The sequence below is a fragment of the Rhodococcus sp. GXMU-t2271 genome (genome assembly GCF_041414735.1).
Taxonomy (GTDB): Bacteria; Actinomycetota; Actinomycetes; order Mycobacteriales; family Mycobacteriaceae; genus Rhodococcus; species Rhodococcus indonesiensis.
Window position 1 is genome coordinate 57,672 of the sequence record NZ_JAUIZP010000001.1, and the last position, 112,400, is coordinate 170,071.

Genomic DNA, 112,400 nt, shown 5'->3' on the forward strand with positions numbered 1-112,400 from the left:
GTGAAGATCGGCATCCGGAACATGGTCATACCCGGCGCGCGCAGACACACCACGGTCGTGATCATGTTGACCGCGCCGAGGATCGTGCCGAGCCCGGACAGTGCCAGACCCATGATCCACAGATCCGCTCCGATACCGGGGGAGTGGGCGAGGGCGTTGAGCGGGGCGTAGGCGGTCCATCCGAAATCGGCCGCGCCGCCGGGGGTGACGAATCCCGCGACCGTGATGATCCCGCCGAAGAGGTAGGCCCAGTAGCTGAAGGCGTTGAGGCGTGGGAACGCGACATCGGGGGCGCCGATCTGCAGGGGCAGGATGTAGTTCGCGAATCCGAACACGATCGGGGTCGCGTAGAGCAGCAGCATGATCGTGCCGTGCATGGTGAACAGCTGATTGTACTGTTCGTTGGACAGGAACTGCAGTCCCGGCACGGCGAGCTCGCCCCGGACGAGCAGCGCCATCAGCCCGCCGAGCAGAAAGAAGGTGAACGCGGTGCTCAGGTAGAACACACCCAGCATCTTCGGATCGGTGGTGGTGACGGCCGCGACGATCGTCGCACCTTTGCGCCGGAAGCGCGCCGGGTAGGGACGATGCGCAGTGGCGGGTCGGGTCGTGGTTCGGGTCATGGAGGTGCCTTCACGAGTTCGGCGGCGAGGCCGAGTGCCGGTCCGGAGGGTCGATGTTGCCGCGCCAGGCACCCGTCGCGGAGCCGCGGGTTTCGACGAGGTCTTTGAAGCGCTGCATGTCGCCTGCGACGCGGCGGCGGATGATCCCGGTCTTGTCCGCGACGGTCTCGGTGACGGTGCCGGGGTCGATGTCCATCTGGGCGGTGACCCGGCAGTGGGTGTCGTCGATGCGGTGGAAGGTGACGACACCGGCGTGGCGGACCAAGCCGTCCGATTTCCAGGCGATGCGCTGGTCCGGGTGCTGTTCGGTGATGGTGGCGTGGAAATTGCGGGCGGTGAGACCGATCGTGATGATCCACAGCAGGTGGGTGTCGTCGAGCTGCTGGACGGATTCGACGCCTTCCATGAATTCAGGGAAACTCTCGAACTGGGTCCACTGGTTGTAGGCCACGGACACCGGTACGGCCACGTCGACGGATTCGGTGATGGTACTCATGGCAGTCGGTTACCTCTTCCTGTGTTCGGTTCTGTGCCGTGTACCGCCGCGGCGAGGACCTGGGCGGTGTGCAGGGGGGCGCTGCCGGGCTCGAGGTCGCGCAGTTGGGTGCGGCAGCTGAATCCGTCGGCGACGATCAGTGCGCCGGGGTCGGCGGCGCGGACCGCGGGCAGCAGTTTGTCTTCGGCGCACGCGACGGACACGTCGTAGTGTCCGCGTTCGAACCCGAAATTGCCTGCCAGGCCGCAGCATCCGGCGTCGAGGATGTCGACCTCGATTCCGGCACCCGCGAGGGCGTCGTGGTCGGCGGCATATTTCAAGACCGCGTGCTGGTGGCAGTGCGGCTGGAGCAATGCCTCGGCATTCAGGTGCGGGGGGTGCCAGTGCGGGGCCTTCTCGCGCAGCAGTTCGCCGAGGGTGACGGTCTGCCGGGTGAGACGCCGGGCGTCCTCGTCGCCGTAGAGCAATTGGGGCAGGTCGGCGCGGAACACCGCCGCGCAACTCGGTTCGAGCACGACGACCGGGGTACCGGCGCGCAAGTCCGGGCCCAAGACCTTCAGGGTGCGCCGCAGCACGCGTTTCGCCGTGGTGAGCTGGCCGGTGGAGATCCACGTCAGCCCGCAGCACGCGGTGCGGTCCGGTATCCGGACGTCGAAGCCGGCGGCCTCGAGGACTGTTACGGCGTCGCGGGCGATCTGCGGGTCGAAGTTGTCGGTGAACGTGTCCGGCCACAGCACGACGGTGCCGCGCTCGCCGCCCGGCTGTGCCGGGGTGCGGCGGGTGAACTCGTCCCGGAAGCGCTGCCGGGCGAACCGCGGCACGGGCCGGCGGCGATCGATGCCACCGGCGGCCTTGAGAGCGCTCGACAGACCCGGGGCGTGGGTGAGGGTGTTGACGAGTCCGGGGGCGATGGCGGCCAGGCGCGCCCACAGCGGGATCCAGCCCATCGAGTAGTGGGCGAGCGGGCGAAGCCGGTGCTCGTAGTGATGCGCCAGGAATTCGGCCTTGTAGGTGGCCATGTCCACGTCGACCGGGCAGTCGCTGCGGCAGCCCTTGCAGGCCAGACACAGATCCAGGGCGTCGCGCACCGCGGTCGAGCGCCAGCCGTCGGTGATCACATCGCCCTGCAACATCTCGAACAGCAACCGGGACCGCCCGCGGGTGGAGTGTTCCTCCTCGCCGGTGGCGCGGTAGCTCGGGCACATGACGCCGGACTCGTGGCCGCGGCACTTGCCCACCCCCACACACCGCGCCGCCGCATGACTGAACCGATGGCCGTCCGCCGGGTAGGCGAAGTGGGTGTCCGGCTCCAGCGGGCGATAGGTCACGCCCTGGCGCAGATTCTCGTCCAGCCGGAACGGGTGGACGATCTTGCCCGGGTTCATCCGGTTGCGCGGATCGAACAGGACCTTCAGCTCACCGAACGCGGTGACCAGGCGCTCGCCGAACATGATCGGCAGCAGCTCGGCGCGGGACTGCCCGTCGCCGTGCTCCCCGGACAGCGAGCCCCCGTAGTCGACGACCAGGTGGGCGCTGTCCTCGGCGAAGGCACGATACTTCGCGATCCCGTCCGCGGTGCGCAGGTCGAACGGGATGCGGGTGTGCACACAACCCTGCCCGAAATGCCCGTACAGCGAGGCGGTTCCGTACCCGTAACGGTCGAGCAGGGCCCGGAAGTCACGCAGGTAGTCTCCGAGCCGGTCCGGGGGGACCGCCGCGTCCTCCCACCCCTCGTGGGTTTCCGGTTCGTTGCGAGGGTAGGCAGTGGCGCCGAGGCCGGCCTCTCGGGCGGCCCACATCTGCTTCTTGTGGGTGGCATCGTCGAAGACGGCCGCGTGGGCGCCGGTGCGGCGGCAGACGTCGTCGATCATCTTCTCCGCCCTGCCGTCGGCCTCGGCGCGGCTGTCGCCGTTGATCTGCACCATCAACCAGGCCGCGCCCTCCGGCAACTGCCGCAGGGCGTTCTCGGCGAGGTGGCGGCTGTGCTCGAGCTGGGCCAGCCGGTGGTCGATGCCCTCGAGCGCGGCCGGGTCGTGCTGCACGACGAGCGGCACCGCGTCGGCGGCGGCGGTGATGTCGTCGAAGCCGAGGAGCACGAGCGCAGAGGCGGCCGGCCGGCGCACCAGCGTCAGTTCGGCACGCAGCACCGTCACCAGTGTGCTCTCGCTGCCGACGAGGAGCTGGGCGACGTCGAAGTTCTTCTCCGGCAACAGCGAATCGAGGTTGTACCCGGAAACCCTCCGCGGGATGTCGGGGTACCGTTCGCGGATCTCGTCGGCGTAACGGTCCCGCAGCGCACGCAGACCGTGGTAGATCTCGCCGCGACGCCCTCCCTCGTGCACGATGCGGTCGTACTCGTCGTCCTCGGTGGCCTGCACCCACATTCGCGCCCCGTCGTAGGTGAGCACCTCGAGGCGGCGGACCGAGTCGACCGTCTTGCCGTACGCCTGGGCGCTCGACCCGCAGGAGTTGTTGCCGATCATGCCGCCGATCGTGCAGCTGACGTGCGTGGACGGTTTGGGACCGACCATCCAGCCGGACGGCGCCAGTGCATCGTTGAGGTCGTCGAGCTTGACGCCCGGCTCCACCAGCGCTGTGCCGGCCTCGTCGTCCACCTCGAGCACCCGGGTGCAGTACTTGCTCCAGTCCAGCACGACCGCGACGTTGCAGCACTGCCCGGCCAGGCTCGTGCCTCCACCGCGGGACAACACCGGCACGTCGAACTCGCGGCAGACGTCAACCGTCTCGACCGCGGCTTCGGGTGTTCGGGGCACCACCACACCGATCGGGACCTGCCGGTAGTTGGACGCATCGGTCGAATACGTCGCCCGCGATCCGGCGTCGAACCGGACTTCGCCGTCGACCCGCGTGCGCAGCGCTGCGGCGAGTGCGTCGAACAGCAGGGCGCCAGCCGTGCCGTGTGTCCCCGCGGTGCTCGCATCCGCCGCGTTCGTTCCTGCTGTCTTCGTCCCGGTCGTGTTCGTCACCACCGTGGCCGCCTTTCCGTGTTCCGGCCCGTCACCGGACCCGATAGCGATCGAGGTCCGCGGTGCGGGGTGTCAATCCGTGGCCGACGGCGCCGTCGTCCGGGTGCAGGGCACCGCCGGCCGGGTCGAGAGTGCCGTCGAAGCACGTCGATTCGATGCGTACGTGGTCGTGGAACCACTCGAGATGCCGCAGGTTCACGGTGGCGGCGGCGACGTGCGCGTGCAGATGCGGCGCGCAGTGCCCCGAGACCTCGAGGCCGTGCGCCGCCGCGACCGCCGCCACCCGCAGCCATTCGGTGATCCCGCCGCAGCGGGAAACGTCGGCCTGGAGGCAGTCGACGGCACCCGCCGCACACATGCGCCGGAAATAGGGGAGGTCGTAGCCGTATTCGCCGGCGGCGACATCGGGGCGGACCGCGTCGCGCACCTGCCGCAGGCCGTCGAGATCGTCGGACGACACCGGCTCCTCGAACCAGCGGATGTCGTACTCGGCGGCCTCGTCCATCATGCGGACGGCCTGCTTGCGTCCGTAGCCGCCGTTGGCGTCGACGAACAGTTCCGTGCCGGCGCCCACCACCGCCCGGGCCTCCCGGATGCGCTCGAGGTCGCGGTCGGGCCGACTGCCCCAGCTCTCGGCGATCTTGATCTTGACCCGGGGGATGCCGCGGCCCGTCCAGTCCGACAGTTGCCGTTCGAGCCGTGCACGGTCGTAGGTGGTGAATCCACCACTGCCGTATACGGGGACGGCGTCGCGCACCGCGCCGAGCAACCGGTGCAGCGGCAACGACAGCAACCGCGCCTTCAAATCCCACAGCGCGACGTCGACCGCGGACAAGGCGCAACCGGCGATGCCGGGACGCCCCGCGTTGCGCAGCGCACGGACCATGGTTTCGTGGACACCGGGCACGTCCGTCGCGCGACGCCCCACGACGACGGGAGCGAGCAGGTCGGTGACGACGGAGGCGCACATGGCGGGGCCGTACGTCCAGCCCACCCCGGTGCGGTCCGCGGCGTGGGCGCGCGCGAGGACCAGGGTGGTGCTGTTCCAGGCGAGGGTGCCGTCCGCCTCGGGGGCGTCGGTGGGGATCGTGTACGCCTCGGCGGTCAGGGCCGTCAGGACCGGTTCGTTCATGGGAGGCCGCGCATTCCGGGGTGCCCGGTCAACCGTTCTTGTGGGGCATGAATTCCTGGGCTTTGGTCCGGATGCCTTCCTTGACGAAGTCCCAGCGATCCTCGTCCCCGCCGAGCACCGCGGCCGTGGCCGACTTGAACTGTTCCCAGGTGGCGTGCGGCGGGATGGGCGGCATGTTCGGATCGGTGTGCACGTCGAGAACGGTGGGTCGATCCGCGGACAATGCAGTCTCCCAGGCTCCGCCCACGTCGTCCGGGTCGGTGACGGTGATCGCCTGCATACCCAGACTCGATGCGAAGGCCGCGTAGTCCACATCCGGAAGAGTTTGGGATTCGACGAATTTCGGTGCACCGGACATCGCCCGCATCTCCCAGGTGACCTGGTTGAGGTCGTTGTTGTGCAGCACCGCGACGATCAACCGGGGATCGCGCCAGCTCTCCCAGTAGCGCTTGATCGTGATCAGCTCGGCCATCCCGTTCATCTGCATCGCACCGTCACCGGCGAAGACGATCACCGGCCGGTCGGGGTGGCCGAACTTGGCACCGATGCCGTACGGCACCCCCGGCCCCATCGTCGCCAGCGTGCCCGACAACGACCCGCGCATCCGGCCGCGGAAACGCAACTGCCGGGCGTACCAGTTGGCTGACGAACCCGAATCCGCGGTGACGATCGCGTCGTCGGGCAGCCGCGGGGAGAGCTCGGCGAACAACTTGAGCGGATTGACGGGATCGGCCGGCACGGCGGCCTCCATCTCCATGGTTTCCCACCACCGCGCGACATCGGACTCGATCTTCTCCCGCCAGGCGCGGGTCTCCTTCCGCCTCAGGTTCGGAATCAGCGCTCGGAGCGCGGTACGCGCATCCGCGATCAGATTGACCTCGTTCGGGTAGCGCATGCCGACGAGCCGGCCGTCGATGTCGATCTGAACCCCGCGGGCCTGGCCGTACTCGGGCAGGAATTGGGTGTACGGGAAACTCGAGCCGATCGTCAGCAGAGTGTCGCACTCGCGCATCATCTCGTAGCTGGGCCGGGTGCCCAGCAGGCCGATGGAGCCGGTCACCCACGGTAGTTCGTCGGAGAGCACGTCCTTGCCCAGCAACGCCTTGGCTGCCCCGGCGCCGAGCAGGTCGGCGACCTGCTCGATCTCCTCGTGGGCGCCGCGGGCCCCGTTGCCCACCAGCAGGGCCACCTTCTCGCCGGCGTTGAGGATCTCGGCGGCGCGGCCGATCGCCTCGTCGTCCGGCGCAACGGTGGGCCAGTCCACACCCAGACTCGACGGGACCATCTTGAACTCGTGTGTCGGCGGCGAGTACTCGAGTTCCTGCACGTCCGCGGGCACGATCAGTGCCGTGGGGGCGCGTTGGGTAAGTGCGACCCGGATCGCCCGGTCGAGCACATTGGGGAGCTGCTCGGGCACGGTGACCATCTGCACGTAGTCGCTCGCGACGTCCTTGTACAGGCTCAGCAGGTCCACCTCCTGCTGGTAGGACCCGCCCATCGCGGTGCGGTTCGTCTGCCCGACGATCGCCACCACGGGCACGTGGTCGAGCTTGGCGTCGTACAGACCGTTGAGCAGGTGGATCGCGCCCGGACCCGACGTCGCCATGCAGACCCCGAGGCGGCCGGTGAATTTCGCATAACCGACCGCTTCGAAGGCGCTCATCTCCTCGTGCCGGGACTGCACGAACTGCGGGCTGTTGCCGGCTCTACCCCAGGCGGCGAGCATTCCGTTGATGCCGTCACCGGCGTAGGCGAACACGTGCTCGATGCCCCAGGAGCGGAGTCGCTCGAGTAGATAGTCGGCTACCTTTGCGCTGGCCATCGGTGCCTCCTTGTCGGGTGACACTGTGTGCATTTCGAACGACGGTGGGCGAGCCCGGTTCGAAATGATCCGGGTGACACGAGACGTGCGTCTGCTGCGCCGTCCACCGTGGTCGTGGTCGGTTGGGGATCGCGGGGTTGTTCGTTCGGAGTCCCGCATCGGGGTGGCTGATCCCTCTAGGGACCATGATTGTCCTCGGGCACGAGTCCGGCAACCGCTAGACAAAGGTTGCGGAAGAACAACCATTGCGAGTAGCAAGATAGGGACGGTGTGATACGCCGCGCAACTCTTGTCGGCCGTCCCCACGAGTTCACGAATCGAAGCGGAGTCCATGGTTCCAATTCCTCGGTACGACGCAGATGTCGCAGCGGATGCAGATGTCGCCCCGCACGTGCTACGGGAGTACTCCTTCGTTGCCGATGGTGAGCGAGGGGCTTTGATCGGTCCGCGCGGGGATTTCGCATGGATGTGCGCCCCGCTGTGGCATTCCGAGCCGGTGTTCTCGACTCTGCTCGGCGGAACCGGGACGTACGTCGTCGCTCCGGATACCTCCCGGTTCGTATGGGGTGGCTACTACGAGGACGGCACCCTGATCTGGCGCAGTCGATGGGTGGACAACGGCATCGTCGAATGCCGCGAGGCTCTCGCCATGCCCGCAGATCCGCACACGGTAGTGATCCTTCGCCGCCTGGTCGCCGTCGAGGGCGACGCCCGACTGCGGGTGGCACTGCGAGTCCGGGTGGGTTACGAAGGCCGGGGTATGGAGTGTCCGACGCTCCGCGACGGCGTGTGGCATGCGCGGGCCGGTTCGTTGCATCTGAGGTGGCAGGGTGCCGGCACGGCCACTTCGAGCGCCACTGGTTTCGAGATGCGGCTGGGACTGCGCTCGGGCCGCACCCATGATTTGCTGCTCGAGATCTCCGATCGCCCGTTCGCCACGGCGACGCCCTCTGCTGAAGCCGTGTGGCGCCGCACGGAGCAGGCATGGGCGGCTGCGACAGCACCGATCCACGGCACACTCGCCGACCGGGATGCACGCCACGCGACCGCCGTTCTGACGGGCCTGACCAGCGGCAGCGGTGGCATGGTGGCCGCCGCGACGACCGCCTTGCCCGAACGAGCCGCTCAGGGTCGCAATTACGATTACCGTTACTGCTGGATCCGTGACCAGTGCTATGCCGGTCACGCGACGGCGGTCTACGGCCCACATCCTCTTCTCGACGCCGCGATCAACTTTGTCAGCGACCGCCTTCTCGCCGACGGCCCCCAACTGAAGCCGGCATACACCGTCGGCGGAGGTCCGGTCCCTTCTCAGAGCACTCCGCCGCTACCGGGATACCCGGGGGGCAAAGTCGTCGTCGGCAACTGGGTGAACCAGCAATTCCAGCTCGACACGTTCGGAGAAGCGCTGTTGCTTTTCGCCGCCGCATCCCGCCGCGACCGCTTGGAACAACAGCACTGGCGTGCCGTGGAGGCTGCCGTGGCGGCCATCGAGTCGCGATGGACAGAGCCCGACGCCGGAATCTGGGAATTGCACACCCGTCGCTGGACACATTCGACATTGACATGTGCAGCCGGGCTGCGGGCCGTTGCCGCGGTCGCCCCCCGCATCCAGCGCGATCATTGGAGCAGCCTCGCCGACACGTTGACCAGGTCCGCTGTGACCGAATGCGTCCATCACTCCGGAAGATGGCAACGCGCTCCCGATGACGAACGGGTCGACGCAGCACTGCTTCTTCCCACCATCCGAGGAGCCCTGCCACCGGACCATCCGACGGGCCGGCACACACTCGACGCTGTCCGCACGGAACTCGGCCGCGACGGCTATGTGTACCGCTTCCGCCACGACGACCGTCCTCTCGCGGAGGCGGAAGGGGCCTTCTTGCTCTGCGGGTTCGTCATGGCATTAGCCGACCATCAACAGGGCAACTCGTTCGAGGCGGTGCGCTGGTTCGAACGCAACCGCGCCGCATGCGGCTCGCCCGCGCTGTTCACAGAAGAATTCGATGTCATCGAGCGGCAACTGCGAGGCAACCTCCCCCAGGCCTTCGTCCACGCACTGTTACTCGAATCGGCTCAACGACTGGCGCGTCCTTGGAGATCCCGAGGATGAGGACAGCCGGTCGGTGACGGAAAGGACCGTTCCCATGACTACCTCTCCTACAGGTCAAGTCGTCGTGGTCACCGGCGCCAGCGCCGGAATAGGACGTGCAGTGGCCCGTTCCTTCGGACACCGCCAAGCCAAGGTGGTCTTGCTGGCACGAGGTGAACTCGGATTGGCAGCGGCCGCTCGGGAAGTCGAAGCCGCAGGCGGACAGGCACTGACCGTGCCCACCGATGTCGCCGACCCCGACGCGGTGGAGGCCGCCGCAGCTGCGGCCGAGGAACAGTTCGGCCGAATCGATGTGTGGGTCAACGTGGCGTTCACCTCGGTGTTCGCGCCCTTCACCGATATCTCCGCGGCCGAGTTCAAACGAGTGACGGAAGTGAACTACCTGGGTTTCGTCTACGGAACGATGGCCGCGCTGAGCAGGATGATGCCACGTGACCGCGGGACCATCGTCCAGGTCGGCTCTGCGCTCGCCTACCGAGGGATTCCGCTGCAGAGCGCCTACTGCGGATCCAAGCACGCCATTCAGGGCTTCCACGAAGCACTGCGGTGCGAACTCCTGCACGAGAAGAGCAACGTGCACGTGACGATGGTGCAGATGCCCGCGGTCAACACCCCGCAGTTCTCCTGGGTCTTATCGAGACTTCCTCGCCAGGCCCAACCGGTACCTCCGATCTACCAGCCGGAAGTAGCCGCTCGAGCGGTCCTGCACGCGGCGGACCATCCGCACCGTCGTGAATACTGGGTAGGCGGCAGCACCGCCGCCACCCTCGCAGCCAACGCCATCGCTCCTGGTCTTCTCGATCGGTATCTGGCCCGGACGGGACTCGAATCCCAGCAAACAGACCGACCCCGCGATCCGGATCAGCCGGTCAATCTCTGGCATCCCGCGGACGGACCGGACGGCGAAGACTTCACCGCGCACGGCGCGTTCGACGACTGCGCCAAGACCTCGAGTGCACAAGCGTGGCTGTCCAGGCATCACGGACTGATCGCCACAGCGCTGGGCGCGGTAGGCGTGGTCGGCGCTGCGGCGCTGGTCGGCCGTCGAGTCGAGTCCTCACGGTGACCGCTGCCGAAGTCGGTCTTCCGAATTCGCTCCAACCGTCAGGGTGCGAGCGGCCATAGCAAGGTCAGCGCATCCCCGTGGGTGGGTTCTCCGGCAGCGGTCGCGAAGGCATCGAACGCAGACGTTAGTTTGTCCCGCTCCTGCGCACTCAACCGCCGGAGCACGGCGGCGATGGCACTGCGACGGTGCTCGGTCACCGTCCGAACCAGCTCTGTCCCCTCGGGCGTCAACGTCAGCGCGAGATTGCGGCGATCGGACGGAGAATCGCGGCGATCCAACAATCCCAGCTTGATCAATCGGTCGACCGCTCGGCTGGCATTGGAAGGGTTGACCTCCAATTCCTCCGCCACGGCAGCGAGATTGAGCGGTCCCCGAGTGCCGACCAATACGAGGATGCGCAACTGCGGGATGCTCACCCGATCCTCGACCTCTGCCACCGACGTCGCCGCGATCCCGACCAGAGCGCGCGACGCCCACATCACCGCGTCGACCTGAGTGTCGAACTTCTTTCTACCGCGGCGATTTTGTGACGAGGGGCGAGCCGTCGGGTCCATGTCGCCATCCTGCCCCGGCATCATGTGTGCCGGCAACAATTGCGTCCCTGCAGTCATAATGTCGCTACGGTTCGTCCCGGGCAGGTTCAACGCGTCGGCGGGATGCTCGGACCGTCGTCGACGGCGTGACCGGCAAGTTGGTGCCTCACGCTCCCGCGTGTTCGCTCTTCGGTCGTGCGCGAACTGGTTCGCCGAGGCATGGCCCGACCTCATGACAAGCGGGAAAGCCGCACTCTGCGCCGGATGGCCGAAACCGCTGCCCGCAGGGACCCGGTGTCTCGTCGCGCACCGGTACTGCCCGCCCACCGTCGACCCCGGCGCACTGGCCGAGGCGGTCTCCGAGGTGCTGCGCGACAAGACCTTCTCCCGCCAGGCTGGGAGCAACGGGTTCATCAGCGGCCGCGACGGCCTGAAGCCACTACCGCACCCGAGCCCGTGACTGCACAGACCAAGTTGTCCCGCACGCCAGTCGCGCCGGTCCGACGCGAAGGTAGCGGAGGTGTTTGATTGCTCCCTTTTCGGGTACCGCCGTTGCCATGACTGCTGTGGACCGGATCCGGGACCCGTGGGGCGCCCGCACCCCCTACGGCCCCGGTGAGGCGTGGCCGACCAGGGTCGACATGTACCTCGCCGAGGGGGTGGACGAGGACGACGTCGAGGCGTGGGTGCAGTCGGCGACGATCCTGCACTCGAACGGCGACGGGTTGGACATCGCCGTCAAGGACGGGCGCATGGTCGGCGTCCGTGGCCGGGCGGTGGACCGGGTCAACCACGGCCGCCTCGGTCCGAAGGATCTGTTCGGCTGGCAGGCCAACCATTCGCCGGACCGGCTGACCACGCCGCTGATCCGGCGCGACGGCGCGCTCGTGGAAACGGACTGGGACACGGCGATGGACGCCGTCGCCGGGCGGACGAAGGAACTGTTGCAGGAGCGCGGACCCAGTTCGATCGGCTTCTACACCACCGGGCAGCTGTTCCTCGAGGAGTACTACACGCTGGCGCTGATCGGACACGGCGGCATCGGCACCAACCACATGGACGGCAACACCCGGCTGTGCACGGCGACGGCGGCTGCGGCGCTGAAGGAGTCCTTCGCGTGCGACGGCCAACCGGGTTCGTACACCGACATCGACCACGCCGACGTGATCGCGCTCTACGGCCACAACATGGCGGAGACCCAGAGTGTGCTGTGGACCCGGGTGCTCGACCGGCTCGCCGGCCCGAACCCTCCGGCGATCGTCTGCGTCGACCCGCGGGAGACGCCGGTGGCACGCGCGGCCACCGTGCACCTCGCACCCCGGCCCGGCACCAACGTGATGCTGATGAACGGGTTGCTGCACGAGATCGTGCACCACGGCTGGGTCGACCGCGACTACATCGACGCCCACACCGTCGGCTTCGCCGAACTGGAGAAGCAACTCGAGGACTACCCGGCGGAGAAGGTCGCGCAGGTGTGCGACGTCCCGCTCGCCGACCTGCAGGCGGCCGCCCGGCTCCTGGGCACCGCCGAACGGCTGCTGTCCACCGTGCTACAGGGCTTCTACCAGTCGCATCAGGCCACCGCCGCCGCCGTCCAGGTGAACAACGTGCACCTGATCCGTGGCATGCTCGGCAAGCCGGGATGCGGGGTGCTGCAGATGAACGGTCAGCCCACCGCGCAGAACACCCGCGAGTGCGGGGCCGACGGCGACCTGCCCGCGTTCCGGAACTGGGCGAACGACGAGCACATCGCCGAACTCGGACGGGTGTGGAACATCGATCCGATGCGGATCCCGCACTACACCGCGCCCACCCACCTGATGCAGATGATGCGGTACGTCGAGGACGGTTCGATCCGGTTCCTGTACGTCAACGGCACCAACCCGGCGGTGTCGTTGCCGGAACTCGGCCGAATCCGCGAAATCCTCACCCAGGAACGGCTCTTCCTCGTCGTGCAGGACATCTTCCTCTCCGAGACCGCGCAACTCGCGGACGTCGTGCTGCCGGCCGCCACGTGGGGGGAGAAGACCGGCACGTTCACCAACGTCGACCGCACCGTGCACCTGTCGGAGAAGGCCGTCGACCCGCCCGGGCAGGCCCGCGCCGACCTCGACATCTTCATCGACTACGCCCGCCGGCTGGGACTGCAGGACAAGGACGGGCAGCCCCTGGTCAAGTGGTCGACGCCGGAGGAGGCGTTCGAGGGCTGGAAGCAGTGCACTGCGGGACGGCCGTGCGATTACACCGGTCTCTCGTACGACAAGCTCCGCGGCGGCAGCGGCATCCAATGGCCCTGCAACGACGAACACCCCGACGGCACCGAACGCCTCTACGAGGACGGGAAGTTCTGGAGCGCACCGGACTACTGCGAGAGCTACGGCCGCGACATGGTCACCGGCGCCCCGCTCGAACCGACCGAGTACAAGGCGATGAACCCCCTCGGCAAGGCGGTGATCAAGGCAGGGGAGTACCTGCCCCCGCACGAGGTGGTCTCCGAGGAGTTCCCGTACCTGCTCACCACCGGGCGGACGCTGTACCACTTCCACACCCGCACCAAGACCGGGCGGGCGCCGCAGCTGCAGAACGCCGCCCCCGAGGTGTGGGTGGAGATGTCCGCCTCCGACGCCCAGCGGCACGGCTGGGGGGAGGGCGACCTGCTGCGCATCACCACCCCGCGCGGCCGGGTGGAGGCACGGCTGCGGATCAGCGGCATCCGCCCCGGGGTGCTGTTCCTGCCGTTCCACTACGGTTACTGGGACACCCCGGGCGGGCACGAGCCGGGCGGCGCCGAGGGCCGGGCCGCCAACGAACTGACCGTCACCGACTGGGATCCGGCGTCGAAACAGCCACTGTTCAAGACCGGAGCCGCCCGGGCCGAGCGTCTCCTGGCCGGTGACGGCACGCCGTCCGCCGCACCGACGACCACCGCGTCGCGTCCGGTGGGCGCCGGCATACCGGACACCGAGGGCGGACCTGCGGCCACCGTGACCGAGACCGTCGTCGACACGAGCGGAGGCGCATCGTGAACAAGGTGGGCATGGCGATCGAGGAGCTGCACCGAGCTGAGAACGACCTGGCCGGCAAGTTGCTGGAGATTTCGGATCGGCAGAAGGTCGACCACGAGATCTTCTACCTCGGGCGCGATCTCGCGCGCTGGTCCCAGCAGCACGTGCGCGAGCTCGCCCGGGTCGGACGTGACTACGGTCTCGACCTCGACACCGAGCCGGAGGACGATCACACCATCCTGGCCCGGCTGCGGCAAAAGGGCAGCGAACTGCTCGGCCGGCACCACGAGCCCGGCCTGCTGCTCCTGCACGACCTGCGTGAGATCCACCGGATGGCAGCCGGGGTCTCCCTGGACTGGGAGATACTGGCCCAGACCGCGCAGGCCATGCAGGACCGGGAACTGCTCGCCACGGCCGAACGCTGCCACCCGCAGACGCTGCGCCAACTGCGCTGGGCCAATGCGAAACTCAAGGAGAGCGCCGCGCAGATCATGGTCACGGGCTGACCGGTGCTCGTCTTCGGAAACGACTACCGTTCTGCGGGAACAGGTTACCGGTCGGAACCGGCCCCGCGTTCGAGGATGTCGACAATCTCCTGGGCCCGGGCGATCCACTCGCGTACCCGCGTCCCGGAAACCCGGCGGGGGAGCTGCCCCAAACGCAGCGTGCGCGTGTAGCCGCCCGCTCGGTCGCGAACCGGCAGTACGACGGAACCGATGTCGTAGGTTTCCTCTTCCTCGAGGTCGCGCAAGGTGTAGTCGACCGCCGATTCGACCACGCGCTCCCGGATGTTCCGCTCCTGGGCCGGGGTCAGTCTCCCGTTTGCATAACGGTGGGTGGCGTCGCGCATCCCTTCGTATGCGGCTCCGCCTTCCCGAGGAAGGAACGACAGCAGGAACCCGTGTGCGCGGACGAAGTCGAGACGGTCCCGGTAGAGCTGCCTCCCGGGCTCCTCGACGCTGCGGGCCTTGGCGAGCCACCGCTCCTGATCTTCCGGCGGGAGATCGAACACGAGCGAGTCACCGATCGGGGGCACTATCGGAACTCGCTGCGCCAGGCCGTTCTCCGGATCGATTCCGGGAGCCGACGCCGAGAGTACCGTTGCCATCTCGTCCCGACCCACCGCGGTGTAGACCGTGACCTCGCAGCCGATGTCGTGCGCGAGGTCCTCGACGGCCGTCCGGGCGCAGTCCGCCTCCTGGATCTCCGACAGCAGCCGGTGCTCCAGCCGAGCCAGCAACGAGGTTCCGACGAAGCTCCCGTAACCGCCCTGGAAGAAGATCAGCGGGGCCACCGGGTTGGTGACGGCCATGTCCGCCACGGCGCACAGGACGATCCAGTGGTCCCCTGCCTCCACCGTGTCGGTGATGCGGGTGTCGATCCAGGCCACCGAGTCCGCCAGCACCGGATCCCCCGACGGGGACGGGAACCAGTCGATTCCGTCGAACTTGTTCTCCCAGCGGCGGGCGAGGGCGGAGACCAGTTCCTCCTGCTCACCGCCGACGATGTTGATGCACAGCGACGCGCACTCCCGCAGCTTGGCGAACGTCTTCGACGTCTTCATCGGCATGAACGAGACGAGGGGCGGATCGAGAGACACCGACCCGAAGGTCCCGACCACCAGGGCCAGCAGTTCACCGTCGTCCGCGCGGCCGGTCACGACGGCCACACCGGTCGGGTAGTGCCCCATCACCTCCCGGAAGAGCCCTCGGTCGACCGGGGTCGCGATATCAGTCATTGCGGTCCTCCTGATCTCGGGGACGGGATGGTTCCGGCATGCATCCGAGATGCCGGGTTCAATGCTTGACGTACTCGGACTGCAGTTTCCGTCCGAGGCTCTCGGGCCGGAGGAACAGGATGCAGAGCACGCCGCCCACGAGAAGGATGATGCCGGTGATGGTGAATGCCTGGTGCACACCGGTCGCCATGTTCGTCGCCATCTCGGGAGTCAGCTTGCTGCCGGCAGCGGGCGACACGTAACCGGCGCGGGCCATCAGCCAGCCCACGAGCGTCGGGGAGACGATGGCACCGATCGAGGCCACGCCGCCCAGCGTGGCCATGAGGATCGGCCGCTGCTTGGCACCGACCGCGTAGGCGATCGCGGAGGCGGTCATCGGGTACGCGAGGCTGCAGCCGGCTGCGAGGCACAGCAGGGCGACGGCCGGCACACCGGAGGTCGTCTGGACCAGGATGAAGCAGGTTCCGGCCACCAGGGCTGCGATACCGAACGGGACAGCGATCGCGCGATGCGCGTTGTGGCCGTGCTTCATCAACCGGTGGCCGAGGAAACCGAGCAGCAGCAGCACGGCGGCACCGAGGATCCAGGGAATGGTGGTGACTGTGCCGACCTGAGGAAGTGACAGGCCGACCACGGTGCCGAGGTACTGAGGCAACCAGGTCGTGACGAAACCCTGGACCCAGAAGTTGGAGGCCCCTCCGATCACCGCGGCGAGGAAGGTCATGCTGAGCAGGGCGCGCCATACGACGACCGGCTTCTGCTCGTCCACCTCGGCCGTGGCGACCTCCCCGCTGCCCTGCGCCGGCTTCCGGTCGCCGGTACGGTTGTCCGCCGGATTGTGCTTGCCGTGCCCGGCGAACGGTCCGTCGGCGGCGATCAGGAGCCAGGCGACGACCCACACGAATCCGACGATGCCGAGGACGCCGAAGGCCCAGCGCCAACCCCAGGCGACGATGACCCAGGCGAGGGCAGGCGCGGCGATGACCGGCCCCAGCGTCGAGCCGGCGGCAACCAGATTGGACGGCAGTGCGCGACGACGCGGCTCGAACCACGAATGGGCCGAGGTCAGGGACATCGCCGTAGCCGGGCCTTCGGCGCCGCCGAGGACGATGCGGGTCACCAACAGCACCGCGGCACCGCCACCGAGGAGCATCGGGAACTGCATGACCGCCCAGACGACGCCCATCGTCAGGATGATCCACTTGACCGAGAATCTGGCAGCCAGGAAGCCTGTGATCACGGAGACCACTGCGTAGAGGAAGAAGAACGCGCTGCCGATGAATCCGAACTCCACGGCGGAGATTCCGAGATCGGGCATGGCCTCGGAGGCCACCAGGCCGAGCACGGCCTTGTCGGCGAAGGCCACGATCTGGAAGAGGACGAGCAGAGCCGTCACTATCCACGCCTTGCGGTTCATCCTGTGGAAGTCGATCCTCTTCTCCCCGGATTTCGGGGAGGCGGAGACATCGGGCGCCACGGTCGAAGCCATGAGCAGCCACCTTTCCTAGCGAGCCGCGGATGCTCGATCCGTCGGCGAGTCGACAGTGGTTCAGAAGCTATTTCCACGCGTCCCTACTGCGGTAGGAGGGAAACCTTTACTGTCGGCTCCCGCCGTGTTCACCCAGAATGAAGGAGTCGAGACCGGAGGAGGACTATGAGCACGCGCGCGTCGGACCTGTCCCTGGGTGAGCAGGTCGGGGCTGTCCGAACCGGATCGGTGACCGCCGAGGACCTCGCCACACAGGTCAGACGAGCGATCGAACTGCGGGAACCGGAACTCGGTGCCTGGGTGTGCCTGTCGTCGACGACTGCGGAACAGGCCCGTGCCGTCGACCGGGGCCTCGGCTCGGCACCGTTGGCCGGGTTGTCCGTCGGGGTCAAGGACCTCATCGACGTCGCCGGGATGCCGACGCGCGCCGGTTCCACGGTGACCTCTCCGAATGCGGTCGGCACCGATGCTGCCTGCGTGAGTCGTCTGCGTTCCCTCGGTGCGATCGTCCAGGGCAAGACCGTGACGACGGAGTTCGGCTACTTCACTCCCGGCCCCACCCGCAACCCGCACGCCCTCGACCACACCCCCGGCGGGTCCTCCAGTGGCTCTGCTGCGGCCGTCGCAGCAGGGACCGTGCCCCTGGCGCTCGGCACCCAGACGGCCGGCTCGCTGACCCGGCCGGCCTCGTACTGCGGGGCCGCCGGCATGGTTCTCGCGCACGGCACCACGGACATGTCCGGCATCACCGGTCTGAGCGAGTCACTGGACTCCCTGGGTCTGCTCACGCGGTCCGTAGCCGATCTTCGCTTCGTGCACAACGTATTCGGTCACGGGCGTTCGGAGGTTCCGGCGTCGGAGCCGGTGACTCGGGGCCTGGTCTGGAACGCCGGTGCCCTCCACCCCGTGGAACCCCCCATGTCTGCGTTGCTGGCACATGTGCCCGCCCTGTTGGAGGAGATCGGGGTGAAGGCCGAACCTCTCGACTGGGACGATCATGTCCAGACCTTGTCCGAGGACCACGTCACCGTCATGTCGTACGAAGCCGCGCGGGCTCGGGCCCACGAATTCGACGAACACGCGGGTGCACTGAGCGCGCCGATCCGGGATCTGCTGGAGAACGGTCGCAGGATCGCCGGAACCGAGTATGCCGCGGCCCTGACCCGTCGGGACCGCTCCCGGGAACTGCTGGACGCGATTCTCGTCTCCGCTCCGATCATCGTCGGACCGGCAGCGCTGGGACCGGCCCCCTCCGGACTGTCCGCAACCGGGTCCCCGATACTCAGCCGACCGTGGCAGCTGCTCGGATTGCCGGTCGTGGTCGTGCCGGGCGCCCGCACGTCCTCGGGACTGCCACTGGGTCTTCAGATCGTCGGGCTACCGGGACACGAGGACCGGCTGCTCGACGTGGGCGAGAAGCTCGAAGTGCTCCTTCGCGAACTGCCGGAAATCGCCGCCTGAGCTGCGAGCTCGCTCGGCTCGTGAAATCCGCTTGCTCCGCTCGGTAGAAAGGACCGGTCATGCTCGAACCCCGCCCGACCCACCATCACAGGATGTTCCTCACCTGCTACGAGGACACCTTCGACCGCGGTTGGCACCACGTCGATCTGTTCGTCCACGACGAGTACGGCCGTGAGGTCAACTGGGTGCACTGGACAGTGGAGGCCGACGGCCCGGAGGCGGCCGACGAGTCGGTCCGCAGGGAGGAACCACTCCTGCGCCGGACCACGGAGTGGCAGCACCGGGTGAGCGCCGCGGGAATGGACTACTGGACCGCCGACGCCTGCTGGGACGACGCTCCGGCGGACGTTGCGTGAGCCGGTCGTTCCCGCCCGGTCGGGGCGGGGACAATGTCGGGAGCCGGGGACAAGCCCTGGCTCCCGAATTCGGAGGTGGTGACGAGCCATGGCGGAGAGTGCGGAAGACCTCCGAGCCGAGACGACGGTGTACGTGGTCGACGACGACTTCGAAGTATGCGAATCCGTCGACTGGTTGCTGGAGAGCATCGGGATCAGACCGGTGATCTGCCACAGCGGTGAGCAGTTCCTGAACGCCTACGACGGCAGCCGGCCGGCCTGCATCGTCCTCGATGTGCGCATGCCCCACATGAGTGGGACGCGGTTGCAGGAGAAGCTCAACGAGTTCGCACCGCACGTCGCGATCATCTTCGTCTCCGCCCACGGTGACATCCGGATGTCCGTCTCCACCCTGAAGGCGGGCGCCCTGGACTTCCTGGAGAAGCCCTACGATCCGCAACGACTGCTGGACGCCGTGCAGGCCGGGGTGGAGAAGGCTCGTCTCCGCTTCACCGATCACGTACTGCGAGAATCGGTGCGGAGCAAGGTCGCGTCCCTCACCCCGCGTGAGCGCCAGATCCTGGCGCTCGTGGTCGAAGGTCTGCCCAGCCAGAACATCGCCCGCAAGCTCGGCATGAGCGTGAAGACCGTCGACGTCCATCGCGCCCGCATCAAGAGCAAGACCGACGCCGACAGCATCAGCACCCTCGTACGGGACGTGCTCCGGTACGGGGTGGACGTGCCGGTCGAGGATCAGTAGTAGTCCAGCACCAGACGCTCGCCCGCGGCCCGCGAGACGCAGACCGCCATGAGCTCGCCGGACTCCTTCTCGGCCTGCGTGAGAACGTTGTCCCGGTGGACCGGAGTCCCTGCGACCACCTGCATGATGCAGGTACCGCAGATACCCTCCTGGCAGGATGTGTCCACGTCGCAGCCGTTCTCCTGCAGCACCTCGACGATGCTCCGGTCGGCCGGGACCCGGTAGGTCTCGCCTTCCAGTTCCACCTCGAACGGGGAGTTCTCGGACGCATCCGGCTGTTCGGTCGCGTGGAAGTTCTCGAGGTGGATCGACTCGGCCGGGACGTGCCGGCTCGCGAGCGCAACGACCTTGGTCATGAACCCGTCGGGTCCGCACGTGTACACATGGGTTCCGGGGTCCGCTCCCGCAAAGATGCTCCCGAGGATCTCGTCCTGCTCGTCTCGGCCCACCCCGAGATGGGCGTGGAGCCTGTCGGGACAGCGCTCGCGCAGCAGCGGAAGGAAGGCGGCTTCCGCCTCGCTGCGAGCGAAGTAGTGCAATTCGAAGCTGATGCCGTGGACGTCCATGTAGCGTGCCATGCTCAGCATCGGTGTGATGCCGATGCCGGCCGCGACCAGGACGTGGTGCGTGGCGTCCGTCGCGATGCTCAGCAGGTTCCGTGGAGGGCTGATCCGGAGAGCGTCGCCCACCTGCAGCTCGTGCAGAGCAGCCGAACCGCCGCGGGAGTTCTGCTCACGCTTGACCGCGAAGGCGAACGAATCCTGCGCATCGGGTGTACTGAAGAGCGAGTACTGACGGGTGATCGACGTGGGTCCGACGACGTCGATGTGCGCACCAGGCCGATACGTGCCCAGTGGGGATCCGTCGGTCTTCGTCAGCGTGAACGATCTGACGGTGGGTGATTCCTGAACGATCTCGGCGACGGTGACGTCGATGAGTGCCATGGCCGTTTCTCCTCGTGAATTTCTCCGGACGGAAAGCGCCGGCCGGACCCTCCCGGACGGGAGGAATCCGGTCAGCGGAGATACAGTCCGCCGTTGACGTCCCAGCAGGCGCCGGTGACGAAGTAGGCGTCGTCCGAGGTGAGCAGCCCGACCATGTCGGCAACGAACGACGGATTCCCCAAGCGTCCCACAGGGATACCGGCGACGATACCTTCGAGCCTGTCGGGGGGCACCGTCGCGCGCACGACCGGGAGGTCGTGCGGGCCGGGAGAGATCGCGTTGACGGTCACTCCCCGGCCGGCCAGTTCGCGCGCGAAGACCTTGGTGGTGGTCAGGATCGCTCCCTTGGACGCCGCGTAGTGGCCCCCGGTTGCCGTCCCGCCGTTCTGGCCGGCGAGCGACGCCATGTTGACGATCCGTCCGAATCCCTGGTCGGCCATTGCCGCACCGAACACCTGGCAACCGAAGAAGATGCTGTTCACGTTCGTCGTGAGGACGCTCGTGAAGTCCGCCTCCGCCAGGTTCATCAGATCCGCTGCCTGCGTGACGGCGGCGTTGTTGACGACGATCGTGGGGGTGCCCCAGATCTGCCGGCAGGTCGCCAGAGCTACCTCGAACCCGTCCTTGCGGCTGACGTCGAGCTCGAGGCCACGTGCGGTGGACCCGTCGCCGGACAGCTCCGCTGCGAGGGCTTCGGCACCGGCCGTGTCGATGTCGGTGAGCAGAACCCGTCTACCGTCGCGGTGGAGCTTCCGGGCAATCGCCGCACCCATACCTCCGGCTGCGCCGGTGACGACGGCGATGCCGGGGTCGGTGGACTGAGAGATCACATCGGCCCCCTAGAGCAGGTAACCCGAGGCGCTGACCGCGTCCTCGCTGTCGATGAGCCGCACGACCTTGAGAGCGATTGCGTCCCTGTCCTCCCCGAGAGCGATCCGGTGGGTCAGTTCGGCGCCGACGGTCGTGAACTCGTTGCGCTTGAAGGCATTGAGGATCTGAGCCGACCGGAGGGTGACCGACGTGTCGGTGACCTCCTCCACGGTGAACCGGGAGACGATGCGTACGGTCCGGGCCGCGGCCACCGCAGAAGGCGAATAGCCCTGCATCATCCGCTCGACGCGCAGGTGCCGCATGCGCTTGTCGTCGTAGACCATGTTCAGGCCCGCGGCGAAGTTTTCGGTGTGCGGATCGATGGGTATCACGTAGAGAGCCTCGTCCGTGTACATCTGCTCCCAGGTCCGATAGTCCTTGGCATCGAGGACTTGTGCTTCCCTCCAGACGAGCTCGATGGCGCGGAGGGTGCGGGAGTCCGTCAGGGTCGACATCGCCAGGGTCTCAGTCATTGCTCATCATCTTCTTCCACATCGCGTAGGCCTCCCGCATGCCCGTCTCGTCGGTGACATGCGAGGTGGGCCAGCCTTCTTCGGTCGTGTACTCGCGTCCCTCGCCGCGGTTGACGAGGATCGGCATGTTCGGATTGCCGCCGGCGCCGATCTGCACCCGGATCCACCCCTCGGCGTCGTCGGGGCTACCGAAACCGAACGGGCCCTGGAAGTGCTCGTGGATCCTCAGCCGCTCGCGGTTGATGCTCTCGGGCCCACCATCCATTCCCAGTGCCATGTGCCAGATCTCGGTCTCGTCGACGGAGAGGGGGATGAGGACACGGAAGAACGACGACGACATCGCGACGTTCGGGAAAGTGTTGAGATTGAAACCGCAACCGTGCATGGAACGCATGTAGCGCCGGATCCGTTCGGGACTTTCGCCCGCGGCGGCGAGCTCGTCGACCAGGTGCTGGAAGCGAGGCTGAATCTCCTCGGTGCCGTCGTCGACGTCGAGATCCGCGTGGGCTGCGGCCATGATCGCGACGCTGTGCCCGTTGCCGAGGGCGTGGGTCTCGGCCGTGGGGTCGTCCATGAACGACATCATGTCCGCAGTCTCGGCATCGACCGAGGCCATCCAGGACTTGTGCACCATCGGGAAGTGGTAGCCGTCCGTGGTGTTCTCGAGCTGGATCTTCCAGTTCCCCTTGAATCGAAACTTGTGAACTCCGATCACCTTGGTCGGAAAACCGTTGCTCTGCTTGAAGAAGCGCTCCATCCAGATCTTGGCGTCCCCGAGGAAGTCCTCGAGGGGCTCGATGTCCTGGTCGAACGTTGCCCAGATCATTCCCAGGTAGCTCTCGGTACGCAGGGTCTGGAGCGGGAAGTCCCTCTTGTCGACGACGCCCTCGTATCCGTCCGGGTAGGGAATGCCGCGGAGTCGTCCGTCGAGTGCGTAGGACCAGTTGTGGTACGGGCACGTGAAGCCGTTGGCTTTGCCACTGCGCTGATCGCACACCGTCGCACCGCGATGCCGGCACCGGTTCAGCAGGGTGTTGAAGTTGCCCTTGCGATCCCGGGTCACGATGACCGGCTGATCGCCGACCTGGGTGGTCTTGAACGAACCCGCCTCCGGGATCTCGCTCTCATGTGCCACCCATACCCAGGTCTTGTAGAAGATCCTCTTCATCTCCTCCTGGAAGATGTCCGGGTCGGTGTACAGCCGGCCCGCGACCCGGTCCTTCTCGACGAGGTCCGCGTAGGTGCGTGCGGTGGGTTCTTCTGTCGTCGTCATGTCATCCTTCGTTCGTGAAGTGAAAGCTCGGGCGGTCGCCCTGGATCAGGTGGGCCATCGCGTCGGTCGGCAGCGGCGCGGCGAACATCCGCCGGGTGCAGAATCGGCTCATGCGGGCCGTCGCACCTCCGGGTGCCCGGTCGAGGTCGAAGTCGATCGTGAGCCGGGCGCAGAGAAGTTCGGCCGTTCCCGTCGAACGGAGCGACAACTGCTGCATGATCCACTGCCCGCTCGCACGGTTGCCGTCGAGACGGATCTGCTCGCTGCCGAGGAGGTGCACGTTGCGGAGGAAGTGGTCGGCCGGCGGCAGGTACCGGGACACGAGAGCCACGACTTCGTCTCGCCCACGGGCGATCCCGAACTTGTCGGCGTACTCCGGGCCCAATCCTTCCCAGGTCGCGTCGTCGGTGAACAGGACACCGAGCTGCTCGGGGCTCTGCAGTGGTCCGGGCACATCGCACAGGTCCAGGTAGCGAGCGATGCAGTCACGGACGGCGTCCTTCGCCTCGATGATCTCGAGGCGCTGCTCGGTGCCGGTCACGGGTCAGACCGCGACGTCGGCGCGGATCGTCAGTTCCCGGCCCATGCGGGCCTCGATCTTGAAGTACTTCCAGAGGGCGTACTCGCCGATCATCGTCGTCCGCAACAAGTTGCACGCGGCCCGGACTGTTTCCTGGTCCTTCACGTCGGCCAGGACGTAGCAGGTCCAGGGCCAGCCGTCGGACGGGCCGACCATGTGGGCGTCGTCGTCGAACGTGCCGATGACCTGGACTCCGTCCATGTTCGCGAGCGTGGAGAGCATGGTGGAGATGCCGACCCACACCGGGCCGATCTCGGCCTTCGGCAGATCGAAGAAGTTCTGGTTGTTGCCGATGCAGAACAGGGTGCGCAACGGTTCGGCGGTCATGGGCGTCCTTTCGCTGGGAAGGCGGGAACCGGTCTCGAAGGTCGTGTCCCGGTCAGGGGAAGCTGGGAATGCCGGGTTCGAGGCCCAGGAGGACGGCTCCGGCCGCCTCGAAGGTGTTGGTCTGGAGCATGGCGTGCTGGGCCGGGACGAGTGCGTCCCGCAGGTAGCGCTGCAGCGGGTGGCTCTCGTAGATCGCCCCGGTGCCGGCCAGATCGAACGCGGCGAGCACGACGTTGCGGCCGACGTGGGCAGCCTGGGTCGCCCCCAGGCGGAGCAGGGCCGTGTGTTCGCCGGTGATCTCGTCGCCGCGGACCGCCAGGTTCCACACCTCGTCGGTGATCTCGTAGAAGAAGGCCCGAGCGGAGCGGAGATCGGCCTCGGCGCGGGCCAGCCCGTTCTTGTACGCGGGACGATTTCCCTTGCTGTCACCGCCGGTGATGCTGGATCGCACCGCTCCGACCTCGTGGGCGTAGTCCAGAGCTCCCCGTGCGGCACCGAGAGTCACCACCGCCAGCACCTGGGCCGCGTAGGCGAGCGACGGATACCGGGTGAGCGGCTCGTCGATCCGGGGAGCGCCGCCGCGGACGAACGTCATCTCCTCGGGGACGAAGAGCCTGTCGGCCTTCACGGCGTGCGATCCGGTCGCCTTCATCCCGGCGACGTCCCAGTTCTCCACGATCTCCACGTCGGCGGGGTCGACGAGCGCGGTCAGCGGCTTGCCGTTCGTTTCCGGACCGCCGGCGAGGCCGATGCCGAGGATGTCGGCGCCCAGGCATCCGCTGGCGAACTGCCAGAGGCCGCTGCACACGTAGCCGCCGTCCACCTTCTCGGCCTTCTGCATGGGGAACAACCCACCCGCATAGGCGACGTCCGGGCCGTCGGCGTAGATCTTCTGCTGGGTCTCGACCGGCAGGGCCGCGAAGTACACGAGTGAGGACCCGAAGCTTGCCACCCAGCCGGTCGCCGGATCCACCGCGGAGATCCGTTCGACCTGCTTCATGAAGGAGGCGGGGGCCATCGGTTCGCCACCGAACTGTGCGGGGGTCGACGCGCGGTAGAGCCCGGCGCGCTTGAGGAGCGCGACGAAGTCCTTCGGTACGAATCGTTGCCGGTTGAACTCGTCGCGCCGGTCCCGCAACACGGCGAGAGCGTCCTCGAAGGCCTTCTCCCGCGCGGGACCCGCTGTCGCGGCCTGCACTGGATTCATCGTGCTCCGGATCGCCATCGTCGTCTCCATCCACCTCGTCGTGTCGCGCTGAGGAGAACGCTAGGAAAGGTTCGGACGAGGCGGTATCGGGATTTACTCCGCCGGTCATAAAGCAATCCCCTATGGTCGATCCGCCGATCGTGGGGCGACAATGAACCGTCACGGCACCCGGAAGTGAGGATCGATGTTCCCGACAGGCCGCGACTTCCAGGAAATGGTGGAGAAGACGGAGACGGGGATCCTCATCCACGAGGCGGCGTCGAAGAACATCCTCTGGGCCAACCCCGCTGCGTGCCGGATGTTCGGTTTCACGCTCGAGGAACTGCGACCGCTGAAGGCTCACCACATGAGCAGCCAGGAGCGCCAGTACCGGCGCTCGGTCGGGGTGGCGTGGCTCCAGGACGCCGTGGTACGTGGTTCGAGCCGCAGACAGTGGAAGTACCGGACCAAGGACGGTCAGGACTTCCTCGCCGATGCGGTCGCCTCACGCCTGACGTTCCAGGACGGGCAGGTCGTGATGGTCGAGTTCCGCAACATCGCGGAAGAAGTGGAGCTGCAGGAGGAACTCAGCTGGGTATCGCAGTCTCTGCAGCGGATCATGACGCACACGTCGGCGGGCATCGTGGTGCTCGACGAGACGAACTGCATCGAAGACATCTCGCCGCTCGCGGCCCAGCTGTTCGGCAGAACCCCGGACGAACTGTCCGGGGTGTATCTGGAGGATCTGGGCCGGTGCGAGCCCCGGCTGACCGCCGAGCCCGTCGTGGCCAAACTGGACGCGGCGGCAGGACCGGTGGGCATCATGCAGGAGATCGAGAAGAGCGACGGGAGCACCACCTGGCTGTCCGGCTTCCTCGAGGCCGTGGTGCACGACGGAATGACGTCCCGGGTGCTGACCATCCGTGACGTCACGGATCGGGTGGAGTGGGAACGCCGTCACGCGTATCAGGAGGCCAATCTCCAGTACCTCAGCCGGTACAACGCGATGGGGGACATGGCCATGATCCTCGCTCACGAACTCGGGCAGCCCCTCGCGGCCTCGACGAATTACCTGAGCGGTCTCGAGGCACGGATCTCCGACCGATCTCTCGACCCCGAGGCCCTGCGCTACGGGCTGGACAGGATAGCGAAGCAGCTCCGCCGGGCGGCGGAGATCGTGTCCTCCGTGAAACGCTACGTGCGGCGGATCGAGAGCACCAAGACAGCCATCGACCTCAACGAGACGGTTGACGAGAGCCTGTACTTCGTACGTCTGCGGGCAGCTGAGCGGGGGGTGCACATCTCGCTCGACAGGTCTCGTTCGCCGTTGCCGGTCGAAGGCGAGAGCGTGCTCATCGGGCAGGTGGTCATCAACCTCTGCTTCAACGCGATCGACGAGATCGTGTTGCCCTCGACCGCCGTCAAGGAGCTGACCGTCCGGACGGCTCGACGGGGGGAGTGGGCCTGTGTCTCCGTCTTCGACCAGGGACGGGGCATGGACGACGATGCCTCGGGAAATCGGCTGGCGTCCGGGGCGTTCTCCGCCAAACAGGACAGTTCCGGAATCGGTCTGATCATCTCGGAGCACATCGTCGAGCGCCACGGGGGCAGCATCCGCTATCTGCCGAACGACCCGCACGGCACCGAGGTCCGGATGTGCCTGCCCATCTCCGAATCCGGAGAGGATTGACAGTGCCGGTCTCCGGGCAACTCTGAACGCATGAGCATCGACATCGTTCTCGCCACCGTCGGGGTGCTGGGCGTCGGTGTAGCGGCGTTGTCGGCAAAGATGCGCCGTCTTCCGGTATCCGAACCTCTGCTCGGGCTTGCGGCGGGTGTGCTGCTCGGACCGTACGTCCTCGACGTACTCTCCCTGCCGGCGTTGACGGTCGAGCAGGGGTTGTTGCACGAGGCGAGCCGGATCCTGCTGGCGGTATCGGTGATGGCGGTGGCGCTGCGTTACCCGATGACGGACGTGCGCCGGCAATGGCGTCCCGTCGCCGTGTTGCTGGCTGTAGCGATGCCGGTGATGGCGGCTGTCACCGCAGGAGTGGGGTGGGCGTTGCTGTCCATGCCCCTGGCCACGGCCGTGCTGCTGGGCGCGGCCCTGTGCCCGACGGACCCGGTTCTCGCCTCGAACGTCGTCACCGGAGAGGCGGCCGAGGAGGATCTGCCCGCCCGGAATCGGCAGGTTCTCTCGCTCGAGTCCGGGGCGAACGACGGTTTGGCGTTGCCATTGGTGCTGGCCGCGGTCGCCGTCGCCGGAGGCATGGGAGCGGGCACGGCGGCACTGGAGTCGCTGTGGCAGGTGGCCGGAGCGGTGCTGATAGGGGCCGCGAGCGGATGGGCTGGTGGCCGGGCCCTGCGCTGGGGGGAGAGGTACGGGGCGACCGATCCGGCGCCGGCACTGTTCTTCACCGTCGTGATCGCGCTGGGCATTCTGGGTGTCGCCGGATTGATCCATGTCGACGGGGTGCTGGCGGTGTTCGTCGGCGGACTGGCATTCAACCTCACCAGTACCGGCAGCGAGCGGACGGCTGAGGTACCGATCGACGAGGCAATCAACCGCTTCGCGGTGTTGCCGCTGTTCGTCCTGCTGGGGGCGGCGCTGCCCTGGCCGCAGTGGGCCGAACTCGGCTGGGCGGGGATAGGTCTGGTGGTGGCGGTGCTGACGTTGCGCCGGGTGCCGATCCTGCTGTTGTTGCGCCGGCCGCTGCGCTTGGCGCTGCCGGACGGGCTGTATCTGGGGTGGTTCGGTCCCATCGGGGTGTCGGCGCTGTTCTATCTGACCCTCGAGGCCGAGCGGATGGGCGCAAACGAGACGGTGCTGGCGGCGGGGTCGCTGGTGCTGGCGGCGAGCACGGTGGTTTTCGGTGTCACGGCGGTGGCGGGCCGGGTGCTGTACCGGCGGGCCACGGCTCCGGCGGCGCGGTCCCCCGAGCGGCACCGGTGAGCGCCGCCCCGGTTCCGAGTGTGATTGCCGGGCCGTTCCCGGGGTATTCGCAGGAGATGTGGTTCGAGACATGGTCGGAAATTGCGCGGGTACTGCTGGTGGGCTCGGCGGCCTACGTCGCTCTGGTGATCGTGCTGAGGGTGTCCGGCAAACGAACCTTGGCCAAGCTCAACGCGTTCGACCTGGTCGTCACCGTCGCGCTGGGGTCGACACTGGCGACGATCCTGCTCAGCTCCGACGTGGCCTGGGCCGAGGGCGCCGTGGCCTTGATCCTGCTGGCCGCCCTGCAGTACATCGTTGCGACCGTGTCGTCCCGCTGGCCCCGGAGCCGCGCCGTGCTCACCGCCCGGCCCGCGATCCTCGTCGACCACGGCACCGTGCTGGATTCGGCGCTGGCGCAGCAGCGGATCAGCCCAGGAGAGGTCCGTCAGGCGATCCGTGCAACCGGCACCGGGGATGTCAGCCGGGTTGCGGCCGTGGTGCTGGAGACGGACGGCAGTCTGAGTGTGATCGGTCGCGAACAGTTCGGGGACGGGTCGGCACTGCAGGATGTGACCCGCCCCGGCCGCCGCGCCTCTGTCCGGAAACCGACGAGCGCCGACGGCACCGAGTGAGCCTGCGATGACCGGCGACTCTCGGACCCGGACACGACAGGGACCGATCGGGGCTGCGCTGAAACGCCGGCAAGTGTTCGTCGAAGCGATACGTTCGCGGCTGTGGCCGGTCCCGGCAGCTGCGGTGCTGCTGGCCGTGCTGGCCGGCATCGGCATGCCCGAGCTCGACGCCGCCGTCGACGACCGGCTGCCACCGACGGTGGCGGGGTACCTGTTCGGTGGTGGTGCCGACGCCGCCCGCGAGGTGCTCAGTGCGATCGCCGGGTCGCTGATCACCGTCACCTCGCTGACGTTCTCGCTGACCCTGGTGACCCTGCAGCTGGCCAGCAGTCAGTACTCGCCGCGGCTGCTGCGCACCTTCGCCGCCGACCGGGTCGTCCAACGCACCCTGGGACTGTTCCTCGCGACGTTCGTCTACGCGCTGACCGTGCTGCGCACGGTCCGCAGCGACACCGACGACAGTGCCTTCGTCCCCCAGCTGGCGGTCACGACGGCGTACCTGCTCGCGGTCATCAGCGTCCTCGCACTCGTGCTGTTCCTCGGGCATCTGGTCCGGCAGATCCGCGTCGAGGCCGTGCTCGAACAGGTGCGCGCCGACACCTGCGAGACCGCTGCGAGGTTGCTGCCTGCGGATCGGCAGGATCGGCCCACGCTGCCCGTCCCCCCGCCGAGCCCGCACTACGTCGAGGCGGCCTCGTCCGGATTCCTGGTCGAGCTCGACGAGCACGCGCTGCTCGCGGCGGCCGAGCAGGCAGAGGCGGTGGTGTGGGTGAGCCGGCCGGTGGGCAGTCCGGTTCTGGCGGGCACGCCGGTCGCATCGTGGTGGTCCCTGCGTCCGCAGCCCCCGGCCGAGGACGAGGCCCGAAGGCTGTGCGAGCGGGTGCGCGGTGCGCTGCGCACCGGCAGCGAACGCACCGCCGTCCAGGACATCGGGTACGGGCTGCGGCAGTTGACCGATGTGGTGGTGCGGGCTCTCTCGCCCGGCATCAACGATCCGACCACCGCGGTGCACGGACTGGTCTCGTGCACCGCGGTCCTGGGCGACCTGCTCGACCTTCGCCTCGGCCCGTACCCCCTGTGCGACGAGCACGGCCGGGTCCGGGTGGTGCTGGCGCGACCGACCTTCGCCGAACTGCTGGATCTGGTGTGCACTCAGCCGCGGCTCTACGGCGCCGACGATCCGGCGGTGCTGGACGCGTTGCTGTCGATGCTGCGGGAGCTGGCATGGAAGGCCACCACTGCGCAGCAGCGTGCGGCGATCACCGACCAGCTCGGGCGCCTGCGGGAGCACATCCCGGGCCACGGTACCGCGACGCGTGGGCACTTCGACGAGCTCACCGGGCAGGTAGGCGACGCCCTCGAAGGACGATGGCAGACATCATGATCTGGATCTCGAGCATGGTGGGTGCGGCGCTGATCGTCGGGGCGCTGCGGGACATCTTCGTGACGTTGTGGCATCCCCGGGGATTGGGCACGATCTGCCGGGGGGTGTTCGTGGTCCTGTGGCGTGGGGCGCACCACCTCGGGCGGCGACGGCGGCTGCTGGGTTCGGTCGGGCCGGTCGGACTCGTCGTCACCGCCGGGGCGTGGGCGACGATGATCGTGCTCGGCTGGGCCCTGATCTACCTGCCGCACATGCCCGACGGATTCTACTTCGCCAGTGCGCTGCGCCCGTCGGCCGCGTCGGACCCGGTCATGGCGCTGTATCTGTCCCTGGTGACCGTCGGCACCCTCGGCTTCGGGGACATCACACCAGCCTATCCGGCGCTGCGACTGCTGATTCCGTTGCAGGCTCTGATGGGGTTCGTGCTGTTCACTGCGGCGATTTCCTGGGTGCTGCAGATCTATCCGGCGCTGAGCCGTCGCCGCGCCACTGCCCGCCGGCTCGTGCTTCTGGCGGCCACCGGCACCGAACAGATCCTTCCCGCCGCGGAGGCGAGCATCGCCGTGCAGTGGCTCGACTCGGTCACCGAGGCGCTGACCACGAGCGAACTGGACCTGATGCAGTACGGCGAGACCTACTTCTTCCGCGAATCCGACGCAGACCTCTCGCTCGCCGCCGCTCTGTCGTACGCACCGCGACTCGCGGCCGCGGGCGCCGGGTCGTCCGCGATCGAGGTCCGCCGGGCCGCGGCGATCCTCGACGAACAGACCCGTCGTCTCGCCCGGCGTCTGGATGCCGGGTTCCTCCACACCGGCGGAACCGTCGACGAGATCTGTGACCGTTTCGCTGCCGACCACCGGCATCAACCGGTGAGCGCCATGTAGCAGGACTCCCCGCAACCGAATCGGCCGAAAAGCGAATCATGCGTCTCGTGTCGTCCCGCACGCTCGTGGGTACGCGAGTTCGTACCGGAGCGTGCAGCTCTGGTGGTCCGGTTCGACGAAAGGAAACCCATGAGCACTGCAGCGACCATGCTCGACAGCTACCCGAAGGACCTCGGCGGTATCGACACCGGCAAGCTCACCGCGTGCATCGAGGCGTGTATCGAATGCGCGCAGGCGTGCACCGCCTGCGCCGATGCCTGCCTGAGCGAGGACTCGGTGGCCGAGTTGATCAAGTGCATCCGCACCGATCTGGATTGCGCCGACATCTGCGAAACCACGGGGCGGGTCCTGTCGCGCCATACCGGCTACGACGCCGACCTGACCCGTTCGGTGCTCGAGACCTGCGCGGCGGCGTGCAAGTCCTGCGGGGACGAGTGCGCCCAGCACGCCTCCCACCACGTGCATTGCAAGACGTGCGCAGCGGCGTGCCGGCGATGCGAACAGGCCTGCCGGGACCTGATCGGTTCCTTGGGCTGAGCACCGGCAGTCAGCGGTCGCCGCGTGTCCCACATCGGCGACCGCGTCGTCTTTTCGTACCGCGTGGAGCTACTTCCCGGAATGTGAATTCACCCAGCGGCGAACCGATCTCGACCTTGATGGTCAATGCGTTGCAGACGCCCTGCAACTCGGTTTCGTCACTGTGGGTTACTCGCGGCTCACAATTGCCGGCGCACTCCGGGCTTCCGCGTGAGGTCGGTGAGATGGGCGGCCGCGTCCCTGTTCATCGCTGTGGCGGCGTCGTTGCGCCCCACAGCGGCAGCACCGCACGCTTGTCCACTCCTCCGAGTTCGAACGCGAGCGCGGCATACTCGCTCATCGTCGCCAGCAGCACCCCGATCCATCCGGCCGTGCTCTGCCACCGCGCCTTGCTCGGACGGTGCCCCCGGCTGCAGACCGGCGAAGTAGAAGGTGGCCACGCACAGACCGAGAAACCCCAGCGGCAGCGGCGTGCTGATCGGGCGCACGCCGATACCGGTGACAGCGCCGAGTGGTTGCGCGGACGACGCGGACGAGGAATCAGTCATGGCCAGTGCACCACCCGAACGCCGAGGCGGCATACGTCGGTTCCGTTCGGACGGGGCAGGGCTGGGCAGCGGGGCACCCTGCCCGGGTCGATCCGGTAGCGGGACAGGGCCTTCAAGGGGCGTCGGGGCGGGAAGGGGCTCCGCCGGCTGCGGTGTTCCCCCCGGCGGGTGTGCGCAGCCGGGGCCGGATACCGGAGCCGGGGGCTCCGAGTCCATCCGGGCCAGATGGTGCTTGGTCCATTCGGTGCTGGTCGTCGCGGGTGCGGACAGGTATGCGTTCGTGTCGGTCATGGAAGCCCATCGGGGTCGGGGTCGGGCGGCTGCGCACGGCGGGGTGCCGAGTTGGTGTGCGGGCCGGTCGCCGGTGGGACGAAAAGTGGTCGGGGCGGGTGGTCGCTCATCGGATGTGTGGGGAGACGGGCGGGGGAATGTCTCCCGGTCCCCAGAACGGGCGGTATCCGTAGTAGCCGTACAGGTCGGCGTAGAACTGCGGCGCGTGGACCAGTTCCGGATCGTAGGGCGAGCTGTCGGCGACATGACCGCGGGTGCGGTCGAGATGGACCGCACCGGAATCGATGCGCGCGACGGCGTCGACCGGGACGAGCCGGTCGGTCTTGCCGAGGCCGAGGAAGCCGCCGGATCCGATTCTCAGCAACCGTACGGTGCGGTCCTGTTCGTCGACGAGCAGCCCGTCGACGGTGCCGATCTCGTCGCCGTCGCGGTCGTACACGGCGCGGCCGCGGATGTCGTCACCGGGATCGACCAGGGTCAGGTCGGTGTCGTCGAGATCGATCAGGATGGGCTGGACGGGCCGGTCCTGGGCTGCCATGAGTCTTCCTTTCCGGGTCCTCCCCTACGAGCTGGGTTGGGGGTATTCGCAGTCGACGCTCGGGTTCACCCCGGCGTAGTTCGACGGTCCGGCCACGACGGTGACGGCAATGGTGCCGACGCTGGCGCAGTTGGTCGAGGCGTCGTCGAAGTAGCCGCGTTGCCCGGCCGCGACGGCGCCGATGGCCAGCCAGATCAGCACCAGCACACCGATCAGGCCGGACAGGCGGTTTCGGGTGCGCATATCGTCTTCTCCTTCCCGGGTGGTCAGGTTCGGGTGCCGACGCACCCGAGGAACGACACCCCCGTCAGGTCCAGCACCATATCGGTGCCCTCGGCGCTCGCCCGGCTCAGATGGGGCTCGAGCGGGGGTGCGGTGGCGAGGTCGATGTCCCCGCGCACGGTCGGCACGAGCGGACCGTCGGGGCAGGGATCGAGGTGGACCTGCAAGGCTGGAGCCGACGCGCGGTCGGGCTGCCGGCGCCGAGGACGGTGGCGGCAGCCGAGGACGGTGGCGGCGCCGACAATGAGGGCCCGGCCGGGGGTGGGGCGGGTGCAAAGGACGGGTTGCTGGTCATTACGGCATTCCGTTCGTGCGGCCGGCTCGGGGACCATCGTGCCCACGCCGAAGGCAGGCGAGCAGACGCGGCCCGGGGCGGCCGGAGATCGAGGGTGCAGGTCGGATCGATCTGTCCTCCACGCTAATAGCGCCCCGCGCCGCGTCAAGGCAGAGTACGGCGCAGCACGGCATGGTTATGCGATTGCAATGCGCGGGTCGAGCATTGCCCATGGGTCCCGGCCGCGGGATGCGGCGCCGCCGAGATGCCCCACCTCGTTTGTGGCCGCGGGGTGCGGGTACGGCGGGAACATGCGCGTCGCCCGAGCCGGGCGCACGACACGTTCGGCGCGACACCTCCACTGCTCACCCCGACTGTCCGAGGGCCCGGTTCGTTGCATTCCCTGCACAGCGGCGCACCCTTCGAGGGGCAGGAGAACAACCATGACCGAGCCGCACCCCGCCCCCATTCGTCCCTGCACCCGGGAACCGACACCGCGCGCCCGGAGCTCGCGGCGCCGTGGGGCCGCCCTGCTCGCCGGGGCGGCGGTCCTGGCCGCGGCCGGCTGCACCACCGACAACGAGCCACCCGAGTCCACCACCGGCCTCCCGTCGGTCTTCACCGGCTCGCCGGCGCCGCTGACCACCGGCGAGACCCCGGGCGAGCCCGGACACTCACCCGGCGGCAACTTCGTCTCCGCCGGCTTCGCCGACCCCGACGGTGATCCGGCGGCTCGGTGGCCTTCGACGTGTCCTTCGACGTCTGGACCCCCGGCGAACCGCCGCCGCCCCGCCCCACCGTCAACTGAAACCACCCACCCGCGGGCGGTCTCACTGCTTCTGCGACCGGCGCCCGTCCGACGACTGCCGATCGACCTCCCCACCGCGGCGGCGCACCATCACCCATTGGCTCGCGAAGACGACTGCGGCCACCACCGCGGTGACGACCACCGTGAACAGATCCGTGCGCACCTTCATGATCACGAAGGGCACGAGCACGAGCACATCGAGCGCGATCGCCACCGCCGGGACCCAGATTGCGAATTCCACCTCGTCGCGCAGACGACGGACCATGCCCCAGTGAATGGCGATGTCCATCGACAGGTACAGCATCGCCCCGAGCGACGCGATCTGACTCAGATCGAACACCGTCGCCGTCACCAGCGCCAACGCTGCCGTGATCAGCAGCGACTGCCGATTCACCGACCCCGGCAACCCTGGCACCTGGCCCATCTGTCGCAACATGTCGTACAGCCGGGACACGGAGAACAGGCTCGCCACCAAGCCGGACAACGTCGCAACCACCGCCACCGCCACTGTCAGCCACACACCCCAGGACCCGAACAGCGGCTCGGCAGCCTCGGCCAGTGCGTAGTCGCGGGCGGCGACGATCTCCGGCACCGACAGGCTCCCGGTGACCGCGACGGTCAGCAGGAGGTAGAGCACCGTGCACAGCGCGATCGCGATCACGATCGAGCGCGCGATGTTGCGCCGGGGATCGCGTAGATCGTCACCCTGATTGGTGATCGTGGTGAAGCCTTTGTACGCCAGGATGCATAGGGCGATACCGGCCAGGAAGCCGAGCAATCCACCCTCCGGCGGCGTCGCATCCGCACCCCCGGTGACCAGCCGCGAGAATGCCGACACGCCGGTGGCGGCAATCCCGGCCACCGCCAGTGCCCCGATGCCGACGATCTTGATTGCGGCGGTCGCCGTCGCCGATCCTTCCACCCATCGGTTGCCGACCATGTTGACCACCGTCGCGGCGACGATTGCCACCACCGCCAGGACCGGCACCCACACGGCTGAGCCCTGCATCCCGAACGGGCGCAGCAGGTACGTGCCGAAGGTCCGGGCCAGCAGGCTCTCGGCCAGGATCATCGACACGTACATGAACAACGAGAACGATCCGGCCACCACACCGGGGCCGTACGCGGCTTTCAGGATCATCGCGATCCCACCCGAGGACGGATTGGTGCTCGAATACCGCACATACGAGTAGGCACTGAACGTCACCACCAGCGCACCCGCGACGAACGCCCACGGCACCCAGGACCCGGCCAGCTCCGCCACCTGTCCGATCAGCGCGAAGATGCCCGCGCCGATCATCACCCCGGTCCCCAGCGCGACCGATCCGGTCAGCGACAACTTCTTCTTCTGCTCGGTGTCCGACAGCATCTGCTCCACCTCGTCTCATGTCCACAGCCGTCACCGTGGACTCGGAGCGACCGGTGCGCGAGCCCGACACCGAACCGCCGTCGCACACATCGGCGCACGCTCCGGGAACCGAGCGTGCGACGGCAACTCCACGGAAAACTGCACGGCTGGATTACCCTCGGTCTGCCCGTCGAACACCTCGACGGACCTTCCTGTCCACAGCTGTCCGGACGCCCGGTCGGACCGGTCCGTCGGATCGAAAGGGGAAACTGTGCCCCGCAGCGTCCTCGTCGTCGACGACGAACCTCACATCCGTCGTGTGCTGCGCGGCTATCTGGAGGCGGACGGCTACGACGTCATCGAAGCTGCTACGGGCTCGCAAGCGTTGACATCGGTACAGTCCCGCCGTCCAGACCTGGTGTTGCTCGACATCCGCCTTCCCGACCTCGACGGCCTCGAAGTGCTGCGTAGGATCCGCGGCTTCTCCGATGTGTACGTCGTGCTGGTCACCGCACGTGCCGAGGAGGTCGACAAGCTGGTGGGACTGGCGGTCGGCGCCGACGACTACATCACCAAACCGTTCGCGCCTCGCGAGGTCGCCGCCCGCGTCCGTGCCGTCCTGCGCCGCGCCCGGGGCGCCGACGGGGCGCCCTCCCGGGTAGTGGCCCCCGGTCTGACCATCGACCCCGAGACCCGGGAGGTGACGGTCGACAGCAGCCCCGTGGAGCTGTCTGCGCTCGAGTTCGATCTGCTCCTGGCCCTGACACAGGCTCCGGGCCGGGTGTACTCGCGACGGCAACTGCTCGAAAAGGTTTGGGGCGGCGACTTCTTCGGCGACGAACGGGTCGTGGACGTGCACATCCGCAGCATCCGCCGGGCGCTCGGCGACGACGCCACCGCCCCCCGTTTCATCGGGACCGTCCGCGGGGTCGGCTACAAGTTCGTGGCCACGGGCGAGGTCGACCGGTGAACCGCGGTCTCCGGCTCCCGGCGCCGAGCCTGACGATGCGACTGTTCGTCTCTCACGTGCTGGTGGCAGTGGTCGGAGCGCTCGTCACCTTCGCCGTCGTCCGTGCCGCGGCACCGGCGTTGTTCGACGAGCGCGCGACCGGCCCCGGCAACGGCCGCAACCGCGCAAACGCGTCGTCTCCGTTGCGTGAGATCGTGTCCGATGCCGTGACGACGTCATTGCTGCTCGGGGTGCTCGCCGGAGTGGTCACGGCCGCGGCACTGGGCCTGTTGGCGTCCCGCCGCCTGCTGCGGTCACTGCGTGCGGTGCGGTCGGGAACCCGGGCGATCGCCACCGGTGACTACCGGCACCGTATCCCGGTGCCACCGGAGGCCGAACTCGCCGCGGTCGCCGGCGACGTCAACGATCTCGCTGTTCGACTCGCCGACACGGAAGCCCGTCGAGTCCAACTGCTGTCGGAGGTGGCGCACGAGATGCGCACCCCGCTGACCGTGATCGACGGCTACGCCGAGGGTGTCCTCGACGGTGTATTCGCGCCGGCAGAGCTGGTCCGGATCGAAGCCGAGGTGGGCCGGCTGCGCAGGCTCGCCGACGATCTGTCCACCCTGTCCCGGGCGGAGGAGGGTCGGCTGGACCTGCATCCGGTCGAGGTCGACCTGTACGAGCTGGTCGCCCAGGTCGCGAGCCGACTGCGTCCGCAGTTCGACGACGCCGGCCTGACCGTGACCGTGCTCCCGCCGTCCCGCCCGGTCGTGGTGTGGGCAGACGCCGACCGGATCACGCAGGTGCTGACCAATCTGCTCGGCAACGCTCTGGCCGCCACGGAGACCGGCGGGGTGAGCATCGACGTCACCCCCGGTCGAGACGTCGCCACAGTGACCGTCACCGATACCGGCGAGGGACTCGAGCCTGACGATGTGGAACGGATCTTCGAGCGGTTCTACCGTGTTCCGTCCCGGCGCCGGCATGAGCACGATCCAGGTTCCGGCATCGGTCTGACCATCAGCCGGGGAATCGCCCGCGCCCACGGCGGTGACCTGTCCGCCGAGTCGCCCGGCCGCGGCCACGGATCACGGTTCACGCTTCGATTGCCTACGCGACGCGACCATCCGGTCGGACGCTGACGCTGGGCGTCCGAGTAGGCCGGCCCGCATGCCGCAGGTTCCGGGTGCACCGACGGCCTGCGCTTCGGCAGCGAGCCGGCTGCCCGGCTACTCCGAGTGCTGCGGCCCCCGGCCGTGTCCCTGTCCCTGTCCCTGTCCCTGTCCGTGATTCTGCTTCTGTCCCTGTCCCTGTCCCTGCCCGCCGGGCAGTTCCTCGCCGGCCTGGGCAGCGCGGAACGCCTGTAGGTGATGCTCGGAACCGGTGCGCAGGTTGCCGTACACGCGGTCGATCGCGTCTTCGTCACTGACCTCGATCGCAGTGGACAGTCCATCGACATCGGCAGCCTCGAGCTCGGCCCCGACCGCGTACGCCTCCTCGACGGAGGTCGAACCCCGGGCCAGCCAACCGTCGTAGGCGTCCTGCAGCTGCGGGTCTGCGTAGGCTCCCACCGCAAGCCCGGCCGACGGATCGCTCACACCGTACCGGCCGAGCAGACCGCCGACGGCATCGTAGTGACGCTGTTCACTGACGGAGATGCGCTCGAAGATCTGCACCCCCCACTTCTGCGCGAACTGCTGGTACAGATCTCGTGCCAGCCGTTCCTCCTCCCGCATCGCCACCAGATCGGACTGCTCCTGGGTGGACAGCACACTGCCACTCGTATTGCCTTCGGGTGCTTGGGCTGTCGCAACGGCCGTTCCGAATCCGGCGATTCCGATCGCCGCTCCTGCCGCGAGTGCGGCCACAGTCCTACGCCGTGTGTTCATCACCGGCACCACCTTTCTCTCCACACCGAGTCAACGCACCGTCGGTGAAGAGTTCCCGTTCCGAAATGTGAAGCTTGTGTGAGAGCACCCGACGCGCCTCCTCGCGGCAGCCTCGGATCCGGGCACAGGCCACGAGCTCGACTGCCAACGCTGCGGCGTCACAGGACGCCGATCCTCGGGGGCGAACTACGGGCTTTCGGCCCTTGAGGGCCGGTGTGGGGATTCGTAGCGTCGGAGTCGGGCATCGTGACGAGGAGGCTGACGATGACAAAGACGACTGCGACCCCCATCCCTGCCGGCATCGAGTCGCCCGACGCGGTTCGCACCCGGTTGGGGACCTTGCGATTCTTCGACGGCTTTCCGGACGATGCGACGGTCCGGACGTTGTTCGACAATTTGGACTCCCAGCGCGCCGTCCAGGCGTACCTGCTGGCGCTGCCCGCGCTGAACATGATGGCGATGCGCAGGGCGCTCCTGGAGCAGGGGCCGGTGAACTCGACGGCGTACGTCTTCGAAGACCTGATGCATCCGTGCACCGTCTGGCTCACGGCGAACACGAGCACCTCCTACACCGCCATCTGGATCGACCTGCACGACGGTCCGCTCGTGATCGAGGCGCCGCCCGGTGTGCTGGGCGCGATCGACGACAGCTGGGGGCGTTGGGTGGCCGACGTCGGCCTGTCCGGACCCGACAAGGGCGAGGGCGGCGCCTACCTGCTGCTGCCTCCGGGCTACGACGGTGAGGTTCCCGACGGCTACTTCGTGGTGCGTACCAAGGGCTTCGGCATGGCGATGTTCGTTCGCGGCTTCCTCGACGAGCACGGCGATCCCCATCCCGCCGTCGAGGTCATCAAGGACAAGACCCGGGCCTATCCCCTCGCGCTCGCCGACCGTCCACCGTCCATGCGGTTCGTGAACGTGTCGCCGGAACCGATGGTCGGCGTCCCGCCCGCCGACTTCCGGGCGTGGGAAATGCTCGACGAGGTGGTGCAGTCCGAACCGCCCGAATCGTCCGATCCGCTCACCCTGGGATTCTTCGCCTCGATCGGCATCCGGCGCGGCAGGCCGTTCGACCCGGCCGAGCGCATGCGGGCGATTCTGACCGAGGCAGCCGCGGTGGGTGACGCCACCGGTCGCGCCCTCACCTACCGGTTCCGGCAGCCGGAGGCCTACCGCTACCCGGGCAGCACCTGGCGCGCATTCTTCCTCGGTGGCCATCGGTTCGAAGAAGACGGGGTCGCCCTGCTCGACGCTGCCGTGCAGTTCAACTTCTCGGTCACCGGCGTGAGTCCGGCAGAGGACGTCGAGAAGATCGGCGCCGGGTCCCAATACGTCGTTGCCTGCGTCGACACCGACGGCAACCCGTTCGACGGCGGCCGGACCTACCGGCTCCGCGTTCCCGCCGATGTTCCGGCCGCCAATTTCTGGTCCGTCCTCGTCTACGACACCCAGACCCGGTCGATGCTGCAGACCGGGCAGGAGTGGCCGTCGGTGACGAGCCAGGACCGGGATTTCACCCCGAACGACGACGGCTCCGTCGACATCCACTTCGGCCCCGAGCCACCCGAGGGCGGCCACAACTGGATCCAGACCGTGCCCGGCAAGAGCTGGTGGGCCATGTTCCGGTTGTACGGTCCTCTCGAACCGTGGTTCGACAGGACGTGGCGGCTACCGGACATCGAGCCGGTGTGACGTCAGATCTCGCGCCAGGCTTCCTCGGCCATGTCGTGACCGTGCGCGGCCATGAGCATCAGCCCGCCGTCGACGGGAATCGAGCCGCCCGTGAGGTACGACGAGCGTGGCGATGCGAGAAATGCGATGGCCGAGGCGACTTCGTGGACGTGCCCGGGCCGGCCGACCGGATTGCCGGGACGGTCCTCGTGGTACGCCTGTGACTCGTCCATGCCCGTCATCGGGGTCGAGATCTCGCCGGGCGCAATCGCATTGACGAGGATCCCGTGCCGGCTCAACTCGAGCGCGAGGCACTTGGTGAGCATGCCCAGGCCGGCCTTGGCGCTGCAGTAGGCGGCGGCCCCGAGTCGGGGGATGTGCTCGTGCACGCTCGTGACGTTGATGATCCGGCCCCCGCGGCCACCGGCGATCATCCGGCGAGCCGCGCGCTGAGCGCACAGGAACGGGCCGTCGAGGTCGGTCGCGAGCACCTCGCGCCACGTCTCGTAGCCGAGGTCGAGAACTCGGTCCATGTGCCCGGTTCCGGCGTTGTTGACCAGAACACCCAGACCGCCGAGCTTCTCGGCGAGCGTGTCGACGACGTCGGCGGTGTCCGGGCTGGTCAGATCCTGGCGGACGACGAAACAGCGCTGGCCGCGCTCCTCGATCCCGTCCCGGGTGCTGCGGGCGCCGGCTTCGTCGGTGTGGAACGTGATGCCCACGTCGAATCCTTCCGAGGCCAGCGTCTCGGCCGTGGCCTTGCCGATTCCCGAATCGGCACCGGTGACGATCGCGAGCCGCTCGTGTGCAGGAATGCTCATGTCCGGCGAGTACCCAGTCGTCGGCCGCTGACACGCCGTCGGTGGTCGCGGGTGGTCGTCTCGAGTACCCTCACGCCTGGGGAGCACAGGAGGCACACATGACCACCTTTGCCGTGACCGACACCGGCGACGGGCTGGACGTCACCCTGAACGGCACGACCCACCGTCTCGACGTGGAAGACGCGAGCCGGCTGGCGCACCGGATCCTCGACGTCGTCCACGCCGCTTACCCCGAGCGCACGGGCCGAGGGCTGGAATCCTGGCCCACGGAGCGTGTGGAGGAGTTCGTCGCCGACCTCGAACGGACCGTGAACCCGGACCGGCCCGGGCACATCCTCAGGGCCGCCCGGGTAGAGCTGGATCGCCGTCGGGGCGACGTCCGGTGATCAGGAAGACGACCCGTTCGGCCACGTCCACGGCCTGGTCTCCGAAGCGTTCGTAGAAGCGAGCCACCAGGGCGAGGTCGACGGCGGGGGTCACGCCGTGCGTCCAGGCCGGATCCCGCAGGGTCCCGAGGACGCGGGCGTGGACGAGGTCGAGTTCCGCGTCGGTGCTCCGGATCTGTGCGGCCAGCTCCAGCTTCGGCTCACGGAAGGCATCGCACAGGGCGCGGACCATCGTGGCCGTGAGTTCGCCCATCCGGGTGATGTCGCCCCGGACCTGATCGGGGACGAGCTCGCCGGGGGTGCGACGCCGGGCTGCGCGCGCGATGTGCAGGGCGAGCTGGCCCATACGCGCCAGATCGCTGCTCATGCGCACCGCGGAGAACACGAACCGCAGATCCCCGGCGACCGGATGCTGCAACGCCAGGATCGCCACGGCCCGCTCGCTGCACTCGGTGTGCAAGGTGTCGATGTCCTCGCCGAGATCGAGCGCTTCCTCGGCTGCTGCGACGTCGCCGTCGAGCAACGCACGTGTCGACAGCTCCAGCGCCCTCGCGGCGAGTTCGGCGAGGCCCTGGAGCTGACCGGTGAGGTCGCGTAATTGTTGATCGAACGTTGCCCTCATGTGTACCGATCCACTGCGCTGTCCTCCGTTGCCGTCAGGAAGGCATACCCGGAGATGACCTCCGGTATACCCCCATCGACGAGTTTCCCCCGCAATACCCGGCCGCGGCACACACAGTCCGGCAATCCCCGCAATACGGTCCGACCGGACGGCCGAGGTTTCGTTGCGACCCGACGGGGATAGCCAGTTCACGATGACTGAGAACATTTTCGTACCTGGACTGACCGATCTGCAGCGCGGAGAGCTCGGCACCATCGAGATTCCCGAAGGCTTCACTCTCCACGGATTGCTCGACTACGAGTCGCTGGTCTCCGCCGAGAGCTTCGACTTCGACACATTGCTCGAGAGAGCGGACAAGGAGCTCGATTCGTTCGAGGGCAGTGTCGACGCGATCATCGCCCACTGGGACTTTCCGACCAGCGTGCTCGTGCCTGTTCTCGCGGCCGCACGCGGCCTGCCGTCGCCGAGCCTGGAGAGTGTGATCCGCAGTGAACACAAGCTGTGGAGCCGCATCCTGCAGCGTGAGGTCGTGCCCGAGTGTGTGCCGGCTTTCGACGCGTTCGATCCCTTCGATCCGGAGGCACTCGACAAGATCGACATCCCGTTCCCGTTCTGGGTCAAGCCGATCAAGGCGCACTCGTCTCAGCTGGGCTTCGAAGTGTCGAACGCCGAGGAGTTCGCCTCCGCGACCGCACGCATCCGAGAGGAGATCGGCCGCATCGCGAGTCCCTTCGACCAGGCGCTGACTCACGTGGACATCCCGGTGGAGGCGCGCGCCGCGGGCGCTCGCACCTGCCTGGCCGAACAGATCGTCACCGGCACGCAGGCAGCGCCCGAAGGGTCGATCTTCCAGGGAGAGTTCGGAGTGCACGGCGTGTTCGACATGCGCAAGGACGAGTCCGGCCACAGCTTCGATCACCTCGACTACCCCGCGCGCACCGTCCCGCCCGAGGTGCAGCAGCAGATGATCGACGTCACCGAGCGTTATCTGCGGCACACCGGCTACGACAACGGTTGCTTCAACTCCGAATTCATCTGGGACGCCGAGACGGGCAAGCTGTGGCTCATCGAGGTGAACACCCGCATCTCGCAGTCGCACAGCGACCTGTTCGCGAAGGTGGACGGAGCGTCCAATCACGCGGTGGCGATCGACGTCGCTCTCGGCCGCCGGCCGCGGATGCCGCAGCGGAAGGGCGAATTCGCGGTGGCGGCCCAGTGCATGGTGCCCCGCTACGACGACGGCATCGTCACCCGCGTCCCGAGTGAGAGTGAGATCGCCGCGCTGCAGGCACGTTTCCCCGGTACGGTCGTGCGGATCGACGTACAGCCCGGCTCCCGGCTGTCCGACCTACCCAACCAGGACGCCTACCGGTACAAGCTCGCCACTCTCTACCTCGGCGCTTCCGGTCATGACGAACTGGAGCAGCGTTATCGCGACTGCCTCGAGGCACTGCCCTTCGAATTCGAGGAGGCCGCCTAGTGCACACGGTCGAGTCGTTCCCGTACGAGGTGCGAGACGTCGAGAACGTGTTCGTTCCCATGCGCGACGGCGCGCGCCTGGCCGCCCGGATGTGGCGCCCGGTCACCGACGAACCGGTCCCGGCGGTGCTCGAGTACATCCCGTATCGGAAGCGGGACCTGACCCGGGCGCGGGATGCTCTCAACCACCCCTATCTCGCCGGGCACGGCTACGTGTCCGTGCGTGTGGACATGCGCGGCAGCGGAGACTCCGACGGGGTACTCGCCGACGAGTATCTGGCCGCCGAACACGACGACGCCTGCGATGTCATCGCATGGCTCGCCGAACAGCCCTGGTGCGACGGCAATGTCGGCATGATGGGTATCTCGTGGGGCGGGTTCAACAGTCTGCAGGTGGCCGCCCGCCGCCCGCCGGCGCTCAAGGCGATCGTCAGCGCCTCCGCCACCGAGGATCTGTACGTCGACAACATGCACTACATGGGCGGATGCCTGCTCTCGGACAATCTGTCCGAGGCGACGGTGATGTTCGCGTTCAACAGCCTGCCCCCGGATCCGGCGATCGTCGGTGACCGGTGGCGGGAGATGTGGCACGAGCGCCTGTCCGGCAGCGGATTGTGGATCGAGAAGTGGCTCGAGCATCAGCACCGCGACGACTACTGGAAGCGGGCGTCGGTGAACGAGAACTACGGGGACGTGGAGTGTCCGGTGCTCGCGGTCGGCGGCTGGGCGGACGGCTACACCAACGCGATCTTCCGGCTGCTCGAACATCTGCACGTTCCGCGTCTCGGTCTGATCGGCCCGTGGGGGCACAGGTATCCGCACCTGGGCGTGCCCGGGCCGGCGATCGGGTTCCTGCAGGAACTCGTCCGCTGGTGGGACCACTGGCTCAAGGGCCGCGACACCGGAATCATGGACGAGCCGGTGTTGCGGGCCTGGATGCAGGACAGCATCCCGCCGCAGCCGACGTACGCGGACCGGCCCGGTCGCTGGGTGTCGGAACCGTGCTGGCCGTCCCCGAACATCGAGGACCTGCGTTACACTCTGACGCGGCATTCGTTGTCCGACAAGCCTGCTGAGGAAGCCGACCACCACCGGATCCGGCTGCAGTCGCCGCTCAGTGTGGGCATGTTCGCCGGCAAGTGGGCCTCGTATGCCGCGACACCGGACCTGCCGGGCGATCAGCGGGAGGACGACGGCGGTTCGCTGGTGTTCGAGACCGAACCGCTCGACGACACTTTCGAGGTGTTCGGGCTGCCGACGCTCGAGTTGGACGTGTCGGCGGACCGACCCAATGCGATGGTGGCGGCGCGTCTGTCGGATGTGGCGCCGGACGGCGAGGCCACCCGCGTCACCTACGGCCTGCTGAATCTCACCCACCGCGACGGCAGCGGCGACCCGCAACCCCTCGACCCGGGCCGGACGTACCGTGTGCGGGTGCCGCTCAACGGAATGGCCCACTCGTTCCCCGCCGGCCATCGCATCCGGTTGTCCGTGTCCTCGTCGTACTGGCCGCTGGCGTGGCCGTCGCCGGAACCTGTGATGCTGACGGTGAATACGGGAACCAGCACCCTGACGCTTCCCCACCGCCCACAGCGTCCCGGGGACGACGAGAGACTACGTGCGTTCGGTCCCCCCGAGGCTGCTCCGGAGGCACCCGCGACGCACCTGGAACCGGGCCGGCACCACTGGAAGGTCGAACGCGACCTGGCGACCGGGGTCTCCACCCTCGAGATCGAGAACGATCAGGGCACGATCCTGCTCGACGACGTCGGCACGACGGTCCGCCGCGCCACCACCGAGTGGTTCAGCTTCCGAGGCAACGACGTCGATTCCGTGCGGGGCGAGACGAGGACCGTGCGCCGCCTCGAACGCGGCGACTGGCGCACCGAGATCACGACGAACACGGTGCTGCGGTGCACAGCAGACGAATTCGTCATCGACGCCCGCCTGGACGCGTTCGAATTGGGGAACCCGGACGTCGACCCGCGGCCGGTGGAGAATCGAGTCCATTCGCAGAACTGGCACCGCCGCATTCCGCGGAACCTCGTCTGACCGCCGTCAGTTGGCTGCTTCCTGCTCGCGTTGCCGGCGCAGCCGCTGTGCCGCCGCGTGCGCGCCCTCCCGCTCGAGGGCCCGGAGCATCGTCTCCACCTTCTCCGCGGGGGCACGCGGTGGCAGCAGCGGGGTGCCCGGGTCGACGACCGCCTGGATCAGCACCGGGCGATCGGCGCTCAGGGCGGTACGCCACGCCTCGTCGACGTCATCGGGCCGATCGATCCGGATGCCCTCGAGACCGAGCAGGCGGGCGTAGTCGGCGTAGGGGAAGGGCGGGACGGTCTGCGAGGAGGGGATGCGGGCATCGCCCTCCATTTCCCGCTGCTCCCAGGACACCTCGGTGAGATCTCCGTTGTCGAGGACGAGGACGGCGAAGCGGGGATCGGCCCAGTCGCGCCAGCGGTGGGCGAGAGTGATCAGCTCCGAGATGCCGTTCATCTGCATGGCGCCGTCCCCGGCCAGCGCGACCACCGGGCGGTCCGGGTGGGCGAGCTTGGCGGCCAGGCCGTACGGCATCGCCGATCCCATCGAGGCGAGGGTGCTCGACAGGTGTGCCGGCACTCCCGGTGGCAGTCGCAGGAACCGGGCGTACCAGTACACGACCGAACCGACGTCCACCGCCACCTGGGCGTCCGGGGGGAGGTGGTCGGACAGGGCCGCGACGACCGCCTGCGGATCGAGCCCGTCCGCGGGCTCCGTGCATCGTGCGGCGGCGATCCGCCGCCAGTTCCGGACCATCTGCTCGACGTCGCGGCGCCACGGGCGGTCGGTCCGGTGCAGCCGTGGCAACAGGGCGCGCAGGGTTTCGCGGGCGTCCCCGGCGAGGGGCACCTCCACGGGATACTTGGCGCCGAGGTTGCGGGCGTCGATGTCGATCTGCACGGCACGCGCCTGGCCCGGAGCGGGATAGAACTCCGTCCACGGGTCGTTGCTGCCCACGATCAGCAGGGTGTCGCAACCGGTCGTCAGGTCCGCCGCGGCGGTGGTGCCGAGATGCCCCATGACACCGCAGGCCCAGTCCCGGGACTCGTCGATGACGGGCTTGCCGAGCAGCGACGTCGTCACACCCGCGCCGAGCAGCTCCGCGAGTTCGTCGACCTCCCGGGCCGCACCGTGGGCGCCCTGGCCGACGAGCAGCGCGATCCGCTGCCCGGAGTTCAGCAGGTCGGCGGCCCGGTCGAGGTCCGCGTCGGTGGGCAGGACCTGTGGGACCGCGACCGTCGCGGCGCTGGGAACCACGCCGTGGGTGTGCTCCTCCTCGGCGACGCCCGCCTGCTGCACGTCGTGCGGGACGATCACGCACGTCGGGCTCGACGTCGCCCGCGCGGTGCGGAATGCGTTGTCGAGTACCGCGTCGAGTTGTTCGGGGGTGTCGAGGGTCTGCACGTACTGGGCGCACACGTCCTTGAACAGCGTGGGCAGCGCGACTTCCTGCTGGTAGCCGCTGCCCTGGGCCGTCGTCACTACGTGCCCGACGATCGCCACCACCGGTTTGCCGTCGAGTTTGGCGTCGTACAGGCCGGTCAGCAGATGCACCGCCCCCGGCCCCTGGGTGGCCAGGCACACCCCCACCTCGCCGGTGTACTTGGCGTGGCTGGTTGCCATGAACGCGGCCATCTCCTCGTGCCGGGCCGTGACGAGTTCGATGTGCTCGGACGAGCGGTCGAGCGCGGCCAGGATCGGGTCGATGCCGTCGCCGGCGTAGCCGAAGACGCGGCGCACGCCCCAGGCCCGGAGCCGGTCGACAATCCCGTCGGCGACGTTGGCCATGGTGTTCCTCCCGGTGGCGCCCGCCGTCCGCCGCGGGCATCGTTCGTCGTGTACTCGTTCGTCGCGTACTCGGGGCGGGGTGCCCGGTGGGAGCCGCGTGAAACCTCGCCGTGGGGCGAAAACCTGGCGGGCACACTGATCGCATGAGGTTGCTGCTGCTGGCCGACACCCACGTCCCCGTCCGCGCACGGGACCTGCCGGCGCGGGTGTGGAAGGAGGTCGACCGCGCCGACGTGGTGCTGCACGCCGGGGACTGGGTCGACGTCGCGCTCTTCGACGCCCTGTCCGAGCGGGCGGCCCGGTTGGTCGCGTGCTGGGGTAACAACGACGGTGCCGAGCTGCGAGGCCGGATGCCCGAGACCGCACGCGTGACGCTCGAGGAGGTGCGCTTCACCGTCGTCCACGAGACCGGCGCCTCGGCAGGCCGCGACCGACGGATGTCGGCGGCGTACCCGGACACCGACGTCCTGGTGTTCGGGCACAGCCACATCCCGTGGGACACCACCACGGCGACAGGGCTGCGGCTGCTGAACCCGGGGTCGCCGACGGACCGCCGGCGACAACCGTTCTGCACCTACATGACCGCCACCGTCGCCGGCGGTGCACTGGGCGAGGTCGTACTGCACCGCCTGTGACCGGAAATCGAGCCGAACGACCGGTTCGGGCGTACGGTGGGTGTGCCCCGCTACCGCCCGAGGGAGCTCACATGCCCGCATCCTTCTTCGCGCATCCCCACCAGGCGTTCACGGCAGGCTTCTATCGCGACGAGGATCTCGACTTCGACGTCCGATTCCTGCTCGGGCAGGCCGTGCACGGCGCGGCGGACGTGGGGGAGGTGCTCGCCACCATCGCCCCGATCGGGGAGAAGGACCCCGAGAAGTGGTTCGACGCCTGGGTGGCGCTCGGCAATCGCGTCCGACGGCTCGCCGACGCCTCCGCCGAGACCGGGCACGCGGTCAGTGCCGCAGGCGCATACCTGCGTGCGGCAACGTATTTCGCTACCGCAGTCAACTCCGTCGACGGGCTGGGCGACGACGGCCCGCTGCTGCCGACGTTCCGGCAGCATCGGGCGGCGTGGGACCGGTTCGTCGAGACCACCCCGCACCCGGCCGAACAGGTCGACATTCCCTACGAGGACGGCTTCCTGCCGGGCTACCTGCTGCGTCCGCTCGGTGTGGAGATCGGCGAGCCCCGCCCCACACTGATCCTGAACAACGGCAGCGACGGACCGATCAGCAGCCTGTGGACCGCCGCGGGGGCCGGTGCCCTGGCGCGCGGCTACAACGTGCTGTTCTTCGACGGCCCCGGCCAGCAGTCCATGCTGTTCGAACGCGGCGTGCCGTTCCGCCACGACTGGGAGGCCGTGATCACCCCGATCGTGGACTTCCTCCTCCCGTACCCGGAGGTCGACGAGTCGCGCATCGCGCTCTACGGGATCAGCCAGGGCGGATACTGGGTTCCGCGCGCACTGGCCTTCGAGCACCGGATCGCAGCCGCCGTCGCCGACCCCGGCGTGGTCGACGTGTCCGCATCGTGGCTCGCGCACATGCCGAAGAACATGATCGAACTGCTCGAGAAGGGCGACCGGGAGAAGTTCGACCGGGACATGGCCTTCGGTATGCGGCTGTCGGGCCGGCTCGAACGCACCTGGCGGTTCCGGGCCCGCCCCTACCGCCGGATGGACTCGTACTTCGACACCCTCACCGAGGTGCTGAAGTACCGGCTCGGCGACCTCGCCGGCTCGATCACGACGCCGATGTTGGTCACCGACCCGGAGGACGAGCAGTTCTGGCCCGGCCAGTCCCGCCGGCTCGCCGAGGGGCTGCCGGGGGTGAAGGAACTCGTCGCCTTCACCGCCGCGGAGGGAGCCAACTTCCACTGCCAGCCCCTCGGCCGCGCACTCACCGATCAGCGGATGTTCGACTGGCTGGACATGGTGCTGGTCGACCCGGACCGCGTCCGGGCTCCGGGCGGCGCGTCGTCGCGCGGGGCCGCGGAAGGCTGATCGCGGTGGCAGCCGGCAGGAGCCGGCCCCGCGGCGGTGTCCTGTCCACACCCGCGCGGTCCCCGGGCAGCCGCGACCGCCGTTGCTGTCGCGGCTGACTGCCCGGCGCGCGGCTGCGCTTCCTCCGACCGAATGTCACATTCGGGTCGCGGAACCGACCGGATGTGACATTCGGTCAGGCAGGACGCGCTACCCACAGCCGCAAGCATGCGCTAATCTGTGACTCTACCGTGACCAATCCGTTATCGAACGGACTACTCGAACGTCGAGGACAGCAGTTTGGCCCCGTACGCCCGCCCCGATGGTGACAACCTCAGCGAAACACTCGAACCCGCAGTACCCCGGCGTGGGGCACACCGGCGTGCGCACCGGAGTCGGCCCGCTCGCCGGTTGCTGACCATTCCCCTGGCGATCGGTGCCGTGCTCGCGGCCGGCAGCGCCGCGGCCCAGGCGGCACCCGGGCAGCCCCGGGCCCAGGCCGCCCCCGAGCGGCAGCAGCCGACGGTCGGACTCTCGACGGCGCCGCAGGTGCTGCAATTCCCGGACGCCGGCACCGACCGGTACGTCGACCAGTTGCAGCGTGCCGCCGAGCGGGAGACCGCGCGCCTGGCCGCGGAGGCCGCGGAGCACCAGCGCGAGGCCGAGCGGATCGCACGGGAGGAAGCCGAGCGCATCGCGCGCGAACTCGCGAGCCGCCCGAGCTCCGTCTTCCCGACGATCGGGGCGCTGACCTCCGGCTTCGGCCCCCGCTGGGGAACGGCGCACAACGGCATCGACATCGCCAACGCCATCGGCACGCCGATCAAGTCGGTCACCGACGGGACCGTCATCGAATCCGGCCCCGCCTCCGGCTTCGGACTGTGGGTGCGCATCCAGCAGGACGACGGCACGATCGGCGTCTACGGGCACATCGACCAGTCGCTCGTGTCGGTCGGCCAGCAGGTCCGGGCGGGCGACGTGATCGCCACGATGGGCAACCGCGGCCAGTCCACCGGTCCGCACCTGCACTTCGAGGTGTGGCAGCCGGGCGGCGCCAAGATGGATCCGTTGGCCTGGTTCGGCTCGCGCGGGGTATCCGTACCGCAGTCCTCGCGTTCCTAGTCTCGGACGCCGGTACGCCGCCCCGTCGGGGGGCGCGGCGCACCGGCGTCCGGCTCACCAGATCCGCACGCGCTGCGCGGGGTCGAGATACAACTCGTCGCCGGGGTGCACGTCGAACGCCTCGTAGAAGGCGTCGATGTTGCGCACCACCCCGTTGCACCGGAACTCCGGCGGGGAGTGCGGATCCACGGCGAGCCGGCGCAGCGCCTCCTCGTCACGGACCTTGGTCCGCCACACCTGCGCCCAGCCGAAGAAGACCCGCTGCAGGCCTGTGAGGCCGTCGATCACGGGCGCCTCGGCACCGTCGAGCGCGATCTCGTACGCCTTCAGCGCGATGGACAGCCCGCCGAGATCGCCGATGTTCTCGCCGATGGTGAAGCTGCCGTTGACGCGGTGCCCGGCGAGTCCCTTCGGCTCGAACTCGTCGTACTGCGCGATCAGCGCCGCGGTGCGCTTACCGAACTCGGTGCGATCGTCGTCGGTCCACCAGTTCTCGAGATTGCCGTCGCCGTCGTACTTGGCGCCCTGATCGTCGAAGCCGTGCCCGATCTCGTGCCCGATGACGGCCCCGATCCCGCCGTAGTTGGCGGCGTCGTCGGCGTGCAGATCGAAGAACGGCGGTTGCAGGATCGCGGCGGGGAACACGATCTCGTTCATGCCCGGGTTGTAGTAGGCGTTGACGGTCTGCGGCGTCATGAACCACTCGTCGCGGTCCACCGGACCCCCGAGCTTGGCCAGGTCGCGGTCGTACTCGGCGGCGTAGCCGCTGCGGTAGTTGCCGACCAGATCGTCCGCGGCGACGGTCACCGCCGAGTAGTCGCGCCACTTGTCGGGGTAGCCGATCTTCGGCGTGAACTTCTCCAGCTTGCGCAGCGCCGCCTCACGGGTCTGCGGGCTCATCCATTCGAGGTCGGCGATGCTGCGGCGGTACGCCTCCTGCAGATTGGCGACGAGCTGCTGCATGCGGGCCTTGGCCTCGGCCGGGAAGTGGCGTTCGACATACAGCTTGCCGACGGCCTCGCCGAGCAGGTCCTGGACGAGCGCCACGCCGCGCTTCCATCGGTCGCGGATCTCCTGCGCCCCGGTCAGGGTGCGGCCGTAGAACGCGAAGTTCTCGTCGACCAGCGCCTCGGTGAGGTACGGCGCGCGGGAGTGCAGGACCCGCCAGGTGGCCCAGGCCTTCCAGTCGTCGAGGGGTGCCTCGGCCCACAGGTGCGCGAACGTGTCGAGGAAGCTCGGTTGGCGGACCACGATCTCGGCCCACTGTTCCTCGGTGGCACCGAGTGCGCCGATCCAGCCGCGCCAGTCGAAACCGGGTCGCTCGGACGTCAGCGCCTCGAACGTCACCAGGTTGTAGGACAGGTCGGCGTCGCGCCGTTTGACCACGTCCCAGTGCCCGGCCGCCAGGCGGGTCTCGAGTTCGAGCACCCGCTGCGGGGCGTACCCGATGCCGGCCAGCTCGAACATGCGCCCGATGTGCGCGACGTACTGCGCGCGGATCTCCGCGTGGCCGTCCTCGCGGTAGTACGACTCGTCGGGCAGGCCCAGACCGGACTGCGTCGTGTGCATCAGGTAGCGCGCGGAGTTCTTCGCGTCGGTGTCGACGTAGTGCCCGACGGCACCGCCGATCCCGACGCGCTGCAAGCGGCCGAGCACCGCCGCGAGCGCGTTCCGGTCCGCGGCGTCCGCCACGGCGGCCAGTTCGCCGGCGATCGGGTCCAGGCCCGCCGCCTCCACGGCCCCGGTGTCCATGAAGCTGGCGTACAGGTCGCCGATGCGCTGCGCATCGGTACCCGGCTCGGCCGAGGATGCGGCCGCCTCCTCGATGAGGGTGCGGACGTCGACCTCGGCCTTGTCGAACAGGGTGCGGAACGCGCCGTCGAGGGCACGATCGGCGGGGATCACGTGTTCGGCGAGCCAGCGGCCGTTGACGTGTTCGAACAAATCGTCCTGTGCTCGGGTGCTCTGGTCGAGGTGGGTCAGGTCGATGCCCGAGTGCCGAGCCCGGGGATGCTCCACGATGGTCATGCCGTCCATCCTTACACCGAATCCCGGCACCCGGCACGGGCCTGCGTACGGGTGACGGGCCGTCTCCGCCCGCGACACGCCTCGCTCGAGTTACCGTGACCGAAGCCACACATACACGTGGAAGCGGGGTGGACGAGTGGGTCTGATGGACCCCATCGATGCGGTTCTCATGACGGCAGAGCTGCTGGCGAACCCCATGCACGTCGGAGTGGTCCTGATCCTGAACCCACCCGAGGATGCCGGCTCGCGGTTCGTCGACGACGCCTACCGGGACGCGCTCGGCCGCGCCGACGAGGTGGATCCGGTGCTGCGCCGCCGGGCGCACCGGGGGGTGGACACCGGCGGGTGGTGGGCCTGGCGCGACGTGGACGACATCGACCTGAGCTACCACGTGCGGCGGGCGTCGCTGCCGCCCGGCGCCGGGCGGGACGCGCTGTGGCAGCTGGTGGGGGAGCTGCATGCCGAACCGCTCGACCGCTCCCGCCCGATGTGGGAGGCCCACCTCGTCGACGGCCTCCCCGACGGCCGGTTCGCGCTCTACACCAAGGTCCACCACGCGGTGCTCGACGGGATCGCCGGCCTGCGGATGATCGAGGAGTCGATGTCGCCCGATCCCGATCGCCGGTCGATGTCCCCGTTCTTCGCCACCGGCAGGCGCCCACGGCCCGACGCCGCGCACGGTGGACTTCCGACGCCGCTCGGGCTGGTCCGCTCGGCCCTCGGGGCACTCACCTCCGGTGTGGGTCTGGTTCGCCGGACCGTCGGGGGGCAGGTCGGGGCCACGGTGCAGGGCGTGACCAGCGACACCACCGTCCTGCCGTTCGGGGCGCCACGCACCCGGCTCAACGGTCCGCTCGGAACCGCGCGCGCCTTCGCCGCCGCCGGCTGGCCGAAGTCGCGACTGCGCGCGATCGAGCGCGCTGCGGGCGTGACCGGCAACGATGTCGTCACGGCCATGGTGGCCGGCGCGTTGCGCTCGTGGTTCGGCGAGCACGACGAACTCCCCGGCGACTCCCTGGTGGCGATCTGCCCGGTCTCGGTGCGCGGACGGCAGGACGGCGCGACGGCGGGCAATGCATTCGGAACGGCGGTGTGCACCCTGGGTACCGATCGCACGGACCCGGCCGACCGGCTGCGGTTGATCCACCGCTCGATGCAGGTCGCCAAGGACCGCGTCGCAGCGCTGGGGCCGGTGCCGTCGTTGGTGGTGACGGCACCGAGCATCCTGCCGACCATCCTGGCCCCCATGCTTCCGTTCGACCCGGGGCTTCGGCCCGGGTACAACCTGCCGATCTCCAACGTGCCCGGTCCGCGCACCGAGCTGTACTGGAACGGCGCCCACCTCGAGGAGATGTACCCCGTGTCCATCGTGTACGACGGGATGGCCCTCAACGTCACGGTGTGCTCGTATGCCGACCGGATCGGTTTCGGATATGTGGCCGGTGGGGAAGTAATACCGGATATCGCGACGTTGATACCTCTGACGGAGCGGTCTCTGTCGGAGCTGGAGACTGCGGTAGGAGTGGCGTGATGAGTGCCGAAACGGGAGCAAGGCGGGTGGACGGGGAGCATCCCCGGACCGAGATGATCGTCGACCCCCGCTTCCTGCCGGTCGCCGACCGGTTCTTCAAGATGTTCCGCGACACCCGGAACGGCGGCGGGGCGCTCGCGGCGTACCTCCACGGCGAGCCGGTGCTGGACATCTGGGCGGGCTGGGCGTCCCGGGACAAGCGGTGGACCCACGACACCGTCGCGCTGTCGTTCTCCACGGGCAAGGGCGTCGCGAGCACCGTGCTGCACCGGCTCGCCGAGCGCGGGCTCGTCGACTACGACGAACCCGTCGCGACGTACTGGCCCGAGTTCGGGGCCGCCGGAAAGGAGTCCATCACCGTCCGGGAGCTGATGTCCCACCGCGCCGGTCTGCATCGCGCCCGGGGCCTCGTCCCGGGACGATTCGGGCTGCTCGACTCCGATGCGGTGGCGTCCGCGCTCGCGGCCGCCTCCCCGGATCCGCGGCGGCTCGCCGGCCCCGGCTATCACGCCGTCACCTACGGCAACCTCGTCGCCGAGATCGCCATCCGGGTGACCGGCCTGTCCTTCACCGAACTGGTCGAGCAGGAGATCTCCGGCCCGCTCGGTCTGCGCGAATTCTGGTTCCTCGTGCCGCAGGACGAGCGGCACCGCATCGCCCGGGTCTTCCCCCGGCTGAACCCGACCCCCGCGCCGTGGGCGGTCACCGGCACCGTGCTGTCGCGGCTGCCCGGGTTGCGTGGCGTCGCCGAGGCGGGCATGGCCGAAGGCTTCGACGAGCTGGCCCGCAGCCCTGCCGCGCACGACGCGGTGATGCCGGGCTGGAACGGGGTGTTCACCGCCCGCGCGCTGGCCCGGATGTACGGGGCGCTGGCGAACGGCGGCGAACTCGACGGAGCGCGGCTGCTGAAGGAGGAAACCCTCGAGCAGGTCCTGGAGGTGCAGACCCGGCGCCGTGACTACGTGCTCGGCATCCGTCCCAACTGGCGGCTCGGCTACCACCCGGGCTGGGTCGCGCTGCGCGAGCAGCCGCTGCAGTCGATCGGTCACTTCGGCTTCGGCGGCTCCGGCGCGTTCGCCGATCCGGAGACGGGCTTGTCCATCGCCTTCGTCACCAACCGCCTCGGCAGTGTCACCCCCATCTCGGACATGCGGTTCCCGCGGCTCGGGGCCGCAGGCGTCGTCGTCGCGCGGCAGGCGGCCTGACGGCCTACGCCGGTCCCCTCACCGGTCCTCGCCGGCCTTGACGGCCAGCACCGGCACGGGACAGTCGAGCAGCACCCGCTGAACGGTGCTGCCGAGCAGGAACTTGCCGGTGGCCGAACGGCGCCGGGAGCCGAGAACGAGCATCTCGGCCCCGGTTTCGGCGACGAGGTCGATCAGGGCGCCCGCGACGTTGTGCCCACGACCCGCCGTGTGCAGACGCCAGACCACCTTCGGGGCGCCGCCGTCGGCGAGGACGGACTCGATCCGGGCCCGCAGCGCATCGGTGACGGCGGGCGGAAGGGTCGGCTCGTCGCTGTCCGAGACGTGCAGGACCAGCAGGTCCGTCCTGCGCAGATCCGCCTCGGCGGCGGCCGCGAGGAGCGCGGCCCGGCCTTCGGCGCTGTCGCTGTGCGCAACCGCGATGCTCATCGTGTGTCCTCCCGAATCCGCCCGGCCCGATCACGATAACCGGCGATGTCGCCGGAGATGCCGACATGGGACCGAGCACAATGCGCAAAATGACCATTACGCACTTTCCGGTGACATGGCTCACCGAATGACCGCAAAATTGGCGCAGATCACAAGTTCGGCGAAGGGATGACCGTGCAGCTCTCGAGGTCCCTCCGGTGGATCCTGGGCCTGGTGTGTGTGGGTGCCCTGGTGGTGTCGGCCGGGATCGTGGCGAACCGGAGCGGTTCGGGCGCCGATGCCCGCGCCAAACTGACGCTGATCGCCCCCGCCGCCGCAGGTGGCGGCTGGGACCTCGTCGCACGAGAGTCCCAGCAGGCCCTGCGCACCGACGCCATCGTCAACAACGTGCAGGTCGTCAACATCCCCGGTGCCGCAGGCACGATCGGGCTGTCGCAGCTGACCGAACTCGACGGCAACAGCACCACGATGATGGTGACCGGCACGGTGATGCTCGGCGGAATCACCCGCAACGATTCGCCGGTCGACCTGTCGGATACGACACCCGTCGCCCGTCTCGCCGAGGATTTCGAAGTGATTGTCGTACCTGATGATTCGCCGTTCCGCACGTTGGACGACCTGCTTGCGGCGTGGCGGGCCGACCCGGCCGCGATGCCGATCGGAGGCGGATCCGCCGGCGGCATCGACCACATGGTCGCCGCGCTGCTCGCCCGTGAGGCCGGCATCGACCCCGCTCTTATCCGGTACGCGGCGTATGCGGGCGGCGGTGAACTGACCATCAATCTGCTCTCCACCGCGCCCGGCACCCCCGAGGTCGGGATCAGTGGATACAACGACTTCCGGGACCTGCTCATCGAAGGACGGCTGCGTCCCTTGATGGTCGTCGCCCCCGAGCGGCTCGAGGGGCTCGACGCCCCGACGTCGGCGGAGGCCGGGTTCCCGGCGGTGGACCTGGTGAACTGGCGCGGCTACGTCGCCCCCGCGGGCCTCGACGAGGACGAACAGCAGGAACTGATCGAGATCGTCACGGAGATGACCCGGACGGAACACTGGCAGGACGCCGTGGCACGAAACCGGTGGGAGGAATCCTTCGTCACCGGCGACGAGTTCGGCCGGTTCCTCGAGGAGGAACAGCAGCGGGTGGCCACCATCCTGGAAGATCTGGACCTGGCATGACGACACGACGCCACGACACCGACACCGACACCGACACCGACACCGACACCGAGTCTGCTGCCCCGCCGCGGAGCCGGTGGGCGGGCGCGAGCGCCCTGATCGTTCCGGCCCTGCTGGTCGCGCTCGGCGTGTTCCTGATCTACGGCATCGTCGACATGGAGATCGCCGACGACTCGGAGATATTCGGCCCCAAGGCGTTTCCGGCGATCGCCGCAGGCTGTTGCTTCGTGATCGCGGCGTTGACGGCCGTGAACATCCTGCGCAACCCTGAAGTCCCCGAGCCGCTGTCGGACGAGCACGGGCGTCCCGTCCGCGGGCCGGCCAGCAACTGGCGGGCCGCCGGGATCACGATCGGCTCGTTCGTGGCGTTCGCGGTACTGCTGATCCCGGCAGGATGGATCATCGCCGGTGCCGTGGTGTTCTGGGGCGTGACGGTCGGTCTGGGCAGCACGAGGTACGTGATGAATTTTCTTGTGGGGCTGGCGCTCTCGTCGATCGTGCAGTTGGTCTTCGGTGGATTGCTGGGGTTGACGCTCCCGCCCGGTGTGATGGGACTGTTCTGATGGACTCGGTGATCGGACTGCTCGGGGGCTTCGGCGACGTCCTGACCCCGGTGAATCTGCTGTATGTGCTCGTCGGCGCACTGATCGGCACGGCCGTCGGCGTGCTGCCCGGACTGGGATCGGCGATGGCCGTCGCGCTGCTGCTCCCCGTCACCTTCACCCTCGATCCGCTGGCCGCGCTGGTGATGTTCGCCGGAATCTACTTCGGCGGCCTGTTCGGAGATGCCATCTCCGGGATCCTCATGAACACGCCTGGCAATTCGACCGCCATCGCCGGATCCATCGAAGGCCACCGCATGGCCCGGCTCGGTCGCGCCCCACAGGCGCTGGCGACGTCGGCGATCGGGGCATTCATCGGCGGCATGATCGCCACCGTGCTGGTGGTGTTCTTCGCGCCCACGCTGGCGGAGCTGGCCACGAAGTTCGGGCCGGGTGAGTATTTCGCGCTGGCGCTGTTCGCGTTCATCGCCACCTCGGTGGTGGTGTCGGACTCGGTGCTCAAAGGTATGGCGGCCCTGCTGATCGGTCTCGTGCTGGCCATGATCGGCACCGACCAGGTCAGCGGATCGCAACGCTTCACCTTCGGCAACGTGGCGCTCTTCGACGGAGTGAGCATCGTCGTGATCACGGTGGCGATGCTCGCCGTCGGCGAGGTCATCTACATCGCCTCGCGACTCGGGCGCCCCGACGATCGCAGTCTCGTCCCGTCGAAGGGCCGGCCCTTCCTCACCAAGGCCGAGTTCCGCGACGCGCTCCCGGCCTGGCTGCGCGGCACCGCCTTCGGGGTTCCGTTCGGTGTCGTCCCGGCGGGCGGTGCCGAAGTGCCCACCTTCCTCGCCTACGGTGCCGAACAACGACTGGACCGCCGCCGGGCGACCCCGATGTTCGGGAAGGGCGCCATCCGCGGTGTCGCAGGCCCCGAGGCCGCCGGCAACTCCACCGCAGGCACGGCGATGGGAGCGCTGCTGGCGCTGGGCCTGCCGACGTCGGCGACCGCGGCGATGCTGCTGGCCGCGTTCCAGCAGTACGGGATGCAGCCCGGCCCGCTGCTCTTCACCCGGAACGCCGATCTGGTCTGGGCGCTACTCGCGAGCCTGTTCATCGGGATGATCGTGCTGCTCGTCCTCAACCTGCCGTTCGCCCCGTTGTGGGCGAAACTGCTGGACATCCCGCGCGAGTATCTCTACGCGGGGATCGCGATGTTCGCCTGCTTCGGTGTCTATGCCGCGAGCGCCGCGATCGTCGACGTCGTGTTCATGATCGGGCTCGGGCTGCTCGGCTTCGTCATGCGCCGCTACGGTGTCCCCCTCGCCCCGGTGCTGATCGCGGTGATCCTCGGTCCGCTGGCCGAGTCGTCGTTGCGCGCCGCGATGAACAACTCCCAGAACGATCCGCTCACGCTGGTGAGCACCCCGATCACCATCACGCTCTACAGTCTGCTCGTGGTCGTCATCGCGATCAGCGCATACAACAAGCTGCGCCTGCGCAAGGCGGCAGACCTCTGATCCGTCCGGCCTCGTGCGCCGTCGTCAGGATGCCAGCAGCTGCACGCTCGCCTGGGCCCGGACCAGGACCGTGCCGTCGGGTGCGGTGAGATGCGTGTCGATCGAGGCGAGCCGTCGGCCGGCCCGGGTGACGCGGGCATCGACGAGAAGGTCGGGGCCGGGTGCCGCGGGGGAGCGCAGGTAGTCGAGCGTCAGGTTCAGCAATCGGTACTCCTGTCCGGCAGCGGTGAGGGTCTGCGCCGCGAGTTCGGCGACGGTGCCGGCGACGGAGACCAGGACACCGCCCTGCACGGTGCCCATCGGATTGGCCATCCACTCCGCGGGTAGGACGACCGCGGCGACACGGCCCTTCTCGACGGCGCCGACGCGCAGATCGAGCAGGCCGGCGAGCGGGCCCCGGGCCACGGTTCCGGCGGCGATGCCGAAGACCGTGTCGAGCCCGGTGCGATCGGCGAGTTCCGAAGGGTCCGTCCAGGGTTCGGGGGTGGGCCGGGCCAGACCGGATGCGTCCGCGAACGAGTCGAACACGGCGGGACGATCCACGACCATCGACCGTCCCGTCAGCTGCACCACCAGATCGCCTGCGTCGTCGCAGATCTGCGCGGTGCTCAACGCGGTGGAGTCGTCCACGTGGACGGCGCGGCCGGTGCCGTGCAGATCCCCTCGGGTCGGCATCGGATTCGCGGTCGAGGCGCTGAGCTGGGTCAGGACGGACCGGGTGTCGCGGCCCTGCCCGCGCCACACGAGGTGCGGGGCAGCGCCGAGGACGACGTCGGTGAGCACGCCGACCGACCCGACGGTGGTGCGGCCGCGATGGTCGAGGAATCGGGCGCCCAGCGGCTGGCGGAACGACACCGTGCCCGGCTTCCCGGCCACGGTGTCGATGCCCATGAAGGCGTTGAGACGATCGGTTTCGGGGGCGGTGACGGTCACGGGCGGCATCCTGGGATCGAGCGGAGCGAGGGTTCGCTCGGTTACGGTACCGAGGCTCGCGGCCCGCCGTCGCGCCCACCCCGGTCAGCCGATGCGGGCGTGCATCTCCCACACGAGGATTTCCGCGGCCGTGTCGGTGTGGACCCGCTGTCCGCCGGAACCGGTCAGCCGCACGGCGTCGCCCTCCCGCAGGATTCCGGCGCCCTCGAGCTCGGCTGTGCCCTGGGCGACGAAGACGTGCAGGTAGGGGGCGTCGGGCAGGACGACCGGCCGGCCGGGCTGCAGCCGGGCGACCGACAGCCCGGCGTACTTGTTGTGGATGCGGATGGCGGCGTGATCGCGGTGCTCGGGGATGCCGGTGGCGACGGGAACCAGCCCGCCGCGCATGAGCTCGTCGTCGATCTCGAGCTGTTCGTAACCGGGGGTGATGCCCGATTCGTCCGGCACCACCCACATCTGGACGAAGCGGACCGGCTCGGCGTGCTCCGCGGCGTGCACGCCGGTGGCGCCGGGCAACCGCCAGGAGTCGTTCTTCTCCGAGTGCAGGATGCCCGTTCCGGCGCTCATCCGCTGTGCCAGGCCCGGGTAGATGACGCCCGAGTGCCCGATCGAGTCCTGGTGCACGAGGCTGCCGCGCAGTACCCAGGTCACGATCTCCATGTCGCGGTGCGGATGGGTGTCGAAACCTTGGCCGGGCAGGACCGTGTCGTCGTTGTTGACCAGCAGCAGCCCGTGGTGGGTGTTGTCCGGGTCGTAGTGGTGGCCGAACGAGAACGAGTGCTTCGAGTCGAGCCAGGAGATGTTCGTCGTCAGCCGGTCCTCGGCGCGCCGGATGTCGAGGGTCGTGGCGTCGGTCATGGATTCTCCTCGGGGAGGTGCGGCGGGTTCAGGGTACGAGGGCATCGGCGCGGCGTCACGGCAGCTGTTCGTGCCCGGCCGGGATCGTCCCGAGACGTCCCGCCTGGAAGTCTTCGAACGCCTGGATGATCTCGGCTTTGGTGTTCATCACGAACGGCCCGTACATCGCGACGGGCTCGCGGATCGGCCGTCCGCCGAGCAGGAACACCTCGAGGGACTCGGTCCGCGAGTCCTGGGTGCGGTCGGCGGTGAACGTGACGCTGTCGCCGTTCGGTCCGAACACGGCGGTCTGTCCCGCCCGGATCGGTGCATGCTCGGCGCCGACGGTGCCGTCCCCGGCGAGCACGTAGCCGAGCGCGTTGTACTCCCGGTGCCAGGGCAGGGTCACCGACGCGCCGGGCGCGACGGTCAGGTGTGCGAGGGCGATCGGGGTGTGGGTCACGCCCGGGCCGCGGACACCGCCGATCTCACCGGCGACGACGCGGACGAGGGCGCCGCCGTCGGGCGAGGAGGCCAGGGCCACGTGGCTGCCGGCGATGTCCTGGTATCGCGGCTGCGCCATCTTGTGGTGCCGGGGCAGGTTCACCCACAACTGCACGCCGTGGAAGAGGCCGCCGCTGGCGACGACGTGTTCCGGCGGGGCCTCGATGTGCAGGATCCCCGAGCCCGCGGTCATCCACTGGGTGTCGCCACCGCCGATGGTCCCGCCCCCGCCGTTGGAGTCCTTGTGCTCGAGGATCCCGTCGATCATGTAGGTGACGGTCTCGAATCCACGGTGCGGGTGCCACGGGGTGCCCTTGGGTTCGCCGGGGGCGTACTGCACCTCGCCCATCTGGTCCATGTGGATGAACGGGTCGAGGAAGCGCTGGTCGATACCTGCGAATGCCCGGCGCACCGGGAAGCCTTCGCCTTCGTATCCGACGGGAGCGGTGCGCACGCCGAGGACCGGACGGGCGGGCACGTCGGCTGCGGGCGCCGGGATGCGGGGCAGGGTGAGGATGTTGTCTACGGTCACCGCGGGCATGGCGGGCTCCTTCGGCATGTAGTTGACTATGCAACTACTCTAACCGACGGTCCGGGGGATTTGTTCCCGCGCTGCGATCGGGGCGCAGGCGGACCCGGAAAAGACGAAACCCCCTGCCCGAGGGGAGGGAGGGCAGGGGGTCCGCGCCGGGCGCGTGACGCCCGGCGCCACGTCCCGCCTTCGGGGGGAGGGAGGAGGGACGCGGTGTCGGGGGCGGCCGATCGTCTCCGTCGGCCGATGAAGCCAGGGTACATACCCGCCGGGGTATGGTCTATCACCTCGGTGCGCGAAGCACCGGGCGCACAGCATAGTTACTCGCTCCGATTCGCGCCGGGGTTTCGGCGATCCCGTCCGGCGCGATGAGTTTTCCGGAGCCGGACGGTCTACCTGCTCGACACCTCACACGAGGTGCCGGCCGTCCGCTCACACGCAAGGAGTTGAAGATGTCCCGCATGCTCTTCGCCAACCTGTCCGTCAAGGACGTCGCTGCCGCCCGCACGTTCTTCGATGCCCTCGGCTTCACCTTCAACGAGATGTTCTGCGACGCCAACACCGCCTGCCTCGAGATCAACGACCAGACCTACGTCATGCTCCTCGAGGAGCCACGCTTCCGCGACTTCATCACCGGCGACATCTGCGACACCGCCACGGCCCGCGAGGTGCTCCTGAGCGTGTCCGCCGAGAGCCGCGACGACGTCGACCGTCTGGTCGACGCCGCGCTCGCCGCCGGTGGCAGCGACTGGATCACCGCCGGGTCGGAGGAGATGAAGACCGACTTCATGTACGGCCGGGCCTTCCGTGACCTCGACGGGCACGTCTGGGAGGTCATGTGGATGGACGTCGAGGCCGCGGCCGCCGCGATGGGACCGCAGGCGGAGACGTCCGCGCAGGCGTAGCGGTCGGCGTCAGGGGTGCTCGGGTAGTCCGAACAGGGCGAACAGATCGGTGTCGAAGAACACGGTCACATGCACCACCCGGTCGCCCACGACGTCGAGCACCTGCAGCTGGAACGGATGGTGCTGCCCGTCCTCGCCTCGCATGTAGAGGCCGAGGGCGGGCTGCCCGTTCGCCACCGTGGGCAGCAGGACCTGATCGCCGGGACCGCTCGCCGGGCAATGCGTCCGGATGAGGGTTCCGATCGCCGCGGCGCCGCGGTACCAGCCCTCGAACGGCGGCATCTCCCACACCGCCTCCTGGGTGAGCATCTCGACGATCGAATCGATGTCGTACTTCTCGAACCCCTCGACCCAGCGCTGCACCAGCGCCTGGGCCTCCGGACTCTCCGGCTCGACCAGATCGTCCTTCGTCACCTGCGCCTGCTCGAGCTGCGCGCGGGCCCGCTGGAGCAGACTGTTCACCGCGGCCGTCGAGGTGTCCAGCGCGGCGGCCACCTCGGTCGCCCGCCACTGCAGGACGTCGCGCAGCAGCAGCACTGCCCGTTGCCGCGCGGACAGATGCTGCAGGGCCGCCACGAAGGCCAGGCGGATGGACTCCCGCGAGGTCACGATCGCCGCCGGGTCCGTCGGATCCTCCGGCCGGCCGTCGTCGCCGAAGGATCCGCCGGGAATCGGCTCGAGCCACGGCACCTCGCCGCGCTCGACGAGGTCGTCGGCCGGATCCGAGCTCGGCGCCCCCAGCCCCGTCGGCAGCGGCCGGCGCGATCTGCCCTCGAGCGCGGTCAGGCACACGTTGGTCGCGATGCGGTGCAGCCACGTCCGCAGCGACGAGCGGCCCCCGAAGTTGGCGTAGCCCCGCCACGCGCGCAGGTACGTCTCCTGCACGAGGTCCTCCGCGTCGTGGATCGAGCCGCTCATCCGGTAACAGTGCGCCAGCAGCTCACGCCGGTACGGACCGGCCAGTGTCAGAAAGTCGTCCTGCGAGTCGAGAACCTGCTCCGTCATGTCGTACCCCCGCCTGCCCGTCGCTGTCGAAGTGCAGTTACGAGCGTGAGCGTAGTCCCGGGGGCCGACAGGAAACAGGGTCTCGAACTATCTGTGCACTCCGGGTACCGTCCAGTAACTGCCCCGGCCGACAGCCCCGCCGGCAGGCAGAAGGACGAAGGTGACCCGTGCCCGACATCGCGCCCCGACCGACAGGCCCGTACGCCGGGGGACCGCCCGCGTCGGCGCTGCATGTCGACATGCCCCCGCTCGAGCGTTTCGGCCTGCGCGAAGCCGGCCGCACGGTCGTCATCGGCGTGGTGCTCCTCGTCAGCGTCCTGCTGAAACTGCTCGCCTGGCCGCTGCGGCCCGACGGCCGCGGTCCCGCCGACGCCGCCGCCGAGGGCACCGTCGACGCGTTCGAGGTCCTCGGTCCCACGTTCGTCAAGCTCGGCCAGCTCATGGCGTCGTCGTCCGGGGTGTTCCCCAAGCCGCTGGCCGACGCGTGCCTGCGCTGCCTGGACGACGTCGCACCCGTGCCCGCGGACCGGGCCCGCGCCGTGATCGAGGAGGACCTCGGCCATCCCGTCGGCGAACTGTTCGCCCGGTTCGACGACGTCCCGCTGGCCGCCGCGTCCGTCGGCCAGGTGCACGCGTGCGTCCTGCACGACGGCCGGGAGGCGGTTGTGAAGGTGCAGCGGCCCGGCATCGCCCATCGCATGCTCGTCGACCTGCGGGCGGCCTACGTCGGCGCGCGTCTGCTGCAGGCCTTCGAGTTCTTCCGCATCGCCAACGCCACCGCCATCATCCGCGACCTGCACTCGTCCACGATGACCGAACTCAACAGCGCGGTCGAAGCAGACCGGCAGAGCCGGTTCCGGGAGTGCATCGGCGCGTTCGGGGACAACACGACCGTCACCACGCCGCAGGTGTACTGGGACTACTGCGGCCCGCGCGTGATCTGCATGGAACGGCTCCGCGGTGTTCCCATGGACCGGGTGCCCGCCGACGCGGGGATCGACACCCGTCTGCTCATCCGCCGCGGGGTGAAGGTGTGGATCGAATCGGTCGTCCTGCACGGGCCGTTCCACGGCGACGTGCACGCGGGCAACCTGTGGCTGCTCGACGACGGCCGTCTCGCCTTCCTGGACTTCGGCATCGTCGGTGAGCTGCCCGAGCACTGGCGCGCCATCCTGCGCGACCTGTTCCGCGCGACCGCCATCGACGGGGACTTCGCCCGCGTGGCGCGGGGCATCCGCGCCCTCGGCTACACCAGCGGACTCGACGCCGACGACGCCGAGATCGGCATGCAGGTGGCGCAGGCACTCGCTCCGATCCTCGGGCGCGACCTGGGACAGCTGCGGCTGAGCGACCTCATCGTCGCGCTGATCCGGCTCGGCAAGCAGTGGGGGATCGCCAGCCCGGAGGAACTGGTGCTGTTCGGCAAGCAGCTCGGCTACTTCGAGCGCTACGCCACCGCCCTCGCCCCCGGCTGGGTCATCGGCCGGGACCTGTACCTGCTGCGCAACGTCTTCCCGGCGGAGGTGGCGCGCCGCGCCGCCGAACAGGGGCTCGAGCTACCCGCCTGACACGCGGGCGCGTCAGCCCACGTGCGTGACGGGGATCGACGCCCCGGTCACGGCGGCGCCGTCGTCGGAGAGCAGGAACCGGATCACCCGCGCGATCTCGGCGGGCTGCGACCACGAGCGCCGGTCCGCGTCGGGCATCGCCGCCCGGTTGGCGGGCGTGTCGATGACGACGGGCAGCAGCGCATTGACCCGCACGCCGTCGCCGGCGTACTCGACGGCCAGGGTCTCGACCAGTGCGGTCACGGCGGCCTTCGACGCGACGTAGGCGGCGCCCCCGGCGAACGGCCGTTTCGTCGCCGCGGTGGACATGCAGACCACCGATCCGCCGCCGCCCGCGAGCAGGTGCGGCAGCGCCGCGCGCGTCACGGCGTAGGCGGTACGCAGGTTCAGGTCCAGTTGGGCGTCGAGGACCTCGACGGGCGTCTCGTGGACCCGCGGGCCCGAGGTGAACCCGCCCACCAGATTCACCACGCCGGACAGCGGTGCGGATTCGTCGGCGGCCGCGAGCGCGACGGCCTGCCGCAGCTGCGCGTCCTCGGACACGTCCGCCTCCACGAGATGCAGACTCGGATGGTCCCCGAGTCGCCCGAGTTCGGTACGAGCCACCCAGGGGACCACGACCCGCCAGCCCGACTCGAGCAGATGCGTCGTGACGGCGGCCCCGAGACCGCCGGTGCCGCCGGTGACGAGCGCGGACCGGGTCGTGGTCATCGAAGATCCTCTCGGCCGAGCGGACGGATGCCCGTCCACGATAGGCGCCGGGCGCGCCCGCGCATCGCGATACCGAGCCACGCGCTCCGGTTCCGGACATCGACAACCGTCCCGACGGTGGTCGATGTCCGGATCTGCACTCCGGTAGGCGAATCCGTCCCGCCGACGGAGAGAGGGTCCTAGCTCGTGCGCGACGCCGCGTACGCGCCCTGCCACACCGTGTCGAACGGGGTGTGCGCCCCGACCCGGCCCTCGATACCGGCGGTGACGAAGTCCTTCGCGAGCGCGACGGCGGCCGGCACGTCGGCGCCCTTGGCGAGTTCGGCGGTCACGGCCGCGGCGAGCGTGCAGCCGGCACCCGACACCCGTTCCCGGCCGACCTTCGGCGCGGAGAGGACGGTGACCTCCTCGCCGTCGAAGAGGACGTCGACGGCGTCATCACCGGCGAGTTCGACGCCGCCCTTGGCCAGGACGTACCGCGGGCCGAGGGCGTGGATGCGGCGAGCGGCCTCGACGAGGTCGTCGACGGTGTCGATGCGGTCCATCCCCGCCAGGGTGCGGGCTTCGAACAGGTTGGGAGTGACCACCGTGGCCAGGGGAAGCACGGACTCACGCAGCGCGTTGTCGGTGTCGAGTGCCGCCCCGGGTTCCTGCCCCTTGCAGATCAGCACCGGGTCCAGAACGACGTGCCGCCACGACCGGCCGCGCAGACCCTCGGCGACCACGTCGATCGTGGCCGGGGTGCCGAGCATGCCGATCTTGACGACGTCGAGGTCGTGGGCCGCGGTGGCCGCCTCGATCTGGTCCGCGACGACCTCGGGCGCGATCGGGACGAAGCGGTGCGACCAGTCGTTGCGGGGGTCGAACGAGACGATGCAGGTCGTGGTGCCGACGCCGTAGACGCCCAGCTCCTGGAACGTCTTCAGATCCGCCTGCAGCCCTGCGCCGCCGGTGGCTTCGGACCCGGCGATGACATAGGCGAGGTCGACCACGGTGTACTCCAATCCGATGGGGGACAGACTGCGTGCCGACCCGAGAAGGAGCCCGCACGTCCGGGGAGACCACGGCTGCCCGCGACGTCGCCGCCGGGTTCGCGCGACCGGTCCCGGCACCCAGGCTAGCGCGCGGGGTCCGGCGTCCCGTCAGGACGGCCCCTGCCGATGACCGGCGTCACACGCGTGTCGGTGCGGTGCGGCACCATGGGAATCGACCGGTCGAGGCCCGACGACGGAAGGTGAGTGCCCATGTGCGGTCGGTATGCGAGCACGGTCACCGATCAGGAACTGCGCTCCCTGTTCGACGTGGTGGAGACGGTGGGGGATCCGCTGCCCCCGTCGTACAACGTCGCGCCGACGCAGACCGTGCGGGTGGTGCTCGAGCGCGCCCCGAAGGGCGAGCCCGGCGCGGAGCCGGTGCGACAGCTCCGGTCCGCCCGGTGGGGGCTCGTGCCGTCGTGGGCGAAGGACCCGAAGATCGGCAACCGGATGATCAACGCCCGCTGCGAGACGATCACCGAGAAGCCGTCGTTCAAGGCCGCCGCCTCGCGGCGACGGTGCATCCTGCCGGCCGACGGCTACTTCGAGTGGCAGAAGCGCGAGGACGGCACCAAGGTCCCGTACTTCCTGCACGGCGACGGCGTGCTCGCGATGGCGGGACTCTACGAGCTGTGGCCCGATCCGGACCTGCCCGACGACCATCCCGACAAGTGGCTGTGGACGGTCACCGTGCTGACGACGGAGGCCACCGACGCCGCCGGGCAGATCCACGAGCGGTGTCCACTGGTGCTGCCGCCGTCCTTCCTGGACGTGTGGCTCGACCCGGCCCTCACCGACCGCGACGACGTCGACGCGCTGGTCGCCTCGGTACCGGAACCGCACCTGCATCCGTACGAGGTCGGCACCGAGGTCAACAACCCCCGCAACAACCGTCCGGAACTGCTCGAGCCGGTGTGACGGGGGCCGCCCGGGTGGCCGCACCCTCCCGGTCCGGGCAGGATGGGCACGATGCACACTCCTCGATTGGCCTGTCGACGTGCCGGTTCCGGAGAACCGCTGCTTCTCCTGCACGGGATCGGCGCCACCCGCGACGACTTCGCCGAACTCGTTCCGCGCCTCGCCGAGCACTTCGACGTCCTGGCCGTGGACCTTCCCGGCCACGGATCGTCGCCGATGCTGCCGACTCGTCCCACTGTCGAGTCCCTCGGCGCTGCCCTCGCGGCGGACCTCGACGCCCGCGGGCTGGATCGGGTGCACATCCTGGGCAACTCCCTCGGCGGCCGCCTCGCGCTCGATCTGGCACGGCGCGGCCGTGCCCGGTCGGTGGTGGCCCTGTCCCCGTCCGGTCTCGGGTTGCCGCCGGAGCGGGCGCTTCAGGGACTGCTCATGGCCGCCGCGCGGATCGTCAACAAGGCGCGCAGCCCGTTGATCGAGCGGATGTCGCGCAGCACCGTCGGGCGCACGGCACTCACCGCCGGGCTGCGGGCCCTTCCGTGGCGCACTTCGAAAGCCGAATCACTGTCCGTGAAGGGAGGTTTCGCGGAATCGGAGGGTTACTGGTCGATGCTGTGGAATGCCGTGCTGACGGACGTACCGACGGGTCTCGACCGCGTTTCGTGCCCCGTCACCCTCGCGCAGGGCGTGCTCGATGTCGTCGCATCCGCGCAGACGGTGCGATACGTCCCACTGATTCCCGGGGCGCGGTTCGTGCCGCTGCCGTGGGCCGGGCACGCGCCGCAGTCGGATACTCCCGTCGCGATCGTCGACCTCGTGCGGCGAACCGCGGCGCAGGCATAATTCCGGCGCGGTTCCTCAGCCGATCCGGACGCCGTCCGTGACGACCCAGATGCCGTCGGCTCCCTCTCGGACGGGCTGGCGCAGCTGCAGCACCACGATGCTGCCGTCCGCGCGGTCGGTCACCTCCACGGTGTGCGGGTCGGCCGTGCGCGCCTCGGTGTCGCTCCAACCGAACCGGTCCGCCACGAATGCCTGCGCGACCAGGGATGGATCCAGCCGCCACGGCTGGCTGCCCTCGTCGACCGCACGCTGAAGTTCCCCGGCCTCCTCCGGGGTCAGATTCTCGCCGGGAAAGGACGCCTCGGTCGGTGGTGGGGTGGTGTCCTCATACGCTGTGGCCGGCGAGGTGTCCGGCACGGAGGTGCTCTCGACCGTCGTCGCCGTCACTAGTGCCGACGCGGGCACGGACCCACCGGTGGTCGGCGCCGGGGTGTCGCCGTCGCTGCACGAGGCGACCAGTCCGAGCGAGAGCGCCACTGCAGCAAAGGTTTTCGATGCTCTGAACCTCATCCGTCCTCCTCGCGATCCCGGTCACCGAGGTCCTCACTGGCGGTAGGACTCGACCTCCCCCACGGGCCGCGCCTCCGCCTCGTCCGGGTCGTTGCCGAACTCGGCTTTCGCGCGGCGCTGCCGGAGCAGGTCCCAGCACTGGTCGAGGCGTTCCTCGACGGCGCGCAGACGCTGCCGGTCCTGGTCGCTCATACCGTCGCTGCTCGACTGCGAACGCAGCGACTTCTCCTCGTTCACCAGTTCCTCGATGTGCTGGAAGAGGTCGTTCTCGTCCATGGGAAGACTCCCTCGCTGTGGTCGTCTCCCCGGCATATCCGGCCGCCGGCCCCGGTAAACCTGCGCCGTTGTGCGTTTCCGTGTTCTGTGCGTTTCCGTGTTCGCCGGCTCGGGTACGTCACAGCCATGAGTATCGAAGACGGTCCCGGCGACACCCTCAGCCCCAGCGAGGGCCTCGACTCCGACGAAGTCCGCAACGACGACGGCGACGAGGCCGTGGACCCGCCGGAGGGCTGGAGCGGCGCCGACCGGTTCGGCACCACGCAGCGGGAGGAGCAGGAAGGCGAGTCGCTGGACCAGCGCCTCGCGGAGGAGGAGCCCGACGTGGCACCCGCAGAGCCGCTCGAACGGCCGGTCGCGGCCATGCCCGACGACGAACTGACCGAGGATGTCGTCGACGAGGTGGTCGACGGGGACGCCGCCGTCGCGGGCGGTGGGAAGCACGCCGAGGTGGTCGACGGTGTCATCGTCGAGGACTCGCGCGTCGACCGCGGCCAGATCGACGGCAGTCCCGAGGACGGCGACTCCCTGTTCCCGATGGTCGAGTGAGCCGAGCTGTGAGGACGTGCCGAGGCCGACACGGGGGCGCCGAACCGCCGTTGGGCTGTCCGCAGGCGCATTCGATGTCATGATCATTTGTTATGAGTGACAACTCGGGAGACGCAGGCAGTGGCGGGCTCACCGTCGGCTCGCGGGTGGTGGTGCGCCGCGGCGGCGAGAAGAGCCGGGAGCCCGGTGTAGTGGTCGAGGACTACGCCAGCGAGGCCGCCCGGGCCGGCGAGCAACTCGGACGGGACTGGGCGCCGGTACGCCGTTGGGCCGTCGCGCTGGACGACGGCCGGTTGGTCTTCGCCGACGACGACGAGGTGGAGGCGGAGCCGAAGAAGGGCTGACCGCGTCACGAGAGCCGCCTGCCGACCGGGCGGTACACAGCAGTACGGAGTGGCGACGTATGCCCACCGCAGGGAGGGTGCCGGGACACCGGCACCCTCCCTGCGGCGTAAGTGCCGGACGGCCGCTTCGAACCCGTGGTCCGCAGCAGAAGACCGACCGTCCTGTGCTGGATCTGCTACCTTCATGCCTAGTAGATCTAGGCATAGGAGACCTATGTACATCGAGAAGGACCTCGTGGCGGCGTCGGCGACCCCGCTCGTGCTCGGAATCCTCGCCGAGGGTGAGTCCTACGGCTACGCCATCCTCAAACGCGTCAAGGACCTGTCCCGTGGACGGATCCAATGGACCGACGGAATGCTCTACCCCCTGCTGCACCGGCTCGAACGGTCCGGATACGTGTCGGCGTCGTGGGGAAGCTCCGACACCGGACGACGACGCAAGCACTACGCGATCACCGACGCGGGACGGAGCGCGCTCGCCGAGCGGCGCAGTCAGTGGGACGTCGTCGCGGACGCGCTCGACCAGGTCTGGCGCTGCGCGGAGATGCCCGCGGCCCCGGGGTGGTCGTGATGGACGCCGCGCTGGAGTCGCAGATCGGTCGGTGGCGAGGGTACGTCGAGCGTCGCCGCGTGATCTCCACCGCCGACGCCGACGAGATGGAAGACCACCTGAGGGACCAGATCTCGGATCTGTCCGCCGCCGGACTGGCGGCCGACGAGGCATTCCTGGTCGCGGTCAAACGCATGGGCAGCGTGGACGACATCTCCCGGGAATTCGCACGCGAGCATTCCGATCGGCTCTGGAAGCAGCTCGTCCTGACGTCCGACGCCTCGGGCGACGGCGGTCCCCGCCCCAGGCGTGAACTGCTCGTCGTTCTCGCGCTCGCCGTCGGCGGTGCCGTCGCCCTGAAGGTGGGGCTGGCGACCCTGGACGAGGGCGTCGTCGCGCGCAACCTCGCTCTGCTCGTGCTCCCGTTCCTGACCGCATACTTCGCGTGGAAGCGCCGGATGTCGCCCCGCGGCGCCGCGGCGCTGCTGGTGCCGTTCGCGATGGCGGCAGTCGTGATCAACGGGTACCCCTTCGCGCCGAACGGATCGACCGAGGTCATCGTCGCGATCCACACCCCGATCGTGTTGTGGTTCGTCGTCGGCCTCGCCTACGTCGGTGGCGAGTGGCGGTCCGACCGGCGCCGGATGGACTTCATCCGCTTCACCGGCGAATGGGTCGTCTATCTCACCCTTCTCGCCCTCGGCGGGGGTGTGCTGGTGGGTCTGACGATCGGCGCGTTCGATGCGCTCGGCACGGATGCCGAGTGGGTCGTCGAGGAATGGGTGCTGCCGTTCGGCGCGGCGGGTGCGGTCGTCGTCGCCGCCTGGCTGGTCGAGGCGAAACAGAACGTGGTGGAGAACATCGCGCCCGTCCTGACGCGCGTGTTCACACCCGTCACCATCGTCATGCTGCTGGTGTTGCTCGGGGCCTTCGCGACCACGGGAAGCGTCGTCGACGTCGACCGGAATCTGCTGATCCTGATGGACCTGATCCTCGTCGTCGTCCTTGGCCTGCTGCTGTACGCGGTCTCCGCCCGCGAGCCGTACCTGCCGCCCGACCTGTTCGACCGCCTGCAGCTCGTCCTCGTCGTCCTCGCGCTGGTGGTCGACGTGCTCATGCTGGCCGCCATGCTCACGCGAATCGCGGAGTTCGGCTTCACTGCCAACAAGGTGGCCGCACTCGGGATGAACCTGGTTCTGCTGGTCGGTCTCGCCTGGTCGGCTCGGCTCCTGTTCGGGTTCGTCCGTGGCCGCCGCGGCTTCGGCTCCGTCGAACGCTGGCAGACCCGCTACCTGCCGGTCTTCGGGATCTGGGCGGCGCTGGTGGTGTGCGTGCTCCCACCTGTATTCGACTTCGCCTGAGCGCGGCCGGCCCGGCCGTCGCGGCGTCCACCTCTTTACAACAGGTCCTCGGCACAGTAATTTGAACGATCGTTCGACCTAATCTGCTGCCTGCCGTTCCGTCGGCCGAAAGGACCTCCGCATGAGCGCACCCGAGGACGTCGTACTCTCCAGCCGCGAAGGCCACGTCACGACATGGACGATCAACCTGCCCGAGGCGCGTAATCCGATCTCCGGCGACGACGTCGTCGAGCGACTGGTGCAGCTCGTGGACGAGGCGAACGCGGACTACGAGACCCGCGTGGTGATCCTCACCGGAGCCGGGAGCGCGTTCTCGGCCGGCGGCAACGTCAAGGACATGGCCGACCGTACGGGGATGTTCGGGGGCGCCCCGCATCAGCTGCGGGAGGGTTACCGTCGCGGAATCCAGCGGCTGCCCAAGGCGATCTACCACTGCGAGGTGCCGATCATCGCCGCAGTCAACGGACCCGCGGTCGGCGCCGGCTGCGACCTGGCCATGATGTGCGACATGCGGATCGCCTCGAACACCGCGTTCTTCGCCGAGAGTTTCGTCAAGCTCGGCATCATCCCCGGCGACGGCGGTGCCTGGCTGCTGCCCCGCGCCATCGGGTCGGCGCGGGCCGCGGAGATGGCCTTCACCGGCGACCGCGTCGACGCCGCCACCGCGCTGGAGTGGGGCATGGTCTCCCGGGTCGTCGAACCCGATCAGCTGCTCGCCACGGCCGGTGAGCTCGCCGCCCGCGTCGCCTCGAACCCGCCGCACGCACTGCGCATGACCAAGAAGCTGATGCGCGAGGGCCAGCGCCAGGATCTCGACAGCATCCTCGAGCTCTCCGCAGCGTTCCAGGCCCTCTCGCACCACACCGCCGACCACGGCGAGGCCCTCTCGGCGTTCCTCGAACGCCGCAGCGGGAACTTCACCGGGAACTGACCGCCGCGACCCCCTCGGGTCGCCGCACGCAAACGAAGGAGCACGGCCGTGGAGCGGACGATCTTCAGCCGGGAGCACGACGAATTCCGATCCATGGTGCGCGATTTCATCGCGCGAGAGGTGCTGCCGCAGCACGAGGAGTGGGACGGGCTGGGCCGGCCCCCGCGCGAGTTCTTCCACCGTCTCGGTGAACTCGGCATCCTCGGCATCCAGGTGCCCGAGGAGTTCGGCGGTGGCGGCGAGTCGAGCTTCAAGTACAACGCCATCGTGTTCGAGGAAGTGGCGCGGGCCGGCGTCTCCTTCGGCTCGTACACCGTGCACTCCTGCCTGATCCTGCCGTACCTGCTCGAATACGGCACCGACGAGCAGCGTAAGCGCTGGTTGCCGGACTTCGCGTCCGGCCGGATGATGACCGCCATCGCGATGACCGAGCCCGGCACCGGCTCCGATCTGGCCAACATCGCCACTACTGCCAAGCTGTCCGCCGACGGCTCGCACTACGTCGTCAACGGCGCGAAGACGTTCATCACCGGCGGCGTCACCGCCGATCTGGTCCTCACCGTGTGCCGCACCGCGCCGTTCGACCCGCAGGACCGTCGCGCCGGTCTGTCGATCCTCTGCGTCCCCACCGACGCCGAAGGGTTCTCCGTCGGCCGCAAGCTCGACAAGCTCGGTCTGCACCAGCAGGACACCGCCGAGCTGTCGTACCAGGACGTGAAGGTGCCGGTGGAGAATCTCCTCGGCGAGGAGGGCAAGGCGTTCGGCTACCTCGCCCACAACCTGCCCCAGGAACGTCTGAGCATCGCCCTGAACCAGGTGGGCCAGGCTGCGGCCGCGATCGAGCATGCCCTCGTGTACACGCGGGACCGCAAGGTGTTCGGCAAGCCGGTGGCTTCGTTCCAGAACACCAAGTTCGTCCTCGCGGAATGCTCCGCCGAGGTGCAGGCTGCCCGCGTCTTCGCGGATCACTGCCTCGAGCTGCTCGACCGGGGCGAGCTGTCGGTCGCCGACGCCGCCCGGGCGAAGCTGTTCTGCACCGAGGTCTCCGGTCGCGTGATCGACAAGTGCCTGCAGTTGCACGGCGGGTACGGCTACATCACCGAGTATCCGATCGCCCGGCTCTACGCCGACACCCGCGTCAGCCGGATCTACGGTGGCACCAGCGAAGTCATGAAGACAATCATCGCCAAGGACCTCGGCCTGTAGCCGTCCCGTCAGGCAGGTGGAAAGGAGCTCGGATGTATCCCGGACGCTACGCGTCGGCCACCCCGGACAAGCCGGCGGCGATCGAGGCCGCCACCGGCCGGGTGGTGAGCTACCGTGAGCTCGAGGACCGTTCGGTGCAGTTCGCGCACTGGCTCCGCGCCCACGGCCTCGGCTCCGGCGACCACCTCGCGGTGCTGTCGGTCAACGACGTCACCGCATTCGAACTGTACTGGGCGGCAGTACGGTCCGGCATGTACGTGACGTTCGTCAACACGCATCTCGCCCCCTCCGAGGTCGCCTACATCGTCGACGACTGCGACGCCACCGCCCTCGTGGTCTCCGCTCCGCTCGCGGACCTGGCCGTCGCCGTTGCCGACGACACGCCGAAGGTGCTGCACCGCTTGGCATTCGGCGGAGACGTCCCCGGACACCTCGGATACGAAGCCGAGATCGCGGCGATGAGCACCGTGCCGCCGGCCGACCAGCCCGGCGGCACGGACATGCTCTACTCCTCCGGAACGACGGGCAGGCCCAAAGGAATCAAGCCTGCGCTCGGCGGTGCCCAGGTCGGCGAGCAGGCGGCCTCCAATGCGGTCGGGCTGCTGCAGCGTTTCGACTTCGACGACAGTTGCGTGTACTACTCCCCGGCCCCGATCTACCACGCTGCGCCGCTGCGATTCGGGGCCGCGGCGCAGGCCCTCGGCGGCACGGCGATCGTCGCCGGAAGGTTCGACGCCGAGACCTGCCTCGCCGACCTCGAGCGCCACCGCGTCACTCACAGTCAGTGGGTGCCCACGCATTTCGTCCGGATGCTGAAGCTGCCCGACCGGACCCGCTCCCGCTACGACCTGTCCGCGATGCGGGTGGCCATCCACTCGGCCGCGCCGTGCCCGGCGGAGGTCAAGCGCGCCATGATCGACTGGTGGGGCGAGCGGATCTACGAGTACTACTCGTCCACCGAATCCGTCGGCAGCACCATCGTCTCGCCGCAGGAGTGGCTCCGCAAACCCGGCACCGTGGGCCGCACCGGTCACGGCCACCCCAGCCGTGCCCACGTCTGCGCCGAGGACGGAACGGAGTTGCCGGCCGGGCAGATCGGGTCGATCTACTTCGAACGTCCCGGCCACAGCTTCGAGTACCACAACGATCCGGAGAAGACGGCGGAGTCGCGCCACCCGCTGCATCCCACGTGGGCGACGACCGGGGACATCGGATACCTCGACGAGGACGGCTACCTCTTCCTCACCGACCGGGCCATGTTCACCATCATCTCCGGCGGGGTGAACATCTATCCGCAGGAGATCGAGAACACCCTCGCCCTGCACCCCGCGGTGTTCGACGTCGCGGTGATCGGCGTGCCGGACGCCGAGATGGGCGAATCGGTCAGGGCGGTCGTCCAACCGGCGGCGGGCGTCGCCGGCGACGACGCGCTCGCCGCCGAACTGATCGCCTACTGCCGCGACCGCATCGCCGGATACAAGTGCCCGCGCAGCGTCGATTTCGTCGACGCACTGCCCAGGACCCCCACCGGAAAGCTGGTCAAGGGCGCGCTGCGTCTCGCGACCGCCGGAGGTAGCCGATGAGCGCGCGGCGGGGAACGTACGCACGACCGGGGGACACCGTGGCGCCCTCGGAGCGGCAACGGGTGTTCATCGAGGCGGCCCGCCGCGAGTTCGTCCGCAACGGATACGGGGCCTCGTCGATCCGGACGATCGCCCAGGAAGCCGGCGTCAGCCTGTCGGCGCTGTACTACCACTACAAGAACAAGCAGGACCTGCTCCTGGCCATCCTGATCGACGGCGTCAACGCCTTCGACGCGATGTGCGACGAGGAACTCTCGCGCGTCGGGGACGACCCGGTGGAGCGACTCCGGGCCCTGGTGATCGCCCTCGTCCGGTTCCGCACCACCTGCCAGGAGCAGAGCCTGATGATCGGCACCGAGGTCCGCAACCTGGAACCGGAGAACGCGGCGGTCTACGAGCAGCGGCGACGTTCCGGAAACGAGTTGCTGGGCAGCATCATCGAGGACGGCGTGAAATCCGGCGCGTTCACCACCCCGTACCCGGAGGACTGTCGCCGCTCGATCCTGGCGATGACGACCTCGATCGCGAACTGGTACGACCCGCACGGTCCGGACACCCCCGCCGACATCGCGGCCCGGTACGGCGATCTGGCCCTGCTGCTGCTGCAACCGCGACCCTGACCCCCTCACGGAAGAAGACGACGATGCGTACATCACTGGTGCCGGACGCCGGTGCCCCCGACCCGAGCCTCGCGGAGTTGCGAGCCGAGGTGCGCGCCTTCCTGCGCGAGCAGATCGACGCAGGCGTGTTCACCCCCGGCGTGGACACCTGGCTCGCCCGCTGGAACACCGACTTCACCAAGGCCCTGGCTGCCCGCGGCTGGGTCGGCATGACCATCCCCACCGAGTACGGCGGGCAGGGCCGCACCTTCATGGAGCGCTTCGTCGTCACCGAGGAACTCCTCGCCGTCGGCGCGCCGGTCGCCGCCCAGTGGGTCGCGGACCGGCAGGCCGCACCGTCGCTGCTCAAGTACGGCACCGAGGAACAGAAACAGCGCTTCCTGCCCGGTATCGCCCGCGGCGAGATCTGCTGGGCCATCGGCATGAGCGAGCCCGAGTCCGGATCCGACCTGGCGAGCGTGAAGACCAAGGCCGTGCAGGTCGACGGCGGCTGGCGCATCACCGGCACCAAGCTGTGGACCTCCGGCGCCCACCACGCCGACGCCTTCTTCGCGCTGGCCCGCTCCGCGCCGCTCGACCCGGCGCACCGGCACGCCGGGCTGAGCCAGTTCATCGTCCTGCTCGACTCGCCCGGCGTGGAGATCCGGCCCGTCCTGTCGATGTCCGGTGAACACCACTTCAACGAAGTCGTCCTCGACGACGTGTTCGTGCCCGACGACCTCGTGCTCGGCACCGTCGGCGACGGCTGGGCGCAGGTCACCTCCGAACTCGGCTACGAGCGCAGCGGCCCGGAACGCTTCATGTCCACCTTCGGGGTGCTCGCCGGCGCGGTGGACGAGGCCGGCGCCGGGCGCCTGCCGGCCGATCCCCGCATCGGCGCGTTCGTCGGCCGGATCTTCGGCCTGCACCACATGTCCCGCGGGGTGTCCGAGGCACTGCAGCGGCACGAGAACGCGGAGGTCGCCGCCTCGGTCGTCAAGGTGCTCGGCACCCAGACCGAGGGCGACATCGCCGACCTCGCCGACGAACTGGCCGACGAGAGCGACGCCCCCGGTGAGGGATTCGCCGAACTGGTGCGAGCCGGTGTCATGCAGCGTCCCGGATTCACCCTCCGAGGCGGCACGAGTGAGATTCTGCGCGGGGTCATCGCGCGGGGATTGGGGATGCGCTGATGAGTAACGCGACTACCGGCAACGACGTGGAGATGCGCGAACTCGCGCAGATGCTCGAACAGCTCTTCGGTGAGCGCCGCGGCGACGATCACCGCCTCAGCGGCCCGCTGCGTCTCGACCGCGAACTGTGGTCGACCCTGGCCGAACTCGGTCTCACCCGGCTCACCGGCCCGGAGGCGGACGGGGGCAGTGAGGCGGGCTGGGCCGAGGCCGCCTACCTGCTCGGCGCCGCGGGCGCCGGTGCCGCGGCGGTGCCGGTGGCCGAGAACGATCTCCTCGCCGGCTGGCTGCTGCAGCTGTCCGGCTGTGCGCGCGCGGTGACCGATCCGGCGGCGGCACGCACCGCCGCCGTGCTGAACGCCGACGGCTCGGCCCGGCACGTGCCGTGGGCCCGGGACGTGGACGCCGTGGTCGTGCTGTGGGAGACGGACGGCGCGTGGCGGGTCGCCGACGTCGCCCGCGCCGACGTCGAGGTCACCGAGGCGGTCGACGTCGCGTCCGAGCCGCGCGACCACATCCGCGTCGACGTCGCCGCGCTCTCCGGTGCCGAGGTGCCGGACGGCACCGCGGAGGAGTTCCTGCGCCGCGGCGCACTCGCCCGGGCGCTGGCGATGAGCGGCGCGATGGAACGGGTACTCGACCTGGTGGTCGGCCACACCACCGCCCGCGTCCAGTTCGGCCGTCCACTCGCCAAGTTCCAGGCGGTGCAGCACCTGGTGTCGGACATCGCCGCCGAGGGCGCGCTCGCACGCGCGGCCGCGCAGGCCGCCGTGACGATCGCCGAGGAGTCCGGATTCGGCAGCGCCGAGGCGGGATTCGCGATCGCCGCAGCGAAGTCCTGCGCGGGGCACGCCGCGTCGGTGGTGGTGCGCAACGCCCACCAGAGTCTCGGTGCGATCGGCTTCACCATGGAGCACGAGCTGCACCGGCACGCGAACCGGCTGCTGTCGTGGCGCCGCGAGTTCGGCTCCGTCCGGTTCTGGGACGACAGGCTCACCGCCGCGGCCGTCGAGGCCGGGTCGCGGGGGTTGTGGCCGCTGATCACCGACGGCCGGCCGGAGTAGTTCGCTCGGGACCCCGCTGGACAGGTACCGCCGGTCGGGTATCGACTGTGGGGTGACGGGGGCACGGGGTCCCGGTCGGACGAGAAGGGGCGCACGTGCAGGACGAAGAACAGTCCGGACCCGGGCCGGTGAACCTGCGGGACCTCGGTGGGCTGCCGTTGACCGACGGCGGCCGCACCGCCGCCGGTGTGCTGTACCGCGGCGACGCCTGCTACACCGGCGACGTGGCGCGCGGACTCCTCGCCGACCGGCCGCCTGCGACCGTCGTCGACCTGCGGTCCGACGCCGAGCGTGGTCACCGCGCATACACCTGGCCGGACGGCACGCGCGTGCACCAGCTGTCGCTGCACGCGGACGCCGCACCGGGCGGGCGCACCGGCCTCGGCCTCGCCGAACTCTACGGTCGCGTGTTCGACGTGGCCGCGCCGCTGTTTGCCGGTCTCGTGCCGGTAGTCGCGCGGGCCGCGGGCCCGGTCCTCGTGCACTGCACCGCCGGCAAGGACCGCACCGGTCTCGCGGTCGCCGTCCTGCTGCTCGCGGCGGGTGTGGAACCGCAGGCCGTCGTCGACGACTACGTGGCCACCGACACGAACATGCCCCTTCTGTACCGTCGCTGGGAGGCCGTCGGGCTGCGCGGCGGCTCCTCCTCGGACGACGACCGGGCGGTGCCGCCGGACCTGTTCCGCGCGCCCGCCGAGGCGATCACCCCGATCGTCGAGCGCCTCGTCGCGCATCCCGGCGGGCCGGAAGCGTGGCTGATCGGACACGGGGCGCGGGAGGACGACGTGCGGCGGTGGCGCTCGCGTGCCCGGGGAGAAGCCGCAACGGCATACGAAGACAGGAAGGCACGGACGGGATGAGTGAGAACAGCGCGCCGACAGGCGATGCGTCGACGGACCTGCCGCTGGAAGGCATCGTCGTCGTCAGCCTCGAACAGGCGGTCGCCGCCCCCATCGCGACCCGTCACCTCGCCGATCTCGGCGCCCGCGTCATCAAGATCGAACGGGTCGGGGAGGGCGACTTCGCCCGCAACTACGACGCCGCCGTGCACGGCCTCGCGTCGCATTTCGTGTGGCTCAACCGCGGCAAGGAGTCGATCTGCATCGACCTGAAGGCCGCCGAGGGCGTCGCCACGGTGCGTCGCCTCGTCGACGAAGCCGACGTGGTGCTCCAGAACTTCGCGCCCGGCGCGGCGGCGCGGCTCGGGCTCGGCGCCGACGAGCTGCGCCGCGCACGGCCCGAGCTGATCGTGGTGAACATGACCGGCTACGGCACCGACGGTCCGCTGCGCGAACGCAAGGCCTACGACATGCTCGTGCAGGCCGAAACCGGGCTGTGTTCGATCACGGGCACCCCGGAGACCGCCACGAAGACCGGCATCCCGACCTCCGACATCGCCGCCGGCATGTACGCGCTCACCTCCATCCAGGCGGCGCTGTTCCGGCGCGAGCGCACCGGGGCGGGTGCGACGATCGACGTGTCGATGTTCGACGCGACCGTCGAATGGCTCGGCCACCCCATGTACCTGCAGATGTATCAGGACACGCAGGTTCAGCGGATGGGCCTGAGCCACGCGTCGATCGCGCCCTACGACGCGTACCCCACCGTCGACGGGAAGATCCTGATCGGTGTGCAGAACGACCGCGGCTGGCGGGCCCTCGTCACCGAGGTGTTCGGCCGTCCGGATCTCGCCGAGCACCCGAAGTTCGCGACGAACATCCTGCGGGTGCAGCACCGCGCCGAGACCGACGCGGCCGTCGCCGAGCACACGCGCCGCTTCGGGACCGCCGAACTCGACAAGCGGCTCGCCGCCGCGGGCGTACCCGCCGCCCGGCTGAACGAGATGAAGGATCTGATCGAGCACCCGCAGCTCGAGGAGCGCAACCGGTGGCGGGAGGTGGCCACCGAGGCGGGCCCCGTGCGGGCCGTGCTGCCGCCGATGACGTTCACCGACGTCGAGATGCGCATGGGTGCGGTCCCGGCGCTGGGCCAGCACACCGACGCGGTGCTCGCCGACCTCGGCCTCACCGACGAGCAGATCGCCGGGCTGCGCGCCGCCGGCATCGTGCAGTAGCCGGTAGCCGGCCCAGCACGCCGATCGACCCAGTGATCCACTGGCGCAGCACTCGAACCCGAAGGAGTCCGACATGCCCCAGTTGTTGCAGCTCGACTCGTCCGCAAACCTCGAGACGTCCGTCTCCCGTGAGCTGACCCGTCTCTTCGCCGATACATGGCGTCGGCGCGGACCCGACCACACCGTGATCGAACGGGACCTGCACCGCGCTCCGGTCCCGCATCTGCGGGACGCGGAACTGCACTACGCGCCGCGCCTGCGGGCACCCGGCGCCTCCGTCGATCCCGCGGCGGAGGCATTGCAGACCGAGCTGATCGCCGAGGCCCGGAGCGCCGATGCCGTCGTGATCGGTGCCCCGATGTACAACTGGTCGCTGCCGTCGACGCTCAAGGCGTGGATCGACTACGTCCACGTACTCGGCACCACCGTGCCGTTCGACACCCCGGACCAGCCGTTCGCCGGAACGCCCGTCGTCGTGATCTCGAGTCGCGGGCTGGCCTACGGTCCCGGTGATCCGGACGAGGGACTCGACTGCACCGTGCCGCCGCTGCAGCAGGTGCTCGGCACGTCCCTCGGCATGGACGTCACCGTCGTCACCGCCGAATACACACTGGCGGGACGCATTCCGGCCCTGGAGTCGATGGCGGACCGTTCTGCGGCGAGCCTGGACGCCGCGCGTGAGAAGGTGCAGCGGCTCGCGCACGACCTCGGTGCCTGAGCGGGGAGCTCGGGCCCGCATGCGGGGCGGTCAGCCGGCCGCCGACGTAGCACGGTCCGGCAGCCAGCGGACGTAGCGGAGTCCGCGACGTTCCCTCTCGGTGAGCCCGCCCCAGATCCCGTGCTGTTCCTTGTTCTTCACGGCATGGTCGCGGCACGCCAGGCGCACCGGACAGGCCGCGCAGATGTCCCGGGCCGCTCGTTCCCGGCGCTGCCTCTCGCCCAGGGTCTCGCCCTCGGGGGCGTAGAAGGTGTCCGGCCCGATGAACCGGCAGCGGGCGTGCAGACGCCAGTCGTGTGTGTCCGGGACGACGGGGGGAATCGGTGCCGGGGCAGGAGAAGTCATGTCGGTTCCGGGGTCAGGCCATGAGTGCGGTGAAGCGCCAGTCCAGCACGGCTGCCGGCGCGTCGGTGCCGCGGTGGGCATGGACGATCGAGCGCAGCTCGAGTACGCCCCCACCACTTTCCAGCGGGTGGGCGGACTCGATGTGCAGATCGCTGGTGAGGGTGTCGCCCTCGTGGACCGGACCGGTGTGGTCGCACGAGTGCCAGCCGAGGACGGTGACGAGGTTCGGCAGCGCCCGGCTGGCCTGGGCCAGAGCCAGGCCGATGGTGTGGCCGCCGTACACCAGTCGTCCTGCAGCGCCGACACGTTCGTCGTGATGGGTGGCGGCGATGTTGAGGGTCAGGCGCGCCAGCTCGGGTGCGCTGGAGACGACGTCGCCGCTCGACCGCAGCACCGCACCGGCGAGCGACGGATCGAAATGCGTTCCCGGAACCCGCTTCCGGTAGGTGTCGAGATCCCAGTCGACCGGGGCGGACCACCGCGGCGGCTCCTGCGGTCCGATTGCGGACAGGTCGTCGGCGGCCACGACCCGATCCGGATCGGGGCTGCCGCTCAGCGGCAGCATCGCGCACCGGTAGAAGTCGAGGACGGTCCGCCCGTTCTGGTCGACGGTGTTCATCCGCAGCGCCGCCAGACCGGTCGGCTTGCGGCCGGGCTTGGCCGAATTCTCTTTCAGGCCGACCACTTCGGTGGTGGTGTAGAGCGTGTCGCCGATGTGCGGGAAGCGGTGGAAGCGCAGGCCGCGGTAGAACAGGTTGGCCTTGACGTGGTGGGTGACCAGCGTGGACTGTCCGATGGCGAGATCGGTGACGAGTCCGGCGTGTGCGACGGGCCCACCCGCGACGGCTGCCGACAGGTGCGCGTCGAGGGGCAGGCGCAGACGGTCACCGAGGATCGCCTGGTGGGCGGCTGCGAGGCCGTCGGTGATCGTGACCGCGGGGGCGGTGTCGAAGACCTGGCCGACGGTCAGCTCGTCGAAGTAGGGTCCGCCGACCTCGGCGGCGTTCGCGGTGGTCATCTCAGTTCTCTCCGATCAGGGCGAGGGTGCGGCGGGCGGCGACGGCGACCGCCTCGTCGAGCATCTGTCCGTCGAGCTGGGCGGCGCCCGCGCCGCGGGCCTCGGCCTCGGCCAGGGCGGCCAGCACCCGCCGCGCCTGCTCGGCCTGCTCGTCGTCGGGGGTGAAGGCCGCTGCGGCCGAGACGATCTGGGCCGGATGAATGACCCATTTGCCGTCGAAGCCGAGGTCGGCGGTCCAGCGGGCGGCGTGACGGAACCGGTCGTCGTCGGTGATGCCGAGGAACGGGCCGTCGATCGCCTGCACGCCCGCGGCGCGGGCGGCGTGCAGGATCCGGTCCTGCACGTACAGCCAGTGCTCGGGGGCGGCGGTGCGGGTGCGGCCGAGCGCGGCGCCGAGGTCGGCGTAACCGAGGATCACCGCGGCCAATCGTGGGCCGGTGACGATCTCGTCGAGGCGGGTCACTCCGGCCGGGGTCTCGATCAGCGCCTGCACGGCCAGGCCGGTATCGCCCGCCTCGGTGAGGATGCGGTCGGTCTCGGCGAGGTCGTCCGGGCCTTCGACCTTGGGCACCACCACCGACGACAGGGCCGACCCGAGGGCGGCGCAGGCGCGCAGATCGTCGGCGAACCACGGCGTGCCGGGACCGTTGACGCGCACCGCGATGGTGCGGCCGGTGCCGTGCGTGGACACCAGATCGGCGACGAGGCCGCGGGCGGTGTCCTTGTGGGCGGTGGCGACGGCGTCCTCGAGATCGAGGACCACCTCGTCGGCCGAGGAGGCCAGGGCCTTACCGGCCTTGCGTTCGTCGGAGCCGGGGGCGACGAGCACGGCTCGCCGGCGGCGGGGCTGGGCGAGAGTCACGGATCAACCTCTGCTGTGGGGCGGTCGGGAACGCGCTAAATGTACGGCCATTGTCCGGTCCGGCGCTACCCGGAGCGGACCCATAGGTGCCGACAGGGTCGACATATAGCTCATTCGAGGGATGTCGAGCGGCCGTCCGGTGTTGACACGGTCGGGTGCGCGACGAAAAATGGCCGTACAAATGGCGGGTGGGATCGCAGGTCCCGTGTCGATTCGAGGATTTTTCCGTGAGCTACCTGAGCGACGAAGAGACCTACCTGGTCGAGACGGTGCGCGAGTTCATCGACCGGGAGGTCAAGCCGTCGGTGCAGGAAGTCGAGCACGCAGGCGAGTACCCCGAGAAGTGGATCGAGCAGATGAAACAGATCGGGATCTACGGGCTGGCGGTGCCGGAGGAGTACGGCGGGATGCCGGTGTCGATGCCGTGCTACGCGCAGGTCACCGAGGAACTGGCCCGGGGCTGGATGTCGCTGGCCGGCGCGATGGGCGGGCACACCGTCGTCGCCAAGCTGCTGGTGCTGTTCGGCACCGAGGAGCAGAAGCGGGCCTGGCTGCCGAAGCTCGCGACCGGCGAGGTGCGGGCGACGATGGCGCTGACCGAGCCGGGCGGTGGGTCGGACCTGCAGGCGATGACCACCACCGCCCGCCGCGACGGCGACGAGCTGGTGATCAACGGTGCCAAGACGTGGATCACCAACGCGCGTCGCGCCGGGCTGATCGCGCTGCTGTGCAAGACGGATCCGGCCGCCACCCCGCGACACAAGGGCATCTCCATCGTCCTGGTCGAGCACGGGCCCGGCCTGACCGTCTCGCGGGATCTGCCCAAGCTCGGGTACAAGGGCGTCGAGAGCTGCGAGCTGAGCTTCGACGGCTACCGCGCCCCGACGACGGCGATCCTCGGCGGTGAGCCCGGCCGGGGTTTCGCGCAGATGATGAAGGGCCTCGAGACCGGCCGCATCCAGGTCGCGTGCCGCGCGTTGGGTGTCGCCGCCGCGGCGCTCGAGGACTCCCTCGCCTACGCGCAGCAGCGGGAGAGCTTCGGGCAGCCCATCTGGAAGCACCAGTCGATCGGCAACTACCTGGCGGAGATGGCCACCAAGCTCACCGCGGCGCGGCAGCTGACCCGCTACGCCGCCGAGCGCTTCGACAGCGGTGAGCGGTGCGACATGGAGGCCGGCATGGCCAAGCTGTACTGCTCGGAGATCGCGATGGAGATCGCGCTGAACGCGGTGCGCATCCACGGTGGCTACGGCTACTCCACCGAGTACGACGTCGAACGCTACTTCCGGGACGCCCCGCTGATGATCGTCGGCGAGGGCACCAACGAGATCCAGAAGGGCGTCATCGCGTCCCAACTGGTGGCCCGCGGCGGCCTGTGACCGCCCGTCACTAGGATCCGTGATCGTCATGGGCGAACGCGACACGGAACCGGCGTACGCGCAGCTGTCGCGACGGCTGCGCGAGGCCGTCGACGCCGGCGAGTACCGCGGCGGCGTCCGGCTGCCCACCGAGGCCGAGCTCGCGCGGCGGTACGGACTGAGCCGGCAGACGGTGCGGCGCGCGTTCCAGGACCTCGTCGCCGACGGCGTCGTCTACCGGGTGCCCGGCCGGGGCACGTTCGCCGACGAGGACGGGCGGCGCTACCGGCGCCAGCTCGGCTCCATCGAGGACCTGCTCGACCTCGCCGCGGACACCACGATGGAGATCGTCGCGCCACTGAGACGGGGCGTGCACATCGAGGCCGCCAGCCGGCTGCGCCTGGACACCGATCTGGTGCACGCGGTGGTGCTGCGCCGCGTGCACGACGGAATCCCGTTCGCGCTGACCACCGTGTACCTGCCCGATCGCGTGGCCGCGCACGTGCACGAGGCCCCGGAGCTCGCGGCCGGCGCGTCGAGCCGGAACACCGTGATGGGTCTGCTCGAGCCGCATCTCGAGCATCCCATCGTCGAAGCGGCACAGACGATCACCGTCGCGCGGGCCACGGAAGAGGTTGCGCGCGAGCTGAACTGTGAGACGGGCCATCCGCTGCTGCGGGTGGACCGGCTGTACTCGAACGACGTGGGCGAACCCACCGAGCTGTCCGTCAGTTACTTTCTGCCCGAGCACTACACGTATCGCGTCACCCTCCGTCGCGCCGGACACCGTCCGTAGCGGCCCCGACCCAGGAGAAACGAATCATGCGTACCTTCCACGGAATCGACGAGATCGAGGCGGCCGTCGGCGAGGATCTGGGCCACAGCGAGTGGCTGGAGATCACCCAGGAGCGGGTGAACCTGTTCGCCGAGGCGACGGGGGACCACCAGTGGATCCACGTCGACCCCGAGCGCGCGAAGGACGGACCGTTCGGCACGACCATCGCCCACGGTTACCTCACCCTCTCCCTCCTGCCCGTCCTCGGAACGCAGATCTTCTCCGCCGAGGGGCTGAAGATGCGGATCAACTACGGTGCCAACAAGGTTCGATTCCCGTCGCCGGTTCCGGTGGGATCCAAGGTGCGGGCGACCGCGAAGTTCACCTCGCTCGAGCGCACCGCGAAGGGGGCGAACCTCACCGTCACCTACACCGTCGAGGCCGAGGGCGCCGAGAAGCCCGCGCTCGTCGCCGAGACCATCGCCGTGCTCGTGGCGTAACGGTCGGCCAGTCTGCGGACGGACTCGGGCACCGGCACGTCGTCCGCGACCCACGGTGCGGCGACCGGCCGGTCCGCGACCGTCCGCAACGAGACCACACCCGCCCACGAGCCGTCGTTCACGTCGGGCTCGGACGGGGGTGCGTCGCGAATCTTGACCGTCCACTGCCCCGCCCGGATCGGCAGGACCAAGGTGGCGGTGGCCGCCAGTTCCTTCCGGGTGTGTGCCCGGGTCTCGGTGCTGCGCCCCGGAATCAGGCCGTCCGACAGAGCATCCAGGGCGGCGGCGGACTCCTCCGCGGGCAGGACGTGGACCTCGCCGCGGACGACGGCGGATCGGAAGTTCGCGGACGAGTGGAACAGATCCTGCGCGACGACGACACCGTCGAGGAGCGAGACGCACACGGCCACCGGCGCACCGGATGCGGCCAGGCGCAGCGCGCCCGCGCCGGTGGAGCCGTGCAGCAGGATCCGGTCGCCGTCGCGTGCGTAGAGCATGGGTACCACCCACGGCAGGCCGTCGACGACGGTCGCGAAGGTGCAGGTGACGGCCGCGTCCAGCACCGCGTCGAGGTCGGCTCGCCGGGTGCGGGCCCGTTCGGGATAGCGCCTGATGTTGTCCATGCCGGTGAGTCTGGCGGCAATCCGGATCACTGAACAGGTCCACAAAGCACGCAGAAGGCAGGACCAGTATCGTGGCGCCGTGCCCCGTGTCGCGCCCGCCGTCCATCCGGCCTTCGACCTGCCCGACACCGACGCGCCACTCCGGCAGCGCGTCGCCGAGGCCGTCGTCGACCAGATCCGGCAGGGCCGCATCGGGGTCGGCGACCCGCTGCCGTCCACCCGCGTGCTGGCCGCGGAGCTCGGGGTCTCCCGCGGGTGCGTGGTCGACGCCTACGACGAGCTGTGCGCCTCGGGATTCGCCGTGGCGCGGGCGGGTTCGGGCACGCGAGTCGCGCCCGGTGCCGACGTCGCGGCGCGGGCGCACGCCGCATCCCATCCGGTCGTGCCCGCGGCGGCGGTGACGGAACCGGATCCGGCGCGGCGCGCGCCGGTACTGGACCTGCGGCCGGGAATACCGGATCCGGCGCTGATCTCGGAACCCGAGTGGCGTCGCGCGTGGCGGGCGGCCGCCGCGGCGCCGCGGGCCCTCGGCGTCGCGGATCCGGCGGCTCATCCGGATCTGCGCCGGGCGCTGGCCGACCATCTCCGGCGGACGCGGGGCCTCGCCTGCGGGGCGGACGAGATCGTCGTGCTGCCGGGCGTCGCCGCCGCGATCCGGGTGCTCGCGATCGCGGCGCGGCTGCGAGACCGCGACGTCGCCTTCGAGGATCCGGGATACCTCCGTGCGCGACGGGCACTCCTCGGCGAGGGCGCCCGTCCCCGTCCGATCCCGGTGGGGACGGACGGCTTGGATCCCGACACGGTGCGGGAGACCGACGCCGCGGTGTACTGCACACCCGCGCATCAGTATCCGATGGGAGCGCGGATGCCCGTGTCCCACCGCGCCCGGCTCGTCGCCCGTGCCGCCGACATGGGCACGATCGTCGTCGAGGACGACTACGACGGTGAGTTCCGGTACGACGTGTCGGCCCTGCCGGCGCTGCGCAGCATCGACGGCGGCCGCGAGTGCGTCGCTTACGTGGGGACTGCCTCGAAGATCCTGTCCCCGGATCTGCGACTCGCGTGGCTGATCCCACCGACTCCGCTGCGCTCGCGGATCGCGGCGGCCGTGGCCGAGAGTGGGGAGGTGGCCTGCTCGGTCACCGCGTCCGCGCTGGCCCGGCTGATCGAGTCGGGGGCGCTGTCGCGGCATCTGGCGCGTGCGTCCCGCACGTACCGCGCTCGTCGGGCCGCGTTCGTCGGTGCCCTCGGCGATCTCGAACGGTCCGACGTGACGGTGACCGGCATCGAAGCGGGTCTGCATGTGGTGCTGCGGTTTCCGGAGGGTGTCGACGACGTCGCGATCGCAGAGGCAGCGCGCCGGCTCGGTGTGGAGACCGCGCCCCTCAGCAGGTACAGCGCCGGCCCCGGCGGTCCGAGCGGACTCGTGTGCGGGTATGCGCGGTTGCCGGAATCGCGGGCGGCGGCCGCGGCCGCCGCGATCGGCGCGGCCCTACCCGGCAGTGTGCCCTTCGGGCTGCCTTAGCAACCACCGGCGGCCGAGCCGCCTACGTGTTGCAGCCTCGCGCGGCGACGGGCCACCGGCCGACGACGTTGTCTCCGGCGACGACGGTCAGGTCGTCGGCGAGATTGACCGCGGAGCACACGTGGTTGGGGATCACCCGGATGCGCGTGCCCAGGGTGGGGCGGTCGGCGTCGGCCGGCCACTGCACGGTGGCGTGGTGTTCGGACAGTGCGACGATGCGCGCGTCCGGAGCGCCGAGGATGCGGCCGTAGCCCGTCGCCCACGGGGCGCGGTCGGCGCCGAGCACCTTGCTGCCGGCGTCGAGCACGACGGTGTCGTCCCGCGCCGACACCACCGTCGCCAGCGCGGTCAGCGCGATCGCGTCCTCGTCGATCGTGCCCAGTTCGAGCTGCTGGGCGTCGCCGAAGACGTACACGCCCGGGCGCAGTTCGGTGGCGGCCGGCACGTCGAGGTGAGCGGTGGGGGTCGAGCCGCCGCTGATCACGTCGGCGTCGTGTCCGGTGGCCTCCAGCGCCGCCACGGCCCGGCTCAGCGCCGCCGCCTCGTCCGTCGCCGCGACCGCCGGCTGTCCCGGGCCGTACGAGTGCCCCGGGAAGGTGAACACGCCGCGCACCTCGAGCCCGACGGACGCCGCCGCGACGGCGACCGACCCGGTCCGCTCCGGGGCGACGCCGGTGCGGTGGTGACCGCTGTCGACCTCGACGAGCACGGTCAGACCCGGCCGGGCGTGCTCGGCGAGTGCCCGCGCGCCCTCGACGGAGTCCACGCCCACGGTCAGCCGGACCTCCGCGGCGAGCGCCCGCAGGCGGGCCCCGCGCGCGGCGTCCGTCCACAGCGGATAGGCGACGAACAGGTCACGGAAGCCGGCATCGGCGAAGACCTCGGCCTCGGAGACCGTCGCGACGGTGAGCCCGACGGCGCCGGCGGCGATCTGACGCCGGGCGATCTCGACGCACTTGTGGGTCTTCGCGTGGGGACGCAGGGACACCCCGCGGGTGCGTGCCGCGTCGGCCATCCGCGCGATGTTGCGGTCGAGGACGTCACGATCGACGAGCAGGGCGGGGGTGGCGGGAACCGCCGGGAACGCGGGCATGGCCGCACTCTATTCGCGGTCCTGCCCGGCGGCGGTCCGCACCCCGGGTTGCCCGAAAATAGAGAGCGACCGTCCTCTTTCCGGCTATGCTTCGTGTATCGATGTGAGGGAGGTCACATGAGCACGGCACCGGCGTCCACCGAGTTCGACCTGGTCGTCCGCGGCGGACTGTGGTTCGACGGCACCGGCACCCCCGGTGTCGTCCGCGACCTGGGCATCAAGGACGGGGTGGTGGCGACGGCGAGCGCGGACCCGCTGCCCGTCGGGCCGGGCACCGAGGTGGTCGAGGCGGCCGGCCGGTGGGTGATGCCCGGCTTCGTGGACCCGCACACGCACTACGACGCCGAGGTGCTCGTCTCGCCCGGCCTGCCGGAATCGGTGCGGCACGGCGTCACCACCGTCCTCATGGGCAACTGCTCGCTCTCGACGGTGTTCGTGCCGCCACTCGACGCCGCGGACCTGTTCAGCCGGGTCGAGGCACTGCCCCGCGAGCACGTCCTCACGGCACTCGAACAGGGCCGGACCTGGTCGTCGCCCCGGGAGTACGTCGCCGCGCTCGACGCCCTGCCGCTCGGTCCGAACGTCGCCGCGTTCATCGGGCATTCCGACGTGCGGGCGGCCGTCCTGGGGCTGGGCCGCTCCACCGATCCTTCGAGCCGGCCGAGCCGTGCCGAACTCGCCGCGATCGACGCCGGCGTCGAGGACGCCCTCGACGCCGGTTTCCTGGGGGTGTCCACCATGACGAATCCCTGGGACAAGCTCGACGGCGATCGCTACCGCTCCCGCACTCTGCCGTCGACCCACGCGTCGTGGGCCGAGTTCCGCCGCATCCACCGCATCCTGCGTCGCCGCGGCCGCGTCCTGCAGGCCGTGCCGAACCTCAACACCAAGTACGACGTGGCCTTCTTCGCCCTCGCCACCACCGGGCTGGGCCGCAAGCCGATGAAGGCGGCCGTGCTCGCCGCCGCCGACACCAAGGCCGAGCGCTGGGTGCACCGGATCTTCGGTCCGATCGCCTTCGCCGCCAACCGGATCGGGCGCGGCGCGTTCCGCTGGCAGCACCTGCCCACCACGTTCGAGGTGTACTCCGACGGGATCGACCTCGTGGTGTTCGAGGAGTTCGGTTCGGGGCGTGCCGCGTTGCACCTGAAGGAGGAGGTCGCCCGCAACGAGCTGCTGCGCGACGAGGCGTACCGCCGCTGGTTCCGGCAGGACTTCGACAAGAAGTTCTCGCCTCGCGTGTGGCACCGCGACTTCGACGACACCACCATCGTGGAGTGCCCCGACGCGTCGCTCGTCGGTCGCTCTATCGGCGACGTGGCCCGCGACTGCGGCGTGCATCCGGTGGACACCTTCCTGGACCTCGTCGTCGAGCACGGACGGAAGTTCCGCTGGCACACGGTGATCGCCAACGACCGGCCCGAGGTGGCCAACCGGCTGCTCCGGCAGCCCGGCGTGACCGTCGGCTTCTCCGACGCCGGTGCGCACCTGCGCAACATGGCGTTCTACAACTACGGAATCTGCATGCTGCGCCGCATCCACGAGTACGCCCGGCGCGGAAAGCCCGTCATGCCCCTGGAATCGGCGGTCCACAAACTCACCGGCGAACTCGGCGACTTCTACGGCATCGACGCCGGGCACCTGCGCGTCGGCGACCGGGCGGACCTCGTGGTCGTCGACCCGGCGGGGCTGAACAAGGACACCGACGCCTACCACGAAGCGCCCATGCCCGAGTTCGGCGGACTGAGCCGCATGGTCAACCGCAACGACGCCGCCGTGACCGCGACCGCGGTGGCCGGTCGCGTGGTGTTCCGCGGGGGCGAGTTCGTCCCCGGCTACGGCGCCACCGTCGGCACCGGCCGGTTCCTGCGCGCGGGCACCGACGAGCGCGGACCCGTGCCGGTGCGCCGCCCCGCGCCGCCCGCCGCTGCGCCGTCCGGCAGCGCGGCACCGTGACCGGGACCGCGGCACCGTCGCGTCGCACCCAGCAGCAGCGGCGCACGGCGACGATCGAACGGATCCTCGACGCGACCGTCGCCGCACTGGGCGAGCTGGGTTACACGGCCACCACCATCGGGGAGGTGTGCCGCCGCTCCGGTGTGTCCTCCGGCGGGGTGTTCCGGCACTTTCCGACCCGGCTCGACCTGATGGTCGCGGCCGCCGACGCCGTCCGCGAGCGGCAGTTCGCGAACTTCCGGCTGGGGCTGGCGCAACTCGGCGGGCCCGACGACAGCCCCGAGTCGGTCCGCGAGTGCCTGCGTCTGCTGCGGGCCGCGTGCCGTGCCCCGATCAACGCCGCCTGGTACGAACTGCTCGGCGCGGCACGCACCGACCCCGCGCTGCGCGAACGCCTGGCCCCCATGGCGCAGCGGTACCACGACCAGATCGCCGAGTTCGGGCGCACCCTGCCGATCGCGTCGCGGTTCGAGCCGGCGGAATTCGACATGCTGCTGTTCACACTCGTGCACCTGCTCGACGGGGAGGCCGTCGCGTCGGTGGTGCACCCGCAACCCGAGCAGGAGGAACCGCGCCTGGAACTGATGGCCCGGCTGGTGACCGGGGCCACGCCACGCAGTAGATTCAGGTAATGAGCATCGACAACGATTCGGCGCCGAAGTGGTTCGTCGAGGCCCTGTCCGCGCCGGTGGAGACGGGCAGCGTCGAGGTCGACGGCGCCTCGATCGCCTATCGCGCGTGGGGTGAGGAGGGCCGTCCCGGCCTCGTGCTGGTGCACGGTGGGATGGCGCACTCGCGCTGGTGGGATCACATCGCACCCCAGCTCGCCGGGGACCGGCGCGTCGTCGCGCTGGACATGAGCGGACACGGGGACAGCGACCACCGCGAGCACTACTCCCTCGAGTCGTGGGCGCGAGAGGTGCTCGCGGCGGCGCAGGCGGGCGGGATCGCCGGGCCCCCGGTACTGGTCGGGCACAGCATGGGCGGGATCGTGTCCTTCGTGGCCTCCCACGTGTACGGCGACCGGCTGGCCGGGGTGATGATCCTCGACTCGCCGATCCGGGACCTGACACCCGAGGAGATCGAGCTGCGCGCGCAGGTGGCCCGCGAGCGCAGCGGCACGAAGGTGTATCCGACGGCGGAGGAGGCCATGGCCCGCTTCCGGCTCGTCCCGCCGCAGGACACCGCCGAGCCGTACGTGCTCGAGCACATCGCCCGCCAGTCCATGCGGCAGGTGCCCGGCGGCTGGAGCTGGAAGTTCGACGCCCTGCGGATGACCAAGGACCAGCGCACCAGCCTCGAGAGCTTCGAAGCGAAGTGCCGCGTCGCCTACTTCCGTTCCGAGAACGGGATCGTCGGCCTCGACCTGCTGGATCGGATGCGGCCGCAGTTCGGTCCGGGTGCGCTCGTGGCCGAACTGCCCGCCGCGGGACACCATCCGATGATCGACCAGCCGCTGGCGGTGGTGACCGCCGTGCGGACGGTCCTGGCCGGATGGTCGGCGCCGTGAACCCCCTGCGTCCCGTCGCGGTGCAACTCGGCCGGCAACCGTGGCTGCCACGGTTCACCCCGCAGATCGTCACCGTCGACCACACCATCCAGCGGGTGACGTTCGGCCGGGTGACGCTGCTGACGCTCGCCGGGCTGCCGGAGCTCGTGCTCACGGTCCGCGGCCGCAAGAGCGGGGTCGAGCGGCGCACGCCCCTGCTGTGCGCCCCGCGCGACGACGGCTGGCTCGTCGCCGGATCCAACTGGGGGATGCCCGAATTGCCGGGCTGGGCGCACAACCTCGAGGCCGCCGACGAGGCCCTGGTGACCTATCGCGGGGACGACACGGTGGTCGTGCCGCGCCGCGCGCGCGGCGACGAGCGCGACATGCACTGGGAGGTGCTGGTGCAGGTGTGGCCCAACTACGAGCTGTACGCCCGGCGCACCGAGCGGGAGATCCCGGTCTATCTGCTGACCCCGAAGGGCTGACGGCTCGCGGCATTCGTGCGGGAAACCGGAATCCGCCCACGCTGTGGCGCGAGCGGATTCCGGATCGGCGAGCAGATCCGGAACGGCTCCTGCAGCCCGGTGCCAGGGCAGCTGTGCGTCGGGGCCCTCAGCCGGCGCGCATCGCGGAGTGGAGTCTCTCGTAGGCGGCCTTCTCGGCGTCGCGCTGCCGGGCGCGCCGGGGGTTCTCGAGGTCTCCCGGCAACCCGTGGCGCTCGAGCCGGCGACGTCGGTTCTGCGCCATGTAGGCGGCGGAGAAGAACAGGGCGAGGGCGACGCCGAGCCCCATCGTCGACAGGCGGAGCCAGACCGGGCCGGGCAGCAGCAGGAATGCGGCGTACAGCGGCAGGAACGGGACCTGGCTGCGGATCATGTGCCGGGCGACGGCGTGGTCGCCGACCAGGTCGTTGCGCACCCATTCCCGCATCGATGCCGGGAGGGGGCGGCCGAAGGCGTAGGCGAGCCATTGGAACGGTCCGGGGCGGGTGCTCATTCTCTGGGGCCTTTCGTGCAGGGTCGACACACCCGTAGTCTAGCCATTTAAATAGTGCATTAACTAATCGCAGGCTAAATATATTCGGGTCACGACCCCGCCTCTCGGTCTGTGTACGAATCCGAGAACGTGTTCTATATTTCGTGCATGTACGAGTGGTCCGACACCGATCTGATGTTCCGTGACGCGCTGCGCGGATTCATCGACAAGGAGATCCGCCCGCACGTGGATCGGCTCGAGAGCGGGGATCTGCCGCCCTACGACATCATCCGCAAACTGTTCGCCGCCTTCGGTATCGACGAGCTGGCCCGCGACGGCCTGAACAAGGCCCTCGCCCGCGAGGAGGCCGGCGAGGCGCCGTCGGCCAAGTCGGGCGGCGGCATGGGCTCGGGCGGCATGGCGGCCGTGCTCAACAGCGAGATCGCCGGCGTCAGCCTCGGGCTGGTCGCCTCGATGGGGGTCAGCCTCGGCCTCACCGCCGGGACCATCCGCAGCCGCGGCACCCTTGCCCAGAAGAAGCGGTGGCTGCCCGAACTCGTGACGTTCGAGAAGGTCGGCGCCTGGGCGATCACCGAACCCGACTCCGGGTCGGATGCCTTCGGCGGGATGAAGTCCACCGTCCGGCGCGACGGTGAGGACTACATCCTCAACGGACAGAAGACGTTCATCACCAACGGTCCCTACGCCGACGTCCTCATCGTGTACGCCAAGCTCGACGAGGGTGACCCGAGCGTCGACCGGCGTGACCGCAAGGTGCTGGCCTTCGTGCTCGAGAAGGGCATGGAGGGACTCACCCAGAGTCCGCCGTTCAAGAAGATGGGCATGAACTCCTCTCCCACCGGCGAGCTGTTCTTCGACAACGTGCGCATCACGCGCGACCGGCTGCTCGGCGAGACCGAGGAGGGCGGCCGCAGCGACGGCAAGGAGAGCGCGCGCGAGTCGTTCGCCGCCGAACGGATCGGTATCGCCTACTTGGCCCTCGGCATCATCGAAGAGTGCCTGCGCCTGTGCAAGGACTATGCCCGCAGCCGCACCCTGTGGGGCCGCGAGATCGCGCAGTTCCAGCTGATCCAGCTCAAACTCGCCGAGATGGAGATCGCCCGTATCAACGTCCGCAACATGGTGTTCAGCGCCATCGAGCGTGCCGAGGCCGGCAAGCCCGTCGCTCTCGCCGAGGCGTCGGCGATGAAGTTGTACTCCTCCCGGGCGGCCACCGAGGTCGCGATGGAGGCGGTGCAGCTCTTCGGCGGTAACGGCTACATGGCCGAGTGCCGGGTCGAGCAGCTCGCGCGGGACGCGAAGTCGCTGATGATCTACGCGGGCAGCAACGAGATCCAGGTGACGCACATCGCCAAGGGGCTGCTCTCCGGGTGACGGGGAGTCCGGGTCGTCCCCCACGGTCCGGAAGTCCCGGTACCCGGGACAAGTATCTGCACTCGGGATGCAGGTTCTATTATCGTGTCGCCATGCCCGAGCTCATTCCGGACTCGACCGAGGTCGATCCCGAACCGGCCGCCGCGACGACACTCCTTTCGGATCCCGACGGAGACCGTCCGGACCTGGACTCCGTCGTCGCGGCCGTCGGGCCTGGTGGCACCGTCGAGGAATGGCTCGTCCCCGGCGCGCCCGGCGACCCCGAGGTGCCCGTGCGGATCCACACGCCGGATACGGGTCCGAGCGGCAACCCCGCGGCACGGCCCGTCGTGCTCGAGATCCCGGGCGGCGGATCAGCCCTCGGCGGTGCCACGCACCGCGAGGCCTTCGCCTTCGCCGTCGCCCGTGCGACCGGCGCGATCGTCGTCTCCGTCGGCTACCGCCTCGCGGCCGAGGATCCCACTGCTGCGGCAGACGACTGCTACGCGGTCCTCGAATGGGTCGCCTCCGGCACGGCCTGCCCGGACATGGACCCGGACCGCATCGTCGTCCTCGGCGATGCCGCAGGTGGCGCGCTCGCCGCGACCGTCGCGTTGCGGGCACGGGAGGAGGGCGGCCCGTGCATCGCGCTGCAGGCACTGCTCAACCCCGACCTCGACGCCGCCGGAAGCCGGCCGCACCCCTTCGGCGGCCGGGAAGCCACCGGGCAATCCGTGCCCGCCCGCCGGATCGACTTGACCGGGATGCCCTCGACCTACCTCGCCGTCGGCGAACGCGCTCCCTTCCGGGACGAGGCAACCGACTACGCCCGACGGCTCCGGCAGGCCGGCGTTCCTGTCGAATTGCACTGCCGCCCTGGCATATCCGGCGAGTCCGTCCTCGTCCGGGATGCCGGCGCCACCCGCGCGCTGTGCGACGCGATCGTCCGGGCGACCGCCCGCACTCCCGTGCTCGATCACGACTGAACCGTCTCCCGCGCGGCGCCGCGCTCCCAGGTGACACAGGCCCTGGCACAATTGGGTTCGCCGCACCGGTTGGGAGGAACCGGTCGGCGACACGGGAGGAGAGACACGTGACCGTCACCGACGGACGCGTCGCGCGGGCCGAACGGACCCGCCACGCAGTGATAGAGGCACACATCGCCCTTATCGAGGCCGGGGAGCTGAAACCGACCGGGGCGCAGATCGCCGCCCGGGCCGGGGTCTCGCTCCGGGCGCTGTGGGCGAACTTCAACGATCTGGAAACGCTGTTCGAGGGGACCGGGGCAGAGCTGCTGCGGCGGCAGGACTCCGCCTTCGTCCCGGTCCCTGTCGGACTGCCCCTCGGGGAGCGGATCGACGCGTTCTGCCGGCAGCGCGCGGAGCTGCTCGAGCTGGTGGCGCCGTTCGCGCGCTCGTCGGCGATCAGGGCGCCGCAGTCCGAACGGATCCGGCGGAACAGGTTGCGGCACATCGCCCGGGTGGTCGAAGAGGTCGACGAGCTGTTCGCGGCGGAGTTGGCCGCCCTCGACCCGTCGCATCGCGCCCGGCTGGTGCGGTCCGTGGCGGTGGCGAGCACCTGGGGGTCCTGGGTGGCGCTGCGCGACGTGCTGGGCCTGCCCGTCGCCGAAGCCACCGAGCTGATGAAGCACACCGTCACCGCGCTGCTGTCCGAGGCACGCCAACCGGCGTCGTGCTGAGACCGGTCAGGGGGTCAACCGGTAGAACCGCCAGAACCCGAAGTCCTCGATCGGCAGCACCGACACATCCGAGAAGCCCGCGTCGAGCGCATACCGGCGCAGGGTGTCCGCGCGCATCACCGTGCCGGTTCCCGCGCTCGGCGGATGGCTCATGCCGTCCGGCAGGCAGCACACGATGCTGAACCCGTACATCAGCCGTTCTACCTCGTCGCCGGGCGCGGTGAACCGGTCGGCGACGGCCTCGTCCATGACGATCATGACGCCGTCGTCCGCGAGCGCACCCCGCACCGAGGAGAGCACCTCGACGGGACGCGGCATGTCGTGGACGCACTCGAAGGCGAACGCGGCGGTGAAACGTTCGTCGGGCAGGCCGGCCGCGTCGGCCTCGACGACGGTGATCCGGTCGGCGACGTCGGGGCACGCGGCGACGTTCGTCCGGGCCAAGGCGACGGTCGCCGGATCGATGTCGACGGCGAACAACCGGGCCTGCGGGTACGCGCGGGCCAGGGCGATCGTGGACCATGCTCCGCCACAGCCGATGTCGGCGATCGCGGCCGCCGGCCGGCGCAGCAGGTCGTCCAGGTCCGGTACGGACGCCAGAGCACCCGGCAGCACCTTCTCGTACCACGGCCGGTTCATGTCCGCCTGGCTCTCGCGCGCATCGGTGCCGAGCTGCGCCCAGCTCACGCCGCCGCCGGTGCGGTACGCGTCGAGCAGGGCCGGGAGCTGCACGGACACTCCGGCGAACAGGCGGGCCAGCGGCCCGAGATAGTTGAGACTCTGCTCGTCGGTGAGGACCTCGGCCACCGCCGGGGGAAGCGTGAAGCGCGGCGGAACGTCGTCGTCGACCTCGAGCAGACCGGTCACCGCCTGCTGTTCGAGCCATTCGCGGGCGTAGCGCGGGTCGGTTCCGGTGCGCGTCGCGAGCTCGTCGGCCGTGGCGGGACCGTCGGTCACGAGACTGCGGTACCAGCCGAGCCGGTCGCCGATGTAGATCGCAATCACATCGACGGCGCCGAGCGCCGAGTCGAGGACGCGCTGAGCGGCGGTGTCGACGGGGGAGACGGCGTGCGTCACGGTGGGACCTTCCGGAGGGGACGGGGGTGATTCCGAGAGTCCTCCGGTTCGGGGCGGCGGACAACACCCCCTTGGGGGCCGAATGTGACATCCCTTCGATCACATCGAACCGATGTGACATTCGGCCGCACCCACGCAGCGGGGCGCGGGAACCGGATGCGCCTACCGGACGTTCGCAGTCGTGCAACCGGAAGGAGTTCACAGTGCAGATCACTGCCAGTGCCTTGTCCCTCAACGTTCCCGACGTGGCCGCGTCGGCCGACTTCGCAACCCGCCATCTCGGGTTCACCGAAGCGATGGCCGCGGACGGGTTCGTCTCCCTCACCCGCGAGGATGCCGGCTTCAACCTCGTCTTCCTGCGCACCGGCCTCGGCAGCTTCAAGCCCGCGAGCGTCGCCGGCGACGCGGGGCAGGGGATGCTCGTCGCCTTCGTCGTCGACGCGATCGACGACGAGTACGAACGCCTGCGTGCCGAAGGGGTACCGATCGTCACCCCGATCGAGACCGAGCCGTGGGGCGAGCGGTACTTCCAGATGCGCGACCCGAACGGCATCGTCTACCAGCTCGTGCAATGGGTGGGCGAGCCGTCCTCGGTGAGCTAGCCGGACGATTCGCCGGCGTGCGCCGCGAGGAACGGTTCGATCACGGACAGTACCTCCGGCGCCGCCGCGATCGTCGTCGCGTGGTCGTACCCCCGGATGACGGCGAGTAGGGCACCGGGAATCGTCCGCGACAACTCCCGGGTGTCGTCGATCCGTTCGCCGTCCTCCGAACCGACGAACGCCAGCGTCGGCACGTCCAGCGCGGCGAGGGCAGCGTCGTCGATCCCGGGTTCGCGATCCGACCGCCGCATGTACGCGGCGAGGGCGGCGGCGTCGTTCGCCCGGAACGCGGCCTGTGTCGCCGCGTCGACGGGTGAACCGAGGTGTTCCGCCCACGCCTCGAGGAACCCCTCGACCCCGTAGTGGCCGAGCACGTCGGCGCACCCCGGGAAGAACAGCCGATCGAACGTCCCGGTCTGCGCACGTGCGCTGCCCCCGCCCACGGTGAGCGTCCGTAGCCGGCCGGTGTCACGTACCGCCAGCGACAGGCCGACCCGGGCTCCGAACGAGTATCCGAGATAGTGCACGCGGTCGGTGCCGGCGGCGTCCAGCACCGCCAGCACGTCGTCGACGATCAGGTCCATCGCGTAGGCGTCCGGGACGTCGGGTTTGTCGCTGCGGCCGTGTCCGCGCAGGTCGGGCAGGATGAGCCGGTACCGCTCCCGCAGGGGACGCACGTACCCGAATCCCCGCCAGATGGCGGACGACAGGGCGCTGCCGTGCGCGAGCAGCAGCGACGGGCTGCCGGCGCCGGCGTCGGAGTCGATCACCGAGAAGGCGATGCGGGTTCCGTCGACAGGGTTGATCGCATGGCTCACCGCTCCAGTCTGACCGACCGGGTCACGCCGATGTCGGACAGGAACCGCTCGTCGTGGCTGACCACGACGAGGGCACCCCGGTACGCGCGCAGCGCCTGCACCAGGTGCGTGAGGCCGGGCAGGTCCAGATTGTTGGTCGGCTCGTCGAGGAGCAGCAGCCGCGGCGCCGGATCCGCCGCGAGCAACGTCGCCAGCGCCGCCCTCAGGCGCTCGCCGCCCGAGAGGACGGCCGCCGGCACGTCCGCGTCGGCGCCGCGGAACAGGAACCGGGCGAGCAGTGCCCGGACCTGCTGCGACGACATGTGCGGGGCACGCAGCGCGACGTTGTCCGCCACCGACAGCGACTCGTCGAAGATGTCCAGCCGCTGCGGCAGCACCGCGAACGGCACCCGGGGGCCGGCTGCGACGACCGCGCGCAGCAGCGTCGTCTTGCCCGAACCGTTGGCGCCGCGCAGCGCGATCCGCTCGGGACCGACGATCTCGAGGGGCCCCTCGGCGACGCGCGCCCCGGGGTGCACCTCCGTCTCCGGCAGGTCCACCCGGATCTCCCGGTCGTCGCGCACGCTGTCCTGGGCCCGCTCGAGGGTCTCGCGCGCGCCGGCGAGCTTGCCCTCGTGTTCGCGCCGCAGCCGGCCCGCCGACTCCTGAGCCTGCCGTTTGCGGGCCCCCATCACGATCTTCGGCTCCCGCTTGTTCTCGAACATCTTGCGGCCGTAGCGCTCTCGCCGGGCGAGCTTGATGTGCGAGTCGCTCAGTTCGCGTGCCTGCCGGCGCACGTCCGCCCGGGCGTCGCGCACCGCGGCCAGCGCGGCTTCCTGTTCGGCCGCGACGATGCGTTCGTACTCGCTGTAGTTGCCGCCGAACAGCCGCAGCCGCCCGTCGCGCACCTCGGCGACGGTGTCGACCCGCTCGAGCAGGTCACGGTCGTGGGTCGCGACGACGAGGGTCCCGGGGAACTCCCGCAGCACGTCGTACAGCCGCGCGCGGGCCGCCGGATCCAGGTTGTTCGTCGGCTCGTCGAGCAGCAGGACGTCCGGCTCGTCGAGCAGCCGGGCCGTGAGTGCCAGCAGGACGGTCTCGCCGCCGGAGAGGGTGCCGACGGTGCGATCGAAGTCGCTGGGGGATCCGACGATTCGGTCGAGGCCGAGGTGGTGCAGGGTGGCCAGGGCGCGCTCCTCGACGTCCCAGCGTTCGCCGACGGTGTCGAAGTCGTGGGCGGCGGTCGAGCCGGACTCGATGCGCCGCAGCGCCGCACGCACGCCGTCGATGCCGAGGACGGCGTCGACGGTGCGGTGCGGGTCGAGCACGATGTCCTGCGGCAGCAGCGAGACCCGGCCACGCATCGTGACGGAGCCGCGGGTCGGCGACAGTTCGCCCGACATGATGTGCAGCAGAGTCGATTTGCCGGACCCGTTGCGTCCGACGAGTCCGGTGCGCCCGGCCGGGAGGGTCGTGCCGAGACCGTCGAACACGACAGTGCCGTCCGGCCAGGTGAAGGTGAGGTCCGACAGCGTCGGGGAAGGGTGTGACATGGCTGCTCCCGGCAGTAGGTGACGACATACCGCGCGCAGGGTGCGGCGCGGCGGGCGAAACCTCTACAGGAGCAACGGCCTTCTCCGATCGACGGGAACGTGACGAGAATCCACGGTAGAGCGATGAGCGCGCAGCGGCAACCGGTTTTCCGTCACCGCGGCCTGCGTCACAACGTGCCGCCTGTACGGCACGCGCTCCGGTCGTGCACGACGGCACCGTCCGGATTCGGGCATGATCGTGGTCGTGCCCATCCTTCGACGCCGACCGGTTCCGCTCCTGACGACCGTCGTCGCCGCGCTCGCGGCCGCCGGGTGCTCCTTCGGTCCCGACCAGCCCGAGACCGTCGTGGGCGAGTTCGCGGCGGCGCTCGAGGCCGGTGACGTGCAGGCCGCGGCGGAACTCACCACCGACCCCGCGGCGGCAGCCACCACGATCGGCGACGTGTTCGACGGTCTCGGCGTCGACGGTTCCGGCACGGTCCGCCCCGACGTGAACCTCGCCGGCACGAGTGATGCGGGCACGTTCGACCTCGACGTCGCGTGGACCTTCGGCGAAGGGCAGGACTGGGCGTACCGCACGTCCGGCAGTGCGGTCGACCTCGACCCGCAGGGCTGGCGCATCGAGTGGGACCCGGCGCTGCTCGCCCCGGACCTGACCGCCGACGCCACCCTGAGCTACACGACGACGACGGGTCCGGCGCCGTCGGTGCTCGACCGCCGCGGGCAGCCGATCCTCGAACAACAGGTGGTGACGCTGGTGAACCTCGACGCCACCGCCGACCCGGCGGCCGTCGCGCCGTTGCTCGCCACGGCGGCGCCCACCGTCACCCCGCCATCGCTCGCCGCCGACGTCGCCGCCGCCGCGGGCAAGCCCGTGACGGCGGTGACCCTCCGGGAGGCGGACCTCGCGCCGATCGAAGCTCAGCTCGCCGCGCTGCCCGGAGTGAGCCTCGTCCGGCAGACCCGGTTGCTGACGGTCGACCGCGCCCTGGCCTCGCCGGTGCTGTCCGGGCTGGGAGAGCTGTGGCAGGAGGGCCAGGACGCGTCCGCCGGATGGGCCGTGCGGCTCGTGTCCGGGGACGGCACCACGCGCCGCGTCGCCGGAGCCGACGGTCCGCCGGCACCGGACCTGCAGACCACGTTCGACCTGGACCTGCAGACACGTGCCGAGGCGGTCCTGGCGCCACTGCAGCAACCGGCGGTGATCGTCGCGATCGAACCGTCCACCGGGGCGGTGCGGGCGGTGGCGCAGAACGCCGCCGCAGACGCCGAGGGGCCGCTCGCCCTGACCGGGCTGTATCCGCCCGGCTCGACGTTCAAGACCGTCACCACCTCGGCCGCGCTGCAGGCCGGGGCCGCAACCCCCGACATGGTGGTGCCGTGCCCCGGGACGGCGAACATCGAGGGCCGCGTCATCCCCAACGACGACAGTTTCGACCTCGGCTCCGTGCCGTTGCACACGGCCTTCGCCTTCTCGTGCAACACCACGATGGGCCGGCTCGCCGTCGGCCTGCCGGCGACCGCGCTCACCGATGCGGCCGCGCAGTTCGGGCTCGGGGTCGACTACGTCACGCCCGGGCTGGTCACGGTCACCGGCAGCGTGCCCGAGGCGCAGACGCCGGCGGAGCGCGTCGAGTCCGCGATCGGCCAGGGCCGGGTGACGGCGTCTCCGTTCGGGATGGCACTCGTGGCGGCGTCCATCGCGCACGGGTCGACTCCGTTGCCGATGCTCGTGGAGGGCCGGCCGGCGGTGGCCGATCGTGCGCCCGGCGCCGCGCCGGAGGAGGTCACTGCCGCGTTACGGACGATGATGCGGGAGACTGTCACGGGTGGAACCGCGAGTGTGCTGCGGGACATCCCCGAACTCGTCGGTAAGACGGGGACGGCGGAGTACGGTGATGGCACCGGTGCCCACGGGTGGTTCGTCGGCTCGCAGGAAGACCTCGCGTTCGCGGTTTTCGTTGCGGGAGCGGGTAGTTCGGCACCGGCAGTGGACGTGGCGGGACGCCTGGTGAGGGGGTGAGGCGCGGTTCGAGGCGCAATCGTGATCGCATCGTAGGCAGGGCGTGATTGTTACTGAAGTGACAGAAGTGAAGGTTGGTCGTTATGGGTTTTCGGGACTGGCGCACGATGCGCGGCCGCGTGACAGCCCTGGTCTCCGTCGTGGTTCTCGCCGCGGGCATGGCCTCGTGTGTGTTCGACGACCCCCGGAGCGACGCGCAGCGACTCGTCGACGACTTCGTCGCGGAACTGAACGAACAAGACGCCGCCGGCGCGGCCGCCCTCACCTCGTACCCGAACGCCGCCGAGGCGTCGATCCGCCAGATGTTCGAGGGCATGAAGGACGGCGACGTCGAGTTCGACGTCGCCCAGTTCGTCGAACTCAACGAGCAGACGGGCTTCTTCTCCCTGGGAGCCGACTGGAATTTCGGGCCCGGCAAGGACTGGGGATACCAGGTGGACGGCGTGGCGAAGAACCTCGCCGTCGGCTGGCGGATCTCCTGGGACCCGCAGGTGCTGGTGCCCGAGCTGAACCGGACCCGCACCGTGCACCACGTGCGCACCGACGCCGCCCCGCCGAAGATCTTCGACCGCACCGGTCGGTTGCTCATGGCCGAGCAGACCATCAATGCCGTCGTCGTCGACCCTGCCCTCACGTCCGACCCGGTCGACACCACGACCCGGCTGGCGAAGGTGCTCGAACCGGTCGCCCCGGTCATCACCGCCGACCTGCTGCAGCGTAACCTCGCGGCCGACCCGGGCGCGCGCATCACCGCGGTGAAGCTGCGCGACCAGGACTACCAGTTCCTCGAGGACGAGATCGTGCCCATCCCGGGCGTCGTGGTGGTCAAGACACCGACCCTGATCAGCGCGGACCGGCGGATCTCCACTCCTCTGCTCGACCCGCTGCGCGCGGCCTGGCAGCTCGAACGCGACGCCACCGCCGGCTGGGCCGTCACTCTCGAAGAACCCGGCGCCGACCCCGTGCAGCTCGCCGGCTTCCAGGGCCCGCCGCCGCCGGACCTGCAGGCGACCCTCGATTCGCACGTCCAGCTCGCCGCCAAGGAAGCCGTGGTCAGCGTGGGTACCCCCGCGGCGATCGTGGCGATCCAGCCGTCCACCGGCGGTGTCCTGGCCCTGGACGTGAACAACTGGGCGATGGAACTCGGACCGGTCGCCTCGCGCGGGCTGTACCCGGCCGGACAAACGCTGGATCCGGTGCGCCTGGCCGCAGGTCTCGACCGCGGCGTCGACCCGGTCTCGGTGAGCACCGACGATCTGGCCGCCACCGCCCGCCGGCTCGGGCTCGGACTCGACTACGACGTTCCGGGGTTCGACTTCGAGACCGCGCAGATTGGGGACAACCGGTCGGGCGTGGTGCAGTTCTCCGGATCGGACGGCGGCAGTGAGGCGCTGCTCAGCCCGTTCGGTGCCGCGCTGCTCGCCGCGTCCGTCGTGCGGGGTGAAGCGCCGCTGCCGGCGATCGTGCAGGGCAGGTCGGCGAAGGTCGACGAGGCCGTCGAACCGCTGCCACCGCAGGTGACCGACGCGCTGCGCGCCGCGATGGCCGAGAACGTGCGCAGCGGCCCCGCATCGCTGTTGAAGGGCCATCCGGGTCTGGCCGGCATCGCAGCCGCGAGCGGCGACGACCGATGGTTCTACGGATACACCGGCGATCTGGCCTTCGCGGTGTTCGTCGCCAACGCCGACGGCGGCGACCGTGCGGTGAAGATGGCCGACATGTTCCTCCGGGAGCTCGCCAAGCCGCCTGCCGACGGCTGACCGCCGCGGACCTCGACGGTTCCCTCGAAGCGGACCCGGGTACGTTTGTCGCTCGTGACCCCTGTCGACCTGCTGCTGCTCGCGGTCGCGGGGTTCTTCGCCGGGCTCGTCGGGTTCGTCACCGGCCTCGCGTCCATCGTGTCGTACCCGGCACTGCTCGCCGTGGGGCTGCCACCCGTCGCCGCCAACGTCACCAACACCGTCGCGATGGTGGGGGTCGGTGTGGGGGCGCTGGCCAACTCGACCCGTGAGGTCGTCGACACCGGACCACGGCTGTGGCGGTGGACTGCGTACTCGGCGCTCGGCGGCCTCGTCGGCGCCGTCGTGCTGCTGTGGGCGCCGGCCGGATCGTTCGAGGCCGTGGTGCCCTACATGGTGGCGTTCGCGGCTCTCGCGCTGCTGCTCCAGCCGCGGATCCGTGCCCTGGCCGGCGGCCGGGATCTGCCGGGATCGTACTCGGCGTTGCTGTTCGTCGTCGCCGTGTACGGGGGCTACTTCGGGGCCGGGGCGGGCGTCGTCTTCCTCGCCGTGACCCTGATCTGCACCTCCGAGCACATCTGGCGTGCCACCATCCTCAAGAGCTTCCTGCTCGGGGTGGCCAACCTCGTCGCGGCGATCGGGTTCGCCGCATTCGGCCCGGTGCACTGGGGCGCGGCCGCGGCGATGGCGCTGGGGGCCGTCGCAGGCGGGTGGTGCGGACCGCCCGTGGTCCGGCGGATCCCGCCCGACGTGCTGCGGGTGTCGGTCGCACTCGCCGGCTTAGGGCTGGCGGTGTGGCTGGCCGTCCGATGAGTCCGCCGCGCCCGTGCACACCGCCGGGTCGGTGACGCTCCCGGGTCGGGGACGCTCCCGGGTCGTTGACACCGCCGGGTCAGTGGACCCCCTGCATCTTCCGCCGGATCCAGGGCGAGAGCAGCGCCAGCACGACGCCGATCGCGATCGAGCCGAAACCGACCCACGCGAAGTACGGCTTCTCGTTCGCCTCGTCGTAGTACTTCGCGAGCGTGCCGGCCATCGCCGTGCCGAGCGCCACGGACAGGAAGAACAGCGCCACCATCTGGGTGTGGAAGTTGCGCGGGGCGAGCTTCGTCGCGAGGGACAACCCGACAGGGGAGAGCAGCAGCTCGGCGAACGTGAACAGCAGCAGGATGCCGGCGAGACCGAGCACGGGAGCGCTGTTGGGGCCGCCGCCGGACATCGGGATGAAGCACAGGAACGCGACGCCCATGAGCATCGTGCCCATCGCGAACTTCGCCGGCGACGACGGCTGCCGGGGCCCGAGCCGGGTCCACAGCGCGGCGAACACACCGGCGAACACGATGATGAACACGGGGTTGATCGACTGCACCCATGCCGGCGGGAAGTCCCAGCCGAACAGGTTGCGGTCGAGGCGTTTGTCCGCGTAGACCGCGACGGTGGTGAACTGCTGCTGGAACAGCGACCAGAAGGCCGCGCTGGCCAGGAACATCGGGATGAAGCTGACCACGCGGCTGCGTTCGACCGGGGTGATCTGGCGGCTGGACAGGATCACGACGAAGTACACGACGGACGCCGCGACGATCGTGCCGACCACGACATCGGACAGGTTGTCGACGGTGACCAGTCCGGTCGCGAACAACACCGCGATCAGGGCGAGCACGACGAGGGCGATGCCGGCGGCGCGGACCCGCTGGGTGGCGGGCAGCGGGTGCGGGGGCGTGGCGCCGATCCCGCGCAGGTGCTTGCGGCCGAGGGTGTACTGGAGCAGTCCGAGCGCCATCCCGATCGCGGCCAGCCCGAAACCGTAGTGGAAGCCCAGCTCGGTCTGGGCCCAGCCGGTGAGCAGCGGGCCGATCAGCGCTCCGATGTTGATACCCATGTAGAAGATGGAGAACCCGGCGTCGCGACGGGTGTCCTGCTCGTCGTACAGATCGCCGACGAGCGACGTCGCATTCGCTTTGAGGCCGCCGCTGCCGACCGCGACCAACACCAGGCCGACGGCCACGCCGGCCAGTCCGGGTAGCAGCGCCAGGGAGATGTGGCCGAGCATGATGAGGATCGCGCTGTAGAACAGTGTGCGCTCGGAACCGAGCAGCCGGTCCGCGATCCAGGCGCCGAGGATCGTCGACAGGTAGACCGTGCCGCCGTACGCGCCGACGATCGACGTGGCAGCCAGCTCGCTGATCCCCAGTCCGCCGTCGGCGGCGGAGTAGTACAGGTAGTAGATCAGGATGCCCTGCATGCCGTAGAAGGAGAATCGCTCCCACATCTCGACACCGAACAGGTTGGCCAGGGCGAACGGCTGGCCGAAGAAGGTTCGTTCCCGGGTCCGTTCGGGAGGCGGCGCGGTCTCGCTCATGGTTGTCACTCTCGCACAGCGCCGGCCTTCCGGATGCCGTCCGCCCCGCACTCCGTCCGATATGCGCAGTACGGCCACTGCAGGGCGGAACGGTCAGGCGGCGTCGACGCGCCGGCGCAGCCAGAGGCCGGCCAGCAGGCGCCAGCCGAGCAGGAACACCGCGAGCACGATCGATGCGACGACGATGAACGACCCGGCGGTGCCCTGGCCGGTGACGACGCGCAGCAGCATCCCGACGACCACGGTGCACAGCCAGGCGAGCACGCCGGTCGGGACGACCAGCCACGGGTCGAACTTCTCCTTGTAGAGAGCCGCCGTCGCGATCCATCCCGCGGTCAGGCCGGCCAGGAACGGCCATGCCGTGTTGGCGAGTCCCGCCAGGCCGCCCCCCTCGTCGTGGCTCGCGCGTCCGAGCGCGGCGAACACGATGACCAGGACGACGTCGATCAGGGCCGGTGCGTACTTCTTCACGACGTCCAGCGTAGGTCGACGACGACAGCGAGCGCCCTCCGGGACGGGAGAGCGCTCGCTGTGCGGGGCGGGGATCAGGCCTGCAGACCGGCCTCGATCTCGAGGTTGATGGTGATCTTGTCGCCGACGACGGCACCGCCGCCCTCGAGCGGCATGTCGATGGAGATGCCGAAGTCCTTGCGGTTGAGGACGGTGGTGGCCTCGAAGCCCGCGACCGGACCCTGGCCCATCCCGGGATTCACGCCGTTGAACTCGAGCTTCAGTTCGACTGGCTTGGTGACGCCGTGGAGGGTGAACTCGCCGTCGACCACGTAGTCGCTTCCGGCGGTGCGCACGCCGGTGGACCGGAAGGTCGCGGTGGGGAACTGCTCGGCGTCGAAGAAGTCGGCGGAGCGGATGTGGGCGTCGCGGTCGGCGTTCCTGGTGTCGATGGACGCGACCTGGATCTCGGCGGCGACGGCGGCGGTGCCGTCCTCGGCGACGGTCACGGCGCCCGAGAAGTCGCCGAAGGTGCCGCGCACCTTGCTGACGACGAGGTGCCGGACGGTGAAGCCCACCGTGGAGTGGACCGAGTCGATGACCCAGGTGCCGGCGGTGAGTCCGGGGAAGGTGGCGGTCGTGGCGGTGGTCATGGGGCTCCTCCTGGTCGAGTTTTAGTTGAAGTTTCAACCTTCGATGCAGTCAACGATCGCATCGAATGATTGATTCCGCAACTACTTGAGGTGTGAGGTGGATCTCACTCGTCACTCCGGCGCGGGGGTGCCCTCGCTCGCGGCCCGGCCACGACGTCGTTCGAGCACCGAACGGGCGTGTTCCTCGCGTTCGAGATCGGCGTCGATGCTCTCCTCGTGCCGGCCCGACCGGAACTTGAAAGCCACCACCGTCCACCCCACCAGCGCGACCAGGATGAAGCTGACCCCTCGGTACACGAACACCGCTGCGAGGGCCTGCGAGGCGCTCATCCCGGCCGCGGTGAGCGTGGCGATCAACGTGCCGTCGACGAAACCCAGCCCGCCGGGCGCCAGCGGAATGCTCCCCACCGCTTTGGCGGCCGCGAAGGCGATCAGCAGTCCCGGCAGCGACGGCTCCCCACCCACCGCCCAGCACGCGAACCCCAGACACGCGACGTCGAAGGTCCGGTGCACGGCCGACCAGCCGATCGTGGCGAGCCCGTCGCGCCGACCCAAATGCACCGCCTCGATCTGCCCGAGGATCTGCTCGAACTTCTCCATCCCGGTGTCGGCCGGCTTGCGCAGCAGGCGGTTGACGCGCGCAAGAACCCACGCCCCGGCCGACTCGACGGACGACGGATTGCGGGACACGTACCGGACCCCGACGATCAGCGCGATCACCCCGGCGACCGACAGGACCAGCGTCACCGGGCTCACCCGCGTGCCGACCGCGAACGCGCCGCCCACGCCGACCGCCGCGAGCGTCACCGCCGCGATCACTCCTGAGACCGCCAGCTGCCACGACGCCACCACCGGCGTCGCACCCCAGCGCCGGGTCTGCTGGTAGGTGAATGCGGTGGAGAACACCGGACCGGCCGGCAACGTCACCGCCATCGCGGTGCTCGCATAGATCACCGACGCCGAGCGCACGTGCCCGACGACGACCTCCCCGGCTCGCAGCAGCCGGCGCTGCACCTCCGCGAAGCCGCTCAGCGACAGGGCCTGCGCGAGGATGCAGGCGGCCAGCCAGCCCCAGTGCAGTTCGGTCAGGGCGCGCCAGGAGTCGGCCAGCGTCGGCCACAGGTAGATGCCCTCGACCACCAGCAGTGCGACCAGGGCCACGGCGAGCAGCCACTTCACCCGTCCGAAGCGACCCCGGCGCCGCGTGGCGTCGGGTGCTGGCGGATCACGTCGGGGCTGCGCCACAGGATTCAGCGTAGCCAAGCGGCCCGGCGGGCGGATCGTCCTTTTCGTCGCCGGTCGTCCCGGCCGCCCGTCACTCGTGGCCCGATTCCGGGTACCGCACCGGCCAGGCCAGATGCGTCACCCGGCGGCGGCCCCGGAGTTGCACCTCGTCGCCGAGCTCCCAGTGGGCCCGTTCCTCGTCGTCGGCGAAGTACAACGCGCTCGACGAGGCGAGCACCCGGCTCGGCCGCAGCTTCGCCAGTTCGGTCAGGCGCGACGCCTCGTTCACCGGATCGCCGATGACGGTGTACTCGAACCGCTCGGCCGCGCCGATGTTGCCGGCCACCGCCAGCCCGGCCGAGACCCCGATGCCGATGTCGAGGTCGGTGATCTCGTCCAGCGCGAATCGCAGTTCCCGGGCCGCCGCGAGCGCGGCGGTGGGTGCGTCGGGCCGGTCCAGCGGAGCGCCGAAGATCGCCAGCGCCGCGTCGCCCATGAACTTGTTGACGAAGCCGTGGTGCCGGTCCACGACGTCCACCACCACCCGGAAGAACTCGTTGAGCAGCTCGACGACCTCGCCCGGCGGACGTTCGGCCGCCGTCGCCGTCGATCCGACCATGTCCACGAACAGCACCGCGACGTAGCGGGTCTCCCCGCCGAGCTCGGTGCCGTACTGCAGGGCGCGGCGGGCCACGTCCTCGCCGACGTGCTGACCGAACAGCTGGCGCAGCCGCCGCCGCTCGTCGGACTCGGCCATCATCCGGTTGAAGCCGACCTGCAGGCGTCCGATCTCGCTGCCGTCGAACACCTCGACCTGCACGTCCGTCGCGCCGCGCTGGACTCGCTCGATGGCCCAGCGCAGCTGCTTGACCGGATCGGAGATCTGGGCCGCGGTGAGCGACGACAGCACCCCCGCCAGACCGATCGCCATCACCGACAGCGCCAGCACCGCCCAGGCCATCGCGTCCGCCGGGAACTCGACGTCGGTGGTCAGCTGCGTGACGCACAGCAGTGCGATGCCGCCGGCCGGCATCAGCGTGCCGAGCCCCCAGGTCATGGCGAGGCGCGTACCGACACCCGGCGCGAGGGTCCGGTCGAACTCCCCCTCGCTCAGGGCCCGCGCTGCCACCGGCCGCAGGATCCGCTCGCCCAGCATGTACGTGAATCCGAACGTGCTGGTGGCGGCCATCGCGACGGTGATCGCCACCGCGACCGCCAGCTCCGGCATCTCCTCCGCGGTGAGGAACACGAACAGCGCACCGCCGAGGATCCACAGGATCAGGTGCACGATCGCCTGCCGCAGCGGCGCGTGCAGCGCGGACATCTGCTCGGACCGGGTCGGGGGGCCGCCGCGCAGCTGCCACCGCACCACCGCCCGCAGCATCAGGGCGGCCGCCGTCAGGCTCACGATCCCGGCGAACACCAGATACACCGCGAACACCGCGAAGTTGCGGACCCGGTCCGCGATGATGTTCTCGTTCTCGGACAGCGGGATGCCGTACCGGACGAACGCGAACACCAGCAGCGCGCCGAACAGGTTCGACGCGCCCATCGAGGCCATGTAGAGCGGCCAGCGACTACGCAACGTCGCCGCGACGGCTCGATAGGACCCCAACACGACATCAAATCAAACCACTGTGCCCACCGTCACAGTGCACCATGGTCGTGATGCGGGCGTTTCGGGCGGTTACCCTCGGCGCGACGACCGACCGGGAAGGGGACCGTCCGCATGGTCCGGCGCAGAGCCGACGACAGGCCGCCGCGTCGCGTCGCCGTGCCCGCCCGGGACCGGATCGGCGCCGACCCCGACGCGCCGCTGTGGCGGGCCGCGCAGGTGTTCCGGCTCGTCACCGTCGTCTACGCCGTCAGCTCCCAGTTCTCCACCGTCGCCCACTACACCTCCCCGCAGCTCAGCTGGTTTTTCGTCGCGCTGCTGGCGGTGTGGTCCGGGGTGTCGGCGGTGCTGCTGTCGCAGGGGGTCGGCCGGCGCGCCGTGGTGGTCGGGATCGACCAGGTCGTCGCGGTCGCGCTCATGGGCGCGACGCGGCTCGTCGCCGACCACGACTGGTACAGCGCCCACCAGACGCTGCCCACCACCCTCTGGGTCGCCAACGCGGTGCTCTCGGCCGCGATCCTCGGTGGTCCCGTCGCCGGCGTGGCGTCCGCACTGGTGATGGCGTCGGTCAGCGCGGTCGTCCGCGACCAGATCAACCTCGACCTGTGGCGGGACGCGACTGCCCCCGTCCTCGTCGCGGTCGGCGTCGCGATGGGATTCGCCACCACCACCGCCCGGCGCGCCCACCGGCAGCTCGAACAGGCCGTGCGAGTGGCGGCCGCCACCGAGGAACGCGACCGGCTCGCCCGCGAGGTGCACGACGGGGTGCTGCAGGTGCTGGCCCTGGTGCGGCGCCGCGGCACAGCTCTCGGCGGGGAGGCCGCCGAACTCGCCCGGCTCGCCGGGGAACAGGAGGCCGCCCTCCGGATGCTCGTCTCGGAACAGAGCACCCGCCTCGACCGCGGCGACGAACTGGTGGACCTGCGTGCGTTGCTGCGCGCCCAGGCCGGTGCCGGCGTCACCGTCTCCGCGCCCGCCGATCCGGTCCTGCTCGACCGCGTCCGCGCCGCGGAACTGGCGGCCGTCGCCACCACGGCGCTGACCAACACCACGCTGCATGCGGGTGCCGGCGCGAAGGCCTACGTGCTGGTCGAGGACCTCGGCGA

The 112,400-nt window shown here is 69.6% G+C and carries 108 protein-coding genes (2 of these 108 cut by a window edge); 61 read left to right on the plus strand and 47 right to left on the minus strand.

Features of this window, described 5'->3' with window-relative positions; translation table 11 throughout:
- From ctaD to QYS60_RS00285, 5 genes are all read right to left on the minus strand, one after another.
- A protein-coding gene (gene ctaD / locus QYS60_RS00265) for a cytochrome c oxidase subunit I (protein WP_289379318.1) crosses the window boundary here: on the minus strand, window positions 1-623 show its start. The gene continues 1,186 nt to the left of window position 1, outside the view; only the first 623 of its 1,809 coding nucleotides appear in the window; the start codon lies at window positions 621-623; its stop codon lies beyond the left edge, outside the window.
- Between the two features lie 10 nt (window positions 624-633).
- The gene (locus QYS60_RS00270) at window positions 634-1,119 is read right to left on the minus strand and encodes an SRPBCC family protein (RefSeq protein WP_289379319.1); all 486 of its coding nucleotides are present in this window, start codon (window positions 1,117-1,119) and stop codon (window positions 634-636) included.
- Window positions 1,116-4,022 (minus strand): FAD-binding and (Fe-S)-binding domain-containing protein, encoded by a 2,907-nt coding sequence (locus QYS60_RS00275; RefSeq protein WP_371382185.1) that lies wholly within the window; start codon window positions 4,020-4,022, stop codon window positions 1,116-1,118. Before QYS60_RS00275 ends, QYS60_RS00270 begins: the two co-directional genes overlap by 4 nt.
- A 115-nt stretch (window positions 4,023-4,137) precedes the next feature.
- Entirely contained in the window at window positions 4,138-5,238 is a 1,101-nt protein-coding gene (locus QYS60_RS00280) for an enolase C-terminal domain-like protein (RefSeq protein ID WP_289379320.1), read from the minus strand.
- 28 nt (window positions 5,239-5,266) lie between these two features.
- Window positions 5,267-7,060: a thiamine pyrophosphate-requiring protein gene (locus tag QYS60_RS00285; protein ID WP_289379321.1), complete on the minus strand. Its 1,794-nt coding sequence runs from the start codon at window positions 7,058-7,060 to the stop codon at window positions 5,267-5,269.
- Window positions 7,061-7,391: 331 nt separating this feature from the next.
- On the opposite strand from QYS60_RS00285, the gene QYS60_RS00290 reads away from it, so the two are divergent.
- A complete protein-coding gene (locus QYS60_RS00290; protein ID WP_371382083.1) occupies window positions 7,392-9,173 on the plus strand; it encodes a glycoside hydrolase family 15 protein in 1,782 nt (593 codons plus the stop codon).
- Window positions 9,174-9,207: 34 nt separating this feature from the next.
- Window positions 9,208-10,239, plus strand: coding sequence for an SDR family oxidoreductase (locus tag QYS60_RS00295; protein ID WP_371382084.1), 1,032 nt, complete (start codon window positions 9,208-9,210; stop codon window positions 10,237-10,239).
- Between the two features lie 38 nt (window positions 10,240-10,277).
- Here the strand turns inward: QYS60_RS00295 and QYS60_RS00300 are convergent, their stop codons facing one another.
- Window positions 10,278-10,793 (minus strand): MarR family winged helix-turn-helix transcriptional regulator, encoded by a 516-nt coding sequence (locus QYS60_RS00300; protein ID WP_289379330.1) that lies wholly within the window; start codon window positions 10,791-10,793, stop codon window positions 10,278-10,280.
- Window positions 10,794-11,004: 211 nt separating this feature from the next.
- Between QYS60_RS00300 and QYS60_RS00305 the strand changes: the two genes are divergently transcribed.
- The 3 genes from QYS60_RS00305 to QYS60_RS00315 all read left to right on the plus strand — a co-directional run bounded on the left by QYS60_RS00305 (window position 11,005) and on the right by QYS60_RS00315 (window position 14,283).
- Complete coding sequence (locus QYS60_RS00305) at window positions 11,005-11,232, plus strand: hypothetical protein (RefSeq protein WP_371382085.1); 228 nt, start codon at window positions 11,005-11,007, stop codon at window positions 11,230-11,232.
- Window positions 11,233-11,329: 97 nt separating this feature from the next.
- Window positions 11,330-13,798, plus strand: a complete 2,469-nt coding sequence (locus QYS60_RS00310; RefSeq protein ID WP_371382086.1) for a molybdopterin oxidoreductase family protein — start codon at window positions 11,330-11,332, stop codon at window positions 13,796-13,798.
- On the plus strand, window positions 13,795-14,283 hold the full coding sequence (locus QYS60_RS00315) for a hypothetical protein (RefSeq protein WP_289379325.1): 489 nt from the start codon (window positions 13,795-13,797) through the stop codon (window positions 14,281-14,283). The genes QYS60_RS00310 and QYS60_RS00315 overlap by 4 nt, the downstream gene beginning before the upstream one ends.
- A gap of 44 nt (window positions 14,284-14,327) precedes the next feature.
- On the opposite strand, the gene QYS60_RS00320 is transcribed toward QYS60_RS00315, so the two are convergent.
- Window positions 14,328-15,515, minus strand: a complete 1,188-nt coding sequence (locus tag QYS60_RS00320) for a flavin reductase family protein (protein WP_289379326.1) — start codon at window positions 15,513-15,515, stop codon at window positions 14,328-14,330.
- Between the two features lie 58 nt (window positions 15,516-15,573).
- The gene (locus QYS60_RS00325) at window positions 15,574-17,004 is read right to left on the minus strand and encodes an MFS transporter (protein WP_289379327.1); all 1,431 of its coding nucleotides are present in this window, start codon (window positions 17,002-17,004) and stop codon (window positions 15,574-15,576) included.
- Between the two features lie 165 nt (window positions 17,005-17,169).
- On the opposite strand from QYS60_RS00325, the gene QYS60_RS00330 reads away from it, so the two are divergent.
- The 3 genes from QYS60_RS00330 (at window position 17,170) to QYS60_RS00340 (ending at window position 19,560) form a co-directional block, all read left to right on the plus strand.
- The gene (locus tag QYS60_RS00330) at window positions 17,170-18,465 is read left to right on the plus strand and encodes an amidase (RefSeq protein ID WP_371382087.1); all 1,296 of its coding nucleotides are present in this window, start codon (window positions 17,170-17,172) and stop codon (window positions 18,463-18,465) included.
- Window positions 18,466-18,524: 59 nt separating this feature from the next.
- The gene (locus QYS60_RS00335) at window positions 18,525-18,821 is read left to right on the plus strand and encodes a hypothetical protein (RefSeq protein ID WP_289381564.1); all 297 of its coding nucleotides are present in this window, start codon (window positions 18,525-18,527) and stop codon (window positions 18,819-18,821) included.
- Window positions 18,822-18,909: 88 nt separating this feature from the next.
- The gene (locus QYS60_RS00340) at window positions 18,910-19,560 is read left to right on the plus strand and encodes a response regulator transcription factor (RefSeq protein WP_003934826.1); all 651 of its coding nucleotides are present in this window, start codon (window positions 18,910-18,912) and stop codon (window positions 19,558-19,560) included.
- Here the strand turns inward: QYS60_RS00340 and QYS60_RS00345 are convergent.
- The 7 genes from QYS60_RS00345 to QYS60_RS00375 form a co-directional block, all read right to left on the minus strand.
- Entirely contained in the window at window positions 19,554-20,504 is a 951-nt protein-coding gene (locus QYS60_RS00345; protein WP_371382088.1) for a 2Fe-2S iron-sulfur cluster-binding protein, read from the minus strand. The genes QYS60_RS00340 and QYS60_RS00345 overlap by 7 nt on opposite strands.
- Window positions 20,505-20,575: 71 nt before the next feature.
- A complete protein-coding gene (locus tag QYS60_RS00350; RefSeq protein WP_371382089.1) occupies window positions 20,576-21,334 on the minus strand; it encodes an SDR family NAD(P)-dependent oxidoreductase in 759 nt (252 codons plus the stop codon).
- Between the two features lie 9 nt (window positions 21,335-21,343).
- On the minus strand, window positions 21,344-21,847 hold the full coding sequence (locus QYS60_RS00355) for an aromatic-ring-hydroxylating dioxygenase subunit beta (RefSeq protein WP_371382090.1): 504 nt from the start codon (window positions 21,845-21,847) through the stop codon (window positions 21,344-21,346).
- Window positions 21,840-23,120 (minus strand): Rieske 2Fe-2S domain-containing protein, encoded by a 1,281-nt coding sequence (locus QYS60_RS00360; protein ID WP_371382091.1) that lies wholly within the window; start codon window positions 23,118-23,120, stop codon window positions 21,840-21,842. The genes QYS60_RS00355 and QYS60_RS00360 overlap by 8 nt, the downstream gene beginning before the upstream one ends.
- Window position 23,121: 1 nt before the next feature.
- Window positions 23,122-23,661, minus strand: a complete 540-nt coding sequence (locus QYS60_RS00365) for a nuclear transport factor 2 family protein (RefSeq protein ID WP_003934821.1) — start codon at window positions 23,659-23,661, stop codon at window positions 23,122-23,124.
- A 3-nt stretch (window positions 23,662-23,664) separates the two neighbouring features.
- Window positions 23,665-24,027, minus strand: coding sequence for a hypothetical protein (locus tag QYS60_RS00370; RefSeq protein WP_003934820.1), 363 nt, complete (start codon window positions 24,025-24,027; stop codon window positions 23,665-23,667).
- A 52-nt stretch (window positions 24,028-24,079) separates the two neighbouring features.
- Window positions 24,080-25,264: an acyl-CoA dehydrogenase family protein gene (locus QYS60_RS00375; protein ID WP_371382092.1), complete on the minus strand. Its 1,185-nt coding sequence runs from the start codon at window positions 25,262-25,264 to the stop codon at window positions 24,080-24,082.
- A gap of 154 nt (window positions 25,265-25,418) precedes the next feature.
- Here QYS60_RS00375 and QYS60_RS00380 point away from each other — a divergent pair, with 154 nt between their 5' ends.
- From QYS60_RS00380 to QYS60_RS00405, 6 genes are all read left to right on the plus strand, one after another.
- Window positions 25,419-26,903 carry a PAS domain S-box protein gene (locus QYS60_RS00380; RefSeq protein WP_289381554.1) on the plus strand — a complete coding sequence of 495 codons (1,485 nt, stop codon included), beginning with the start codon at window positions 25,419-25,421 and terminating at the stop codon, window positions 26,901-26,903.
- 30 nt (window positions 26,904-26,933) lie between these two features.
- Window positions 26,934-28,166: a cation:proton antiporter gene (locus QYS60_RS00385; RefSeq protein WP_371382093.1), complete on the plus strand. Its 1,233-nt coding sequence runs from the start codon at window positions 26,934-26,936 to the stop codon at window positions 28,164-28,166.
- A 56-nt stretch (window positions 28,167-28,222) separates the two neighbouring features.
- Window positions 28,223-28,780, plus strand: coding sequence for a DUF421 domain-containing protein (locus tag QYS60_RS00390; protein WP_371382094.1), 558 nt, complete (start codon window positions 28,223-28,225; stop codon window positions 28,778-28,780).
- Between the two features lie 7 nt (window positions 28,781-28,787).
- Window positions 28,788-30,164: a DUF2254 domain-containing protein gene (locus QYS60_RS00395; RefSeq protein ID WP_371382095.1), complete on the plus strand. Its 1,377-nt coding sequence runs from the start codon at window positions 28,788-28,790 to the stop codon at window positions 30,162-30,164.
- Window positions 30,149-31,048: a potassium channel family protein gene (locus QYS60_RS00400; protein ID WP_371382096.1), complete on the plus strand. Its 900-nt coding sequence runs from the start codon at window positions 30,149-30,151 to the stop codon at window positions 31,046-31,048. The genes QYS60_RS00395 and QYS60_RS00400 overlap by 16 nt, the downstream gene beginning before the upstream one ends.
- Before the next feature lie 129 nt (window positions 31,049-31,177).
- Window positions 31,178-31,585 carry a four-helix bundle copper-binding protein gene (locus QYS60_RS00405; protein ID WP_371382097.1) on the plus strand — a complete coding sequence of 136 codons (408 nt, stop codon included), beginning with the start codon at window positions 31,178-31,180 and terminating at the stop codon, window positions 31,583-31,585.
- Window positions 31,586-32,530: 945 nt separating this feature from the next.
- Here QYS60_RS00405 and QYS60_RS00410 read toward each other — a convergent pair.
- The 4 genes from QYS60_RS00410 to QYS60_RS00425 all read right to left on the minus strand — a co-directional run bounded on the left by QYS60_RS00410 (window position 32,531) and on the right by QYS60_RS00425 (window position 35,695).
- Window positions 32,531-32,962: a PRC-barrel domain-containing protein gene (locus QYS60_RS00410; protein ID WP_371382098.1), complete on the minus strand. Its 432-nt coding sequence runs from the start codon at window positions 32,960-32,962 to the stop codon at window positions 32,531-32,533.
- Window positions 32,963-32,986: 24 nt separating this feature from the next.
- The gene (locus QYS60_RS00415) at window positions 32,987-33,205 is read right to left on the minus strand and encodes a hypothetical protein (protein ID WP_289380602.1); all 219 of its coding nucleotides are present in this window, start codon (window positions 33,203-33,205) and stop codon (window positions 32,987-32,989) included.
- A 23-nt stretch (window positions 33,206-33,228) separates the two neighbouring features.
- A complete protein-coding gene (locus tag QYS60_RS00420; RefSeq protein ID WP_289380601.1) occupies window positions 33,229-33,372 on the minus strand; it encodes an STAS domain-containing protein in 144 nt (47 codons plus the stop codon).
- A gap of 976 nt (window positions 33,373-34,348) precedes the next feature.
- Window positions 34,349-35,695, minus strand: coding sequence for an APC family permease (locus tag QYS60_RS00425; protein ID WP_371382099.1), 1,347 nt, complete (start codon window positions 35,693-35,695; stop codon window positions 34,349-34,351).
- 250 nt (window positions 35,696-35,945) lie between these two features.
- On the opposite strand from QYS60_RS00425, the gene QYS60_RS00430 reads away from it, so the two are divergent.
- Together QYS60_RS00430 and QYS60_RS00435 are read left to right on the plus strand one after the other, a co-directional pair.
- The gene (locus QYS60_RS00430; protein WP_371382100.1) at window positions 35,946-36,644 is read left to right on the plus strand and encodes a response regulator transcription factor; all 699 of its coding nucleotides are present in this window, start codon (window positions 35,946-35,948) and stop codon (window positions 36,642-36,644) included.
- Window positions 36,641-37,768, plus strand: coding sequence for a sensor histidine kinase (locus tag QYS60_RS00435; protein WP_371382101.1), 1,128 nt, complete (start codon window positions 36,641-36,643; stop codon window positions 37,766-37,768). Before QYS60_RS00430 ends, QYS60_RS00435 begins: the two co-directional genes overlap by 4 nt.
- A gap of 87 nt (window positions 37,769-37,855) precedes the next feature.
- Here the strand turns inward: QYS60_RS00435 and QYS60_RS00440 are convergent, their stop codons facing one another.
- Complete coding sequence (locus QYS60_RS00440; protein ID WP_371382102.1) at window positions 37,856-38,398, minus strand: DUF2202 domain-containing protein; 543 nt, start codon at window positions 38,396-38,398, stop codon at window positions 37,856-37,858.
- A gap of 381 nt (window positions 38,399-38,779) precedes the next feature.
- On the opposite strand from QYS60_RS00440, the gene QYS60_RS00445 reads away from it, so the two are divergent.
- On the plus strand, window positions 38,780-40,207 hold the full coding sequence (locus QYS60_RS00445; protein WP_371382103.1) for a DUF1254 domain-containing protein: 1,428 nt from the start codon (window positions 38,780-38,782) through the stop codon (window positions 40,205-40,207).
- Window positions 40,208-40,209: 2 nt separating this feature from the next.
- Here the strand turns inward: QYS60_RS00445 and QYS60_RS00450 are convergent, their stop codons facing one another.
- Window positions 40,210-41,007: an SDR family oxidoreductase gene (locus QYS60_RS00450; protein WP_289380596.1), complete on the minus strand. Its 798-nt coding sequence runs from the start codon at window positions 41,005-41,007 to the stop codon at window positions 40,210-40,212.
- 98 nt (window positions 41,008-41,105) lie between these two features.
- On the opposite strand from QYS60_RS00450, the gene QYS60_RS00455 reads away from it, so the two are divergent.
- Window positions 41,106-41,393 (plus strand): hypothetical protein, encoded by a 288-nt coding sequence (locus tag QYS60_RS00455; RefSeq protein ID WP_054372498.1) that lies wholly within the window; start codon window positions 41,106-41,108, stop codon window positions 41,391-41,393.
- Here QYS60_RS00455 and phoU read toward each other — a convergent pair.
- Window positions 41,344-42,015 (minus strand): phosphate signaling complex protein PhoU, encoded by a 672-nt coding sequence (gene phoU / locus QYS60_RS00460; RefSeq protein WP_371382104.1) that lies wholly within the window; start codon window positions 42,013-42,015, stop codon window positions 41,344-41,346. The two genes, QYS60_RS00455 and phoU, sit on opposite strands and share 50 nt — an antisense overlap.
- 193 nt (window positions 42,016-42,208) lie before the next feature.
- On the opposite strand from phoU, the gene QYS60_RS00465 reads away from it, so the two are divergent.
- Window positions 42,209-43,495, plus strand: coding sequence for an acetyl-CoA carboxylase biotin carboxylase subunit family protein (locus QYS60_RS00465; RefSeq protein WP_371382105.1), 1,287 nt, complete (start codon window positions 42,209-42,211; stop codon window positions 43,493-43,495).
- The gene (locus QYS60_RS00470; protein ID WP_371382106.1) at window positions 43,495-45,546 is read left to right on the plus strand and encodes a CocE/NonD family hydrolase; all 2,052 of its coding nucleotides are present in this window, start codon (window positions 43,495-43,497) and stop codon (window positions 45,544-45,546) included. The genes QYS60_RS00465 and QYS60_RS00470 overlap by 1 nt, the downstream gene beginning before the upstream one ends.
- A 6-nt stretch (window positions 45,547-45,552) precedes the next feature.
- Here QYS60_RS00470 and QYS60_RS00475 read toward each other — a convergent pair whose 3' ends face one another.
- Window positions 45,553-47,319 (minus strand): thiamine pyrophosphate-requiring protein, encoded by a 1,767-nt coding sequence (locus tag QYS60_RS00475; protein WP_371382107.1) that lies wholly within the window; start codon window positions 47,317-47,319, stop codon window positions 45,553-45,555.
- 143 nt (window positions 47,320-47,462) lie between these two features.
- On the opposite strand from QYS60_RS00475, the gene QYS60_RS00480 reads away from it, so the two are divergent.
- The 3 genes from QYS60_RS00480 to QYS60_RS00490 all read left to right on the plus strand — a co-directional run bounded on the left by QYS60_RS00480 (window position 47,463) and on the right by QYS60_RS00490 (window position 50,425).
- Window positions 47,463-47,954, plus strand: a complete 492-nt coding sequence (locus QYS60_RS00480) for a metallophosphoesterase (protein ID WP_289380591.1) — start codon at window positions 47,463-47,465, stop codon at window positions 47,952-47,954.
- Between the two features lie 71 nt (window positions 47,955-48,025).
- Window positions 48,026-49,324, plus strand: coding sequence for a S9 family peptidase (locus QYS60_RS00485; RefSeq protein WP_289380590.1), 1,299 nt, complete (start codon window positions 48,026-48,028; stop codon window positions 49,322-49,324).
- A 390-nt stretch (window positions 49,325-49,714) separates the two neighbouring features.
- Entirely contained in the window at window positions 49,715-50,425 is a 711-nt protein-coding gene (locus QYS60_RS00490) for a M23 family metallopeptidase (protein ID WP_371382108.1), read from the plus strand.
- Between the two features lie 54 nt (window positions 50,426-50,479).
- Here the strand turns inward: QYS60_RS00490 and QYS60_RS00495 are convergent, their stop codons facing one another.
- Entirely contained in the window at window positions 50,480-52,453 is a 1,974-nt protein-coding gene (locus QYS60_RS00495; RefSeq protein WP_371382109.1) for a M13 family metallopeptidase, read from the minus strand.
- A 136-nt stretch (window positions 52,454-52,589) separates the two neighbouring features.
- Between QYS60_RS00495 and QYS60_RS00500 the strand changes: the two genes are divergently transcribed.
- Together QYS60_RS00500 and QYS60_RS00505 are read left to right on the plus strand one after the other, a co-directional pair.
- Window positions 52,590-53,984, plus strand: a complete 1,395-nt coding sequence (locus QYS60_RS00500) for a wax ester/triacylglycerol synthase family O-acyltransferase (RefSeq protein WP_371382110.1) — start codon at window positions 52,590-52,592, stop codon at window positions 53,982-53,984.
- Window positions 53,984-55,189: a serine hydrolase domain-containing protein gene (locus QYS60_RS00505; RefSeq protein ID WP_371382111.1), complete on the plus strand. Its 1,206-nt coding sequence runs from the start codon at window positions 53,984-53,986 to the stop codon at window positions 55,187-55,189. Before QYS60_RS00500 ends, QYS60_RS00505 begins: the two co-directional genes overlap by 1 nt.
- Before the next feature lie 18 nt (window positions 55,190-55,207).
- Here the strand turns inward: QYS60_RS00505 and QYS60_RS00510 are convergent, their stop codons facing one another.
- The gene (locus QYS60_RS00510) at window positions 55,208-55,618 is read right to left on the minus strand and encodes a universal stress protein (RefSeq protein ID WP_371382112.1); all 411 of its coding nucleotides are present in this window, start codon (window positions 55,616-55,618) and stop codon (window positions 55,208-55,210) included.
- A gap of 168 nt (window positions 55,619-55,786) precedes the next feature.
- On the opposite strand from QYS60_RS00510, the gene QYS60_RS00515 reads away from it, so the two are divergent.
- The 3 genes from QYS60_RS00515 to QYS60_RS00525 are packed head-to-tail and all read left to right on the plus strand — an operon-like array spanning window position 55,787 to window position 58,862.
- Window positions 55,787-56,794, plus strand: a complete 1,008-nt coding sequence (locus QYS60_RS00515; protein WP_371382113.1) for a Bug family tripartite tricarboxylate transporter substrate binding protein — start codon at window positions 55,787-55,789, stop codon at window positions 56,792-56,794.
- Window positions 56,791-57,357, plus strand: coding sequence for a tripartite tricarboxylate transporter TctB family protein (locus QYS60_RS00520; protein ID WP_371382114.1), 567 nt, complete (start codon window positions 56,791-56,793; stop codon window positions 57,355-57,357). The genes QYS60_RS00515 and QYS60_RS00520 overlap by 4 nt, the downstream gene beginning before the upstream one ends.
- A complete protein-coding gene (locus tag QYS60_RS00525) occupies window positions 57,357-58,862 on the plus strand; it encodes a tripartite tricarboxylate transporter permease (protein ID WP_003938206.1) in 1,506 nt (501 codons plus the stop codon). The genes QYS60_RS00520 and QYS60_RS00525 overlap by 1 nt, the downstream gene beginning before the upstream one ends.
- A gap of 24 nt (window positions 58,863-58,886) precedes the next feature.
- Here QYS60_RS00525 and QYS60_RS00530 read toward each other — a convergent pair whose 3' ends face one another.
- The 3 genes from QYS60_RS00530 to QYS60_RS00540 all read right to left on the minus strand — a co-directional run bounded on the left by QYS60_RS00530 (window position 58,887) and on the right by QYS60_RS00540 (window position 61,677).
- A complete protein-coding gene (locus tag QYS60_RS00530) occupies window positions 58,887-59,795 on the minus strand; it encodes a hotdog fold thioesterase (RefSeq protein WP_371382115.1) in 909 nt (302 codons plus the stop codon).
- Window positions 59,796-59,879: 84 nt separating this feature from the next.
- Window positions 59,880-60,653: a pirin-like bicupin family protein gene (locus QYS60_RS00535; RefSeq protein ID WP_003938204.1), complete on the minus strand. Its 774-nt coding sequence runs from the start codon at window positions 60,651-60,653 to the stop codon at window positions 59,880-59,882.
- A gap of 55 nt (window positions 60,654-60,708) precedes the next feature.
- Complete coding sequence (locus QYS60_RS00540) at window positions 60,709-61,677, minus strand: pirin family protein (protein ID WP_371382116.1); 969 nt, start codon at window positions 61,675-61,677, stop codon at window positions 60,709-60,711.
- A 443-nt stretch (window positions 61,678-62,120) separates the two neighbouring features.
- On the opposite strand from QYS60_RS00540, the gene QYS60_RS00545 reads away from it, so the two are divergent.
- Window positions 62,121-62,573, plus strand: coding sequence for a VOC family protein (locus QYS60_RS00545; RefSeq protein WP_371382117.1), 453 nt, complete (start codon window positions 62,121-62,123; stop codon window positions 62,571-62,573).
- Between the two features lie 9 nt (window positions 62,574-62,582).
- Here QYS60_RS00545 and QYS60_RS00550 read toward each other — a convergent pair whose 3' ends face one another.
- Window positions 62,583-63,578 carry a sigma-70 family RNA polymerase sigma factor gene (locus tag QYS60_RS00550; RefSeq protein ID WP_054374345.1) on the minus strand — a complete coding sequence of 332 codons (996 nt, stop codon included), beginning with the start codon at window positions 63,576-63,578 and terminating at the stop codon, window positions 62,583-62,585.
- Between the two features lie 167 nt (window positions 63,579-63,745).
- On the opposite strand from QYS60_RS00550, the gene QYS60_RS00555 reads away from it, so the two are divergent.
- Window positions 63,746-65,146 carry an ABC1 kinase family protein gene (locus QYS60_RS00555; RefSeq protein WP_371382118.1) on the plus strand — a complete coding sequence of 467 codons (1,401 nt, stop codon included), beginning with the start codon at window positions 63,746-63,748 and terminating at the stop codon, window positions 65,144-65,146.
- A 12-nt stretch (window positions 65,147-65,158) separates the two neighbouring features.
- Here the strand turns inward: QYS60_RS00555 and QYS60_RS00560 are convergent, their stop codons facing one another.
- Together QYS60_RS00560 and thiD are read right to left on the minus strand one after the other, a co-directional pair.
- Window positions 65,159-65,857: an SDR family NAD(P)-dependent oxidoreductase gene (locus QYS60_RS00560; protein WP_371382119.1), complete on the minus strand. Its 699-nt coding sequence runs from the start codon at window positions 65,855-65,857 to the stop codon at window positions 65,159-65,161.
- A gap of 179 nt (window positions 65,858-66,036) precedes the next feature.
- On the minus strand, window positions 66,037-66,849 hold the full coding sequence (gene thiD, locus QYS60_RS00565) for a bifunctional hydroxymethylpyrimidine kinase/phosphomethylpyrimidine kinase (RefSeq protein ID WP_040783512.1): 813 nt from the start codon (window positions 66,847-66,849) through the stop codon (window positions 66,037-66,039).
- 252 nt (window positions 66,850-67,101) lie between these two features.
- On the opposite strand from thiD, the gene QYS60_RS00570 reads away from it, so the two are divergent.
- Window positions 67,102-67,809, plus strand: a complete 708-nt coding sequence (locus tag QYS60_RS00570) for an SOS response-associated peptidase (protein WP_003938197.1) — start codon at window positions 67,102-67,104, stop codon at window positions 67,807-67,809.
- Window positions 67,810-67,875: 66 nt separating this feature from the next.
- The gene (locus QYS60_RS00575) at window positions 67,876-68,649 is read left to right on the plus strand and encodes an alpha/beta fold hydrolase (protein ID WP_371382120.1); all 774 of its coding nucleotides are present in this window, start codon (window positions 67,876-67,878) and stop codon (window positions 68,647-68,649) included.
- A 15-nt stretch (window positions 68,650-68,664) separates the two neighbouring features.
- Here the strand turns inward: QYS60_RS00575 and QYS60_RS00580 are convergent, their stop codons facing one another.
- Together QYS60_RS00580 and QYS60_RS00585 are read right to left on the minus strand one after the other, a co-directional pair.
- Window positions 68,665-69,159 (minus strand): acyl transferase, encoded by a 495-nt coding sequence (locus tag QYS60_RS00580; protein ID WP_371382121.1) that lies wholly within the window; start codon window positions 69,157-69,159, stop codon window positions 68,665-68,667.
- 33 nt (window positions 69,160-69,192) lie between these two features.
- Entirely contained in the window at window positions 69,193-69,435 is a 243-nt protein-coding gene (locus QYS60_RS00585; protein WP_371382122.1) for a DUF2630 family protein, read from the minus strand.
- Window positions 69,436-69,561: 126 nt separating this feature from the next.
- Between QYS60_RS00585 and QYS60_RS00590 the strand changes: the two genes are divergently transcribed.
- The 13 genes from QYS60_RS00590 to QYS60_RS00650 all read left to right on the plus strand — a co-directional run bounded on the left by QYS60_RS00590 (window position 69,562) and on the right by QYS60_RS00650 (window position 81,607).
- Complete coding sequence (locus QYS60_RS00590) at window positions 69,562-69,984, plus strand: hypothetical protein (RefSeq protein WP_371382123.1); 423 nt, start codon at window positions 69,562-69,564, stop codon at window positions 69,982-69,984.
- A gap of 92 nt (window positions 69,985-70,076) precedes the next feature.
- Window positions 70,077-70,328 carry a hypothetical protein gene (locus QYS60_RS00595; protein ID WP_371382124.1) on the plus strand — a complete coding sequence of 84 codons (252 nt, stop codon included), beginning with the start codon at window positions 70,077-70,079 and terminating at the stop codon, window positions 70,326-70,328.
- Window positions 70,329-70,542: 214 nt separating this feature from the next.
- A complete protein-coding gene (locus tag QYS60_RS00600) occupies window positions 70,543-70,899 on the plus strand; it encodes a PadR family transcriptional regulator (RefSeq protein WP_003938191.1) in 357 nt (118 codons plus the stop codon).
- Window positions 70,899-72,239 carry a permease prefix domain 1-containing protein gene (locus QYS60_RS00605; protein WP_371382125.1) on the plus strand — a complete coding sequence of 447 codons (1,341 nt, stop codon included), beginning with the start codon at window positions 70,899-70,901 and terminating at the stop codon, window positions 72,237-72,239. Before QYS60_RS00600 ends, QYS60_RS00605 begins: the two co-directional genes overlap by 1 nt.
- Window positions 72,240-72,360: 121 nt before the next feature.
- A complete protein-coding gene (locus QYS60_RS00610; protein ID WP_003938189.1) occupies window positions 72,361-73,170 on the plus strand; it encodes a crotonase/enoyl-CoA hydratase family protein in 810 nt (269 codons plus the stop codon).
- Window positions 73,171-73,218: 48 nt separating this feature from the next.
- A complete protein-coding gene (locus QYS60_RS00615; protein WP_371382126.1) occupies window positions 73,219-74,376 on the plus strand; it encodes an acyl-CoA dehydrogenase family protein in 1,158 nt (385 codons plus the stop codon).
- 32 nt (window positions 74,377-74,408) lie between these two features.
- Entirely contained in the window at window positions 74,409-75,959 is a 1,551-nt protein-coding gene (locus QYS60_RS00620) for an acyl-CoA synthetase (RefSeq protein WP_371382127.1), read from the plus strand.
- Entirely contained in the window at window positions 75,956-76,579 is a 624-nt protein-coding gene (locus tag QYS60_RS00625) for a TetR/AcrR family transcriptional regulator (RefSeq protein ID WP_371382128.1), read from the plus strand. The genes QYS60_RS00620 and QYS60_RS00625 overlap by 4 nt, the downstream gene beginning before the upstream one ends.
- A gap of 23 nt (window positions 76,580-76,602) precedes the next feature.
- A complete protein-coding gene (locus QYS60_RS00630) occupies window positions 76,603-77,751 on the plus strand; it encodes an acyl-CoA dehydrogenase family protein (protein WP_371382129.1) in 1,149 nt (382 codons plus the stop codon).
- Complete coding sequence (locus tag QYS60_RS00635; RefSeq protein ID WP_371382130.1) at window positions 77,751-78,815, plus strand: acyl-CoA dehydrogenase family protein; 1,065 nt, start codon at window positions 77,751-77,753, stop codon at window positions 78,813-78,815. Before QYS60_RS00630 ends, QYS60_RS00635 begins: the two co-directional genes overlap by 1 nt.
- Window positions 78,816-78,910: 95 nt before the next feature.
- Window positions 78,911-79,675, plus strand: coding sequence for a tyrosine-protein phosphatase (locus tag QYS60_RS00640; protein ID WP_371382131.1), 765 nt, complete (start codon window positions 78,911-78,913; stop codon window positions 79,673-79,675).
- The gene (locus tag QYS60_RS00645; protein ID WP_371382132.1) at window positions 79,672-80,889 is read left to right on the plus strand and encodes a CaiB/BaiF CoA transferase family protein; all 1,218 of its coding nucleotides are present in this window, start codon (window positions 79,672-79,674) and stop codon (window positions 80,887-80,889) included. The genes QYS60_RS00640 and QYS60_RS00645 overlap by 4 nt, the downstream gene beginning before the upstream one ends.
- A gap of 73 nt (window positions 80,890-80,962) precedes the next feature.
- Window positions 80,963-81,607: an FMN-dependent NADH-azoreductase gene (locus QYS60_RS00650; protein WP_371382133.1), complete on the plus strand. Its 645-nt coding sequence runs from the start codon at window positions 80,963-80,965 to the stop codon at window positions 81,605-81,607.
- A gap of 30 nt (window positions 81,608-81,637) precedes the next feature.
- Here the strand turns inward: QYS60_RS00650 and QYS60_RS00655 are convergent, their stop codons facing one another.
- The 3 genes from QYS60_RS00655 to QYS60_RS00665 are packed head-to-tail and all read right to left on the minus strand — an operon-like array spanning window position 81,638 to window position 83,799.
- Window positions 81,638-81,952: a WhiB family transcriptional regulator gene (locus QYS60_RS00655; RefSeq protein ID WP_289378630.1), complete on the minus strand. Its 315-nt coding sequence runs from the start codon at window positions 81,950-81,952 to the stop codon at window positions 81,638-81,640.
- Window positions 81,953-81,965: 13 nt separating this feature from the next.
- The gene (locus QYS60_RS00660; RefSeq protein WP_371382134.1) at window positions 81,966-82,970 is read right to left on the minus strand and encodes a MaoC family dehydratase; all 1,005 of its coding nucleotides are present in this window, start codon (window positions 82,968-82,970) and stop codon (window positions 81,966-81,968) included.
- Window position 82,971: 1 nt separating this feature from the next.
- Window positions 82,972-83,799 carry a CoA ester lyase gene (locus tag QYS60_RS00665; protein ID WP_054375369.1) on the minus strand — a complete coding sequence of 276 codons (828 nt, stop codon included), beginning with the start codon at window positions 83,797-83,799 and terminating at the stop codon, window positions 82,972-82,974.
- A 260-nt stretch (window positions 83,800-84,059) separates the two neighbouring features.
- Here QYS60_RS00665 and QYS60_RS00670 point away from each other — a divergent pair, with 260 nt between their 5' ends.
- Genes QYS60_RS00670 through QYS60_RS00680 form a run of 3 tightly spaced genes read left to right on the plus strand, consistent with a single transcriptional unit; the run spans window position 84,060 to window position 86,465 of the window.
- Window positions 84,060-85,211: an acyl-CoA dehydrogenase family protein gene (locus tag QYS60_RS00670; RefSeq protein ID WP_289378632.1), complete on the plus strand. Its 1,152-nt coding sequence runs from the start codon at window positions 84,060-84,062 to the stop codon at window positions 85,209-85,211.
- 28 nt (window positions 85,212-85,239) lie between these two features.
- Window positions 85,240-85,986 carry a GntR family transcriptional regulator gene (locus tag QYS60_RS00675; protein ID WP_003938509.1) on the plus strand — a complete coding sequence of 249 codons (747 nt, stop codon included), beginning with the start codon at window positions 85,240-85,242 and terminating at the stop codon, window positions 85,984-85,986.
- A gap of 26 nt (window positions 85,987-86,012) precedes the next feature.
- Window positions 86,013-86,465 (plus strand): MaoC family dehydratase, encoded by a 453-nt coding sequence (locus QYS60_RS00680; RefSeq protein ID WP_371382135.1) that lies wholly within the window; start codon window positions 86,013-86,015, stop codon window positions 86,463-86,465.
- Here the strand turns inward: QYS60_RS00680 and QYS60_RS00685 are convergent.
- Entirely contained in the window at window positions 86,393-87,088 is a 696-nt protein-coding gene (locus QYS60_RS00685; protein ID WP_371382136.1) for a pyridoxamine 5'-phosphate oxidase family protein, read from the minus strand. The two genes, QYS60_RS00680 and QYS60_RS00685, sit on opposite strands and share 73 nt — an antisense overlap.
- A gap of 79 nt (window positions 87,089-87,167) precedes the next feature.
- Between QYS60_RS00685 and QYS60_RS00690 the strand changes: the two genes are divergently transcribed.
- Complete coding sequence (locus QYS60_RS00690) at window positions 87,168-88,613, plus strand: PLP-dependent aminotransferase family protein (protein ID WP_371382137.1); 1,446 nt, start codon at window positions 87,168-87,170, stop codon at window positions 88,611-88,613.
- 22 nt (window positions 88,614-88,635) lie between these two features.
- On the opposite strand, the gene QYS60_RS00695 is transcribed toward QYS60_RS00690, so the two are convergent.
- On the minus strand, window positions 88,636-89,706 hold the full coding sequence (locus QYS60_RS00695; protein ID WP_371382138.1) for an alanine racemase: 1,071 nt from the start codon (window positions 89,704-89,706) through the stop codon (window positions 88,636-88,638).
- Window positions 89,707-89,823: 117 nt separating this feature from the next.
- Between QYS60_RS00695 and QYS60_RS00700 the strand changes: the two genes are divergently transcribed.
- The 4 genes from QYS60_RS00700 to QYS60_RS00715 are packed head-to-tail and all read left to right on the plus strand — an operon-like array spanning window position 89,824 to window position 93,639.
- Window positions 89,824-91,662 (plus strand): amidohydrolase family protein, encoded by a 1,839-nt coding sequence (locus QYS60_RS00700; protein WP_371382139.1) that lies wholly within the window; start codon window positions 89,824-89,826, stop codon window positions 91,660-91,662.
- Complete coding sequence (locus tag QYS60_RS00705) at window positions 91,659-92,294, plus strand: TetR/AcrR family transcriptional regulator (RefSeq protein ID WP_003938515.1); 636 nt, start codon at window positions 91,659-91,661, stop codon at window positions 92,292-92,294. Before QYS60_RS00700 ends, QYS60_RS00705 begins: the two co-directional genes overlap by 4 nt.
- Window positions 92,294-93,172 (plus strand): alpha/beta fold hydrolase, encoded by an 879-nt coding sequence (locus tag QYS60_RS00710; protein ID WP_289378644.1) that lies wholly within the window; start codon window positions 92,294-92,296, stop codon window positions 93,170-93,172. The genes QYS60_RS00705 and QYS60_RS00710 overlap by 1 nt, the downstream gene beginning before the upstream one ends.
- On the plus strand, window positions 93,157-93,639 hold the full coding sequence (locus QYS60_RS00715; RefSeq protein WP_371382140.1) for a nitroreductase family deazaflavin-dependent oxidoreductase: 483 nt from the start codon (window positions 93,157-93,159) through the stop codon (window positions 93,637-93,639). The genes QYS60_RS00710 and QYS60_RS00715 overlap by 16 nt, the downstream gene beginning before the upstream one ends.
- Window positions 93,640-93,766: 127 nt before the next feature.
- Here the strand turns inward: QYS60_RS00715 and QYS60_RS00720 are convergent, their stop codons facing one another.
- Window positions 93,767-94,150, minus strand: coding sequence for a DUF5313 family protein (locus QYS60_RS00720; RefSeq protein WP_371382141.1), 384 nt, complete (start codon window positions 94,148-94,150; stop codon window positions 93,767-93,769).
- A gap of 147 nt (window positions 94,151-94,297) precedes the next feature.
- Here QYS60_RS00720 and QYS60_RS00725 point away from each other — a divergent pair, with 147 nt between their 5' ends.
- The 3 genes from QYS60_RS00725 (at window position 94,298) to QYS60_RS00735 (ending at window position 97,202) form a co-directional block, all read left to right on the plus strand.
- On the plus strand, window positions 94,298-95,524 hold the full coding sequence (locus tag QYS60_RS00725) for an acyl-CoA dehydrogenase family protein (RefSeq protein ID WP_371382142.1): 1,227 nt from the start codon (window positions 94,298-94,300) through the stop codon (window positions 95,522-95,524).
- Between the two features lie 92 nt (window positions 95,525-95,616).
- Entirely contained in the window at window positions 95,617-96,489 is an 873-nt protein-coding gene (locus tag QYS60_RS00730; protein WP_289378647.1) for an alpha/beta hydrolase fold domain-containing protein, read from the plus strand.
- A 107-nt stretch (window positions 96,490-96,596) separates the two neighbouring features.
- Complete coding sequence (locus QYS60_RS00735; RefSeq protein ID WP_371382143.1) at window positions 96,597-97,202, plus strand: TetR/AcrR family transcriptional regulator; 606 nt, start codon at window positions 96,597-96,599, stop codon at window positions 97,200-97,202.
- A 6-nt stretch (window positions 97,203-97,208) separates the two neighbouring features.
- On the opposite strand, the gene QYS60_RS00740 is transcribed toward QYS60_RS00735, so the two are convergent.
- Window positions 97,209-98,279 (minus strand): trans-aconitate 2-methyltransferase, encoded by a 1,071-nt coding sequence (locus tag QYS60_RS00740; RefSeq protein WP_371382144.1) that lies wholly within the window; start codon window positions 98,277-98,279, stop codon window positions 97,209-97,211.
- A gap of 203 nt (window positions 98,280-98,482) precedes the next feature.
- On the opposite strand from QYS60_RS00740, the gene QYS60_RS00745 reads away from it, so the two are divergent.
- Window positions 98,483-98,881: a VOC family protein gene (locus QYS60_RS00745; protein WP_054373583.1), complete on the plus strand. Its 399-nt coding sequence runs from the start codon at window positions 98,483-98,485 to the stop codon at window positions 98,879-98,881.
- Here the strand turns inward: QYS60_RS00745 and QYS60_RS00750 are convergent.
- Both QYS60_RS00750 and QYS60_RS00755 read right to left on the minus strand, forming a co-directional pair.
- The gene (locus tag QYS60_RS00750; RefSeq protein WP_371382145.1) at window positions 98,878-99,699 is read right to left on the minus strand and encodes an alpha/beta fold hydrolase; all 822 of its coding nucleotides are present in this window, start codon (window positions 99,697-99,699) and stop codon (window positions 98,878-98,880) included. The two genes, QYS60_RS00745 and QYS60_RS00750, sit on opposite strands and share 4 nt — an antisense overlap.
- The gene (locus QYS60_RS00755; protein ID WP_371382146.1) at window positions 99,696-101,231 is read right to left on the minus strand and encodes an ABC-F family ATP-binding cassette domain-containing protein; all 1,536 of its coding nucleotides are present in this window, start codon (window positions 101,229-101,231) and stop codon (window positions 99,696-99,698) included. Before QYS60_RS00755 ends, QYS60_RS00750 begins: the two co-directional genes overlap by 4 nt.
- A 232-nt stretch (window positions 101,232-101,463) precedes the next feature.
- Here QYS60_RS00755 and QYS60_RS00760 point away from each other — a divergent pair, with 232 nt between their 5' ends.
- The 3 genes from QYS60_RS00760 (at window position 101,464) to QYS60_RS00770 (ending at window position 105,806) form a co-directional block, all read left to right on the plus strand.
- Window positions 101,464-103,254 (plus strand): penicillin-binding transpeptidase domain-containing protein, encoded by a 1,791-nt coding sequence (locus QYS60_RS00760; RefSeq protein WP_289378655.1) that lies wholly within the window; start codon window positions 101,464-101,466, stop codon window positions 103,252-103,254.
- Between the two features lie 83 nt (window positions 103,255-103,337).
- Window positions 103,338-105,014 (plus strand): NTF2-like N-terminal transpeptidase domain-containing protein, encoded by a 1,677-nt coding sequence (locus QYS60_RS00765; RefSeq protein ID WP_289378656.1) that lies wholly within the window; start codon window positions 103,338-103,340, stop codon window positions 105,012-105,014.
- 54 nt (window positions 105,015-105,068) lie between these two features.
- Entirely contained in the window at window positions 105,069-105,806 is a 738-nt protein-coding gene (locus tag QYS60_RS00770; RefSeq protein ID WP_371382147.1) for a sulfite exporter TauE/SafE family protein, read from the plus strand.
- A 79-nt stretch (window positions 105,807-105,885) separates the two neighbouring features.
- Here the strand turns inward: QYS60_RS00770 and QYS60_RS00775 are convergent, their stop codons facing one another.
- The 5 genes from QYS60_RS00775 to QYS60_RS00795 all read right to left on the minus strand — a co-directional run bounded on the left by QYS60_RS00775 (window position 105,886) and on the right by QYS60_RS00795 (window position 111,240).
- Complete coding sequence (locus QYS60_RS00775) at window positions 105,886-107,352, minus strand: peptide MFS transporter (protein ID WP_289378658.1); 1,467 nt, start codon at window positions 107,350-107,352, stop codon at window positions 105,886-105,888.
- 93 nt (window positions 107,353-107,445) lie between these two features.
- Window positions 107,446-107,823 (minus strand): DUF3054 domain-containing protein, encoded by a 378-nt coding sequence (locus QYS60_RS00780; protein ID WP_289378659.1) that lies wholly within the window; start codon window positions 107,821-107,823, stop codon window positions 107,446-107,448.
- Between the two features lie 74 nt (window positions 107,824-107,897).
- Window positions 107,898-108,455 (minus strand): YceI family protein, encoded by a 558-nt coding sequence (locus QYS60_RS00785; protein WP_289378661.1) that lies wholly within the window; start codon window positions 108,453-108,455, stop codon window positions 107,898-107,900.
- A 111-nt stretch (window positions 108,456-108,566) separates the two neighbouring features.
- The gene (locus tag QYS60_RS00790; RefSeq protein ID WP_289378663.1) at window positions 108,567-109,700 is read right to left on the minus strand and encodes a YbhN family protein; all 1,134 of its coding nucleotides are present in this window, start codon (window positions 109,698-109,700) and stop codon (window positions 108,567-108,569) included.
- Between the two features lie 70 nt (window positions 109,701-109,770).
- The gene (locus QYS60_RS00795; RefSeq protein ID WP_289378679.1) at window positions 109,771-111,240 is read right to left on the minus strand and encodes an adenylate/guanylate cyclase domain-containing protein; all 1,470 of its coding nucleotides are present in this window, start codon (window positions 111,238-111,240) and stop codon (window positions 109,771-109,773) included.
- Window positions 111,241-111,408: 168 nt separating this feature from the next.
- On the opposite strand from QYS60_RS00795, the gene macS reads away from it, so the two are divergent.
- On the plus strand, window positions 111,409-112,400 hold the 5' portion of the coding sequence (gene macS / locus QYS60_RS00800) for a MacS family sensor histidine kinase (protein WP_289378664.1). The gene runs 208 nt beyond the window's last position; 992 of the gene's 1,200 nt are visible here — the first part of the coding sequence; the start codon lies at window positions 111,409-111,411; the stop codon falls past the right edge of the window.

Excerpts from the sequence above, each read along its gene's own strand:
- QYS60_RS00520 (WP_371382114.1), top strand. The coding sequence starts at position 56,791 with ATGACGACACGACGCCACGACACCGACACCGACACCGACACCGACACC.
- QYS60_RS00535 (WP_003938204.1), bottom strand. The coding sequence starts at position 60,653 with ATGACCGACGCCACGACCCTCGACATCCGGCGCGCCGAGGACCGGCTG.
- QYS60_RS00700 (WP_371382139.1), top strand. The coding sequence starts at position 89,824 with ATGAGCACGGCACCGGCGTCCACCGAGTTCGACCTGGTCGTCCGCGGC.
- QYS60_RS00650 (WP_371382133.1), top strand. The coding sequence starts at position 80,963 with ATGCCCCAGTTGTTGCAGCTCGACTCGTCCGCAAACCTCGAGACGTCC.
- QYS60_RS00410 (WP_371382098.1), bottom strand. The coding sequence starts at position 32,962 with ATGGCAGCCCAGGACCGGCCCGTCCAGCCCATCCTGATCGATCTCGAC.
- QYS60_RS00335 (WP_289381564.1), top strand. The coding sequence starts at position 18,525 with ATGCTCGAACCCCGCCCGACCCACCATCACAGGATGTTCCTCACCTGC.
- QYS60_RS00515 (WP_371382113.1), top strand. The coding sequence starts at position 55,787 with ATGACCGTGCAGCTCTCGAGGTCCCTCCGGTGGATCCTGGGCCTGGTG.
- QYS60_RS00480 (WP_289380591.1), top strand. The coding sequence starts at position 47,463 with ATGAGGTTGCTGCTGCTGGCCGACACCCACGTCCCCGTCCGCGCACGG.
- QYS60_RS00325 (WP_289379327.1), bottom strand. The coding sequence starts at position 17,004 with ATGGCTTCGACCGTGGCGCCCGATGTCTCCGCCTCCCCGAAATCCGGG.
- QYS60_RS00720 (WP_371382141.1), bottom strand. The coding sequence starts at position 94,150 with ATGAGCACCCGCCCCGGACCGTTCCAATGGCTCGCCTACGCCTTCGGC.
- QYS60_RS00405 (WP_371382097.1), top strand. The coding sequence starts at position 31,178 with ATGAGCACTGCAGCGACCATGCTCGACAGCTACCCGAAGGACCTCGGC.
- QYS60_RS00560 (WP_371382119.1), bottom strand. The coding sequence starts at position 65,857 with ATGACCACGACCCGGTCCGCGCTCGTCACCGGCGGCACCGGCGGTCTC.
- QYS60_RS00360 (WP_371382091.1), bottom strand. The coding sequence starts at position 23,120 with ATGACGACGACAGAAGAACCCACCGCACGCACCTACGCGGACCTCGTC.
- QYS60_RS00395 (WP_371382095.1), top strand. The coding sequence starts at position 28,788 with ATGACCGGCGACTCTCGGACCCGGACACGACAGGGACCGATCGGGGCT.
- QYS60_RS00505 (WP_371382111.1), top strand. The coding sequence starts at position 53,984 with ATGAGTGCCGAAACGGGAGCAAGGCGGGTGGACGGGGAGCATCCCCGG.
- QYS60_RS00795 (WP_289378679.1), bottom strand. The coding sequence starts at position 111,240 with ATGGCCTCGATGGGCGCGTCGAACCTGTTCGGCGCGCTGCTGGTGTTC.
- QYS60_RS00300 (WP_289379330.1), bottom strand. The coding sequence starts at position 10,793 with ATGGACCCGACGGCTCGCCCCTCGTCACAAAATCGCCGCGGTAGAAAG.
- QYS60_RS00620 (WP_371382127.1), top strand. The coding sequence starts at position 74,409 with ATGTATCCCGGACGCTACGCGTCGGCCACCCCGGACAAGCCGGCGGCG.
- QYS60_RS00580 (WP_371382121.1), bottom strand. The coding sequence starts at position 69,159 with ATGAGGTTCAGAGCATCGAAAACCTTTGCTGCAGTGGCGCTCTCGCTC.
- QYS60_RS00465 (WP_371382105.1), top strand. The coding sequence starts at position 42,209 with ATGACTGAGAACATTTTCGTACCTGGACTGACCGATCTGCAGCGCGGA.
- QYS60_RS00290 (WP_371382083.1), top strand. The coding sequence starts at position 7,392 with ATGGTTCCAATTCCTCGGTACGACGCAGATGTCGCAGCGGATGCAGAT.
- QYS60_RS00630 (WP_371382129.1), top strand. The coding sequence starts at position 76,603 with ATGCGTACATCACTGGTGCCGGACGCCGGTGCCCCCGACCCGAGCCTC.
- QYS60_RS00455 (WP_054372498.1), top strand. The coding sequence starts at position 41,106 with ATGACCACCTTTGCCGTGACCGACACCGGCGACGGGCTGGACGTCACC.
- QYS60_RS00655 (WP_289378630.1), bottom strand. The coding sequence starts at position 81,952 with ATGACTTCTCCTGCCCCGGCACCGATTCCCCCCGTCGTCCCGGACACA.
- QYS60_RS00610 (WP_003938189.1), top strand. The coding sequence starts at position 72,361 with ATGAGCGCACCCGAGGACGTCGTACTCTCCAGCCGCGAAGGCCACGTC.
- QYS60_RS00280 (WP_289379320.1), bottom strand. The coding sequence starts at position 5,238 with ATGAACGAACCGGTCCTGACGGCCCTGACCGCCGAGGCGTACACGATC.
- QYS60_RS00685 (WP_371382136.1), bottom strand. The coding sequence starts at position 87,088 with ATGGACAACATCAGGCGCTATCCCGAACGGGCCCGCACCCGGCGAGCC.
- QYS60_RS00285 (WP_289379321.1), bottom strand. The coding sequence starts at position 7,060 with ATGGCCAGCGCAAAGGTAGCCGACTATCTACTCGAGCGACTCCGCTCC.
- QYS60_RS00695 (WP_371382138.1), bottom strand. The coding sequence starts at position 89,706 with ATGCCCGCGTTCCCGGCGGTTCCCGCCACCCCCGCCCTGCTCGTCGAT.
- QYS60_RS00540 (WP_371382116.1), bottom strand. The coding sequence starts at position 61,677 with ATGCCCGCGGTGACCGTAGACAACATCCTCACCCTGCCCCGCATCCCG.
- QYS60_RS00370 (WP_003934820.1), bottom strand. The coding sequence starts at position 24,027 with ATGACCGCCGAACCGTTGCGCACCCTGTTCTGCATCGGCAACAACCAG.
- QYS60_RS00730 (WP_289378647.1), top strand. The coding sequence starts at position 95,617 with ATGCCCGAGCTCATTCCGGACTCGACCGAGGTCGATCCCGAACCGGCC.
- QYS60_RS00415 (WP_289380602.1), bottom strand. The coding sequence starts at position 33,205 with ATGCGCACCCGAAACCGCCTGTCCGGCCTGATCGGTGTGCTGGTGCTG.
- QYS60_RS00475 (WP_371382107.1), bottom strand. The coding sequence starts at position 47,319 with ATGGCCAACGTCGCCGACGGGATTGTCGACCGGCTCCGGGCCTGGGGC.
- QYS60_RS00330 (WP_371382087.1), top strand. The coding sequence starts at position 17,170 with ATGAGCACGCGCGCGTCGGACCTGTCCCTGGGTGAGCAGGTCGGGGCT.
- QYS60_RS00305 (WP_371382085.1), top strand. The coding sequence starts at position 11,005 with ATGACAAGCGGGAAAGCCGCACTCTGCGCCGGATGGCCGAAACCGCTG.
- QYS60_RS00675 (WP_003938509.1), top strand. The coding sequence starts at position 85,240 with ATGGGCGAACGCGACACGGAACCGGCGTACGCGCAGCTGTCGCGACGG.
- phoU (WP_371382104.1), bottom strand. The coding sequence starts at position 42,015 with ATGAGGGCAACGTTCGATCAACAATTACGCGACCTCACCGGTCAGCTC.
- QYS60_RS00510 (WP_371382112.1), bottom strand. The coding sequence starts at position 55,618 with ATGAGCATCGCGGTTGCGCACAGCGACAGCGCCGAAGGCCGGGCCGCG.
- QYS60_RS00380 (WP_289381554.1), top strand. The coding sequence starts at position 25,419 with ATGTTCCCGACAGGCCGCGACTTCCAGGAAATGGTGGAGAAGACGGAG.
- QYS60_RS00760 (WP_289378655.1), top strand. The coding sequence starts at position 101,464 with ATGATCGTGGTCGTGCCCATCCTTCGACGCCGACCGGTTCCGCTCCTG.
- QYS60_RS00425 (WP_371382099.1), bottom strand. The coding sequence starts at position 35,695 with ATGCTGTCGGACACCGAGCAGAAGAAGAAGTTGTCGCTGACCGGATCG.
- QYS60_RS00340 (WP_003934826.1), top strand. The coding sequence starts at position 18,910 with ATGGCGGAGAGTGCGGAAGACCTCCGAGCCGAGACGACGGTGTACGTG.
- QYS60_RS00385 (WP_371382093.1), top strand. The coding sequence starts at position 26,934 with ATGAGCATCGACATCGTTCTCGCCACCGTCGGGGTGCTGGGCGTCGGT.
- QYS60_RS00600 (WP_003938191.1), top strand. The coding sequence starts at position 70,543 with ATGTACATCGAGAAGGACCTCGTGGCGGCGTCGGCGACCCCGCTCGTG.
- QYS60_RS00450 (WP_289380596.1), bottom strand. The coding sequence starts at position 41,007 with ATGAGCATTCCTGCACACGAGCGGCTCGCGATCGTCACCGGTGCCGAT.
- QYS60_RS00390 (WP_371382094.1), top strand. The coding sequence starts at position 28,223 with ATGTGGTTCGAGACATGGTCGGAAATTGCGCGGGTACTGCTGGTGGGC.
- QYS60_RS00375 (WP_371382092.1), bottom strand. The coding sequence starts at position 25,264 with ATGGAGACGACGATGGCGATCCGGAGCACGATGAATCCAGTGCAGGCC.
- QYS60_RS00645 (WP_371382132.1), top strand. The coding sequence starts at position 79,672 with ATGAGTGAGAACAGCGCGCCGACAGGCGATGCGTCGACGGACCTGCCG.
- QYS60_RS00295 (WP_371382084.1), top strand. The coding sequence starts at position 9,208 with ATGACTACCTCTCCTACAGGTCAAGTCGTCGTGGTCACCGGCGCCAGC.
- QYS60_RS00310 (WP_371382086.1), top strand. The coding sequence starts at position 11,330 with ATGACTGCTGTGGACCGGATCCGGGACCCGTGGGGCGCCCGCACCCCC.
- QYS60_RS00755 (WP_371382146.1), bottom strand. The coding sequence starts at position 101,231 with ATGTCACACCCTTCCCCGACGCTGTCGGACCTCACCTTCACCTGGCCG.
- QYS60_RS00660 (WP_371382134.1), bottom strand. The coding sequence starts at position 82,970 with ATGACCACCGCGAACGCCGCCGAGGTCGGCGGACCCTACTTCGACGAG.
- QYS60_RS00585 (WP_371382122.1), bottom strand. The coding sequence starts at position 69,435 with ATGGACGAGAACGACCTCTTCCAGCACATCGAGGAACTGGTGAACGAG.
- QYS60_RS00355 (WP_371382090.1), bottom strand. The coding sequence starts at position 21,847 with ATGACTGAGACCCTGGCGATGTCGACCCTGACGGACTCCCGCACCCTC.
- QYS60_RS00715 (WP_371382140.1), top strand. The coding sequence starts at position 93,157 with ATGGTCGGCGCCGTGAACCCCCTGCGTCCCGTCGCGGTGCAACTCGGC.
- QYS60_RS00785 (WP_289378661.1), bottom strand. The coding sequence starts at position 108,455 with ATGACCACCGCCACGACCGCCACCTTCCCCGGACTCACCGCCGGCACC.
- QYS60_RS00400 (WP_371382096.1), top strand. The coding sequence starts at position 30,149 with ATGGCAGACATCATGATCTGGATCTCGAGCATGGTGGGTGCGGCGCTG.
- QYS60_RS00765 (WP_289378656.1), top strand. The coding sequence starts at position 103,338 with ATGGGTTTTCGGGACTGGCGCACGATGCGCGGCCGCGTGACAGCCCTG.
- QYS60_RS00725 (WP_371382142.1), top strand. The coding sequence starts at position 94,298 with ATGTACGAGTGGTCCGACACCGATCTGATGTTCCGTGACGCGCTGCGC.
- QYS60_RS00545 (WP_371382117.1), top strand. The coding sequence starts at position 62,121 with ATGTCCCGCATGCTCTTCGCCAACCTGTCCGTCAAGGACGTCGCTGCC.
- QYS60_RS00680 (WP_371382135.1), top strand. The coding sequence starts at position 86,013 with ATGCGTACCTTCCACGGAATCGACGAGATCGAGGCGGCCGTCGGCGAG.
- QYS60_RS00635 (WP_371382130.1), top strand. The coding sequence starts at position 77,751 with ATGAGTAACGCGACTACCGGCAACGACGTGGAGATGCGCGAACTCGCG.
- QYS60_RS00525 (WP_003938206.1), top strand. The coding sequence starts at position 57,357 with ATGGACTCGGTGATCGGACTGCTCGGGGGCTTCGGCGACGTCCTGACC.
- QYS60_RS00605 (WP_371382125.1), top strand. The coding sequence starts at position 70,899 with ATGGACGCCGCGCTGGAGTCGCAGATCGGTCGGTGGCGAGGGTACGTC.
- QYS60_RS00710 (WP_289378644.1), top strand. The coding sequence starts at position 92,294 with ATGAGCATCGACAACGATTCGGCGCCGAAGTGGTTCGTCGAGGCCCTG.
- QYS60_RS00570 (WP_003938197.1), top strand. The coding sequence starts at position 67,102 with ATGTGCGGTCGGTATGCGAGCACGGTCACCGATCAGGAACTGCGCTCC.
- QYS60_RS00775 (WP_289378658.1), bottom strand. The coding sequence starts at position 107,352 with ATGAGCGAGACCGCGCCGCCTCCCGAACGGACCCGGGAACGAACCTTC.
- QYS60_RS00445 (WP_371382103.1), top strand. The coding sequence starts at position 38,780 with ATGACAAAGACGACTGCGACCCCCATCCCTGCCGGCATCGAGTCGCCC.
- QYS60_RS00320 (WP_289379326.1), bottom strand. The coding sequence starts at position 15,515 with ATGACTGATATCGCGACCCCGGTCGACCGAGGGCTCTTCCGGGAGGTG.
- QYS60_RS00485 (WP_289380590.1), top strand. The coding sequence starts at position 48,026 with ATGCCCGCATCCTTCTTCGCGCATCCCCACCAGGCGTTCACGGCAGGC.
- QYS60_RS00595 (WP_371382124.1), top strand. The coding sequence starts at position 70,077 with ATGAGTGACAACTCGGGAGACGCAGGCAGTGGCGGGCTCACCGTCGGC.
- QYS60_RS00625 (WP_371382128.1), top strand. The coding sequence starts at position 75,956 with ATGAGCGCGCGGCGGGGAACGTACGCACGACCGGGGGACACCGTGGCG.
- QYS60_RS00495 (WP_371382109.1), bottom strand. The coding sequence starts at position 52,453 with ATGACCATCGTGGAGCATCCCCGGGCTCGGCACTCGGGCATCGACCTG.
- QYS60_RS00550 (WP_054374345.1), bottom strand. The coding sequence starts at position 63,578 with ATGACGGAGCAGGTTCTCGACTCGCAGGACGACTTTCTGACACTGGCC.
- QYS60_RS00270 (WP_289379319.1), bottom strand. The coding sequence starts at position 1,119 with ATGAGTACCATCACCGAATCCGTCGACGTGGCCGTACCGGTGTCCGTG.
- QYS60_RS00345 (WP_371382088.1), bottom strand. The coding sequence starts at position 20,504 with ATGGCACTCATCGACGTCACCGTCGCCGAGATCGTTCAGGAATCACCC.
- QYS60_RS00590 (WP_371382123.1), top strand. The coding sequence starts at position 69,562 with ATGAGTATCGAAGACGGTCCCGGCGACACCCTCAGCCCCAGCGAGGGC.